Annotated in this window: 92 protein-coding genes (2 of these 92 running past the window's edge); 48 read left to right on the forward strand and 44 right to left on the reverse strand. The window is 50.5% G+C overall.

From position 1 onward, the window contains the following. The 6 genes from IPM52_07095 to IPM52_07120 form a co-directional block, all read right to left on the reverse strand. Window positions 1–442, reverse strand: the start of a protein-coding gene (locus tag IPM52_07095) for a TonB-dependent receptor (protein MBK9291375.1). Its footprint begins 1,937 nt before the window's first position; the window shows 442 of its 2,379 coding nt (coding positions 1–442); the start codon lies at window positions 440–442; its stop codon lies beyond the left edge, outside the window. A gap of 166 nt (window positions 443–608) precedes the next feature. Beyond that, window positions 609–3,485, reverse strand: coding sequence for an LruC domain-containing protein (locus tag IPM52_07100; protein ID MBK9291376.1), 2,877 nt, complete (start codon window positions 3,483–3,485; stop codon window positions 609–611). Window positions 3,486–3,503: 18 nt separating this feature from the next. Further along, a complete protein-coding gene (locus tag IPM52_07105; GenBank protein MBK9291377.1) occupies window positions 3,504–3,866 on the reverse strand; it encodes a hypothetical protein in 363 nt (120 codons plus the stop codon). Between the two features lie 132 nt (window positions 3,867–3,998). Next, window positions 3,999–8,108 carry an LruC domain-containing protein gene (locus tag IPM52_07110; GenBank protein MBK9291378.1) on the reverse strand — a complete coding sequence of 1,370 codons (4,110 nt, stop codon included), beginning with the start codon at window positions 8,106–8,108 and terminating at the stop codon, window positions 3,999–4,001. 286 nt (window positions 8,109–8,394) lie between these two features. After that, window positions 8,395–9,837 carry a TrkH family potassium uptake protein gene (locus IPM52_07115; protein ID MBK9291379.1) on the reverse strand — a complete coding sequence of 481 codons (1,443 nt, stop codon included), beginning with the start codon at window positions 9,835–9,837 and terminating at the stop codon, window positions 8,395–8,397. Window positions 9,838–10,003: 166 nt separating this feature from the next. Then, on the reverse strand, window positions 10,004–11,473 hold the full coding sequence (locus IPM52_07120; protein MBK9291380.1) for an NADP-dependent isocitrate dehydrogenase: 1,470 nt from the start codon (window positions 11,471–11,473) through the stop codon (window positions 10,004–10,006). Between the two features lie 196 nt (window positions 11,474–11,669). On the opposite strand from IPM52_07120, the gene gldA reads away from it, so the two are divergent. The 10 genes from gldA (at window position 11,670) to IPM52_07170 (ending at window position 21,682) form a co-directional block, all read left to right on the forward strand. Beyond that, on the forward strand, window positions 11,670–12,584 hold the full coding sequence (gldA, locus tag IPM52_07125) for a gliding motility-associated ABC transporter ATP-binding subunit GldA (protein ID MBK9291381.1): 915 nt from the start codon (window positions 11,670–11,672) through the stop codon (window positions 12,582–12,584). A 203-nt stretch (window positions 12,585–12,787) separates the two neighbouring features. After that, window positions 12,788–14,101, forward strand: coding sequence for a methionine adenosyltransferase (locus tag IPM52_07130; protein MBK9291382.1), 1,314 nt, complete (start codon window positions 12,788–12,790; stop codon window positions 14,099–14,101). A 42-nt stretch (window positions 14,102–14,143) separates the two neighbouring features. Further along, window positions 14,144–14,929: an AraC family transcriptional regulator gene (locus IPM52_07135; GenBank protein MBK9291383.1), complete on the forward strand. Its 786-nt coding sequence runs from the start codon at window positions 14,144–14,146 to the stop codon at window positions 14,927–14,929. A gap of 92 nt (window positions 14,930–15,021) precedes the next feature. Beyond that, window positions 15,022–16,365: an OmpA family protein gene (locus IPM52_07140; GenBank protein MBK9291384.1), complete on the forward strand. Its 1,344-nt coding sequence runs from the start codon at window positions 15,022–15,024 to the stop codon at window positions 16,363–16,365. 18 nt (window positions 16,366–16,383) lie between these two features. Beyond that, complete coding sequence (locus tag IPM52_07145) at window positions 16,384–17,109, forward strand: hypothetical protein (GenBank protein MBK9291385.1); 726 nt, start codon at window positions 16,384–16,386, stop codon at window positions 17,107–17,109. A gap of 11 nt (window positions 17,110–17,120) precedes the next feature. Further along, window positions 17,121–18,620 (forward strand): hypothetical protein, encoded by a 1,500-nt coding sequence (locus IPM52_07150; GenBank protein MBK9291386.1) that lies wholly within the window; start codon window positions 17,121–17,123, stop codon window positions 18,618–18,620. Window positions 18,621–18,658: 38 nt separating this feature from the next. Further along, entirely contained in the window at window positions 18,659–19,747 is a 1,089-nt protein-coding gene (locus tag IPM52_07155; protein ID MBK9291387.1) for a hypothetical protein, read from the forward strand. An 11-nt stretch (window positions 19,748–19,758) separates the two neighbouring features. After that, complete coding sequence (locus tag IPM52_07160; GenBank protein MBK9291388.1) at window positions 19,759–20,493, forward strand: hypothetical protein; 735 nt, start codon at window positions 19,759–19,761, stop codon at window positions 20,491–20,493. Window positions 20,494–20,538: 45 nt separating this feature from the next. Beyond that, window positions 20,539–21,216 carry a hypothetical protein gene (locus tag IPM52_07165; protein MBK9291389.1) on the forward strand — a complete coding sequence of 226 codons (678 nt, stop codon included), beginning with the start codon at window positions 20,539–20,541 and terminating at the stop codon, window positions 21,214–21,216. Between the two features lie 118 nt (window positions 21,217–21,334). After that, on the forward strand, window positions 21,335–21,682 hold the full coding sequence (locus tag IPM52_07170; GenBank protein MBK9291390.1) for an MmcQ/YjbR family DNA-binding protein: 348 nt from the start codon (window positions 21,335–21,337) through the stop codon (window positions 21,680–21,682). Here IPM52_07170 and trxA read toward each other — a convergent pair whose 3' ends face one another. Beyond that, window positions 21,683–22,117, reverse strand: coding sequence for a thioredoxin (trxA, locus tag IPM52_07175; protein MBK9291391.1), 435 nt, complete (start codon window positions 22,115–22,117; stop codon window positions 21,683–21,685). A gap of 208 nt (window positions 22,118–22,325) precedes the next feature. Here trxA and IPM52_07180 point away from each other — a divergent pair, with 208 nt between their 5' ends. Then, on the forward strand, window positions 22,326–24,530 hold the full coding sequence (locus IPM52_07180) for a glycosyltransferase family 4 protein (protein ID MBK9291392.1): 2,205 nt from the start codon (window positions 22,326–22,328) through the stop codon (window positions 24,528–24,530). Here the strand turns inward: IPM52_07180 and IPM52_07185 are convergent. The 3 genes from IPM52_07185 to IPM52_07195 all read right to left on the reverse strand — a co-directional run bounded on the left by IPM52_07185 (window position 24,527) and on the right by IPM52_07195 (window position 28,665). Then, window positions 24,527–26,386: a response regulator gene (locus IPM52_07185; GenBank protein ID MBK9291393.1), complete on the reverse strand. Its 1,860-nt coding sequence runs from the start codon at window positions 26,384–26,386 to the stop codon at window positions 24,527–24,529. The two genes, IPM52_07180 and IPM52_07185, sit on opposite strands and share 4 nt — an antisense overlap. Before the next feature lie 111 nt (window positions 26,387–26,497). Then, a complete protein-coding gene (locus IPM52_07190; protein MBK9291394.1) occupies window positions 26,498–28,309 on the reverse strand; it encodes a PspC domain-containing protein in 1,812 nt (603 codons plus the stop codon). Window positions 28,310–28,311: 2 nt separating this feature from the next. Further along, on the reverse strand, window positions 28,312–28,665 hold the full coding sequence (locus IPM52_07195) for a PadR family transcriptional regulator (protein ID MBK9291395.1): 354 nt from the start codon (window positions 28,663–28,665) through the stop codon (window positions 28,312–28,314). Between the two features lie 135 nt (window positions 28,666–28,800). Between IPM52_07195 and IPM52_07200 the strand changes: the two genes are divergently transcribed. Further along, window positions 28,801–29,376: a cysteine hydrolase gene (locus tag IPM52_07200; protein ID MBK9291396.1), complete on the forward strand. Its 576-nt coding sequence runs from the start codon at window positions 28,801–28,803 to the stop codon at window positions 29,374–29,376. Window positions 29,377–29,502: 126 nt separating this feature from the next. Here the strand turns inward: IPM52_07200 and IPM52_07205 are convergent, their stop codons facing one another. Beyond that, on the reverse strand, window positions 29,503–30,315 hold the full coding sequence (locus tag IPM52_07205; GenBank protein ID MBK9291397.1) for a M48 family metallopeptidase: 813 nt from the start codon (window positions 30,313–30,315) through the stop codon (window positions 29,503–29,505). Window positions 30,316–30,584: 269 nt separating this feature from the next. Between IPM52_07205 and IPM52_07210 the strand changes: the two genes are divergently transcribed. Then, the gene (locus IPM52_07210; protein ID MBK9291398.1) at window positions 30,585–32,630 is read left to right on the forward strand and encodes a tetratricopeptide repeat-containing sensor histidine kinase; all 2,046 of its coding nucleotides are present in this window, start codon (window positions 30,585–30,587) and stop codon (window positions 32,628–32,630) included. A gap of 26 nt (window positions 32,631–32,656) precedes the next feature. Here IPM52_07210 and IPM52_07215 read toward each other — a convergent pair whose 3' ends face one another. Together IPM52_07215 and IPM52_07220 are read right to left on the reverse strand one after the other, a co-directional pair. Further along, window positions 32,657–33,871 (reverse strand): S-adenosylmethionine:tRNA ribosyltransferase-isomerase, encoded by a 1,215-nt coding sequence (locus IPM52_07215; protein MBK9291399.1) that lies wholly within the window; start codon window positions 33,869–33,871, stop codon window positions 32,657–32,659. Between the two features lie 12 nt (window positions 33,872–33,883). After that, the gene (locus tag IPM52_07220; protein ID MBK9291400.1) at window positions 33,884–35,203 is read right to left on the reverse strand and encodes an alginate export family protein; all 1,320 of its coding nucleotides are present in this window, start codon (window positions 35,201–35,203) and stop codon (window positions 33,884–33,886) included. A gap of 88 nt (window positions 35,204–35,291) precedes the next feature. Here IPM52_07220 and pssA point away from each other — a divergent pair, with 88 nt between their 5' ends. Then, window positions 35,292–36,023: a CDP-diacylglycerol--serine O-phosphatidyltransferase gene (pssA, locus tag IPM52_07225; protein ID MBK9291401.1), complete on the forward strand. Its 732-nt coding sequence runs from the start codon at window positions 35,292–35,294 to the stop codon at window positions 36,021–36,023. Here pssA and lptB read toward each other — a convergent pair. The 3 genes from lptB to IPM52_07240 are packed head-to-tail and all read right to left on the reverse strand — an operon-like array spanning window position 35,919 to window position 38,186. Then, entirely contained in the window at window positions 35,919–36,776 is an 858-nt protein-coding gene (lptB, locus tag IPM52_07230) for an LPS export ABC transporter ATP-binding protein (protein MBK9291402.1), read from the reverse strand. The two genes, pssA and lptB, sit on opposite strands and share 105 nt — an antisense overlap. Window positions 36,777–36,818: 42 nt before the next feature. Further along, window positions 36,819–37,166 carry a carboxymuconolactone decarboxylase family protein gene (locus IPM52_07235; GenBank protein ID MBK9291403.1) on the reverse strand — a complete coding sequence of 116 codons (348 nt, stop codon included), beginning with the start codon at window positions 37,164–37,166 and terminating at the stop codon, window positions 36,819–36,821. 27 nt (window positions 37,167–37,193) lie between these two features. Continuing rightward, a complete protein-coding gene (locus IPM52_07240) occupies window positions 37,194–38,186 on the reverse strand; it encodes a KpsF/GutQ family sugar-phosphate isomerase (GenBank protein ID MBK9291404.1) in 993 nt (330 codons plus the stop codon). A gap of 376 nt (window positions 38,187–38,562) precedes the next feature. On the opposite strand from IPM52_07240, the gene recQ reads away from it, so the two are divergent. Further along, window positions 38,563–40,767 (forward strand): DNA helicase RecQ, encoded by a 2,205-nt coding sequence (recQ, locus tag IPM52_07245; GenBank protein ID MBK9291405.1) that lies wholly within the window; start codon window positions 38,563–38,565, stop codon window positions 40,765–40,767. A 4-nt stretch (window positions 40,768–40,771) separates the two neighbouring features. Continuing rightward, window positions 40,772–41,158 (forward strand): DUF4296 domain-containing protein, encoded by a 387-nt coding sequence (locus IPM52_07250; GenBank protein MBK9291406.1) that lies wholly within the window; start codon window positions 40,772–40,774, stop codon window positions 41,156–41,158. Between the two features lie 66 nt (window positions 41,159–41,224). Here the strand turns inward: IPM52_07250 and IPM52_07255 are convergent, their stop codons facing one another. The 3 genes from IPM52_07255 to deoC all read right to left on the reverse strand — a co-directional run bounded on the left by IPM52_07255 (window position 41,225) and on the right by deoC (window position 43,365). Next, complete coding sequence (locus IPM52_07255; protein ID MBK9291407.1) at window positions 41,225–41,641, reverse strand: hypothetical protein; 417 nt, start codon at window positions 41,639–41,641, stop codon at window positions 41,225–41,227. A 2-nt stretch (window positions 41,642–41,643) separates the two neighbouring features. After that, window positions 41,644–42,432 (reverse strand): redoxin domain-containing protein, encoded by a 789-nt coding sequence (locus IPM52_07260; protein ID MBK9291408.1) that lies wholly within the window; start codon window positions 42,430–42,432, stop codon window positions 41,644–41,646. A 96-nt stretch (window positions 42,433–42,528) separates the two neighbouring features. After that, on the reverse strand, window positions 42,529–43,365 hold the full coding sequence (deoC, locus tag IPM52_07265) for a deoxyribose-phosphate aldolase (protein MBK9291409.1): 837 nt from the start codon (window positions 43,363–43,365) through the stop codon (window positions 42,529–42,531). 389 nt (window positions 43,366–43,754) lie between these two features. Between deoC and IPM52_07270 the strand changes: the two genes are divergently transcribed. Continuing rightward, entirely contained in the window at window positions 43,755–43,940 is a 186-nt protein-coding gene (locus IPM52_07270; GenBank protein ID MBK9291410.1) for a hypothetical protein, read from the forward strand. A 120-nt stretch (window positions 43,941–44,060) separates the two neighbouring features. On the opposite strand, the gene IPM52_07275 is transcribed toward IPM52_07270, so the two are convergent. From IPM52_07275 to IPM52_07305, 7 genes are all read right to left on the reverse strand, one after another. Then, a complete protein-coding gene (locus IPM52_07275) occupies window positions 44,061–46,772 on the reverse strand; it encodes a 4-alpha-glucanotransferase (GenBank protein MBK9291411.1) in 2,712 nt (903 codons plus the stop codon). Window positions 46,773–46,905: 133 nt separating this feature from the next. After that, on the reverse strand, window positions 46,906–49,404 hold the full coding sequence (locus IPM52_07280) for a bifunctional UDP-N-acetylmuramoyl-tripeptide:D-alanyl-D-alanine ligase/alanine racemase (protein MBK9291412.1): 2,499 nt from the start codon (window positions 49,402–49,404) through the stop codon (window positions 46,906–46,908). A 5-nt stretch (window positions 49,405–49,409) separates the two neighbouring features. Then, the gene (gene pdxA / locus IPM52_07285; protein ID MBK9291413.1) at window positions 49,410–50,480 is read right to left on the reverse strand and encodes a 4-hydroxythreonine-4-phosphate dehydrogenase PdxA; all 1,071 of its coding nucleotides are present in this window, start codon (window positions 50,478–50,480) and stop codon (window positions 49,410–49,412) included. Window positions 50,481–50,541: 61 nt separating this feature from the next. Next, the gene (locus IPM52_07290; protein MBK9291414.1) at window positions 50,542–50,970 is read right to left on the reverse strand and encodes a hypothetical protein; all 429 of its coding nucleotides are present in this window, start codon (window positions 50,968–50,970) and stop codon (window positions 50,542–50,544) included. Between the two features lie 109 nt (window positions 50,971–51,079). Beyond that, entirely contained in the window at window positions 51,080–51,832 is a 753-nt protein-coding gene (locus IPM52_07295) for a succinate dehydrogenase/fumarate reductase iron-sulfur subunit (GenBank protein MBK9291415.1), read from the reverse strand. Window positions 51,833–51,874: 42 nt separating this feature from the next. Next, window positions 51,875–53,815, reverse strand: a complete 1,941-nt coding sequence (locus IPM52_07300) for a fumarate reductase/succinate dehydrogenase flavoprotein subunit (GenBank protein MBK9291416.1) — start codon at window positions 53,813–53,815, stop codon at window positions 51,875–51,877. 16 nt (window positions 53,816–53,831) lie between these two features. Further along, window positions 53,832–54,506: a succinate dehydrogenase cytochrome b subunit gene (locus IPM52_07305; protein MBK9291417.1), complete on the reverse strand. Its 675-nt coding sequence runs from the start codon at window positions 54,504–54,506 to the stop codon at window positions 53,832–53,834. A gap of 131 nt (window positions 54,507–54,637) precedes the next feature. Here IPM52_07305 and IPM52_07310 point away from each other — a divergent pair, with 131 nt between their 5' ends. Genes IPM52_07310 through IPM52_07320 form a run of 3 tightly spaced genes read left to right on the forward strand, consistent with a single transcriptional unit; the run spans window position 54,638 to window position 58,189 of the window. Next, window positions 54,638–55,933, forward strand: a complete 1,296-nt coding sequence (locus IPM52_07310; GenBank protein MBK9291418.1) for an aminopeptidase P N-terminal domain-containing protein — start codon at window positions 54,638–54,640, stop codon at window positions 55,931–55,933. Between the two features lie 12 nt (window positions 55,934–55,945). Beyond that, on the forward strand, window positions 55,946–57,379 hold the full coding sequence (locus tag IPM52_07315) for an aminopeptidase P family protein (protein MBK9291419.1): 1,434 nt from the start codon (window positions 55,946–55,948) through the stop codon (window positions 57,377–57,379). A 12-nt stretch (window positions 57,380–57,391) separates the two neighbouring features. After that, window positions 57,392–58,189 carry an alpha/beta hydrolase gene (locus tag IPM52_07320; protein ID MBK9291420.1) on the forward strand — a complete coding sequence of 266 codons (798 nt, stop codon included), beginning with the start codon at window positions 57,392–57,394 and terminating at the stop codon, window positions 58,187–58,189. A gap of 91 nt (window positions 58,190–58,280) precedes the next feature. On the opposite strand, the gene IPM52_07325 is transcribed toward IPM52_07320, so the two are convergent. Beyond that, on the reverse strand, window positions 58,281–61,361 hold the full coding sequence (locus IPM52_07325; protein ID MBK9291421.1) for a pyruvate, phosphate dikinase: 3,081 nt from the start codon (window positions 61,359–61,361) through the stop codon (window positions 58,281–58,283). 523 nt (window positions 61,362–61,884) lie between these two features. Here IPM52_07325 and IPM52_07330 point away from each other — a divergent pair. Both IPM52_07330 and gdhA read left to right on the forward strand, forming a co-directional pair. Beyond that, window positions 61,885–62,529, forward strand: a complete 645-nt coding sequence (locus IPM52_07330; protein MBK9291422.1) for a response regulator transcription factor — start codon at window positions 61,885–61,887, stop codon at window positions 62,527–62,529. 139 nt (window positions 62,530–62,668) lie between these two features. Further along, window positions 62,669–64,024, forward strand: coding sequence for an NADP-specific glutamate dehydrogenase (gene gdhA, locus IPM52_07335; protein MBK9291423.1), 1,356 nt, complete (start codon window positions 62,669–62,671; stop codon window positions 64,022–64,024). A 130-nt stretch (window positions 64,025–64,154) separates the two neighbouring features. On the opposite strand, the gene IPM52_07340 is transcribed toward gdhA, so the two are convergent. The 3 genes from IPM52_07340 to aspA form a co-directional block, all read right to left on the reverse strand. Then, on the reverse strand, window positions 64,155–64,514 hold the full coding sequence (locus IPM52_07340; protein ID MBK9291424.1) for a nucleotidyltransferase domain-containing protein: 360 nt from the start codon (window positions 64,512–64,514) through the stop codon (window positions 64,155–64,157). After that, entirely contained in the window at window positions 64,498–64,932 is a 435-nt protein-coding gene (locus tag IPM52_07345) for a nucleotidyltransferase substrate binding protein (protein MBK9291425.1), read from the reverse strand. The genes IPM52_07340 and IPM52_07345 overlap by 17 nt, the downstream gene beginning before the upstream one ends. Window positions 64,933–65,416: 484 nt before the next feature. Beyond that, complete coding sequence (gene aspA / locus IPM52_07350) at window positions 65,417–67,255, reverse strand: aspartate ammonia-lyase (GenBank protein ID MBK9291426.1); 1,839 nt, start codon at window positions 67,253–67,255, stop codon at window positions 65,417–65,419. 200 nt (window positions 67,256–67,455) lie between these two features. Here aspA and IPM52_07355 point away from each other — a divergent pair, with 200 nt between their 5' ends. From IPM52_07355 to IPM52_07375, 5 genes are all read left to right on the forward strand, one after another. Further along, the gene (locus IPM52_07355) at window positions 67,456–68,589 is read left to right on the forward strand and encodes a DegT/DnrJ/EryC1/StrS family aminotransferase (GenBank protein MBK9291427.1); all 1,134 of its coding nucleotides are present in this window, start codon (window positions 67,456–67,458) and stop codon (window positions 68,587–68,589) included. A 130-nt stretch (window positions 68,590–68,719) separates the two neighbouring features. Then, the gene (locus IPM52_07360; protein MBK9291428.1) at window positions 68,720–69,301 is read left to right on the forward strand and encodes an N-acetyltransferase; all 582 of its coding nucleotides are present in this window, start codon (window positions 68,720–68,722) and stop codon (window positions 69,299–69,301) included. 82 nt (window positions 69,302–69,383) lie between these two features. After that, window positions 69,384–70,421, forward strand: coding sequence for a UDP-glucose 4-epimerase GalE (gene galE, locus IPM52_07365; protein MBK9291429.1), 1,038 nt, complete (start codon window positions 69,384–69,386; stop codon window positions 70,419–70,421). Between the two features lie 18 nt (window positions 70,422–70,439). After that, window positions 70,440–71,492, forward strand: coding sequence for a dTDP-glucose 4,6-dehydratase (gene rfbB, locus IPM52_07370; protein ID MBK9291430.1), 1,053 nt, complete (start codon window positions 70,440–70,442; stop codon window positions 71,490–71,492). A gap of 96 nt (window positions 71,493–71,588) precedes the next feature. Next, entirely contained in the window at window positions 71,589–72,338 is a 750-nt protein-coding gene (locus tag IPM52_07375; GenBank protein MBK9291431.1) for a glycosyltransferase family 2 protein, read from the forward strand. A gap of 44 nt (window positions 72,339–72,382) precedes the next feature. Here IPM52_07375 and IPM52_07380 read toward each other — a convergent pair whose 3' ends face one another. From IPM52_07380 to IPM52_07400, 5 genes are all read right to left on the reverse strand, one after another. Then, complete coding sequence (locus tag IPM52_07380; GenBank protein MBK9291432.1) at window positions 72,383–74,254, reverse strand: hypothetical protein; 1,872 nt, start codon at window positions 74,252–74,254, stop codon at window positions 72,383–72,385. Between the two features lies 1 nt (window position 74,255). Continuing rightward, the gene (locus IPM52_07385; protein ID MBK9291433.1) at window positions 74,256–75,554 is read right to left on the reverse strand and encodes a hypothetical protein; all 1,299 of its coding nucleotides are present in this window, start codon (window positions 75,552–75,554) and stop codon (window positions 74,256–74,258) included. 3 nt (window positions 75,555–75,557) lie between these two features. Then, window positions 75,558–76,979, reverse strand: a complete 1,422-nt coding sequence (locus tag IPM52_07390) for an MBOAT family protein (protein MBK9291434.1) — start codon at window positions 76,977–76,979, stop codon at window positions 75,558–75,560. 121 nt (window positions 76,980–77,100) lie between these two features. Continuing rightward, window positions 77,101–77,655 (reverse strand): hypothetical protein, encoded by a 555-nt coding sequence (locus tag IPM52_07395; GenBank protein MBK9291435.1) that lies wholly within the window; start codon window positions 77,653–77,655, stop codon window positions 77,101–77,103. 54 nt (window positions 77,656–77,709) lie between these two features. Continuing rightward, the gene (locus IPM52_07400) at window positions 77,710–78,594 is read right to left on the reverse strand and encodes a nucleoside phosphorylase (GenBank protein MBK9291436.1); all 885 of its coding nucleotides are present in this window, start codon (window positions 78,592–78,594) and stop codon (window positions 77,710–77,712) included. A 115-nt stretch (window positions 78,595–78,709) separates the two neighbouring features. On the opposite strand from IPM52_07400, the gene IPM52_07405 reads away from it, so the two are divergent. Then, a complete protein-coding gene (locus tag IPM52_07405; GenBank protein ID MBK9291437.1) occupies window positions 78,710–79,963 on the forward strand; it encodes a competence/damage-inducible protein A in 1,254 nt (417 codons plus the stop codon). 19 nt (window positions 79,964–79,982) lie between these two features. On the opposite strand, the gene fabD is transcribed toward IPM52_07405, so the two are convergent. The 6 genes from fabD to IPM52_07435 form a co-directional block, all read right to left on the reverse strand. After that, on the reverse strand, window positions 79,983–80,873 hold the full coding sequence (fabD, locus tag IPM52_07410) for an ACP S-malonyltransferase (protein ID MBK9291438.1): 891 nt from the start codon (window positions 80,871–80,873) through the stop codon (window positions 79,983–79,985). Between the two features lie 195 nt (window positions 80,874–81,068). Beyond that, a complete protein-coding gene (gene folE, locus IPM52_07415) occupies window positions 81,069–81,698 on the reverse strand; it encodes a GTP cyclohydrolase I FolE (GenBank protein MBK9291439.1) in 630 nt (209 codons plus the stop codon). A gap of 25 nt (window positions 81,699–81,723) precedes the next feature. Beyond that, a complete protein-coding gene (locus IPM52_07420) occupies window positions 81,724–82,131 on the reverse strand; it encodes a hypothetical protein (protein ID MBK9291440.1) in 408 nt (135 codons plus the stop codon). Then, window positions 82,128–82,373, reverse strand: coding sequence for an AtpZ/AtpI family protein (locus tag IPM52_07425; GenBank protein MBK9291441.1), 246 nt, complete (start codon window positions 82,371–82,373; stop codon window positions 82,128–82,130). Before IPM52_07425 ends, IPM52_07420 begins: the two co-directional genes overlap by 4 nt. Beyond that, complete coding sequence (locus IPM52_07430) at window positions 82,366–82,734, reverse strand: polymer-forming cytoskeletal protein (GenBank protein MBK9291442.1); 369 nt, start codon at window positions 82,732–82,734, stop codon at window positions 82,366–82,368. The genes IPM52_07425 and IPM52_07430 overlap by 8 nt, the downstream gene beginning before the upstream one ends. Window positions 82,735–82,757: 23 nt before the next feature. Next, window positions 82,758–84,614: a hypothetical protein gene (locus IPM52_07435; protein ID MBK9291443.1), complete on the reverse strand. Its 1,857-nt coding sequence runs from the start codon at window positions 84,612–84,614 to the stop codon at window positions 82,758–82,760. Window positions 84,615–85,603: 989 nt separating this feature from the next. Between IPM52_07435 and IPM52_07440 the strand changes: the two genes are divergently transcribed. Both IPM52_07440 and rseP read left to right on the forward strand, forming a co-directional pair. Then, window positions 85,604–86,494 (forward strand): M23 family metallopeptidase, encoded by an 891-nt coding sequence (locus IPM52_07440; GenBank protein ID MBK9291444.1) that lies wholly within the window; start codon window positions 85,604–85,606, stop codon window positions 86,492–86,494. A 136-nt stretch (window positions 86,495–86,630) separates the two neighbouring features. Then, window positions 86,631–87,959: an RIP metalloprotease RseP gene (rseP, locus tag IPM52_07445; protein ID MBK9291445.1), complete on the forward strand. Its 1,329-nt coding sequence runs from the start codon at window positions 86,631–86,633 to the stop codon at window positions 87,957–87,959. Window positions 87,960–87,965: 6 nt separating this feature from the next. Here rseP and IPM52_07450 read toward each other — a convergent pair whose 3' ends face one another. Further along, window positions 87,966–88,859 (reverse strand): YitT family protein, encoded by an 894-nt coding sequence (locus tag IPM52_07450; GenBank protein ID MBK9291446.1) that lies wholly within the window; start codon window positions 88,857–88,859, stop codon window positions 87,966–87,968. Continuing rightward, window positions 88,859–89,752, reverse strand: coding sequence for a YitT family protein (locus IPM52_07455; GenBank protein MBK9291447.1), 894 nt, complete (start codon window positions 89,750–89,752; stop codon window positions 88,859–88,861). The genes IPM52_07450 and IPM52_07455 overlap by 1 nt, the downstream gene beginning before the upstream one ends. Before the next feature lie 243 nt (window positions 89,753–89,995). Between IPM52_07455 and IPM52_07460 the strand changes: the two genes are divergently transcribed. The 14 genes from IPM52_07460 to folE (IPM52_07525) all read left to right on the forward strand — a co-directional run bounded on the left by IPM52_07460 (window position 89,996) and on the right by folE (IPM52_07525) (window position 106,749). Further along, window positions 89,996–90,916: a PorP/SprF family type IX secretion system membrane protein gene (locus tag IPM52_07460; protein ID MBK9291448.1), complete on the forward strand. Its 921-nt coding sequence runs from the start codon at window positions 89,996–89,998 to the stop codon at window positions 90,914–90,916. 40 nt (window positions 90,917–90,956) lie between these two features. Further along, window positions 90,957–92,333, forward strand: coding sequence for an SUMF1/EgtB/PvdO family nonheme iron enzyme (locus IPM52_07465; protein MBK9291449.1), 1,377 nt, complete (start codon window positions 90,957–90,959; stop codon window positions 92,331–92,333). 37 nt (window positions 92,334–92,370) lie between these two features. Next, entirely contained in the window at window positions 92,371–93,396 is a 1,026-nt protein-coding gene (gene gldL, locus IPM52_07470; protein MBK9291450.1) for a gliding motility protein GldL, read from the forward strand. 37 nt (window positions 93,397–93,433) lie between these two features. After that, window positions 93,434–95,095: a hypothetical protein gene (locus IPM52_07475; GenBank protein ID MBK9291451.1), complete on the forward strand. Its 1,662-nt coding sequence runs from the start codon at window positions 93,434–93,436 to the stop codon at window positions 95,093–95,095. A gap of 15 nt (window positions 95,096–95,110) precedes the next feature. Next, a complete protein-coding gene (gene gldN, locus IPM52_07480) occupies window positions 95,111–95,959 on the forward strand; it encodes a gliding motility protein GldN (GenBank protein MBK9291452.1) in 849 nt (282 codons plus the stop codon). Between the two features lie 175 nt (window positions 95,960–96,134). Then, the gene (gene recG, locus IPM52_07485; GenBank protein MBK9291453.1) at window positions 96,135–98,240 is read left to right on the forward strand and encodes an ATP-dependent DNA helicase RecG; all 2,106 of its coding nucleotides are present in this window, start codon (window positions 96,135–96,137) and stop codon (window positions 98,238–98,240) included. A gap of 74 nt (window positions 98,241–98,314) precedes the next feature. Further along, window positions 98,315–100,780 carry a phenylalanine--tRNA ligase subunit beta gene (locus tag IPM52_07490; GenBank protein ID MBK9291454.1) on the forward strand — a complete coding sequence of 822 codons (2,466 nt, stop codon included), beginning with the start codon at window positions 98,315–98,317 and terminating at the stop codon, window positions 100,778–100,780. A gap of 18 nt (window positions 100,781–100,798) precedes the next feature. Then, on the forward strand, window positions 100,799–102,028 hold the full coding sequence (locus tag IPM52_07495) for a sigma-54-dependent Fis family transcriptional regulator (GenBank protein ID MBK9291455.1): 1,230 nt from the start codon (window positions 100,799–100,801) through the stop codon (window positions 102,026–102,028). A 39-nt stretch (window positions 102,029–102,067) separates the two neighbouring features. Next, window positions 102,068–102,571 carry an LptE family protein gene (locus tag IPM52_07500; protein ID MBK9291456.1) on the forward strand — a complete coding sequence of 168 codons (504 nt, stop codon included), beginning with the start codon at window positions 102,068–102,070 and terminating at the stop codon, window positions 102,569–102,571. 4 nt (window positions 102,572–102,575) lie between these two features. Then, entirely contained in the window at window positions 102,576–103,388 is an 813-nt protein-coding gene (locus IPM52_07505) for a hypothetical protein (GenBank protein ID MBK9291457.1), read from the forward strand. An 11-nt stretch (window positions 103,389–103,399) separates the two neighbouring features. Further along, window positions 103,400–103,723 carry a preprotein translocase subunit SecG gene (gene secG, locus IPM52_07510; GenBank protein MBK9291458.1) on the forward strand — a complete coding sequence of 108 codons (324 nt, stop codon included), beginning with the start codon at window positions 103,400–103,402 and terminating at the stop codon, window positions 103,721–103,723. Between the two features lie 143 nt (window positions 103,724–103,866). Beyond that, window positions 103,867–104,145: a co-chaperone GroES gene (locus IPM52_07515; protein ID MBK9291459.1), complete on the forward strand. Its 279-nt coding sequence runs from the start codon at window positions 103,867–103,869 to the stop codon at window positions 104,143–104,145. A gap of 33 nt (window positions 104,146–104,178) precedes the next feature. Continuing rightward, entirely contained in the window at window positions 104,179–105,810 is a 1,632-nt protein-coding gene (gene groL, locus IPM52_07520) for a chaperonin GroEL (GenBank protein ID MBK9291460.1), read from the forward strand. 192 nt (window positions 105,811–106,002) lie between these two features. Beyond that, entirely contained in the window at window positions 106,003–106,749 is a 747-nt protein-coding gene (gene folE, locus IPM52_07525) for a GTP cyclohydrolase I FolE (GenBank protein MBK9291461.1), read from the forward strand. Between the two features lie 81 nt (window positions 106,750–106,830). On the opposite strand, the gene IPM52_07530 is transcribed toward folE (IPM52_07525), so the two are convergent. Beyond that, a complete protein-coding gene (locus IPM52_07530) occupies window positions 106,831–107,874 on the reverse strand; it encodes an endonuclease/exonuclease/phosphatase family protein (GenBank protein ID MBK9291462.1) in 1,044 nt (347 codons plus the stop codon). 207 nt (window positions 107,875–108,081) lie between these two features. Here IPM52_07530 and IPM52_07535 point away from each other — a divergent pair, with 207 nt between their 5' ends. The 4 genes from IPM52_07535 to IPM52_07550 all read left to right on the forward strand — a co-directional run. Next, window positions 108,082–110,598 carry a TonB-dependent receptor plug domain-containing protein gene (locus IPM52_07535; GenBank protein MBK9291463.1) on the forward strand — a complete coding sequence of 839 codons (2,517 nt, stop codon included), beginning with the start codon at window positions 108,082–108,084 and terminating at the stop codon, window positions 110,596–110,598. A 26-nt stretch (window positions 110,599–110,624) separates the two neighbouring features. Next, window positions 110,625–113,246: a choice-of-anchor J domain-containing protein gene (locus IPM52_07540; GenBank protein ID MBK9291464.1), complete on the forward strand. Its 2,622-nt coding sequence runs from the start codon at window positions 110,625–110,627 to the stop codon at window positions 113,244–113,246. A 184-nt stretch (window positions 113,247–113,430) separates the two neighbouring features. Next, window positions 113,431–114,171, forward strand: a complete 741-nt coding sequence (locus IPM52_07545; GenBank protein MBK9291465.1) for a polyprenol monophosphomannose synthase — start codon at window positions 113,431–113,433, stop codon at window positions 114,169–114,171. Window positions 114,172–114,182: 11 nt separating this feature from the next. Next, on the forward strand, window positions 114,183–115,343 hold the 5' portion of the coding sequence (locus IPM52_07550; GenBank protein MBK9291466.1) for a dihydroorotase. It continues 189 nt past the right edge of the window; only the first 1,161 of its 1,350 coding nucleotides appear in the window; it begins with the start codon at window positions 114,183–114,185; the stop codon falls past the right edge of the window.

The following is a 115,343-nucleotide window of genomic DNA, read 5'->3' on the forward strand; positions in this document are numbered from 1 at the left end:
AACGCTCGGTTTCTTCCACAGTGAAAGCCCGGGCACTTACCAGGGCCATGTCGTTGATGGTCTGCTCTTTGGGCTTGGCCGAGCTGACTGTAATCTCACCAAGACTGACTGGGGCTTCGTGCAGCAAAACCTCAACCACAACCTCCTTTCCACCAGTGACCAAAAGATTACGAACGATTTGCGGAGCATAGCCTACATAACTCACTTCAATTGACTGGCGCCCTGCCTGCACAGCACGAAGCACAAATAAACCGTTGAGATCGGTGGTTGTTGCAATCGCCGTTTCGCCCAGCAAACGTACGTGGGCACCTGGCAGAGGCTGGGTAGTAATGGCATCGAGCACCTTGCCGCGTATGTTTTGAACCTGTTCGGGAGCTTCGCCTGCATACAGGGTAGTAGCTACGATCAATAAACAAAAGAGCGAAATGTGAATAGTTTTCATGGTTTTATATCATTGATGCGGCAAAAATATCCTGCACAATGGCGTTAGAAAACTTAAAGCTGACGAACGGGAAAAAGAGCGGATGAAAGCCGCAAATCGCTCCCCGGGTCGAAAAAAAAGCCGGAAGGCTTGAGGCGATCCGGCTAGGCTTTTGTTTCTGATCAGGTTATTTTCCTGAAGGCACCTGGTAAATCAGCGAACTGTTCCGGTATCCCGGCAGATTCTTGTACCAGTCGGGAAATTGCACGCCACCACTCATGGCCCATTCGGCAAACTTGAGGTGAACGCCCAGAATGTCCTGCTTCTCAATCGGATAGTCGAACGATTCGTAAATATTGATGGCCCAGGGATGGTTCTTGTCGGTCACATACCAGCGTCCGGTTGCAGGATTGCTGTCGTCTTCCCACTGGCCAAAAAGGCTCATGTCAGCAAGGTCGGTTGGTGGGTAGTATGGCAGGTGCACCTCATGGCTCCGCACGTTGTTGACGATGATGAAAGGATTGAAATTGCCGATATCCACCTGCGCTGCGGTGTACGTATTAGCAGGGAGATAAATTCTTATCTCAAGCTCTACTGGTTCAACGTATGAAGCCGAAGGGTCTGTATTTACCCCAATACCTGTACCTGGGTATGGCATTTCGTTGTAGGCGTTATCGTAAACAATGATGGTGGGTTTTGACTGCCCCGCTTCTGTACCGTTGGCATTGAGGCTAATGTAATTTTCAGTAAGACTTGTGCCTTCCACAAACAAATCATCTGCATTGATGTTGCTGCTTAGCTGGAACCCAAATCCATTCTCGAAAGAGGCCCCAAAAGCTCTAATCTTGAATTTACCAATAATCAGGTCAACGTAATTTCCTGTGTTTGAAACAAGTTCGAACCTATAGTCCAACACAAGATCATTGAAGTCGTAATCTCCTTTTCCGGGCCAAAGGTCCTCAAAGGCCAGCGTGCCATAACCTGTTGCAGGGAAGAAATTATCCACAGGGATATATTCCCCGGTAAAAGGCAGGCTTACAGTGCCAGTGCTTGAACTTTCGAATCCTGCATTATCCTTCGACCTGAATGGTATAATCACAGTTACAGGGCCGTTTATCGGATCGACCTGAACACTGTTTGCCAACACTCCTCCACTGTTAACATTGATAATCACACCACCAGAAGGGAAGGATGTGCTTGTGTAGGTAGCAGAACCAATTTTGATTGAGGTTGCATTAGTCGGGAACGATATAATACGAATAGATCCGACCACGCCATCAGGGTCATCGAAAATAAACAGATTGTTTGTAACCGGTACAAAAATTTCACCACCAGGATTCTCCTGTATATCCGCAGTGCTGTTACCTGTCGTAGGCAATTGCTCGATAGCGAAGTTAACGTCCATTGTAATCTGATTATTTACTACCGAGGCCACTAACCTGCCATCGGGCGTACCATCACTCCCGGGAGTAGTTCCCACATTTTCACCGGTATTGACCCATCCATTGGGCAATTGCACTGGTGGTGCAGGCTGTCCCACTGTTCCCTGCACCGTACTTATGAGCACAGTATAGCTGCCGTTTTGCAAATTGTTGAAACTGTATGTTCCGCCGGATGATACAGCAACTGATGCAACGACTAAGTCGGCCTGATCAAGCAGATTTGCATACAAAGGTGTGCCAGATGGTGAGCCGATCCCATTACCGTTTACAAAGTTATCGCTCATTCCGTCGGGATCATGATACACATTGCCGCTCAGTCCTCCAAGTGCCTGGGGCATAGTGAATGGGAGATACACATAGCCAGTATTCGTACTTGGGAAGTTTGCATTATCGATTGCAACGAAAGGAATGGCAACAGTTACAACACCATCAAGAGGGTCAACGGAAATTGCCTGTGTAGGGTTGCCAACGGATGAAGAAGGTATAGTTATTCCCTGCGCAGGAAAACTTCCGGAATCATATGTACTTCCATTGATTGTGATCGTAGTAATCCCTGTCGGAAAAGCGGTAATCTTGATAGACACAACATCTCCATCAGGGTCTGTAGCTTGGAAAAGGGCTGCTGCAACCGACACACTAATTGTTCCACCTGGGTTCTCCTGCGCGGCTTCGGTATTTGTTGATGCTATGGGTAGCCTTTGAATACCAAAATTGACATGCTGTGTGATTGTATTTGGTTGAACAATTGTGTTGATCATGCCATCAATTGTTCCGTCGTTGCCTGCACTCGTGCCCACGTGTTCACCTGTATTGACCCACCCTGCAGGAAGAAGGGTCAGAGGGGCCGTATTTCCAGGCGTACCCGAAACAGTACTAAGTTGTACCTGATAACTACCTGCGCCAACGGTAAATTCCCAGGTACCATTGTTGTTCACCGGTTTTGTCTGCAACACCATACCCCCGCTGTTAAGCAGATTTACATATAGCTGGGTTGAACCAGCCGCACCCACACCTGCTCCATTTACAGTATTGTCGGTCAATCCGTTAATGTCATGAAAGACATTACCCATTAATCCACTTGGATTCGTATTGCATATCGTACCATTGCAGTTCATTACTTGATGGAACTCAGCCGCTGTGAAACTGGCCAGCTGCAGCGATGTTCCCGACTTAGCCGACACTTGTTGATTTTGCAGACTTGTCAGGGTGTAAGTGATAGCAAATACACCGGCTTTACCACCGCCAATGTTTTTCACCCCATCAATTTTAAACCCTTGGAAGGGCGTTGAAGCCCCCAGGTTCGGACCAAGATCAATATTGGTGTAAGTCATGGTGCCCTGACGTACCTGTACACTTACATTTGAGTAAGTTCCGGGAACAGCCTCAACGGAGTAGTGTGAAAGTGCCTTGCAACTCGGACCACCGCAACCGTTGTGCTCAACACGCAACACAATAGTATAAGTGCCATTACAGTTTTGCACTACCGATTCGATAATCGTTGTAAAGCCACCACCATTGCTTTTGCTAACCTCGCAAGTTACAACGGCGTTTGCGCTCATGCCTGCTGCAAAAAACAATGCAACAAGGATGATTGACTTGATGAAAAAACCAATATCTTTCATTGTATTCAGGAGTATGATTTACAAATTAACTGAATAGGAACTCACACCAGGTTGCAAATAAAGGGCGCGCTCAATGCCCTGAAACTTGATCTTTAGTAAAGTCTCGTAAGCAGGCAGAGTGATTTTCATTGTGTAATTTGCTCCTGCGGTTAGATATGCCCTCTGATAAACAACATTGTTATTCCCATTTACTACCTCGGTCAAGCCACTGTTGCTGCTACTCAGGCTGATTGTTAGATCGCGAGTGGTCTTCCAGTCAAAATTTGCCGGCACCTTCAGCTCCTCCATGCTCTTTGGCTGGTTGGGCTCAAAACGGTCTTTGCGGCAGGAATATAGCGAGGCAAGCACCACGATCATCACAAAAAATGCAATCTTTTTCATATCTGAAATGTTTTATATATTCTTAATGTCAATAATCGTGCCTTATTTATATCTATTTGATTTTCAAAATATTAATAAATTTGTTCTCGAAATTTTTTCCAATAATAGGATTTATTTGATCAAACCTATACATTAATTCCCCTTTTTGTAAATATGCTGTTCATTACGATATCCGGGTAAATTGCGATACCAGTCGGGGAACAAGGTTCCGCCATTTACTGCCCAGGGAACAAACTTATGGTAGGCTTTGGTAATGTCGCGCTTTTCCTTTGGATAGTCGAAACTCTGGTATAGGTTAATTGCCCAGGGAAGATTGTTGTGTGTAACATAGTATTTTCCCTGCTGGGGCATACTGGCATCTTCCCACATGCCAAAAAGCGCAGGGTTTGCTTTTGCAGTGGGCGGGTAGTTTGGCAGGTGGACTTCGTGTCCGCGCACCTTATTTACAATCATAAATGGATTAAACGCGCCAATGTTCAGGTCATTCATGGTAACAGCGCCAGGCTCAAATTGCAGATTGATAACTATTGTTACCGGATCAACATAAGGTGCATCAGGGTCGGTATTCACGCCTGTTCCTATTCCGGGGGGCTGCATTTGAGTAAATGTATTATCAAATACGATGATTGTGGCATTGGGCTGACCCGTTTCCAATCCCTTGCTGCTGAACTCAACAAAGCCTTCGGTCAGCCTCGATCCTGTAGCAGTAATTTTAGTCTGATCAACCGAAGCGGGCAACTGAAATCCAAATCCGTTCTCGAGGGCGGCTCCAAATGCCTGAATTGTGAAAGTTCCTGTAATGCTCACCACATGGTTTGTCATATCGGACTGTATCTCGAACTGGTAATCAATCACCAGGTCGTTAAAGTCGTAGTCGCCTTTGCCGGGCCAGAGGTCTTCGAAGGCCAATGTGCCGGGGCCGCTTGCCGGGTAGAGGTTTGTTAGTGGTTCTATAATATTTATGGTGAGCTGGGCCTTAGCGGGCAGATTATTCATATCCCTGATTGAATACTGAGTAACTATTGTACCAGTGAAACCCGCTACAGGAACAAACGTCATTGTCCCGGTTGCAGCATCAATGGTGATGATGCCCTGTGCAGCGGGGTCAGGAGCTGTTCCGGCCACAAGCTGAACGCTGTTGGGATTGATGGGTGCATCGCCGGCAATGTCGTTGGTTAGCACATTTATATCAAGTGGCTGGTTTTTAATACCTGTTGCAATATCATCGTTGGCCGTTGGCCCGTTCAGGGGCACAACATGCACTTCAGCCGTAGCAGAATTGTTAAGCGGGAATGGATCTGTTTCGGCAGCCGTGGCAGTAGCAGTGTTGTCGTAATTACCGGCAGGAAGTACCTTGGCAGTGATGGTCATAGAAAACATAATTCCTGGCGTCATGACTGGCAAAGTCCAATACGGTGCATTCCAGCTGCCGTGTGGCACATTAACCGAAACCAGCTGGTATCCGCTGGGCAACTGATCCTCAACCACAACATTTGTAGCTTGAATATTTCCCAAATTGTAAACCTTGATTGTAAATACCACATTGGCACCAACAATGGGGTTAGTGTTGTTTGATGTCTTTTCAACTTTAAGATCAATGGCATTGATTGCAATTATCTGTACAGACTTATAGTTGTTTGTTGTGTTATGATCGAGGTTGTCGCAAAAAATATCAGAGGAAATAACTAAGTTTCCACCCTGATTGACTTTTAATAGGAGAGAAAGGGTCACTACATCCCCGGTGGCAATGCTGCCAATTTCCCAATATCCGGGAGGGCTAAGAAAGTTTCCTCCACTTGCATTGAACGAAAGTATCTGTAAGCCGGGGTGCAAATGAACAGGTCCACGGGTTGCCAGAGCCATGTGCGGGCCATTGTTGGTTACACGAACCGTACAGCTTATTTCGGAGCCAACTATTGGTGTAGTATTCGAAACTTCAATCTGAACCTCGAGATCGCTGGTCTGACGTGGTGTTACAGTAGCCGCTGAACTATTATTGGCCATATTGAGGTCGGGCTGGTCACCGGAAATGGTGGCTGTGTTGGTGTAACTGCCTGTGGTAAGCACCATAGCTGTTAGCTGCAAGGTACGCAAAACGCCATTGGGAAGGCTGCCGATATTCCAGTTTGGCGCTTCCCAGGTTCCGGTGCTTGTTGATGCATTAATAAGTGTGTAACCATCAGGCAGCAGGTCTGTAACCACCACACCTGTGGCTGTGCCCTGCGATGCATTCCATGCGTTTATGGTGAATGTAACAACCTGATTATAATAAGGATTGTCAACGTCAACAGTTTTCTGAACAGCCAGGTCGTAGGCTGCGGTGGGTTGAAGTATGACAGTTACAGAGTTGTTGGAGGAATTAGGGTCATGGGTTTGCTGGCCTGCGTTACCAATGAGCTGATAAGGAGCTGATGATGTAACTTTCAATACCAAACTCAAAGAGGTAGTTTGGTTCGCTCCCAGATTGCCAACGGACCAGTTAGAGCCACTAAAAGTTCCCATCTGTGGGGTAGCCTGAACAAACTGAAATCCAGGGGAAATCGAAAAAGAAACATAGGACTGAATGGATGTTGACGGCCCGTTGTTTGTAAGCTGAACGTCCATGGTAACATTCTCGCCATACAGCGGGTTAATGTTCGAAGGTGTTATGGCCAGGGCCAAATCAGAAATCTGAGGATAAATGGTCACCGTAGCCGTGTTGTTTGCCGTATTGGGATCGGTTAACTCGCTCGAAACCGTAGCCGAGTTCACGTAGTTTCCTGTAGGCAGCACCCTTGCAACCAGGTTGAGGGTAGCCGTTTGCCCGGGATTGAGTTGCCATCCGCTAATATTCCAGTTGCTGGGCGAAAGTAATCCTCCGTGGGAAACCGTATGACTGTAATATTGCAAGCCCGAAGGCAGAAAATCGGTAACATTGATATTGGCCGGTACCCCAGGACCGTTGTTTTTTACCTGAATAGTGTAAGTAACAAGCTGATTAACCTGAGGATACTGATTGTCAACAACCTTGGTAATCTGCAGGTCGGATGTGGCCTGCACATTTGGCGTGACAGACGATTGATTATTGGCCGTTACGAGATCGGTATAATAATTACCTGTTGGCGAAAGGCTTGCCGTGTTGGTATAGCCCGGGCTACTCTTTACACGTACATACATAATCGCCTGCACTTCCTGAAAACTGCCCAGATCGCCAATATTCCAGTAAGGATTATTCCAATTTCCAATTTGAGGACTAACAGTCTGTAGTTCATATCCCGATGGGACCAGATCGTACACACGAAGACCTCTCGCAGTAAAAGAGCTATGGTTGGCCACTTTTATCAGGAAGCTCATTTGCTGCCCAACACCTACATTCTGCATGCTGGCCAGCTTGGTTACCGATACATCGCAGGGGGGCTGTTGCGGACCGCAGGGCTGAGAATATGCTGCACTGCAACTCTGAATTCTGGGCCCTGAAAACAAAGAAAGATTGGGCGAGGGACTGGCGCACCAATAGCCCAGTTCGGGAGCACCAACCAGTCCGTTTGTATTAATAGACCCGCTGGCTAAATAAATTGAATAAATTGACCCTTGTAAGGTTGAATTTGTGAGATTCAAATTGCCCGGGTAACCTGTGAACAGTTTTAATGCATTGACATTTATGTAAGATCCAGATAAAATCAGCTGATCCCCATTTTGCACACCTGACCCGGCATACAATCCGACATTGTTCATGATCGAAAAATTGGAACTGCTCCCAATTCCGCTCCACTGCATCCAGGAGGCCGAAGAAATACAGGCATTGTTCAAGTTAGCCCTTGTGTTGCCCACATACATCAGTCCGCCACTACGTACTATAGCATCAGTCCATTCTATGCTGCCATTCTCAAGCCTGATAAGCATCGCAGCCGTCGAATTGCCACTTACCTCCAGACTACCATTGTCAATCTTAAAAACGGTATTTGCACCGCTTTGATAAAGCATATAATTGGTAGCAATGCGCAAACGACCACCATTTGTGATTTCCAGTCTGCCATTCTGAACAATTTGTATGTGGTTGCTGTATTGCGTAACAGCATGTCCCGCCACAATTACCCGCATATTGGATGATAATGTTGGCACAGGAGCACCTGAGGCTCCTCCGCTGGTGGACCAGATGGCCGGATTGTTCCAGTCGCCACTGGCAATACTGATCCATGTGGGCTGCGCCGGCAAACTTGTGCAAACAGCGGCCACGAATAAAATCAGCACAATCCGTTTCATAGCTCAACCGGATTTGGTGACCTCAGGCAAAAATCCTGATTCAATTATTACTCAACTGAATATCAGGCAATAACACAAGGTCATTATTAAACACCATATCAAAGATACGACACAAATAGCCGCATTAACAAATGTTTAACAAAAATCGTGCTGAATTGCTAACTGCCTGTTATTGTGCAATTTAAAATGATAATTTAGGACTGCCGTAATCCCATTTCACTTACAATATTCCAAAATCGGGAAGAATATGAAAAGGCAGGGTTCCTGAAACAGCACACGATATAGCTCAGGGCTTCCAGAAGCCCGGGTGCAGAAGAGCCAGCAAAGTATATATTTCGAGTCTTCCGACCAGCATCAGGAACATGAGCAGCACTTTAGTGGATTCGGAAAGATGGGCAAAATTTGAAACAGGGCCAGTCGAGCCCAAACCCGGTCCGATACCTGCCATACATGTGGCCACCGATCCGGCAGAAGTAAGGCCGTCGTTGCCAAAAAATACCATGACAAAAGTGCCAGCCGCAAAAATGAAGATGTAGGTAATAATATAATTGATAATCGCCACCTGGCTTTCTGTTCGGAGCGCACTATTGTTAAGTTTAGTAACCACAACGCCCTGTGGATGCTGAATTTGCCTGAAGTATGCTCTGAGGGACCGCCAAAAGACCAGATGTCTTACCATTTTGATACCTCCGGCTGTTGAACCGGAACTACCCCCAAGAAACATCGCCAAAAAAATTAAAAACCATCCGTAAACCGGCCAGGCCAAATAATCGTCGGTGGCAAATCCGGTGCATGTAATGATCGAAACGGTTTGAAACATGGCATCGCGGAAGGATTTTTCCAGTCCCCGATCCGAGTTGGAGAACAGAATAAAAGTCAGGATGAAGCCAATTGCTAGGACAACTTTCAGGTAGAACCAGAACTCACTGTTGCCAAAGATTTTTTTTGGCATACCGGTTGCTAAATAGTAAAAAACGATATAGTTGGTTCCGCTCAGGAACATAAATACCATAATCACATATTGAATATAAGGTGAATAGCTTGCGATGCTGTCATTTTTAGGAGAAAATCCTCCTGTAGCTACTGTACCAAACGCATGGCACACACTTTCGAAAAGGTTCATGCCGCCAAAAAGAAGCAGGATCACCTCAAGAATCGTCAGCGAAACATAAATAATGATTAAAGTCAACCCAATCCTGCTTATGCGAGGTTGGATGCGTTCGTGGAAGGAAGACTCGGAAGAGAAAAGGTGGTAACTGCCTATTTTGAGCGATGGCAGCAGCACAACCACAATCAATACGATTCCTATTCCGCCAATCCAGTGTGTGAGGCTGCGCCAGAACAGCAAGGCTTTTGGCAAGCCTTCGATATCAGTAAGTATTGAGGCGCCAGTTGTTGTAAAACCCGACAACGACTCAAATAATGCATCAACCGGCTTGTTTATCAGACCAGAAAAAATATAGGGCAACGAACCGGCCAGCCCCATACTTACCCATGATAAAGTGACCGTTAGGTAGGCATCTCTTTTCGAAAAAACAGCTTCCTGATCAGAACCTCTTGAAATAAACAGTGCAATCCCTGATGCTAATGCGGTTAATGTTGCACTAAGCAACAAATACAGCCAGCCCTCGCGATAAATCCAGGCCACCGGAATACATAGAACAATAAATACAGATACAACTAAAAGGTTGGTATGCAGCACCTTCGCAATCACACTTTTGTTGAACATCAGCTTAATCCTTCGGAAAAACGGCGGCAAATGTAGAACTAAATGAACCGCATTGAATTTTTTGGAACACTTTTAACATTTGCGGCGATCCTGGAAACCTGAATGCGCAAAAAAAGGATTGACTGTTTCAAGTCAATCCTCTCCTAAAGTATGGTCGCAGCGCGGATTATTGTCCGCCACTCAGGCTATAAGCCCTCTGTCCGTCAATATAATAGAGGTTCTCGAGCTTGATCCACTTTAGTCCTTCAGCCTCAATGCGGCCGAGCAGTTCGCGGATCTGTGCATGAGTGGTCGGAGCGGAAGTGTCGCGGCGTTCGAAACGGCAGCGCCAGTGGTCGGTGCAGAATGTTTCAGGGAAATGACCGGGATAAACCAGCTGTCCACGGTTGCTGATCATTACCAGCTTCAAATCCTGACCTGCCAGGGCCTCCAGCTTGTTGCCAAGTGCTTGTGCATCAATCTTTCCATCGTGGATAAACACATCGCTGCCCACCAGTTCGGTATGCTGGTCGCGCACATCCTTGAAAGTAGGCTTCCTGAACTCCACGGCCACAGCATTGCTGTAATCGACGGCTCTCAGGGTCTGAGGTTTTTCGCCCAGTCTTTGTATCACGGCCTGGGCAAACTCCCGCGTACCCACTTCGGTGTACCTGGTTTCGCCGCTTTCTTTGATTTTACGCGCCAGGTCGTAAGTTACCACGCGGTCTTCGATGGTTCGGAGCCAGGCGTTGTGAATCTTTTCGGCCACGTCGTTCTGGCCAATGTGTTGAAGCATAAGTATTGCGCCATGCAACAAACCGGATGGGTTGGCCAGGTTCTGCCCTGCCCTGCGGGGTGCCGAGCCGTGGATGGCTTCGAACATGGCGTATTCGTCACCAATATTGGCACTGCCTGCCAGACCAACCGAACCAGCCACCTGCGCGGCTACGTCGGATGCTATGTCGCCATACAGGTTAGGCATCACAATCACATCAAAGTCGGCCGGGCTGTCGGCAATCTTGGCCATGCCAATATCGATGATCCAGTGTTCCTGCTCAATGTCGGGATATTCCTTGCCAACCTCATCGAACACCTTATGAAACATGCCGTCGGTCAGTTTCATGATATTGTCTTTGGTCATGCAGGTGAGCTTTTTCCTGCCCTGGCTGCGGGTGAACTCAAAGGCATAGCGGATGATTTTTTCGGTGCCCGGACGGGTGAGAATTTTCAGGCATTGAACCACTTCGGGCGTTTGCTGGTGCTCGATGCCGGCATACAGGTCTTCCTCGTTTTCGCGCACAATCACCAGATTCATTTTTGGATGAGCCGATGGTACAAAAGGATGATAGCTTACAGCCGGACGCACGTTGGCATAAAGACCAAAGGTCTTTCGGATGTTGACGTTTAGGCTCTTATACCCTCCGCCCTGCGGGGTAGTGATGGGCGCCTTCAAAAAGATCTTGTTCCGGCGGAGGGTTTCCATGTCTTCAGGGCTGATGCCCGAAGTATATCCTGCCAGATACACTTTTTCTCCCACTTCGATGTAGTCGGCTTCTAGGCGCGCACCGGCGGCCATCAGAATCTCCAGTGTGGCATCCATGATTTCGGGACCGATGCCGTCGCCCCTTGCAATTGTAATGCGTTGCTTTGTTTCCATCTGGGTTGTATTTACTTTTTAGTTATGAATGGTCTTTGCAGGTATCTGGCCTGTATCACCTGGTTTTCAGTACAGGAAATTTCTTTTTTAAATACTTCACTCTGTCTGCAAATTTAACAATTAGGCCAAAGCGCTACAAGTGCGGACGTCCCCATTGGCACAATAGCTATCTTTGCCAGAAAAAGAAGTACCAGGCATGTCGGTCGTAGTAAACAATGTGAGCAAGGTATATGGCACACAGTATGCCCTGCGGAATGTGAGCCTGACCATCAATCGCGGGGAGATCGTTGGACTGCTGGGACCCAACGGAGCCGGTAAATCCACTTTGATGAAGATTCTCACCTGTTTTATCCCGCCAACTTCGGGCACCGCAGCAGTGATGGGTTACGACGTGCAGGAGAATCCGCTTGAAGTGCAGCGTCTTGTGGGATACCTGCCCGAAACCAATCCGTTGTACACCGACATGTACATCCGCGAATACCTGGCTTTTGTGGCAGGGCTGCACAACATCAAAGGACAAGCAGCTAAATTGCGCATCGAGGAACTGATTGCCCTCACAGGTCTGGAAATCGAGATCCACAAGAAGATAGGCATGCTTTCGAAAGGTTACCGCCAGCGCGTGGGCCTGGCGCAGGCCATGATACACGACCCGCAGGTGCTCATACTCGACGAGCCTACCGCGGGGCTCGACCCCAACCAATTGCTCGAGATCCGACAACTGATTCAGGATCTGGGCAGGCAAAAAACCGTGATTCTTTCCACCCATATCATGCAGGAAGTGGAGGCAGTGTGCAACAGGGTGATCATCATCAACAAAGGAAGCATTGTGGCCGACGACACCACCGAAAACATTACCAAAAATACCGGCACCGAACTGATCGAGGTAGAACTTGGTCAAAGAGTTGACAAACAGGCGTTTACCACCATCGAAGGACTAAAACAAGCCCACCACCTCAAAGACAACATCTGGCAGCTTGAACCCCGCAAAGAAACCGACATCAGGCCTGGACTTATGCGCTGGGCAACCCGGAATAACATTACCATACTGAGCATGAAAAGCATTACCAGGAGCATGGAAGAATCTTTTCATCAGCTCACCGGAAAAAAATAAGTCCGGCGGCTCTTTGGTGCGCAGCAGGAAAACTTATACCTTTGCGGCCTGTTACCGGCCTGCTTCATCCAGATGTGGCTGCCCCGGTACTGTGGAAAGATTTGATTGATTGCAACCACGTAAAAAAATGCTAAAACAGTAGTTTGGCCGCTCAATCACTCCTTCCCGCAAACAATTAGGTTGTTAACTCAAAAAAGTTTGACATGGGATTTTTTTTCACTTCCGAATCAGTTTCCGAAGGTCATCCGGACAAAGTAGCCGATCAGATCTCGGATGCCGTGCTCGACGAAATGCTCCGCTTTGACCCCGAATCAAAAGTAGCGGTCGAAACCCTCGTGACCACCGGCCTGGCCGTTGTGGCGGGTGAGGTGAAGACGAAAGGTTATGTTGACCTTCAGCAAATTGTGCGCAACACCATTAACGAAATTGGCTATACCAAGGCAAGCTACCGCTTCGACGGCAACTCATGCGGTGTGCTCTCGGCCATTCATGAGCAGTCGCCCGATATCAACCAGGGCGTGGAGCGCAGCAATCCCGAACTGCAGGGCGCTGGCGACCAGGGCATGATGTTTGGCTATGCCTGCCGCGAGATGGACAATTTCATGCCCCTGAGCACAGAATTGGCACATCTTCTCCTGCAAGAGCTTTCAAAAATAAGGCGCGAAGGCCAGCAGATGACTTACCTCGGACCGGATGCCAAATCGCAGGTCACCATCGAATACGAAAATGGCTGGAAGCCCCTGCGCATCGATACGATTGTCGTTTCGACCCAGCATGATGATTTTGCCAGCGAAGCCGAAATGCTCCGCACCATTAAGAACGATGTAGTCAACATTTTGCTTCCGAGGGTAAAAGCACACCTGCCTGAAAAATACAAGCACCTGCTCGACAGTGCCGACATGAAACTTTTTGTGAACCCCACCGGCAAGTTTGTCATTGGCGGCCCCCATGGCGATTCGGGCCTCACAGGGCGAAAAATCATTGTGGACACCTATGGTGGACGGGGTGCCCATGGCGGAGGCGCTTTCTCGGGCAAGGATGCGTCGAAGGTTGACCGTTCGGCCGCTTATGCCGCCCGCCACATCGCCAAAAATATCGTAGCCGCCGGAATAGCCGACGAGGTGCTTGTGCAGGTGGCCTATGCCATCGGTGTGGCCGAGCCTGTTGGTTTCTACGTCAATACCTTTGGTACAGCTAAAGTCAAAGATGCAGATGGCCGCACACTTTCCGACGATAAGATCGCAGGCATCATCGCCCGCATTCCCTCGCTCGATCTCCGGCCCTACCACATCACCCGCCGCTTTGGTCTGAAGTTCCCGATCTTCAGGGAGACGGCAGCCTATGGCCACTTCGGACGCGAACCCTTCGAAAAAGAAGTTGAGCTATACTACGAGGACGAGCATACGCGGGTAGAAACCGATGCCAACGGCAACAAACGTTTCTTCAGGAAAGTAACCTTCTTCGGCTGGGAAAAAACCGATGCCGTTGACGACATCAGGAAAGCGTTCGGGATTTAGCGGCTCAAGGGAACAACTTATTAACTAAGACATTTCCCTCCTTTGAATTTCGGACCCATAACCCACAACACCCCGAAACTGGAACCATTTATCCAGGGCTTTGCTTTTGCTATGGCAGATCAGCGAACACAGGATGATTCAATTATCCTGCCGCCTCTTGGGTTTCCTTCGCTATTGCTCGAATGCAGCCCCGATACCAAATATGCTGAAAACTCCATTAGAAGCAACAATTGCCTGCTTATTGGAACGCATACACACCAGATAGCAATCCCCGGCCTTCACCTCAATTACCTGCGCATCGACTTTAAACCCTATGGGTTGTATAACCTGTTGTTGCTTGAAATGAGAACATTTGTAAACCAGGTTATTGATGCTAAAATCGTTTTCGGGGCGGAGGAAATGGAGTCGTTAATCAGTGATTTGGTCTCGTTAAAAACCAGGACTTCCAAAGCCAGAAGGGTAGAGCACTTTTTTTTAGAAATAGCTTCAAACCGCCAGACAACAAATCATCCAATCTATGATGAGGTTGCAGATAAGATACTATCATCCAACGGATTATCGAGAGATGTACATACATTCGGCCATCCCGGTTCACTTAGAAGTTTGGAGCGATATTTTAAAAATCACATTGGACTAACGATTAAAACCTTTCAAGGCGTTATCAGGCACAAATACATAATTGCTAAAATGGCAGAGAACCCCTCGTTTAAATGGAATGATCCCGCCCTTGATGGCATTTTTTACGACCAATCGCACTTTGACCGCGATTTTAAGAAATTCGAAGGCATCAAACCATCCAAATACAAGAGTTCTATCTCAATTTTCTGAGTTTCCGGCCTATCATGTGTCGCATTTTTACATAGCAGGATAGCGAATGTTGTCCACTTTTGTGGCCACAAACGAACCAAATTAAAATCCTTATGAAAATCCTGCATCCACACTATGCACTTGTTGCTGCATTTTGCTGTTATTCCTTGTTGCTTAATGCACAAATCAGCCCCGAAAGCATTTTGAAAAATGCTAAGAAAAAGACCGAGCGAAAAATTGAAAACCGGATAGAGCGCCGCATCGACAAGGCTGTTGATAAAACCCTCGACAATATTGAAAACGGCGCAGAAGGCGACAAAAAGAAAGAGCAGAAAGACAAGAAAACTGAACCGAAAGCAGAAAAACCAACTGAAAAAGATCAGACTGAAAAACCCAACAAAAATGACAAGGCAACCGAGGCCGAAAAACCTGAAGCAGAACAAAAGCAGGCATCCCCTCAGCTTGCATGGAATAAATATGATTTTGTACCCGGCACTGAGATTATTTTTGAAGACAATCAGGAAGGGGAACAAAACGGTGAGTTCCCGAGCAAATGGGATTTGGTAGAAGGAAATATTGAAAATGCAAATTTCAATGGAGAAAATGTTATCTATTTCATTAGTGTCAATGCTAACGGAGGTGGGGGTATTGTTCCACTTATCAAAAATAATACTGAAGATTACTTACCTGAAGAATTTACTGTAGAATTTGATGCTTATTTTACTGACCAACATTTGACATACTATTTGTTTTTTGCAGATTATAAAAATCAAAAAAAAATAAGCCGATCTGGATCAAACCAAGCATTATGGGCTGCCGAACAATATTTAAGGTTTACCCAAAATGGTGCTGATGGTAAAAACATTGCTTCTAAAACAATGCCAGACACAAAATCAAATACCAACATACCAAGATGGAGACATATTTCAGTTTCTTTCAACAAAAGAGCATTAAAGGCATATATTGATGATACTCGTATTCTCAATATTCCAAATGTTGAGTTTAATCCCACAGGAATTGGATTATCAACTCATAACCCTGATGGGAAAAGAGTTGGTTATATAAAAAACATCCGCATTGCCAAAGGTGCTGTTCCCCTGTATGATAAAGTACTTACAGATGGCAAATTTGTTACCACCGGCATAAAGTTCGATGTAAACAAAGCCACCATCAAAGCCGAATCTTTAGGCACCATTAACTATGTAGTGAAAATGATGCAGGATAACCCTACGCTAAAGTTTTCGGTAGAAGGGCACACCGACAGCGATGGCGACGAGGCATCCAACCTTAAGCTTTCTGAAGCCCGTGCTAAAGCCGTAATGGATAAACTTACAGAACTCGGAATTGCCAAAGATCGCCTTACTTCAAAAGGACATGGCGAAAGCAAACCGATGGCAGCCAACGATTCGCCCGAAGGTAAAGCGCAAAACCGCAGGGTTGAATTTGTCAAGTTTTAACTCTATAAACCGTTGATTATGAGAAGAATAATTATGGCTGTTTTGGCCGTGGGTTTTGGTTTTTCTGCATTCGCCCAACCCATTGCTATAAGCTTCAGCGATTTTTCTGAGATTGTTGGTTCAATGCAGATACAAGGTTTCTCCTCCCCATTTGAAATTACTGAAGAAGAGGATGAGTTTAATCGCTATGCAGCTACATTCCTTAATACCAAAGATTTTGTTTATATAAAGCTTGATCCCCGCAAAGGCGGAGTAGTTTGGCAGGATGCCCCATATAAATTAGGCAAATGGGATGCAGAATATGCGTTTTTGCGAACTCAGGCTACTTTGGCAATAGATTTGCCTGCTATTGAAGCCGTCCTGAGGATAAGCAGCAACAAATATACCCATCAGGCCGACCTTGAAGCCATTGCCTGGCAAACAGGACTTTTAGACCGGAATTTTGCAGCACTTCGCTGGCCCGATGAAATTCCTGAAGCATTTCGTCCTGAATGTGTAATTGTTGATGTTGAGCGTGTTGAATCTTCAACTGAAGGCTATGCAACCGAATACTTTCTTACAGTTTTGATGAGTAAGGAGCTGAAACAATCGGTAAAAAGGCTTCGCAGTCAGTACGAAGATAATGGGCATTACATTGTTTTTCCCGATAAAACTGCTCTGACCTCGCAGTTTGGCCATCTCGATGATCTTGACACCTGTTGCCGGGATGATGAAAAGCTTGTCATTTCATTTCAAATACCATAAATCGGCAAAAGATGAGCGTTGGAAAATACTTGATTGTACTGGCATTATCACTGATTCTTTTGCCTGATGTGAGCCTGGCAAACCGGGGAAAGATTAAAATTCTCGAAAAACTTTACACTGAAAAAGCCCCTCCGGATAAGATGAAAGCGGAGGTAGCTGACAAATGGATCAGACACAATCAGATGGTTGACCTGGTGGAAGCTGGTTATTTATCACGGATTCAGGATCTTGCGTACAAAATTGGCAACAACCAGAATCTTGAAGTTGATCAGAATGCCGCCAATACAATGAAGAATTTTATTCTTTCGGCATCATTTCATTGTATTCCTGACGAACTACCTGACGGGGTTGAAAATGAAAACAGTCCGGGAATACAAGCTGAATATTATTTCATGTTGAATTTTACACTCACCGATCCTCACACCATGATTATAATATCGAAATATATGCTGGAAGCAACATATAATTCTGCAACTCGCTTAAGTGCGCATGAACAAGCCGAACTCGCCTTTAAGTTGCTTGATGATCCGGGCATACCCAACATTGATCAGATTGAAGCCGATATTACAGCAAAAGCCGATTATCATGCTGCAAAAATCCGCTATGCGGGAACAGCCACTGCCAATGGTAAAAATACAGGAATGGTAACGGTTTCCGGCATCAGGAGTAATGTAATCGGGGAGGCAAAGAGTAATCCCATCTCGGCGTTTGAACTCAGGTGCGAAAAAGGAAAGTTTAAAAAAACCAATGCCCGTTTTGTTCGCTTCGAAGGCAATGAATACTTTCACGGAGGTCCCAATTCCATAAGCTTTGATTACGAAACGTACAACTGTGCTGATTTTGAAGATGATAAAACCGAGGAAAAGTTCACGCTGGTTCAGATAAGCCGCTTTGCAGGCCGAATTGACGAGGAGATTGTGCAGGAAGAAACCATTGAGTTTAATTGCGGGTCATACAACATTACAGCGCATTATTCGGCTCCAGGATTTGCCGATGCCAAAGTGGTGTGGAAAAATGTTAGTGTACTCATTCCTGATGATTTCTCGAAAATTCCGGTATATCAGGCCAAAGATTTTGAAAATGATGATGTTCCGGAAGTAATAGTACCCTATGCCATAAATATCCCGGGCTATGGTCTGGAATATTATCTGAGTGAGTGTATGGATGAACTTGAAATACCCGAGATTATTAGTCTGAGGGCTGGTCAGCCCGGAGCAGTTCTCTGGATCGATAAAGGAGAAGATGCGCTGAATAAATGTTCTGTCGAAAAAACTCCTGAAAATCCTTTTGTTCATCTGGTGCTGCAGTTTGACCTACATATCGGCGAAAATGAAGGCGATGGCGAACAAATTGCAGTGGGTACCGATTCTGAGTTCCCTAATGCCTATACATTTCCATGGAAAAGTATAGAGCCGGAAATAATTGAAAAACTACAATCGGGGCAATTTGCCGAAAAGAAACTCAGCAACAGATCCGGAGCAACACTTACCATAACATTTGATCCCAAATAGATTGAAAATAATTTACCTTTTACCTTTATCCTAAGAGAATGAATAATAATACAACTACTACAGTTTTCATTTTAGCACTTCTTTTATTGTTGAGTGTTTTCAGTGTCTCAATAGCCCAAAACAGTCCATGCAGTAAGCTCGACGAAACAAAAGTTGCTGAGCTGTTGCGCGAAGCAGCCCGGCTGGAAAAAGAAGGCGATGAAGACGGGTCGCAGGCTTTGATGACAGAGATTGGCTTATTGTATAATGCCGATCTTGAACAAGCCATACAACAGCCCATCCCCGATCCTCAGGGCCTATATTGTAAAGTCAATCCAACTGTAAGGCACATTGCCTGTATTCTTAAACTTACGGCCCGAGTTGAGCTGATGGGTAATCCCGAACTTTCGGCCAGGGGTATGCAACGCGCTAAGGAAGGTGTCGAGTTTTGGACAACTCAGTTTGCATACACCATGCCTCCTGAGGGAAACGAACGCTGTAATGAATATCTGGCCTGCATCTTCAAAGCGTTGTCTCAAAGATATTTAATCGGCGTCGAACACAATGAAGTGGACGATTTGCTTTGGGCAAAGGCCAATGTTATCATGGAAAAAGGGTGCAACCCCTGTGAAACCAAATGGGTGGCTGTTGGCAAAGTGGACATTGAATGGCGCAACGAAGATGAACATGTGACCATGGCCGGCTATGCACAATGGGAAAATTTTCACCTGATTGTCAATTTATCCCAGCTCGAGGAACAATGTATGCACCTGAAATACGATGACAGGCTTACCTTTCCGTATGCGTGCGATGGTGGCGTGGTTTCGCACAAGGGTGGAAAAATAACTACCCGCCTTACTTTGACAGATCCTGATCCCACATTTGCCACTGAAATTATTGATGGCGACCTGACCATCTGCTCCGAAAATACCCTTGCCCCTAAAGAGCTTCGCCTGATTTCGTACATCGGTTTTAATGGGCATGGTGAATCTGTTCAAATCAACATGACCGATAAAATAGCATTAATCAAAGCCCGAAAACCTTTTGAGGTAAGTGCAACCGTCGGCAATGAGGAAATACCAAGCTATCAGGCCCGGTTTAAGTTCATGTTTTATCCGGTAAGCGGTTGGGAAACGTCTGACTTTTAATATTTAAACGGATGTCAGATTCAGGTACCAGACAATTGGGGCTCAGGCTTGCTTTTGGGCTGGTTCTGCTATGGACTGCGGGTAATACATATGCACAGAAGCCTGCCTCAGGCGGTTCAACCGTGCCCGATGCGATGAAAAACATTCACTGGTTAAGCCATGCTTTTGGTGTTGGAACAATAATGGAGCTTTCCAAAAAACAAACCAGAACAGACGATACAACCTTCCGATTTGGAATAGAATGCAGTAAACCAGGTTTCGTGGGAACAAGCTCAAAACTCGGATTATTAAATAGCCTGACCGATGCAACCTATTCATCGATAAAAGAAAATGCCGGAAATCAAAAAGCCCTTAACCCGGATCTGCTTGAGCAAATCAGCTATAAGTATTTTGTTCATGATACCATAATAAGTATCGTTATCACCCATTCGCGCAATTACTACCGGAGCGAAGGCACCATGTTCTTTACTGTTCTTCACTTCGACCATAAAAATCAGCAACTGCTGAGCAATGACAAAATCTTTGAAGTATTTGCACTCAATAAGTCTGCTGTGCTTAATGCCTTTGCTGAGCAATGCATCTGGCCCGATGAAAGCCAACAGCCACTCTTCGAACACCTTTGGTTCGAAAACTTATGCAGGAGCGACTTGAACCTGTTGAAGATGTATTTGGATGACCGGCACCACGTTCACATCATTTATCCATTAGCAGAGAACGGTATTGAAGATGAAATTGTTTTGAAATAAAACATTGATTATAAACACATTAAAAATTTTTAACTGACAGAAACCATGAAAACAACATTCCTGCTGGCAATTATGCTTACCCTTGTCATGGGCTTGAATGCCCAAAAGGACGATTACATGAACCTCAAGCAATTCGACATCAAATCGGGTAAAGTAGTTTACAAGATTGAAGGAAAAACAAAAGGAACAAAAACCCTTTGGTTCGACGATTATGGCAGGTATCAGTATGAACACACCACAACGACAACAAAAATATTTGGCATCACAAGCAAGGAAGACAAGTTAAAAATCAGAGATAAGGAATGGATTTACGACATTAATCTGATTGAAAAGACCGGAACAAAAATGCGGGTTCAGGATGCAAACGAGATTCTTAATACAGTAACTAACTCAGCATCAGACGCGGAACTGAAGAAATTTGCCGCAGATATTCAGAAGGACATGGAAATTAAAGATGGGGGTACCGAAACCATCCTTGGCAAAACGTGCAAGCTTACCATCAGCGGCAAACTCAATTCCAAAATCTGGGAATATAAACGTATTCCGTTGAAAACTACGGTTGAACTTGGTGGTCTTGGATCAACTTCTGAGGAAGCAGTTTCATTCGAAGAAAACATCAGTATTCCTGCTTCCCAGTTTACTGTTCCTTCCGGAATCTCGCTGGAGTTTATCGACATGAAAAAAATGAACGGATTGATGGGAGTTCCTGACGATAACGACTAATCTGATTAGTATCCCGGGCGCATTTTACACACGCTTGTTTAGTTCAGGAACAGAAGTTCGTTATCCATTTCACTGATAATGATTAACTTGGCACTCTCAAATTAATCAGGCTTTTATTATGGACCACGAAAGCATCCGGAACTACTGCCTGAGCAAGCCGCAAGCTGCCGAGAGCTTGCCCTTCGACGATCAAACCCTCGTGTTCAAAGTGGGCGGCAAAATGTTTGCCGTGCTCGCGCTCGACGAACCAAATCTGGCATTAAAAGCCAGCCCGGATGAGGTGATGTTCAGGCTTGAACATTACCCTGAAGTGCAGCCTCCACGTTATTTCGACAAGCGACACTGGCATTTTGTGCATTTCGATAACCTGACAGACGAAAAACTGCTGCTCCAGTGGATCGACTGGTCGTACGAACTTATAGTCAGCAGCTTGCCAAAGAAAACCCGGATTGCGCTTAACCTGTAATTATTGCGCAAGGTGTTTCTGCAACAGTTTCTCCAGTGCTGGCTTTGGCCGCACTCCGACAAGCTGTTCAACTACTTTGCCATCCTTAAAAAGAATGATTGTGGGTATGCTCCGGATTCCAAATCTGGCAGCGATGGCCTGATTCTCGTCCACATTTACTTTTCCCACGGTAACTCTTCCCTGGTAATCGGAGGCAAGCGAACCCATTATGGGTGCAATCACCCGGCAAGGCCCGCACCATGGTGCCCAGAAATCAACCAAGGTGAGCCCATTGGCTATCGTTTGATCAAAATTGCTCCCGTTCAGCACCTGCACCGGGGCATCGGATTCATCGGCAGAGTGGCTGGTTAGCGCGCGGAACTGCCTAACCCTACGGTAAAAGAGCACCCCAAGGAGCACCAGCACAACCAACCAAAGCAGCAAAGTGTAGTCCATTGAATTTAGTTTTAAGAGGCAAAGTTAACCAAACCTTGTGAAAATATCGATTAATCTCGATTTATATAAAGGCTTCGTTATCAACATCTTAAGCCTTATTCTGGGTTATTGCTGTTTTCCTACTCAACGATACCCTTGTGTATAAGACAATTTTTTTGATTTTGGCAACTCATCTTGCTAAATTCGAAGTGCCAAAAACCATCATGCCATGAAAATCCTTGTGCTTGGAAACTATCCCCCACGTCAATGCGGCATTGCCACCTTCACTTACAACCTTGTGGAATCGCTCAGGACGGCTGCAGCGCAACACCGCCGAAAGCTGGATATCGGTGTGATTGCCATGAACGACAAAGGTTCAACCTATCCTTATCCAGAAGTGGTTGCCCGCACCATCCGCGACGACAATGCCTCAGCCTATGTTGAAGCGGCTGAATACATCAACCACAGTGGAGCCGATCTGCTACTGGTGCAGCATGAATACGGAATTTTCGGAGGCGAGAGCGGGGTATTTTTACTCAATCTTCTCCGACGGGTTCGCATTCCAATTGTGAGCACCTTTCACACGGTGCTCGAAAAACCCAGTTTTCACCAGCGTGAAGTATTGAGCCGCATTGCTGCATATTCGCAGTACGTGGTCATCATGAACAGCCTGGCTGTGGATTTTTTGAAGCAGGTTTTTGGCGTTCCTGCCGAGAAGATCGTTCACATTCCTCATGGCGTTCCTGATTTTGAGGCCCATCTGGACAAATTGGGCAGGCGACCTGCGCTTTGGGAGGGCCGCAAGGTGATGCTTACCTTCGGGCTGATCGGCCGAAGCAAAGGCATTGAAACGGTGATTAGGGCCATGCCGGAAATTGTAGCAAGGCACCCTGACATGCGCTATGTGGTGCTGGGAAAAACACATCCCCATGTGTTGAGGCTTGCCGGAGAGGAATACCGCAACATGCTGCAGGATCTGGTAATGAAGCTCAACCTGAGCGATCACGTGTTTTTCGACAATCGTTATGTGGACGAGCTCGAGCTGATGTCGTTGCTTTACCATGCCGATCTCTACGTAACGCCCTATTTGAACCGTGCACAAATAACCAGTGGCACGCTCAGCTATGCGGTCAGCGGGGGGTGTGCGGTATTCAGCACCCCTTACTGGCATGCCGAAGAACTGTTGCACCAAGGCCTGGGGATATTGTTCGATTTTCAGCGCAGCGATTTGCTGGCAAAAAAAGTGAATACACTGCTCGACCATCCGGATCAACTGGCTGCCTTGCAGAAAAAAGCTTTCGACTACGGCACCACCATCACCTGGCCTAAAGCGGGATTGCGCTATCTCGACACGTTGCGACTGGCTATCAGTCAGTTCACTTTCCGTGAAACCACCCCTACCCTTGCGCCCACCTATTCCACACTGCACCTGCAACGACTCACCACCAGCACCGGTTTGCTGCAACATGCCAAAGGCATCATTCCAAGTTTCGAGCATGGCTATTGCCTCGACGACAACGCACGTGCGGCACTTTGCCTGCTGATGGCTCATGAGGCCGGTATCGAGCCGCTCGACACACAGCTGGTCTCGACCTATCTGGCATTTGTAGCCCATATGCAGGAAAGCAATGGCGCTTTCAGCAACTACCTTTCTTTCGACCGGAAAAAGTTCGATCAGGATTTTTCCGACGATGCTTACGGCAGGGCCATGTGGCTACTTGGTTACCTCATCAATCATGCCCCTTGCGATGCCCTGTTCATGACGGCTCACGAAATGTTCCACCGCTCGCTCCCACATATCGACAAGCTGAAATACGCCAGAGGATATGCCAACCTGATTTTTGGACTGCTCGAATACCACCGTAAATTTCCCGATCAGGAACGCATCATCCACCTGATCAAGAACCTTTCAGACACCCTAGTCCTGCGATATCATCAGCACAAACGGGATTGGTGGCACTGGTTCGAAGATGCCCTGACCTACGACAACGGACTAATCCCAGCATCGCTCTATGCTTCCTATCAGCTGCTGCGCGACGAAAACTACCTGGCGGTTGCCGAAACCACACGTCAGTTCCTTGAGAGTAAATGTTTTATCAACCCCTGGCTCAGCCTGATTGGCAACCACCGCTGGCTGCGGTTCGACAGCACCTACGAGCTCTATGCACAGCAACCCATCGATGCGTATGCCATGGTTGCCATGTACGAACAGGCCTACCTTGCAACGGGCAATGAAGCGTTTAAGCAGAAAATGCGGCAGTCCTATGCCTGGTTTCACGGCGAAAACGACCTGAACGTCAGTGTCTTCGACATGGAAACCAAAGGCTGCAACGATGGCATTGAACCGCGGAACATCAACCGCAACCAAGGGGCTGAGAGCACCGTTGCTTACCTCATGGCAACAGTCATCGTGCGTAGGTTAGGTGTCGTTTAGCGTCCAAGCAGTCTCTGCAGTCTGAGCAAAAGCAAATTTCGGTCGATGGGTTTTCGGATGTAGTCGGCAGCGCCCAGGCTCAGGCCTTTGGCTTCGTCTTCGGGGCTGGTGTGGCCCGACAAAAAGACCACAGGAATCTCTATCTTGTTTTTCTTGATAAATTCCAGCATCTGGTAGCCGTCGAAGTTGGGCATGGCAATGTCGGAGAGGATGACGTCGAAACTGCCTTTGCTGATTTGCATCAGCGCCACAATGCCGTCGGGTGCAATTTCCACATCGTAGCCGTCGGCCTTCAGGATTCCGGCAATCACTTTCTGGTTAATTACCTCATCTTCAACCACCAGCACACGGGCTTTGGCTTTTCCTTCCTTGCGCCGGCCAAGCTTGAGGTCGGAGGGCACCAATGCCGTCAGCAATTCTTTAAGCGGCACAGTGCAATAGGTGGAAGCTGTATCGGACATGGCATAGGGTATCACCAGCTCGTCGTTGTTGATGATTGAGCCGCAGGAATAAACCACATTGGGCACATAGCCCTCGCGTTCTTCCTCGTTGGGCGAGATCAGAGGTTCACAGAGCTGGCCAATGACCTTGGTGGGGTCGTCGAGATCGAGGAGCATGGCGCTGATTACATATTTTCGCATGGTGCCCACACCGTGGGTGATCACCAGCCAGCCATACTCGGTTTCGATGGGCGAACCGCAGTTACCCACCTGGATAAACTCCCAGGGATAGGTTGGCCCCTGAAGTTTGATGGCTTCGCCCCAGCGGTTGATGTCGTCAGAAAACATGATGTAGTTGTTCACCCCGTCGATGCGTGCGAGCATGGCATATTTTCCGTTGATCTTCCTGGGGAAAAGCGCCATGCCTTTGTTCTGGGCGTTTTCGCCATGGATGGGCATCACCTTGAACTGGTAAAAATCCTTTGTTTCGATGAGCTTAGGCATGATGCTAAACCCATTGTAGGCCGTGTAGGTGGCGTAATACCTCACCCTGCCATCGTCGTCGGTAAATTTTACGAAACGCGCGTCTTCGATGCCATTGCTTTCTGCGGCTGCGATGGGAAAGATGACGCGGTCGGAGATGCCGGTGTCGAGCGAGAAAGATATTTCGTAGTGCGAGTCGCCCAGCCAGGTGATGGTTTGCATGATTTTGAGCTCAGCTTCGCTGGGGCGCAGTTCCCGTTTGGTTTCGTCGATGGCACGATAAAGTTCGTTGTAGTCAAACTCTTCCCGCAGTTTATCCATCACGTGTCTGACGATATGGTGATCGGCATGCATTTCGCGGAGCTTCTCCATAAACTCGCTCTTTCGATAAATGAAATTGCGCACCGTTTCGGCCTCATCAATCAAGCGGCCTGTGGGCACAAGGTGCAGGTTGTTGTCCTTGTCGAGCACACCCCCGCGAAAAACTACCGAACTGATGTGGCCCTCACCTGTGGCCCTGAAACTGATGATGACCCGTTTCTGACCCTCCATCAAACCGGTCTGGTCGGGGTCTTCCACCATAGAGGGATTAAAAAATGCGGCCGACTCTATGCTGTATTCCGAGGTAAAATAGGCGCCTATGAGCAACTGTTTGGCTTGACTAAGCGCATCGAGGTCGCCAGCCCGGCCGTTCATGATTTCGCGCACACGCTCAAAGTGCCGGCGAAAAACCTTTGAAATATTCCTGTGTCTGGACGAAAAATCGCGCAGCGACTGATTCAGGGTGAGCCGTGCGGCCTCCTCGGGCATGTCGGCTACTTTGCCGATGATGCTTTGCACCCTGCTCTCCGGACCAGGGAAGAAAAACCTGACAATAACTCTGCGCGGATCGCTCACAAATCGGATGGGCTTGCGGTGGACTGTCGTGCTCATAAGCTGGTTTTTAGTGGTTTGAAGCGTAAAATTAGTTTCGATCTACCAAAAAACCAAAAGATATTTCAATTCAGCAGCCCATGAAAATATCGGTCGTGACGGTTGTTATCTTTATTGCAGGTCGTTGTTTATGAGTGTTTTACTGCTCCCTGCAAAAGGACGTGACCTCCAGAAGTTTCTCGGATTGTCCGCAAAAAAGCCGTCCAGTTCGGGCGAAAACTGCACCCTTGTGCTGTCGGGAAGGTTCAGATGCACATTGATGCGTTGTGCCCGAAGACCTTGCTGTGCGTCGAACCCAAACCAAACGGGAATATAAAGCGTATCATTCCTGAATTCTATCGGAAAATCAAGGCTTCTGCTGCGCTGACGGGCCAGATCTTCATCTTCCCCGCTGGCAATTGCCTCTACGATCAAAGCCGGACCTACTTCTGGTTTTGAGGTCTGAATATAAAAATGTGGCATGGCATAAACTTTTTGTATATGCTTTCGCCTGTCGAACATAAACCTCTGGTTTTCAATTACAAGCATTGGTTCTCCTTTAAATTTTCCGGCATCACGGGCATGAACGACCACCTGGTTGGCAACTTCGATTTTCTGGTTTACGAGTTCTGTTCCGGATTTTTCCCTGAAATCGGAGCCAAGCTTGTAGCCGGTGTACCCTAGGCCAACAACCGACAGCACCCACAGCACTCCGGCAATGTGTCCCAAACCGGGCAACCGAAAATTGTGGCCGATGATGAGTTGCAACGCAACATAAACAAACATTGCCAACGGAATGAGCACAAAACCTCCCAGGGCAATCCCTCCCAACTGCGCCAGTGATGGATCGGGGAGAATCAGGTTTGCCATGTTCGAAAGCGAAACCGGTATCTCCAGGTCCTCAAAAAACACGAATCCGTCCCAACCAGAGATAAATGCAATGGTGACGGCCAGCAGTGCCGTCCCTACAATGAAAAATACAACCCCGACAAGAATCGAAAGGATTCTAAGCAATGTTTTGACAAAGCTGCCCAGGTATGGACCGGCCTGCCGGCCTGCATTTCGCAATCCCTGTCCAGCCTCTGCACCCATCTGATTCATTTTGCGGCCAAGGCGTTCTGCTTCCTCCCTGATGTTGCGCTCTATGTTCTCAACGTTCACGGGTTGCCCTTTCATTTTCAGCTTGTCGGCCGTGCTTAATGCTTCGGGCGTGATGACCCATAACACCACGTAAGCGATAAGACCAATGCCTGAAATTAAGGTAAATATTACAAACAATAACCTGAAAATCAGAGGATCAACATTGAAATAATGCCCAAGCCCCGCTGCAATACCAGCCAGCTTTTTATTCTCCGGATCGCGAAAAAACTGTCTGTATGCACTTCGTTCAAATCCGCTTTGAGCACTACCCGGCCTGCCCTCCAGGCCTGAGGAAGGCATCACAGGCATCAGCGCCCACATAATTATGTAAACCAACGGTCCCACCCCGCTTGCAAAAAGTAATATCACAAACAAAATACGTGGCACCAGCGGGTCGATGCGGAAGTAATTGCCAAGACCGGCAGCCACCCCGGCTAGCTTGGCATTGGCCACATCGCGGTACAACCTGCGCGAACCCGATGATTGCGCTCCGGCCCCAGGTTCAGCCTTTTTGCTCTCTGTTTCCGCCGAGCCCGATGCATCCCCATCCATCTGCCAGGGCTGTCCGAGCACCGCAATCACATGTTCTACCTCGGCCAGTTCAATCACTTGTTTCTGCTCGTTCACATATTGCTGAAACAATTCTGCAATCCGGCTTTCAATGTCACTGATAATCTCTTCCTGGCCGCTGCGTCCGGCAAAATGCGCACGCAACTCATGCATGTATTGGTTTAAACGGGTATAAGCTTCCTCGTCGAGGACAAACATCAACCCACTGATGTTTACACTGATGGTCTTATTCATTTTTAATTGGTTTTTGATTCGTTAATCTGGTTTTTTAATATGGATTCCACCGAAGCTGTCAGTTGCTGCCAGCCTGTTTGAAGTTCATCCAACAGGGCAGTACCCTTGTCGGTAATCCTGTAATATTTTCGTGGTGGCCCCGACCGGCTTTCCTCCCAGCGGTAGGTGAGCAGGTCGTCGTTTTTGAGCCTGCTCAGCAATGGATATAGCGTGCCCTCGACTACCAGCAGACTGGCCTGCTTCAACTCGTCGATGATATCCGAAGCATAGGCCTCTTCCCTTTTGTGTATGATGGCCAGGATGCACATCTCGAGCACCCCGCGTCGCATCTGCGATAAATTGTTCTCTGTGTTCATGGCGCAAAAATAATAACTTTCCAGTACCTTGTATTACATAGTACATATTTTTCTAAAATATTTTTCGACCCAAAGTTCATTGACAATGATTTTACCCACCGGTTGCATTGCAGGTGTATTTTTGTAAAAAAAGTTATGCGGAAAATTATCCTTCTGGCAGCCATATTGATCTTGGGTGCATCCTACAGAGGCCACGCACAGCAGGCACTCATCCTGATTGACCTTCAGATGTTTTATTTTCCCGGAGGCATTCAGCCTTTGCACGAACCCGAGGCCGCCGTGCAAAATGCGGCCATGGCGCTGGCGCACTTTCGAGCGAATGCCTGGCCCGTTGTGCATGTGCAACATGCGATTGACCGTGGTGGCGAGATTCACCCGCTGGTAGCGCCAGCTGAAGGCGAAACCGTGATTACCAAAAAAGAAGTGAACGCATTTGCGGGCACCTCGCTGAGTGAGGTGCTCCAATCGCTTGGGGTGAAAAAGCTGGTTTTTGCAGGCATGCAAACCCATATGTGCCTCGAAGCAGCCGTGCGTGCTGCCAGGGATATGGGGTATGAGTGCATTGTGTTGTCGGACGCCTGCGCCACGCGCAACCTCAGTTTCGACGGCATCGAAGTTACTGCGGCACAGGTACATGCGTCCACCCTGGCTACGCTCAACCGGACGTACGCTCGTGTGCTCAAAACAAAGGAGTTTCTGGAAGCGAAATAAACAGTTTCCTTTTATATCGGGCAACGCTCATGCTGACAATGAGCAACCAGTTAAATGTACCACCCGGCACCCAAGACGACCACCAAGGGGGATTAAAAAAAATACTACCCTTAAAATCAGCCCGTTCTACCTGTCGCGGTTGTAATATTTCATGGCTTCGGGAAGCCATTTTCTGATTTGTGCAATACGCGTTTCGTCGGAGGGGTGCGTACTCAGGAATTCCGGCGGAGCCTGTCCCCCTTTCATTTTTGCCATACGTTCCCAAAATGCAATGGCCTCGTTGGGGTCGTAACCGGCCATGGCCATGAAAATCAAACCCAGGCGGTCGGCCTCGCTTTCATGCAATCTGCTGTAAGGCAACAAGATACCAAGTTGTGAACCCAGCCCAAATGCAGCCATCCACAGGGCCTGGGTTTGCTCGGGCTTGTCCTGCATGGCCACGGCAAGCGCCATTCCACCCATTTGGGTCATCAGCTGCTGGCTCATCCGTTCGCCGCCGTGTTCGGCAATGGCATGCGCCACTTCGTGCCCCATAACTACCGCCAGACCTGTCTCGTCTTTGGTGATGGGCAAAATACCAGTGTAGAAAACCACCTTGCCGCCGGGCATGCACCAGGCATTGGCTTCCGGACTCTCGACCAGGTTAAACTCCCAGGCATAGTTCTTGAGTCTGGCCGACAAGTCCTTCTCGGCAAAATAACGCTCCACAGCATGCTGAATTTTCTGGCCTACATTTTTAACCATGGCAGTAGCCTCTGCATCGCTCGAAAGCTTGTTCTCGCTCAAAAACTGGCTGTATTGCTGAAAGCTCATGGCCATCATTTGCTGCCCGGGAATAATATTGAGCTGCTTGCGGCCGGTCAGAGGCACCCTGGAACATGACAACACTACCATCAGGAGGACAGCAATACTGGCCAGATAAAATTTTAATGTCTTCATTTTCAATATATTGATAAGATCTTATGTGCAGAGTTTAAAACCTCATAAAAATAATCTGTATTTGGCTCAATTTTTTGGTTTTCCATATCAGGAATTTTATTTTTGTTTTCCCCCAGCCGAAATTGAATTTAACCCACCACACAATGATGCTGAAGCCTCCCCGAATTAAACTCGCAATCCTGATTCTTCTTCTATTCCTGGGCCTGCCCTCCTGCCGGCAAAGCCCGCCCACACCCCGAATGGAACCCGACTTAATGGACAAAATCGATATGTTGACGAGAATCGGGGATTCGCTATCCAACAACAATCCCCGTGAGTTGATCAGTGTGGCCAAAGAAATTATCGGTAAGGCCGAAACCATTGGCAACTGGGACAAGTTGGGCCAGGCATTCAAGCTCTTGTCATATGCTTATCTCAGTCTGGAGCTGCCCGACTCGGCCTTGGCATATCTTTATCAGGCACGGTCGTTCATTGACGAATTTCAGGATCCAAAAAACAAATACCACATATATGTGGAGCTTGCAAAACACTACCGAATGAAGGAAATGATGGACAGCGCCATCTATTATTTCGAGCAAAGCGCATCAATTGCGCAAAAGACCAACGAACCGGTATTGATCATGACGGCTTATCACAACAGTGCCATCATTAAAAGCGACCTCGGGAGACTTGCAGAAGCCTACGAAGAGTACCTCAAGGCTCTGGAATATGCCGACTTGGGTAGTTTTGAAAAAAACAAAGCGGTAATATTGAACAACTTAGGTTTGCTCGATCAGAAAACCGGAAATTTTGAACTTGCAAAACAGCGATACCGCGAAGCCATCTCAATCAATTCAAAACACAACAAATATTTTGACCTTTCGATGAATTATGCCAACCTGGCATTAGTTTTCAGCGAAGAGAAGAATGCCGACAGCGCGCTTTTCTTCAATGAGAAAACCATCGAACTTGCACGGGAACGGGGCTTTGTGCGCGAACTGGCACGCGCCCTGAATAATTCAGCCGATATCCTCGCTGACAACGGTCAACTTGACAAGGCAGAAACCTATTATCAGGAAGCACACGACCTCTGCAAGCAATACAACATCATCATTGGCCTGTATTATACCAACCTCGGCATGTTCAATATCATGCATAAAAAAGGAGAATACAGCAAAGCACTGAAAAAAATTGACGAAATCAGGGAAATCGGAGAAACATTAAAAGACCCTGAAATCACAAAAGGCATTTACGGCATGTATTACGATATCTATGCCCGGCTCAACAACTATGAAAAAGCCTTCGATTACCTCCTCAGGTTCAATCAATTATCGGACAGCATCCGTAGCTTGAGTAACGAAAATCTGGTAAAGGAGCTACAAGCAAAGTTTGAAACAGAGAAGAAAGTGCTTGAAAACAGATATTTAAGAGAGGAACTTGAGATAAAAAAACAGCAAGTGACCGCTTTCAGGTTTGCCATCATTGCTTCTGTGGTTGCAATTCTGGTGATTGCGCTGCTTTTTGTTGTTCAAACGCGGAACCGAAACCGCCTGAAGGTGCTTTTCAACAACCTCAACGTGCTCAATAAAGAAATCAACCAAAAAAACCTTGAGCTCCTGGAATCGAACCAAACAAAAGACAAGCTGTTTTCGGTGATAGCCCACGACCTGAAATCGCCTTTCAATGCATTATTGGGTATTCTGGGAATTTTAGTAGAGGACAAGGAAAACCTGAAGGAAGATGAGCGCAATGAGCTGACGGAGCAATTATACAAACAGACCATGACTACTTATGGCGGCCTCGAGAACCTGCTGCAATGGAGCATGAGTCAGCGTAAGATGTTCAGCTATAAAGCTTCCGAATTCCCGCTACGTAATACCATTGCACAGGAAATACTTCTGGCCGAAGGCAGGGCGACACAAAAAAACATCAGTATAGTCAACGAACTACCCGAAGATCTGATCGTGATCAGTGATGAACAACTACTTAGAAACATTGCACGCAACCTGATAAACAATTCCATAAAGTATTGTCATTCAGGTGGTGCTGTGCGAGTCAGATCAGAGCTGAACAATGGAAATCTGACCATCATTTTCTCGGACAATGGAACTGGTATGCCAAAAGAGAAACTTGAGCAGCTCAGGTCGGGATTGTTCGTTGAGTCGGTAAGAGGCACAAAAAATGAAAAAGGTACCGGGCTTGGCCTGCAGATGGTGGCTGAATTTGCGAAACTGATTGGCGCTGAATTCCAGATTGATAGCGTGGAAGGTCAGGGCACAGACGTGTATATCACCTTGCCCTCGCAAAGTGTCAAAGCAGGCGCGAACGAAGCTTAAAGTGATTCGCATCAGCGTGCATCCGGCTACGGGATGAACAAACAGCTGTCGCCATAGCTTAAAAACCGGAAGTTATTCCTGAGGGCATAATCGTAAACTTCCTTCCATGCCGGGCCTACGAATGCCGAAACCAACAGCAACAAGGTGCTTTTTGGCTGATGGAAATTGGTAATCAGCCCATTGACCAGTTGGAAGCGATAGCCCGGCGCAATCATCAGGGCAGTTTGTGCCGAAATCTGCTCCATGCCATGCTTATCCATGTAGTTCAGAATCACCTGCAGGCATTCCTCCCGCGACAAAGTGCCTGCAATATTGGCATATGGCATCCACTGATCCACAAAAAGATCTCTTGGTGTCATATCCTTGTTCAACTTAATTCCAAGCCAGTAAATGCTTTCGAGGGTGCGCATGCTCGTGGTGCCCACTGCCACCACATGCCCCCTGTGGCGGAGCAGGCTTTCGATAAGTCCGCGGCTGATGATGACCCGCTCGGCATGCATCTGATGTTCGCCAATGGTTTCGGCAGAGACCGGTTTGAATGTGCCGGCGCCCACATGCAGCGTGAGTTCGGCGAATTGATGTCCAAGCGCTTCGAGCTTTTTTGTAAGTCCGGTGGTAAAATGCAATCCTGCGGTGGGTGCCGCAACCGACCCGCCAGCCGTAGCAAAGATGGTCTGATAGCGCTCGTAATCAAGATCCTCTGCCTTGCGGTGCATATACGGAGGCAGCGGCAATTCGCCGGCCCATTCGAGAATCTGTCCAAAATTGACCTCTTCCTGATCCCAGCTAAACATGATCACGGAATGGTCTTCATGCCAGGCAAGGCGTTCAGCACGGATAGTCAGCACGATGTTGGGATGCGAAATTTTGGTTTCCAGAATGCCCGACTTCCATCGCTTTGAATTGCCTACCAGGCAGCGCCACACTACTGGCGAAGAAGCCACGAACACCTTTGAAAAATCCCCATTGTGCTGCACAGGTTCGAGGCAGAACAGTTCGATGTGGGCGCCGCCGGGCTTGTAAAAATGCAAGCGGGCATTCACCACCTTGGATTTGTTTGTCACCAGAAGCGAGCCGGAAGGCAGATGCGTACCCAGGTTACGAAATACATCTTCCCGCAATACTGTTCCCTTCAGCACCAACAACTTTGAAGCATCGCGCTCAGGCAGAGGGTACTGTGCAATCCGGTGTTCCGGCAGCGGATAATCGTAGTCGGCTATTGAAATTTTAGTTACCTCCACCGGCAGCACAATCTATTTTTCTGATCTGAAGAGAGTTGGCTTGTAAGTGAGCATCAGCCAACTGTAGTAAGGTTTGGCAAGCTGATCGGGTGCAACACCTTTGACGCGTGCAAAGTTTTCGTTGGTAAGGTACCAGGCAAAGCCAGCATTGAGGTTGAGGTTTGGTTTGAGGTTGTAGTTCCAGATCAGGTTTACTTCGCTGCCCAGACTCCCTTCGAGCAGTTCGCTCTGATTGAGCGGATTGCGCACGGCCGAATGAAGCCTGAAAAAGTGCCATTCGGCAGCAAGGGTTCCGTACTTTCGGGTCTGGCGGCTCAAGCTGGGATACACATCTACCCATCCTCCACCGGCAGTGCTCGAAGGCAATACATACTGATTAAGCCTGCCATAGCGCAGAAAACGTATGCCATAGAGCAGATCGAAGGCATGCTCACGACTGGTGTAAGTCGGATCTGTTTCCCGGGCATCGTTGCCGCTCACCACATCCACGCCTATTCCCGGCCGAAGCCTGCCAAGCTTCCAACCCGCCTCGACCGAGGCAAAGTGGCTGCGCATATCTTTGCCCTTCTGGCTTTTACCCCGTTGTATGTAATAGTTGGCTTTGACATCGGAAAACCGTCTTTGCATCTGGAAATGCCCACCAACCGTAGCCATCATGTAAATGGTTTCCGATTGCTTTTCCTTCTGGTATCCACTCAGAATGGCCAGACCACTCAGGTAGGATTGCTTTCCGATATTTCGCTTAATATATAAAAAATTAAGTGTCCGAATTCTCTGTTCGATGGGATCGACCAGAAAATGATTGTTTGCGGTTCCGGCACCAAATTTTGTTGCATCGTTATTGTAAGAAATTGCCGCATCGAACTGCCATTCATTCGAAACTTTGCTATATAGGATGGCATCATAAGTTTGACCAAATTGTGGCCAGTTGCGTGCCGAAAGCAACCTTTGGTCATCGTACAAAAATTCCTGGCGACCTATCCGCAAGTAACTGTTTTCGGTCAGACCGAGCTTCAACCACGCCTGGTGAATGCCCAGGCTATTCGTATTCATTTGTGACGAGGTTCGTGTGCCTTGGTTTTCATCGCCCCACACGCGGACGTCCTGCAGGCCGAAAAAAAACTGCGCATTGCCAGCGTTGTGTGAGACATTGAGCCTGGTGCGCTGCGAAACAAAAGCCACCGCATCCTGACCAATCGTCGGCACGCGAGCATGTCCGTGGTTGAGTTCGAAACGAGGTCTGATTTCGGCGCTGAGCTCCAGCTGCGCCATCGAATTGGTGCTGCCAGCCAGAAGACTGGCGACAAACAGGATTGCTGACTTTACTTTCATGTTGCAAATTTCGGAAAAATACTATTATGGTGAGTTGCTTGCCATTCCCTTGAAGGCTGCTTACCTTTGCATGAAACATATGCATAACATGTCAGTATTCAGGCATCTGCCTAACTTGCTTACCCTGCTCAACCTGGTTTGTGGCACGCTTTCCATCCTTAGTTTTGCTCAAGGAAAAGTAGAACATGCAGGCTTATTCATTTTTGTTGCTGCGATACTCGATTTTCTGGATGGTTTTGCGGCCCGGATGCTCAAGGCGCACTCACTCATTGGTGCCGACCTCGATTCGCTGGCCGACGTGGTTTCGTTCGGCGTAGCTCCGGGTATGATATTGTACCACCTGATAAGCATCAGCCACGGCCGTCCGGTAGTACACCTTGGCAGCTTTGATCTTGTGCCGGTCGCAGCCCTTCTTTTGCCGGCTTTTGCAGCGCTTCGGCTCGCCAAATTCAACAACGATCCGTCGCAAACCGATTATTTCCGCGGGCTTCCAAGTCCGGCAAGCGGGTTGTTGGTGGCTTCGCTGCCATTGGTGCGTCAGCAGCTTTATGAGTCGCAAAGTCTCACCTATATGATTTTCACCAACGCCTATTTCCTTATCGGTGTTTCAGTAATCCTTAGCTTGCTCATGGTGAGCAATCTTCCGCTCTTTGGACTGAAATTCAAGCACTTTGGACTTAAAGGCAACGAGATAAAATATTTTTTTCTGGCTGTTTCAGTCTTTCTGCTCGTGTTTCTGCAGTTCCTGGCCATCCCCTTCATCATTGCCATCTATCTGATGCTCTCGGTGGTGGTTTTCCTCACCGACATTCAAAGCTGAGTTTGGCAGGGTGTTGCTGTTTTCGCGGCGGCGCAATTCGAAATTCTGTCCCAGATAAACTTTGCGCACCTGTTCGTCGGCCGCAAGCTCTTCGGATGTGCCTGATTTGAGTATGGCTCCTTCAAAAAGCAGGTACGACCGGTCGGTGATGGACAAGGTTTCGTGCACGTTGTGGTCGGTGATCAGAATGCCGATGTTCTTTTCTTTGAGTTTCCAAACGATGTTCTGGATATCTTCCACGGCAATCGGGTCAACTCCCGCAAAAGGTTCGTCGAGCAGGATGAAGCTAGGATTTACCGCGAGGGCACGGGCGATTTCGGTGCGGCGGCGCTCGCCCCCCGAAAGTTGTATGCCTTTGTTTTTGCGGATATTTTGCAGGCCAAACTCATCCAAAAGCTGCTCCAGGCGTTCATACCTCTGCTGGCGGGTCAAGCTTTTTTTAAACTCCATCACCGAAAGGATGTTGTCTTCCACGCTCATGTTGCGAAACACACTGGCTTCCTGCGCCAGGTAACCGATTCCAAGCTGGGCACGCCTGTACATGGGTTCAGAGGTTATTTCGGTTTCATCGAGGAATACCTTGCCGGCAAGGGGCTTGATCAATCCCACAATCATGTAGAAGGTCGTGGTTTTGCCCGCACCATTGGGCCCGAGCAAACCTACAATCTCGCCCTGCCTGACATGCACCGACACGTCTTTGACAACCGTGCGTTGTTTGTATTTTTTATAAAGGTGTTCGGTGCGCAGAATCATCATGTTTGGCAAATTGATTTCTTGGGGATTGACTTAGCCCGGCTATTTGTTCTCGTTGAGCATTTCCCAAAACTCGAGAGCCCTGCGGGTATGGGGTATCACAATGGTGCCTCCCACCAGGTTGGCCACGCCGAAAATTTCCATCACCTCTTCGGTGGTCAGTCCGAGTTCAAAACATTTCTGGAGGTGATAGGCGATACAATCGTCGCAACGAAGCACCATCGAGGCCACCAGCCCAAGCATTTCTTTGGTACGGGCATCGAGCGCACCATCCTCGTAAGTCAGGGTATCGAGGCTGTAGATGCGCTTCATGATTTTGTTGTTCGGAGCGGCCATCAGGCGCTCGTTCATCATTGCACGGTAAGCATTGAACTGTTCTACCTTATTCATAAGTGTTGGTCGTTTTTTTATAATCAATCAGATAACGCCCTCTTTGAGGATATCGTGCAGGTGGATGACACCTTTATATATATCGTTTTCCACCACGGGCAGCTGGGTGATGTTGTGCTGCCTCATTGTGGCCAGAGCATTGGCCAGGGTCTCACCCGGTGAAATACTCTTTGGATTGCGGGTCATGATGTCTTCGGCACGCAGGTGGTCGAAGGTCGGGTTGTTCATCAGCATGCGTCTGAGGTCGCCATCGGTGATGATTCCGGCAAGCTTTCCGTCTTTGAGCACAGCTGTTGCACCCAGGCGCCGGGCCGAGATTTCCACGATTACTTTTCGCAGGTCGTCGTCGAAGTTGACCTGGGGTTTTTCGTTGCGCACATAGATGTCTTCCACCCTCAGGTAAAGTTTTTTTCCCAAAGCCCCACCGGGATGAATCCGGGCAAAATCGTCGGGACTGAACCCGCGACAATGCAGCAGGGCTATGGCCAGCGCGTCGCCCATCACCATTTGTGCCGTGGTGCTGGAGGTTGGGGCAAGGTTGTTCGGACAGGCTTCGTGTGTCACCGAGGTCAGAAGCAAATAATGGGCCTGCAAAGCCAGGTAGGAATCGGGATTGCCCACCATGGCCACCAACACATTTGGCCTGGCTTTAAGCAATGGAATGAGCACTTTGATTTCGGGCGTTTCGCCACTTTTGGAAATCAAAATCACCACATCCTCGTCGCGTACCACCCCCAGGTCGCCATGAATGGCATCGGCAGCATGCAGAAACACCGCATTGGTGCCTGTGCTGTTGAACGTGGCAACGATCTTTTGCGCAACAATGGCACTCTTGCCAATACCGCTTACGATCACCTTGCCCCTGGATTCGAAAATGCACCTTACCACCTCAGCAAAATGCGCATTGAGTTGTGGTATCAGGCCATCGATGGCATCGCGTTCGAGGGCAATGGTGCGGCTGGCCAATGCAAGAAGTTCGTCCGGCTTATTATGGGCAGGATTGCCTGATTGGGTACTCATACCTTTTAATTGCCGCAAAATTAATAAAATCGGGCATGCCTCCTTTTTTGAAACAATCGCCAAAAAGCCGCGGACAAAATAAAAATGGCTTATTTGCAATTCAGGAAAAGAAAGTATTTTTGCCGCCCCTTAAGCTGTGTCGGAACAACAGCTTTAACTTTGGGAAGTACAGGGTATTGCGCTGCAACTCATTATACAGCATAATTCGAATCAGGCATTTAAGACATGACAGACCCAAAAAATTTTTTGGATTTTGCTTGTTTCATAAAAGCCTCTTTAATACGTATATTTGTATATAAGTGGCCGCAGGCGATAACCTGAAAAGGTGTGCCTGCGCCCTTCAAAAATTTGAACGCAGAACATAAGCAACAGATACATGGTGAAGAAGGATGAATACGGACTTCACGAACTGCTGAAAAAGATTTTTGGTTTCGACCATTTCAAAGGCAATCAGGAAGCAATCATTAAAAGTGTGCTCGAGGGCAACCACACCTTTGTGGTCATGCCGACAGGAGGAGGCAAATCGTTGTGCTATCAGCTTCCGGCCCTCATGAGCGAGGGCACTGCGATTGTGGTTTCGCCACTTATTGCGTTGATGAAAAACCAGGTGGATACCATCCGGAATTTCGGCACCGAGTTTGGCGTGGCCCATGTGATGAACTCCTCCCTGTCGCGGAGCGAGCTCAACCAGGTGCGCGAAGACCTTATCGCCCGCAAAACCAAGCTGCTGTATGTGGCTCCTGAATCGTTGAATAAAGACGAAACCGTTGAGTTTCTGAAGTCGCTCACAATATCTTTTATGGCTATTGACGAGGCCCACTGCATCTCGGAATGGGGACACGATTTCCGCCCGGAATACCGAAAGCTAAGAAGCATCATCAACTCCATCAACCCCAAGCTGCCTGTCATTGCCCTCACAGCCACAGCCACGGTGAAAGTGCAGCAGGACATCCTGAAAAACCTCGAAATCACAAATGCGAAAATTTTTAAATCTTCGTTCGACAGGCCAAACCTGTATTATGAGGTCAGGCCCAAGACCGACGAGGTGACAAAAGACATCATTAAATATATCAAAAACAATCCCGGCAAATCGGGCATTGTGTATTGCCTGAGCCGGAAGAAGGTGGAAGAAATTGCCGAAACACTCACTGTCAACGGCATCAGGGCATTGCCCTACCACGCAGGCCTCGACAGTGCCACACGCGCCACAAACCAGGATAAGTTTTTGATGGAGGAAGCTGAGGTGATTGTGGCTACCATTGCCTTTGGCATGGGCATCGACAAGCCCGACATCCGCTTTGTGATTCACCACGACATGCCCAAAAGCCTCGAAGGCTACTACCAGGAAACCGGCCGGGCCGGCCGCGACGATGGCGAGGGCAATTGCATTGCCTTTTTCAGCGAAGAAGACATCACAAAACTTGATAAATTCAACAAGGACAAATCGGTGTCGGAACAGGAAATTGCCCGCGAATTGCTCAACGAAGTGGTCAATTACGCCGAATCGACTGTGTGCCGCCATAAGCTCCTGCTCCATTATTTCGGCGAAACGTACGACAAAGACAACTGCGGCGCCTGCGACAACTGCCTGAATCCCAAGGAGAAGGTTGACGGAAAAGAAGACGTGAAGCTGGTTATTGAAGCCATCCTGAGCCTCAAACAACAATTCAAAACCAAGCAAATCGTAGAGTTTCTTACCGGCAAAAAATCGGGCGACATCAAAAGCATGAAGCTCGATAACAACGAATTTTTCGGAGCGGGTGAAGAAGAGGACGAGCGCTACTGGAATGCCGTAATCAAACAAGCGCTCATACACAAGCTTTTATACAAAGAAATCGAGAGCTACGGCAACCTGAAGGTTACCAAGGAAGGCAAAGAGTACATTAAAAAGCCTTTCACCATTATGCTGGCCAAAGATCATAACTTCGAAAGCCAGGAAGATGATGAGCTGGAAGAAGCAAAAGCAGGAGGCGTAAAAGGCAGTGGCACCGACCAAACCTTGTTTGCCATGCTCAAGGACTTGCGCAAAGCCATCTCGAAAAAGGAAAACCTGCCACCTTTCGTTATCTTTCAGGATCCCTCGCTCGAAGACATGGCTATCCAATATCCCATTAAGATAGAGGAACTTACGCAAATCGTCGGGGTGGGCGTAGGGAAAGCAGCCAAATACGGCGAGCCGTTTATCAAGCTCATCAGGCAGTATGTGGAGGAAAACGAGACTATCCGCCCCAACGATATGGTGGTTAAAACGGTTCCCGGAAAATCCATACTGAAAGCGGAGATTATCAAGCTTATTGACCGCAAGCTGCCCCTCGAAGATATTGCCTATGCCAAAAACCTCACCTTCGACGAACTGCTGAGCGAGATCGAAAGCATCGTTGCAAGCGGCACGAGAATCGACATCTCTTACTACATCGATGAGTTTGTGGACGAATACCATCAGGAAGAAATCATCGACTACTTCAAGGAATCGGAGAGCGATTCGGTTGAGGTTGCCCTGAAAACACTCGGCGATTCGGAATACACCGAAGAGGAAATCAGGCTGATGCGCATCAAGTTTATTTCGGAAGTCGGCAACTGATCCCATGTCGGCACGGATTACTTTGCTTCGGTTGTTTGCAACAGGGTTGCTTTTCGTGGCGCTTGTGTTGATTGGTGCATCCGGCTGCAGCAAGGGAAAAACTGACCACATCAGGCCAAAGGTACTCATGAGCCAGGCCACACTCACCAGCGTGCTCACCGAAGTTCATCTGGTGGAAGCCGCCATGAATATGCGTCGCAACAACGGGCAGGAGTTCGAGAACCAGAAAAACGCCCTCTTCGATGCCATTTTTACCCATTACGGCATTACCCCCGAGCTTCTGGAAGCCAACCTGCTTTATTACAACCAGCATCCGGCTGTGATGGAAAAAGTTTACCAGGATGTAATTGACAGCCTATTGCGAATACAGCAGGAGCTCAGGCTGGAGTAGCCAGGAGCCTTCTCAAACGCGCAATGTTCAGAACCACATAAGCTAGTTTTTGAAGCCAGCGCAGAATTATCTGGTAAAGAGTGCGAAACGGTTTTCGGATGCACCTGACACCACCAGGCTGTAGGTGAATTCGATCCGCGATGCATTTTTGTACACCCCTGTGCCCGACACCTGCCAGCCATTGCCAATCACCGGACTGGTTATTGTAAGCGTATTGCCAACCACCAGGGCAGTGGCAGCACCACCCGAGGCTGCGAAATTCTGTATGCGCACCTCAGTGGAGTTCGACGGATTGCGCTGTATGCTCACGGTATAGTTAACCTTGAGCTCGTGATCGCTCACACTCCAGATGCCCAGATATTTTTCAATCGGGTCCACATCAGGACCAATGTCCTCGTCGAGTGCGCAGGCAGTAAGCAGCAGGGACAAAAAAAGCGCAGCCACCCAGTAGATTGCTGCGCCGCGATTTTTTATCAGTTTCATATTCAGCGTTTTAACACATGTAGCTTTCGAACGTACCGCTCTTCATCGGTACTGAAAGCCACAAAAAAGGTGCCATCGGGAAGTCCGGAGGCAGAAAAATTAATTTCGTGGGCTCCGGCTGCAAATGAGGTTTGTGGTAGCAACTGTCGGATATGACGTCCGCTTAAGTCGAGCAGATCAACTGCAACGGACTGGGGGGTATCGAGCTTAAACCGGATGGATGCCTGCCCGCTGACCGGGTTGGGAAAAACCCCCAGATCAGACAGCTCATTTTTATTTTCCAGGCCCACAAGCGTTCCACCGGCAAGCAGCACAGCATCGATGATATTGTCGGTGGTAGGTGGCCAGATGTAGGGATTGGTAATCACCTTATCAGGCCGGATGACCAGCACAGTGGGATAAGCAGCAAGCTGAAAAAGATGAAAAGCTGCATTGCCGCCCCCGTCGAGCCCACTGGCCGAAGGGAAGGTTAGGTTGAACACAGAATCGAAAAAAATGACGTCGCTATTGGTGCCGTTGTAGTTGATACCGAGAAAAAACACATCTCCCAGGTTGCGCCCAAACGCTTCAAATGCACCCTGAAAATGAGGCGCATAGAGCTGGCAGGGGCCACAGGAAACCGAAAAGAAATCGAGCGCCACCACTTTGCCGGCATCAAGCAGGGGATACAGCTGAATTACAGCGCCCTCCACAGTTTTTACACTAAAGTCGGGAGCTATGGTGAGCGGTGTCTGGGCATTGGTGCGGCCCAGAGCCATGAATATCAACAGAACGGTAAAGAATTTTTTCATAGAAATGCCTTTCAGAAACATCTACAAATATATATGTATTTGTATCTGTTGGGCAAATCGGCAAGAATCTTTGGACGGTTGGTGCAAGACGCCCCCTCAGGGGATGAGGTTGAACACTTTGGCTGCAAGCCGGCTGGCGCCAATCCGGAATAGTTTGGGATTGAGCCATTCCTGCCCGAGGATGTTATCCACAAGTTTGTAGTAGATCAGGGCGGTTTCGGGTTCGGCAATGCCACCGGCAGGTTTGAAGCCTACTTTACGGCCGGAGCTTTCGTAGTATTCCCTGATGGTATCGAGCATCACCACTGCGGCTTCGGGGGTGGCTGCAGGCTGCACCTTGCCGGTTGAGGTTTTGAGGAAATCGGCGCCTGCCAGCAATGCCAATTCGGAGGCTTTTCGGATCAGTTCGGGACTTGAGAGTTCGCCGGTTTCGAGAATGACTTTCAGATGGGCTTTTCCGCAGGCAGCTTTCACCGCCTTAATTTCGTCGAAGATGGCATCGTAGTCGCCCTTGAGCATCACCCCACGGGAGATGACCATATCAATTTCGTCGGCACCCTGCGCGGCTGCCCAGGCTGTCTCGGCCAGTTTGAGATGCAGGGGCATCTGGCCCGAAGGGAAGGCGCACGACACGGTTGCCACTTTTATCCCACTGTCGCCCAGATATTTGCGTCCGGCTTCAATAAAGGGCATATACACACAAATGGCAGCCACACTGACTCCTTTGCCTGCGGCAGCAAAATCGAGGGCCTGCTGGCAAAGCCCCTTTATGCGGTCGTCGTTGTCGGTGGCTTCGAGGGTGGTCAGGTCGATGCAGGAGAAGATCGTCCGCCAGGCTACGGCAAGCGCTTCATCGCTTAGCTGAACCGCACTGATCTGTGCAATGCGTCCGGCGATTGATTCCGGGGTTTGGGAGTATGCTGAAAATTTCATCCGGTTTCTTTTGGCGCAAAAATACGCTTTTAAAAGCCGATGAGAGCGAATCGAGCACAATAAGCAGGATTACCGGTTTCGAAAACGGATATCCGATTCCGGAGAAATGCATAAAAATCACTCTGAGTTTTTAAACCAGCTTAAAAAGCTATTCCTTTGATTTTATGCAGCTTATATATATTATCGCTATTCAAACGAAAAAATGGCACAGGTCTTGCCATCAGAGGGGCGTAAACTGATACAACAATGTTCGGACTTAACATCGCAAAAAAACAAACCCGAAACCACAAATACTACAAGTGCACTCGTTGCGGCTACATTTCGATTGTAAGGAATGCCGAATGTCCGATTTGCATCAAAGATGGTTTCTCACTGAAAATGAAAGAAGTATGAAAATCAATGAGGTTTACACGCTGAAGCAGATCCAGGACCATGGCCTGACAGAGCATCAGGTGAAGGAGATCAATGCCAAGGTCTATCTGAATGGCGACAAGGTTTATTTCTTTGAACTTATTGACAACCAGCAATCATATCGTTTGTATTCAGTAATAAACAAACGATCGTTTTTTCTCTAATCCTTTTCCTCGAGCTCCCTTCAGCCCTGGGAGCAAATTTTTGTGCAAGCAGCCCGCTAACCGAAAAAACCCTCCGGCTCCCCGCCAGAGGGTTTTTCATTTTTATAGATTTTCTTGCTATCAATATGCGGCATCACGACCGGCCATATGCACCAGGTCGCGGATGGTTTTGTTGAACTCTTGGGCTTCGATGAGCTCTTCGAGCGTCAGAATCATGCGGTACTGCCATTTGTTTTCCGGATCGCTGGGCACATTGATGCGCTCCTTGTCGGTTTGGTCCCAGCGCAGGTTGCCATCCACGGCAATGAGGTCCTGGATGGGGAAGATGGTCCACATGGCCGGCGAATACATGTGTTGTTTGATAATTTCGTAGCACACCCAGGGCTCGGCAAAATAAGGAGCAATGTCGTTGTGGCCAAGTATGGTTTTGTAGAAACGCTCTGTTCGGGCGCGGTCTTCTTCCCACCAGCCACGGATAGTGGACATGTCGTGGGTGGAAGTGGTGCACACGCTCAAATAAGGCGCATCGGCCGGATGGCCAAATTCGATGCGCGGATTTTTGGGCATGCGCTGTATTTCCAGACTCAGGATATTGAGCATACGCATCACCTCGGGCACATTGTCGGGCACCATTCCAAGGTCTTCGCCACACACCAGCATATTGCTTGCCGACACGATGGCCGGCAGCTTGGCCAGGGCGTGTTGTTTCCAGAACTCTTCGTGGCGGCGATAGAAATAGTGGATGTAGAGTTCGTTGAGGATGGCACGTTTGTACTCCTCCAGGTCGCGGTAGCTGTAGGTGAAATGCAGCACAATGCGGGGGTGGTAGGCCGGATGCTCGCTGTACGGATCTTTGATAAAGAGCACTTCGTTGAGCAGGCTCATCAGCCCGTCGCGGATGATGATGTCTTTCGAACTTACGTCGGCAGTGATGCCATTGGGGGTGAAATGGTCGTAAATCTTGCGCTGGGTATCGAAATCGGGTTTCAGACTGTATTGATCCATCTCATTTTCAACCAGGTACTTCCGCCTTACTTCATCGGCATATTCCCCAAAAAAGTCGTGGAGCATATACCCCCTGATGTAAGGTTTGGTGAAACGGTCGTAGTCGAACCACAGGCCCCAGTCTTCGATTTCGGAGGGTGTCAATGGCAAGCCCGGTTTGAAATAGCCGAGCAGGCCGTGCAGCGATTCACGCGGAATCTCCCAGATCCGGAAGAAACCGAGGATGTGATCGATGCGGTAGGCATCGAAATATTTTTCCATCATGGCCAGGCGTTTTTTCCACCAGGCGTAACCATCGGCGGCCATCACATCCCAGTTGTAGGTTGGGAAGCCCCAGTTCTGACCCATGATGGCAAAATCGTCCGGTGGGGCGCCGGCCTGTCCTGCGAGGTTGAACAGGTGAGGCTCGGTCCAGGCTTCGATGCTGTTGGGGCTGATGCCGATCGGGATGTCGCCTTTGAGCGCCACACCTTTGTCGTGGGCATATTCTACTACTTCGCGCAGCTGTTTGTCGAGGTAATACTGCTGATAGTAGTGCACGGCAATATGTTCGTGAAAATCCTGGTTGGGATCTGTGAGCTGGTCAATCAAATCCGGATTGTAGGTGGCATACTCGTCCCACTGGCGGAAGTCGCTGGTTTTGAAGCGGTCGCGCAGGTAGCAGAAAGCTGCATAGGGTTTAAGCCATTCTTTGTTGGCCTCAAAAAACTCCTGATAACTATCGAGTTTGACCACCTCGGGCCAGTTTTGGTCAAAGATCAGCTTGAAATATCTGGCCTTGGCACGGGTAACGGCGACATAGTCCACATAAGTCTTTGCATTGAGTTCCTGCCGGATTTGTTCGAACTCTTCCATGAGTTTTTCGTCTTTCAGCCTGCCCAGCCCCGGAAGGTGCAGATACATGGGATGGAGGGCCATCACCGTGATTGACTTGTAAGGGTAGCTGTCGAGCCAGGAGTGTGTTGCCACGGTTTCGTTGATGGGAAGCACCTGAATCATCCTGAGGCCGGTGAGCACACACCAATCCACCAGTTTGCGGATATCGTGGAATTCTCCAACCCCAAAACTATCATTTGTGCGGAGCGAAAACACCGGAACAGCCACTCCTGCGCCTTTGAAGTTACCAACCGGGTAGCGGAATTTTTCGTCGTTGACCACTATCAGGCTGTTCGGGTTGTCTGTTGCAACAGGTGGCATCAGGCGGTTTTCGCCTTCTTCCCAGGTGGCAATACTATGGTCGTCGAGCTTGACGATAACGTATTTATAACTAACGGGCTGGCTGAACATGGAAGCCTCGAGGTCGAGTTCCCAAATGGGATAGTTGCGGTTAGACATCAACTGTGGTTTTGTCCAGCTACCCAGAGCTGGTATGCCTCCGACAACTGCCATGCCATATCCAGGGCCAACGCGTGGAGCTGCTAAGGTGAAGCGAAGCACCGGGCCGCTTTTGGGCAGATTTTCCTGCAATACGAGCCGGTCGGGTTTCATGATAACCTCGGTGAACACCTTGGTGAACAACACCCTGTCGGGATCGACCACCGCATGCCATTGGTCGTGCACTTCGATGAATTCGTAATCCGAGGTAAGGAGCGAGCGATTGGCGCCACCCTCCCAGTGCAGGATGCCATTGGCCTCGCGCAACAGGTATTTATACTCCAGATATTTTCCTTCGGGCAGTTCAATTTCGCCGCCCCAAAGGTCGTTGCCCAGGTAGTTGAGATCGACGGCTTTGCCGGTATCCCACAATCCCAGTTCGGGTTCCGAGCCGCACACACAGATGCTTTGTCCCCACTGGCTCTGGTAATGTATGGTTAATTTAACTCTCATTGGAATGGGTTTTTGGGCGTAAGTAAATGAAAGTATAAAGTTCGGAAAAATTGCCGCTGCGATGCAAACAGACATAGCGAAACTTTGCCGCTATCCTGCTGACAACGGTTGCAATTTCCGGCGCATTGGGGGACTATTCCTGGTAATAGACCCTTTTGACGCGGCGGGAAATACGTGTAAGGATTTCGTAAGGGATGGTACCCGCATCGGCTGCCAGAAGGGATACCGGATATGAAGCATCGAATACGATTACTTCGTCGCCTTCTTTCACGTCGTGCCCCGTAAGGTCGATCATGCACATGTCCATGCACACATCGCCAATGATGGGTGCAGGCTTGCCTTTCACATACAGCTTACCCTTGCCGTTGGACAGTGCGCGTGGCAGGCCATCGGCATAGCCCACAGGCACAACCCCGATGAGGCTGGGCTGCACGGTGTAGCTGCTGCGGTTGTAGCCCACGCTCTCGCCTGCAGGCACATGACGCAATTGTGAGATGATGGAGCGCAGCGAAACAACGTTTTTCAGCGGTTCGGGCTGTGTTTTACTTACAGGAATGCCATACACACCTATGCCAAGGCGGACCATCTCGAAATGCGCCTGCGGAAACCTGCTGATGCCGGCCGAGTTGAGGATATGCCGGTCGTAGGAATAAGGCAGCAAAACCGACAGTTGGGAATGAATGGCATTAAAAACTTCTATCTGATTGAGGGTGAAGGCGTCGTGAGTTGCATCGTCGCTTGCTGCCAGATGCGAAAAGATGGAAGCAATCACAATATTGGGATGGCCGGCCAGGCGACTGGCAAGCGTGTGCACATCGGAAGGGCCGAAGCCAAGCCGATGCATGCCGGTGTCGAATTTCAGATGGATGCGGACTTTTCTGGCAGGATCTTCCATGCGGGCGATGGCCTCCTCGAGCAATCCCAGCACCCTGAAACTGTAGATCTCCGGCTCAAGATCGTAGAGCAGCAGGGCATCGAAGCTTTGTGCCTCCGGACTCATCACCATGATGGGCATGGTGATGCCTGCCTTGCGCAGCTCAATCCCCTCGTCGGCATAAGCTACAGCCAGATAATCGGCTTTGTGAAACTGCAGCGCACCAGCTATCTCGAATCCACCACTGCCATACCCGAAAGCTTTCACCATGAGCATGACCCTGGTGCCCGGCCGCAGCAACGACCTGTAATAGTTGAGGTTATCAATCAGATTGTTCAGATTGATTTCGAGCACGGTTTCGTGCAGCTTTTGCTGCAGCATGGCACCAATGGCCTCGAAGCCAAACAGACGTGCCCCCTTGAGGAGGATGGTAGTATTGTGAAATTTGTTTAACGGAAAGGACGAAAGAAACGCACTGGTTGACGGGAAGAAATCCTTTTGCATGGCAAACTGATGCCCTTGTCTGCTGATGGCCGGCCCGATACCGATCAGGTGGTCGATACCTTTTGCCTCAAGCATCCGGGCTATGGAGGCGTAAAGCTCCGGTTCGCTCAGTCCGCTCTGATAGATATCCGACAGGATCAGGGTTTTCCGGCGGTCGTGACTTTGCTGGTTCAGAAAGTCGAGGGCTATGGACAGCGATTGCACATCGTTGTTGTAACTGTCGTTGATGATGGTGCACTGGTTGATGCCGTCTTTGAGTTCGAGGCGCATGGCCACGGGGCTCAGGTGCATAAACCTTTCCGCAATCACTTCCTCGTGATAGCCCAGCAGGAGCATCAGGCTCAGGCAATGCAGGCTGTTTTCGATGGATGCCTCGTCGGTGAAAGGGATTACCAGCTCAATTTGTTTCTGCTTGTACCGAGCCGAAAGCCGGGTTTGCCGAGTGTATCTTTCCACTGACAAAACCTCCAGATCGGCCTGATGATGCCGGCTCCAGGTGAAGGTGCGGATACGTTGCTGCAACCTGGATCTGATGATGGCCGCCTGCACTTCGGGATGGTCGGCGCAATAAATCAGGGTCTCTGACTTAGTGAAAAGTTTCAGTTTTTCGCCTGCCTTTTGCTGGTTGTTGATGAAATTTTCGCTGTGGGCAGGTCCGATATTGGTAAAGATGCCGATGGTCGGCTGGATGATTTCCTGCAGGCGATCCATCTCGCCGGGTTCGGAGATACCGGCTTCGAAGATGGCCAGCTGATGCTCTTCGTTAATTTGCCATACCGAAAGGGGCACGCCGATCTGTGAGTTATAGCTTTTCGGGCTGCGCACAACCCTCAGGTCGTCGGCCAGCAGCTGATAAAGCCATTCTTTGACAACTGTTTTTCCGTTGCTGCCCGTGATGCCGATCACAGGAATGTGGAACCGGCTCCTGTGTGCTGCGGCCAGCATTTGCAGGGCCTTCAGGGGATGGTCAACAACAATAAAGGCAGTTTCCGGAGGCAGGTCGTTGAGTTCCTCCTCCGGAAGCCGGCTCACAACAAAAGCCCTCACGCCTTTGGAGATGAGTTCGGCAATGTATCTGTGCCCGTCGTTGCGTTTGGTCTGAAAGGCGAAAAACAAGGTCTCTCCGGGTTGCAACAGCAGACGGCTATCGATAAGCAGCTGGCTTACGGAAAATTCCGTTGATTGCCGTTGAACCAAACGGCCATTGACAATCGTGGCAATCTGGCCGATGGAGTATTTGACACGGACGTTGATCAAGGTCAGGCGCTGTATTTTTCGGTGTCGAGTTTATTTTTCTCGAGCTCACGTTGCATACGCCTCCGGCGTTCGATGTCAACAGCCAGGTACAGTGCCTGCCGGAAGGAGTCTTCGTTGGATTTGTTTTTCCCCACGATGTCGTATGCTGTACCGTGTGCGGGTGAGGTGCGTACAATTGGCAGACCGGCAGTAAAGTTGACGCCTTCGCCTGCAGCGAGTGTCTTGAACGGGATCAGGCCCTGATCGTGATACATGGCAAGCACGCCATCGTATTTTTTCCACTCACCGGCTCCGAAGAAACCGTCAGCGCCAAATGGCCCGTAAACAAGCATCTCCTCCTCTTCCCTTGCTTTGAGAATGGCCGGCAGAATGATTTCGTTTTCTTCCGTTCCGAGCAAGCCTCCGTCGCCAGCATGCGGATTGAGGCCGAGTAGGGCAATGCGCGGCCGGCCAATACCAAAGTCGGTGATGAGGCTGGCATTGAGCGCGCGGAGTTTCTGCAAAATGCCCTCAGCAGTGAGGTTGCGGCTTACTTCTTTCAGGGGAAGATGTCCGGTTGCAACTCCTATGCGCAGATCGCGCCAGACCATAAGCATGAGCGGTTGGCCGGGAAAATTAGCGGCAAGGTATTCGGTATGGCCGGGAAAACGAAAATTGTCGGACTGGATGTTCTCTTTGTTGATTGGGGCAGTTACAAGCACATCGATCAGCCCGTTTTTGAGGTCCTCCACTGCCATCTGAAGGGCAACCAATGCCATGCGTCCTGCTTCTACCGAATTTGCGCCCATCTCGACCCTCAGCTCATTCTCGGTACAGTTAATCAGGTTTACTTTTTTCGGATTGGCCTGTGTGGCGTCTCGCAAAGGATTGAAATTCAATTCGTTAAGCGCCAGGTTTTTCCGGTAAAAAGCTGCCACACGGGCATGACCATATATGATAGGTGTAAACAATTCAGTGATGCGCGGGTCGGCCAGCGATTTGAGCATGACTTCATATCCCACACCATTGAAATCGCCGTGGGTGATGCCTACCTTGAGCAGTTGCTCTGTTTCGCGCTGTTGCAGCTGGTCCATGTGTATGAATTTTGGAGCACAAAATTAGCGCAAAAAGCAGCGTAAACCTCAATGACGCATTTTATGGCATTTCATTTGCAGCCAGGCTTTCTGCCCTCAGTTTCATCAATTTATCCAGAAACTTCTGATTCGATCTGATATGTGCAGGCCACCTGAGGCTCAGTCTGTGCGGTCCGGCGTAGAGCGTAAGGCTGTTGCTGTGCCCGTAGATGGTTAGCATATAATAAGGTACTACCCAGCCAAAGGTTTCCAGGCCTCGGTGAAAGCCCACCAGAATACCTTTTTCGCGAAGCTCGATGTTGCATTTGCGTATGCTGCCATCGTCGGGAAGACAGGCCAGGAGCTTTTCGTCGGCTTCGGTAACGACCTGACCGCCCGAACCATTCCCACCCATCAACCAGCGCTCGCGAAAAGTGTAGGGCCGGCCGATTATCTGATTAATCTCCGATTTGATTTTCAGGTCGTTATGCGAAAGCAGATATATCATCATTCCAAGTATTGAGGTTTCGATATGCTTTGGTACAAATTTTACGCCAATGCGGGATAAACAAAAAAAGCCGGCAAATTGTTGCCGGCCAAGGAGGTTCGTTGGCAGAATATTATTCGTTGGGTGCAGCCACGCGTGCAGAGAGGTATTCCCTGTTCATGCGGGCAATATTCGCGACGGAGATTTCTTTGGGGCATGCAGCCTCGCAGGCGTAGGTGTTGGTGCAGTTGCCAAACCCAAGTTCATCCATTTTGGCGACCATTTTCAGCACCCTTTCACGGGCTTCTACCCTACCCTGGGGCAGCAGGGCAAACTGCGACACTTTTGCACCAACGAAGAGCATGGCTGAGGCATTTTTACATGCCGCCACACAGGCACCGCAGCCGATGCAGGCGGCAGCATCCATAGCCAGGTCGGCATTGCGTTTTGGGATGGGAATGGCATTGGCATCGGGCACACCTCCGGTAGATACGGAAATGAAGCCTCCTGCACGGATGATTTCGTCGAAAGCCGAGCGGTCAACCACGAGGTCTTTGATCACCGGAAAAGGCTTGGCTCTCCAGGGTTCGACGGTGATGGTGTCGCCATCTTTGAATCTGCGCATGTGCAGCTGGCAGGTGGTGGTGCCTTTATCCGGCCCGTGCGGCCTGCCGTTGATATACATAGAGCATGCGCCGCATATGCCTTCGCGGCAATCGTGGTCAAAGGCCACCGGATCTTCGCCCTCGCGCACAAGCTGTTCGTTGAGTATGTCCATCATTTCGAGGAAGGAAGCATCGCGCGAAATGCCTTTCACCTTATATTCCACAAACCTGCCTTTGTCGTTGGCATTGGCTTGTCTCCATACTTTCAGTGTGAGGTCCATAGTGCTTTTTTGTTTAGGATTAATGATTGGGCAGCAGATGAGTTATTTGTAGTTGCGTTGTTTCACTTCGGTGAACTCGTAAACAAGGGGTTCCTTGTGCAGGACGGGTTCTTTGTCGTCGCCGGCAAACTCCCATGCGGCTACAAAGAAGAAATCCTTATCGTTACGCAGGGCTTCGCCATCCGGTGTTTGGTATTCCTCGCGGAAGTGGCCGCCGCACGATTCTTCGCGCATCAGCGCATCGCGGGCCATAAGCTCTCCAAGCTCCAGGTAGTCGGCCACCCGCATGGCTTTTTCAAGCTCTGGATTGAGCATTTCGTTGGTACCGGGAACTTTGACGTTTTTCCAGAAGTCGGCCCTGAGTTCCTGAATCAGGCCTATGGCTTTGATGAGCCCTTCGCGGTTGCGTGCCATCCCCACGTAATCCCACATGATCAGCCCCAGCTTCTTGTGATAACTGTCCACCGTATTTTTGCCGTTGACAGCCAGCAGTTTTTCGATGCGGTCTTTAGCCTCCTTTTCGGCAGCTTCAAACTCGGGCAGCGAGGTGCTGAAGCGCGGCACCCTGATCTGGTCGGCAAGGTAGTTTTGCATGGTGTAGGGCAGCACAAAGTATCCGTCGGCCAGACCCTGCATCAGGGCCGAGGCGCCGAGGCGGTTTGCGCCGTGGTCGGAGAAGTTGGCTTCGCCGGCTGCAAACATACCCGGAATGGTGGTCTGCAGCTCATAATCAACCCAGAGCCCGCCCATGGTGTAGTGCACTGCGGGATATATCATCATGGGTGTTTCGTAGGGATTCTCATCCACAATCTTTTCGTACATCTGGAAGAGGTTGCCGTAGCGCGCTTCGATCACCTTGCGACCCAGGCGCTTGATGGCATCGGCAAAGTCGAGGTACACGGCCAGGCCGGTATTGCCGACGCCATAGCCGGCATCGCAACGCTCTTTGGCTGCCCGTGATGCTACGTCGCGTGGCACCAGGTTGCCGAAAGCGGGATAGCGCCGTTCGAGGAAGTAGTCGCGTTTGTCTTCTGGCAGATCGGTAGGTTTGAGCAATCCCTTGCGTATTTTTTCAGCATCTTCCTTATCCCTGGGCACCCAGATGCGGCCGTCGTTGCGAAGGCTTTCGCTCATCAGCGTGAGTTTCGACTGGTATTCGCCGTGCACCGGGATGCAGGTCGGGTGGATCTGCGTAAAGCAGGGGTTGGCAAAAAAGGCGCCACGCCTGTAGGCTTTCCATGCAGCGCTGCCATTGGAGTTCATGGCATTTGTGCTGAGGAAGAACACATTACCGTAGCCACCTGTGGCCAGCACCACCGCATGAGCGGCATAGCGCTCAAGCGCTCCGGTGATGAGGTTGCGCATAATCACACCACGTGCCCGACCTTCGATAATCACGATGTCCACCAATTCGTGCCGGGTGTACATCTTGACCGAGCCTTTGGCCACTTCTTTGCTCAGAGCGCTGTAGGCTCCAAGCAGCAACTGCTGTCCTGTCTGGCCGCGTGCGTAAAAGGTTCGGGAAACCTGGGCACCACCAAACGAACGGTTGTCGAGCAAGCCTCCATACTCTCGGGCAAAGGGCACGCCCTGGGCCACACACTGGTCGATGATGTTGTTGCTCACCTCGGCAAGTCGATATACGTTTGCCTCGCGTGCACGGTAGTCGCCTCCCTTGATGGTGTCGTAAAAAAGACGGTACACGCTGTCGCCGTCGTTGGGATAATTCTTAGCCGCATTGATGCCGCCCTGGGCTGCAATGCTGTGGGCACGGCGCGGACTGTCGTGAATGCCAAAGCACAATACGTTGAAGCCCATCTCGCCAAAGCTGGCAGCAGCCGCGGCACCGGCGAGTCCGGTACCAACCACAATGATGTCGAGCTTGCGCTTATTGGCCGGACTCACAAGATTCTGATGGGTCTTATAATAGGTCCACTTTTCCGACAGGGGGCCTTTTGGAATTTTAGGATCGAGTTTGGTCATATGGCGTAGCTTTTTCTTAACGGAAGAAATAAATCACAATGGGAATGGTAATGAAACCAAGGGTGATCGCAATGGAAAACAAGGTACCAAAAGCTTTGATCCATCTCGTGTACACCGGATGGTGGAGCCCCAGAGACTGGAAGGCCGACTGAAAACCATGCTCGAGGTGAAAACCAAGCAAAAGTATGGCCACTACATAAAAGGCTACATAATATCCATCCTTGAAGAGGTTGACTATCAGGATCCCAAGATCGTCAAAGGTTTCGTTGCCATAGGTTATCTGGTCAACCATTCCAAACTTGGCTTTAACGAAAAAGTTGGCAAAGTGGATAATCAGGAAGATAAAAACTACCATGCCGGTGTGAATCATGTACTTGGAGAAAAACGATTGCTCCGAGTAGCCTTTCACATTGTATCGCACCGGGCGGGCCATCCAGTTCTGAATCTGCAGCACAATGCCCAGGATGATGTGCACCACAAAAGCCAGGAACAACACCCATTGAAAAGTCTGGATAACCGGATTGGTGGCCATGAAATGGGCGGCCTGATTGAACAGAAAACGATCCTCGTCGAACAGGATCAGCAGGTTGATGGACAGGTGAACCACCAGAAAACTGGACAGGAACAAGCCCATCAGACCCATGATGATTTTTTTGGTAATGGAGGCATACTTTAGCCCAAGATTGCTCATATGTGTCGGTTTTTGCTGTTAAACAAACAAAACGGCATTTTGGTAAATCCGATCGTCGTATTTTTGTCAGAAACGGGTTAACAAATGTAGAAAATTACCTACGTTTTTTTACCCTAAGAATTTACTCCAGGATGAAACTTTTTCCCAGGATACCTAACGAATTGTTCCGGACGAATCGCAGCAGGCTGGTTTCGCTGCTGCCCTCCGGGGCTATGGTGCTGATGCGCTCGGCCCTGCCTGTGCCACGCAATGGCGACCAATATTACCCTTTCAGGCAGGAGTCGAATTTCTTTTGGCTTACCGGTCTGGCTTTCGACACGGCTTACCTAATTATTTTTCCTGACAGCCCCAATCCCGCAACACGCGAACTGCTGTTCATTCCACCTTACGATCCGGTGAAAGCCACCTGGGAGGGGCACATGCTTACAGTGCAGGAAGCCAGGGAGGTCTCCGGCATCGAACGTGTGCATCATACAAGTGAGTTCGAAACCATTCTGCACGAGTGTATGGCCTATGCGAGCGCTGTGTTCATGCTGAGCAATGAATACACGAAATTCCGGCCGGAGGATGAACCACAGGACCACAGATTCGTCCTGCAAATCAGGCAGAACTATCCTTTGCAGAAATACGAAAGGCTTTACCCCTTGCTTTTGCAGCTTCGCAATATCAAACAAGCTCCCGAACTTGAGCTCATCCGCTCCGCCTGCCGGATAACCGGAGAGGCATTTATGCAGGTGCTCAGACACACCCGTGCCGGCATGAACGAAGCTGAGGTGGAGATGCTGATCCGGCAGAGTCTGGCCCGGCAGGGCTGCGCACATATGGGCTACGCACCTATTGTGGCCGGCGGCGCCAATGCATGCACCCTGCATTACAACGATAACAACTGCAAACTCGAGGACGGCGCACTGCTTTTGCTCGACTTTGGCGCCGAATATGGTAATTATTCTGCCGACCTGAGCCGGACCATCCCGGTGGGTGGCAGGTTCAGCCCCAGGCAAAGGCAATGCTACGAGGCAGTTCTACGCGTTTTCAGGCAGGGAAGGTCGCTTTTTGTGCCTGGCCGTACCATCGACGAAATAAACAAAGAGGTATTGACCATGATGGAAAGCGAGATGATCGGCCTGGGACTTTTCACGCCGGACGACGTCAGGAAACAATCGTCCGACGCCCCTTTTTACCGCAAATACCTGATGCATGGCGTGACGCATCATCTTGGCCTCGATGTGCACGATCCGGGCCTGCGTCACCAGCCACTCGAACCGGGCATGGTGCTCACTTTCGAGCCAGGCCTTTACATCCGCGACGAACAAATCGGGATCAGAATCGAAAACGACCTGCTGATCACCCAGTACCAGCCCGTCGATCTGATGGAGGACATTCCGCTTGAACCCGATGAAATAGAAACCCTGATGAATCAACATTAATACCACATACATATGAAAGCATTACCCTTCGACAAAAGCGTTTACGCCACGCGCCGTGCACGCCTCAAAAACCTTGGACTTTCGGGCATTGCACTGTTTCCGGCCAATCCCGATGCCGCATTCAACTATCCTGCAAACACCTACCACTACCGTCAGGACAGTCATTTCAGTTATTTTTTCGGCCTGCACATGCCCGGCCTTGCTGGCTGGATTGATTTCGATTCGGGCGAAGAAATTTTGTTTGGCAACGACGTGGACATTGACGACATCATCTGGATGGGTCCGCAGCCTTCGATGACCGAACTGGCAGCCGGCGTGGGTGTGGCTGAGACACAAACCTACGACAAACTGGAAGCTTTTGTACAAAAAGCACGCAGCCAGGGGCGACGCATCCATTTCCTGCCTCCTTACCGGGGCAAGCTGATGATTCACCTTGGCCAGTTGCTTGATATTCCCGCACATGAGGTACGTGCTGCGGCAAGCGTCGAACTGATCAAAGCTGTTGTTAGTCTGAAAGAAATAAAAGACCAGCTGGAAATCAACGAGATAGAAAAAGCCATAGATATTGCCTGGCTCATGCATACCACAGCCATGAAAATGGCCAAACCCGGCATGGTGGAGCAGGAAATTGCAGGCACCATCGAAGGCATTGCCCTGGCCCTGGCCGGTCCGGTTTCGTTTCCTGTGATTCTGAGTGTGGACGGACAGACCCTGCACAACCACAATCACCACAACACCCTGAGCCTCGGGCGCATGCTGGTGGTGGATGCCGGCTGCGAGATGCCCTCGCTCTATTCGAGCGACATTACCCGCACAGTACCCGTGGGAGGGAAGTTCGACACCCGTCAGCGCGAAATTTATGAGATCGTGCTCAAAGCCGAAAACGAAAGCATTGCTTTCATGAAGCCGGGCATTGAATACCGCCAGGCACATTTTCTCGCCGCCCGCATCATCGCCCAGGGGCTGATCGACCTCGGACTGATGAAAGGTAATGCCGAAGATGCCGTGGCCGCAGGCGCACATACCCTGTTCTTCCCCCACGGACTGGGACATATGCTGGGCATGGATGTGCACGACATGGAAGGCCTGGGAGAAAATTACGTGGGCTACGACGAACACACCCAACGAGCCAAAGAATTCGGCACAGCCTATCTGCGTATGGGTAAGAAACTCCGTCCGGGCCATGTGCTCACCAACGAACCTGGCATCTATTTCATCCCGGCACTCATCGACAAATTCCGCGCCGAAGGCAGGTTTACCGATTTTGTAAATTACGACAAGGTAGAAAAATTCAAGGATTTTGGCGGAATACGCATCGAAGATGATGTGCTGGTTACCGAAACCGGACACCGCATCCTGGGCAAACCCATCCCGAAAACCGTAGAGGACGTTGAGGCCACCTGCGCACAATTGCGCGACTGGATCAAGGTGCCGGGCGTTTTCTGAAAGCATATTGCCATGAAAGAGAACTTCTTCAGCTATCAGGGCAAAAAGCTGTATTACAGGGAGGTGGGTAACGGTCCGGCCATGATTTTGTTGCACGGCTATCCTTTCGACGGAAGAATCTGGCTGCCTTTTGCCCACAAACTGGCCGGCGATTTCAGGCTGATCATCCCCGACCTGCCAGGCTTCGGCAAATCGCAGAAACCGGACACCCAGCTCAACATGAATGTGATGGCCTGGAATGTGTCGGCACTGATCAAACACCTTGGCCTGGGTCAGTTTGTGGTTGCCGGCCATTCGATGGGCGGATATGTGGCACTCGCACTTGCTGCCGAAAAGATGTCGGCCGGTTTGGCCGGACTGGTGCTTTTTCATTCGCAGGCAGCGGGCGATGACGAGGCCGCCAGGCTGAAACGCAACGAGAGCATCACCCTGATCGAAACCAACAAGGAAGCCTTTGTGAAGGCTTTTGTACCCGGATTGTACGGAAAAACAGTGCCTGCCGAGGCCGCCGACCATCTGGCAACGGCTTTGTCGCAATCCACCGAAACCATGGCTTCGGCTATGGCCGGACTGCGCGACCGTCCTGACCAGCTCGACTGGCTGCCCACAGCGGAGTTTCCGATGCTTTTTATCCTTGGCAAAGCCGACAGCCGCATGCCTGCCGAACGTATTCTTACACAGGCAGCCAGAGTGCCGCATGCGGAAGTGCTTCTACTCGAAGGAGTTGGCCACATGGGTTTTGTTGAAGCGGGCGATACCATTGCGCCGGTTTTGCGCGATTTTGCCAAAAGGTGTTTGGCCGGGGAATGAGGTTTATCCGAGCAAACCATTAATACATTGACTTACAAAGCCTTTTCAGGCTGTTCACAAACTGCCCTTGCTGTGTTGCAGGGGCAGATTTTTAGATTTCAGGCTTGCGGGTAATCACTGCAATGTTCTTCTTCCCATCCATGCGCACTGAGAGATAATCGGCAAAACGGACATGCCTGAAAAAACGGGTTTGCCTGATCAGGCGTTGCTTTTCGAGCACATCGTAACGTATGTAGGAAGCCGAACGCTCAGGTTGAACAGTGAAATAGCCCACATTCATCGAGGTTACGTTGTGGAAGAAGTGCGAGCCGGAGCTGGCATCGAGGGGAAAATCCTCGAGGCTGGTTTCGACAATCACTTTGGCCTGGCTGATTTGCGGCCAGGTCACCGGAATACCTATCCAGCGGTCGCGCGTACCCCAGCGGCCCGGCCCGATGAGGATGTAAGGCCTTCTTTCGCTCATCATCAGGCTGTTGAGCTGGTCAATCTCGCGAGCCATCTCTTCCGTATAGCGCTTGTCGAAAGCGGCCTTATCAACAAAAATCACATCCTGAATGTCGCGTATCATGCCATTGCCCATGCATTTCTCGCTGTAGAGCACCACATCCTCGCCATTGATTTCGGCGGTGTTGATGGTGTAATCGTCCGAGCTGCCCAGCAATGGCTTGATTTGCAACAGATAAAAAGAGCACCTGCCCTGCGCGTCGCGATCCAGGTCGAGCGCCCACTCAATTTCGACGGCCGAGCCAAGCGCCTCCTTGACCACATCGAGCACAATTTCGATGGTTTGTGCCAAAGGGGTGTAATTGTACTTAAGGATATTGGCAAAGTTGATGATACGGGTGCCTGGCCTGCTGATTCCGGGATAGATGGAATTGTTGTCGGGATCGTACACCGATGCACAATGGCGCAATGAACCATGCTGTTCGGCCACACTCAGGTCGAGGCTCACCAAACCGGCCATATCACCTTCGAGCAGATTGGGCTCGGTGCATGCCAGATCAACAGCCAGGAAATAGGTTTGGGAGTTTTTAACCTGATCGCGGGGCGAACTGATTTCGAGCGTGGGATAGCGCGGCGAAAACCGGTAGGCCTTGTGTCCCTCGACCACATATTTTCCCAAACCCAGGGCAGCAATGGCAAAGCCTTCCTCGGGTTTCATGTGCGCAAAAGGATAATAGTTGTACGATTGCGCCACACCGCTCACATGCGGATAATAATACCTGCCGTATTGTTTTCCCACCAGTTCCTGTATCACCACGGCCATTTTTTCCTGTTCAATTTTGTAATTGATGGCATGCACATACCCCCTGGCGGTGTTGGAATATACCGAAGCAAACACCAGTTTGATGGCCGTGGCCAGTTGTTCGAGCCGCATTTCGATGTCGGGATGGCTATTGGGCAGCACATAGGTTTCGAAAATGCCGGCAAAAGGTTGGGCCAGGCTGTCTTCGAACAGGCCGGACGAGCGCACAGCCAGCGGTTTGTTGATCACCTTGAGCAAGGTGCGCAGGCGGCGCATCAGGGTCGGGGTGAGCTTGCCCGCCTGAAAAGCCAGCTTGATTTTCTCGTAATCTGTTTCGTTCAACACCAGTTCGTGGAGTTTGTTGCGCTCGAGAAACAGGCTGAACTCTTCGGTGCCTATAAGTGAAGTTTTTGGCGTACGGATCAGGATATCAGGCACATGCTGACTGAAATCGTAATTGCTGATCAGGGTGCTGATAAACGCCAGACCGCGACCCTTGCCCCCAAGGCTTCCTTCGGCCAGCGAAACAATGTTTTTTTCGTTGGCAATGGCATCCTCATCAAAAGGCACCACCTTGCCGCTGTCCTGTTCGTTGCGAAACTGCTGTATCATCAGCAGCAGGTCCTGGCGCAGCTCATCCGGGCTGTTGTAGTCTGAAACCTTCTTTGGATGGAGGATTTTGGCCACCCTGATTTCGCCACGCGCCATAAGCCAGAGCGAGAAATGGTTGCGCTGCGCATGGTAAATCAGCGATTCGTCGGGGATGGTACGCAGTTTGGCTTCAAACTCGCGAAGCGACCGCGCCTGTGTGATCTGGTTTCCATACTGGTCGCGGTAGATAAAGTTGCCAAAACCCAGAAAATGTGTGATAAAACTCTGAAAATCCTGCGAGAGGCTATCGCTGTTTTTGTCGATGAAAGTGGCCCTGTATTGGTAGGCAATGGTAGCGTTTTCCTGTTCGGACGACTGGATGATGACCGGCAGATCCGGAAGGAGACGTTTTGCAAACTGCACAAGTGCTTCACCGGCATGGTCATCCGTTTGCCCTCCCCGCTCGAAGCGGATATCGGTGATCAGGCAGAGCAGATAGTCGCGATACTTTTCGATGATGCGGCAGGCCTCCTCATAATTGCCGGCCAGCAGTATTTTTGGACGTGCCCGCATACGAAGCACCTTGTACAACTCGTCGGTGCTGACGTCGTCGATAATCCTGCGGGTCTGCTCCATCAGTGTTTTATAGAGCAGGGGCAGATAACGTGAATAATACATTGGAGAATCTTCCACCAGCAGAATCACCCGCACCATGCCCACACGGGTATCGTTGACCACATTCACCCGGTCTTCGACCATCTTTATCATGCTGAAGAACACGCTTGAGTCGCCGTTCCAGGTAAACAGGCGATCGATGGAGGGCACCTCGCGCATCACCCTGCTGAACCAGGCCACATCGGCATTGCTGTTGAGCAGAAAGAAGATGGGAAGGTTCGGAAACTGCTTTTTGATTTTGCGGCTCAGCTCCACCGGGGTTTTCTTGTCCACACTGACCATGAAAATCACCAGATCGAAAAATTTCGAGTGAAGCATCTCGAAGGCTTCATCTTCGGTGGTCACGCCTGTGATCCGGGGTACGGCAGTGAGGTTGAGCTGATGGTAGTGCCCGAGCACATGCTCCGAGAAACGTCCTTCGCGCTCGATGCTGAACGCGTCATAAAGATTGGAGATAAGCAGTATTTCCTTGACCTTGAAGGTCATCAGGTCGTGGTAAATGTCGCGGTCGGCGTTGTTTTTGTTCAGAAATCGCTGAAGCAGTTTGCGGCTCTGCACCGGAGCCCGGGGTTCGGCCCGTTCGGTGGTCAAAGGCTCCTGCCCCACACGCCGTTCAATGATTTGCAAACCACGATAGGTGTTGAGGTAGCCACTGATCATATTGGCCAGGTTGATGATCAGGTCGCGTTCCTCGGGAAGGAATGGGCCTTCGCCAGCTTCGGGAAACTCTTTGCTGTAGGAAACTTCGATGAAACCCTGCACCCCGTCGAAGGTGCTGAAATCCTGTCGCTGCCGCCAGGGGCTAAGCTCGAAACGGGGCGAGAGATAATACTTGTCGTCGAACATGATGCGCGCCCCGGTGTATTCGGGGTATTGCCAACCATCGGGGAGAATCATGGCAATGTACTGCAGCGTTTCGTCGGGACTGCGGTTCTCGCGGATAATATGCGAAGTGCGGTTGAGGATGGCCAGCTCTTTTAACCGCTCCAGATTTTGCGCACGCAGCAGTTCGTACCTGTCGATGATGTTGGGTTCCTTTGCCATGGCTGCCGTGTTGGATGCTCAAAGTTAAAGCATTGGCACATCCCTTGCCACATCACAGGGCCGAATAATTGATACTTACCACACAAGATGTTTCGGACAGAAAATCCAGAATACCTAAATTAGCTCCGGCAAAAAAGTTATGGACCTTATCCGTCTGGCCATCATCGACGAGCAGCCTATTGTGAGTAAAGGCATTGCAGCAATGCTGGCGGATGTTGCTGAAATACAGATCGTATTGCAGTCGCCACACATTGAACAGGCCTTACAGCAGCTTGGCTCGCAGCCCGCAAACATCATCCTGTGGGTGCTCTATCGTCCCGACCCTGACTACGTGCGCCAGGTGAGACAAGTTTGCGAGCGGTTTGTAAAATCGCCACTGCTGCTGCTTTCGTTGTTTCCGATAGGCAATTTCATATTTAACCTGATCCGGGCCGGTGCCCGGGGCCACCTCACCGGCGACACCAACCGCGAAGAGCTCATCGAAGCTATCTTTACACTTCGACATGGCTACGACTTTGTTTCGAAAACCATCAGCAATATGGTGCTCATGGAGTACCTCAACGAAAAAGATGACCTGATCAACGACCATAACCTCTCTGCCCGCGAGCTCGAAGTGCTCAAACTTTTCGCCCAGAGCATGACCAACAGCGAGATAGCCGATAAGCTGTTCATCAGCATCCGCACTGTGGAAACCCATAAAAACAACATCATGCGTAAGCTCAACCTGCGCACCTCGGTGGATATGGTCAAGTTTGCCCTGCGCAACAACCTTACCGCGCTTTGAAAAAGTTTTTTCGGGCAGGGCGCTAAGTGTTTTACTGAATCTTAGGCCCCGGCTCATTGCTTTTAACCGGGTGTCATCGGGCCAAACCTTCCTGCAGCCTAAGTTTGATGTCATAAACCAAAACCCAAAAAATACTGTTATGACAAGCCTGCAGGAAAAAAAACTGAACGAATTCATGGCCAAGGTGATCGCCCGCAATCCCGGGGAGATAGAGTTTCACCAGGCCGTGCACGAGGTGGTAGCCTCCCTGATTCCTTACATTGAGGAACACCCGATTTACAGTGAAAACAAGATTCTGGAGCGCATGGTCGAACCGGAACGTGTGATCATGTTTCGTGTGCCATGGGTTGACGACCGGGGTGAGGTGCAGGTAAACCGCGGTTACCGCATCGAGATGAACAGCGCCATAGGGCCATACAAAGGCGGTCTGCGTTTCCACCCCACAGTAAACCTGGGCATCCTCAAGTTTCTTGCATTTGAACAGGTGTATAAGAATTCGCTCACAACCCTTCCCATGGGTGGGGGCAAAGGCGGCTCCGACTTCGACCCCAAGGGTAAATCGGATAACGAAGTGATGCGCTTCTGCCAAAGCTTTATGACCGAGCTTGCACGCCATATCGGACCCGACACCGACGTGCCGGCAGGTGATATTGGGGTCGGCGGTCGCGAAATTGGTTACCTGTTCGGGCAATACAAACGCCTGCGCAACGAGTTTACCGGCGTGCTCACCGGCAAAGGCCTCGAATGGGGTGGCTCGCTCATTCGTCCGGAAGCCACCGGATACGGCGCCACCTATTTTGCCGAAGAAATGCTCAAAACCCGTGGCGACAGCCTGAAAGGCAAGGTGGTAACCATTTCAGGATCGGGCAATGTGGCTCAATACGCCACAGAAAAGGTAACCCAGATGGGCGGAAAGGTGGTCACCCTGAGCGACTCCAACGGGTTCATCCACGATCCGGATGGCATTGATGCCGAAAAGCTGGCTTTTGTGATGTATCTGAAGAATGTGAAACGTGGCCGCATTGCGGAATATGTGGATAAATATCCCGGAGCAAGCTATCATGCCGGCCAGCGTCCGTGGGGCGTGCCCTGCCAGGTGGCCATGCCATGTGCCACACAAAACGAAGTGAACGAAGACGACGCCCGCATGCTCATCAAAAACGGCTGCTACGTGGTGTCGGAAGGCGCCAACATGCCATCCACACCCGAGGCTGTGGACGTATTCCTCCATGCAAAAATCCTTTACGGTCCCGGCAAGGCTGCCAATGCAGGCGGTGTAGCTACTTCGGGCCTCGAAATGAGCCAGAACTCACTGCGCCTCTCCTGGTCGCGCGAAGAAGTTGATTCGCGTTTGCACCAAATCATGATCAACATCCACAAAACCTGCGAAAAGTATGGCAAACAGGACGACGGCTTCATCAATTACGTGAACGGTGCCAACATAGGTGGCTTCGTCAAAGTAGCCGACGCCATGCTCGCCCAGGGATTGGTCTGATGACAGTTTTAACGCATTGATATTCTGACAATAAAATCCGGCCGGGAAATCGCTTTTCCCGGCCGGATTGTTATGTTGAGTCCAAAAGTAGGCATTGATTACTTGCCCAATACTGTAGCTTGCTGCTTTTTCAGTTGTCTTTTTCTGTCGTATTGTAATCTGCTGTGGAATCGTTGCTCATCATTGGAATATTGCTGTACAGGATTTCATACCTGGCTTCGATGTTCTTTTTAAAACTTTCAGGCAATCGTGCCCAATCAAACAATTCTACCAGTATGGGTATGTTGCTCTCCTGAATTTTCTGTTTAAGTTGAAAAAAAATATTTGAGGGCAATTTGTCAAGATCATGGGTTCTGATCACCAAATCCAGATCGCTGCCTTCGTGAGCTGAGCCATCAACGCGACTACCATAAGCCCATACCTCCATATTTACGGGCGCCTCCTGAAAAATTGCGATCAACCGTTCTTTGTCTTTAGCTCTCAGAATCATGGGATTGTCGTTTAATCAACGCGACCAGTAATTGAGCATCTTCAATAAACCCGGGCAGCAGCATCAGTGTTTCTTCGGCGAACTTAACACCATAATCGTGTGCGGTGGTGTTTCTGTTGTCCCGGTATTCGAAAAAACGTTCAGCAAGCTCAGGCGTTATGATGCCTCGCAGTACTGCGTGCCTGAAAACATCTTTAAAATGCAAGCGGTCAACGGCTTTGTCTGAATGGAAATATGGTTTCAGACATTTTCGAAGCAATTTTCCGGATTGCTCCAATATGATTTCAAATTCCTTCACACAGGCTGAGCGATACATTTCATAGTCTATTTCTTTCTGGTCCGCAGTTTGCAGCAGCGAGTAGGCTTTTTTTAGTGTGCTTATGCTTCGCTCCAGGAAGGCGGTATCTAACTGACTCATATATTGTGATTTCTCTTTTTTTGGGTGTTTTTAAAGGCGACAAATAAAACTAACTGTGTGCAAAAAGTCTTTTGGAAGCTTGGCCTTTTTGGTTTTTTAAGGAAAATAAGCTCAGCATGCGTAAAGTTAGTGAATAATTATTTTCAGGGAGCCCGTTTTCAAACAAAAATTGCGGCGTCGCGGCTGTTGATTATTATAGAATCGCAATCAGTGTTTTGAGAACCCCGTCTATTTTGCATTTATGGGAAGTGCGAAAGAGCCGGAAACACAACAGTAACCAAGCCTGAAGGTATAAGCTTTCAAAAAAAGATCGGTTGCACACAGACCGCTATGGAGTCAGAAAGTGATCCTTTACACACATAGGTCACTTTTTATCAAACAAATAATTTGTCACGACTCGAACAAACTTTCGCTGCATGCCCGGCCAAGGCTATGGCCACATTTAAGGCGCACAAAGCAAACTCGTTGCCGGAGCACGCCAAAATCAGATCATATTCTCCGGCGCCAGGATTTTATCGAGCATTTCTTTCGAAAGCAGTCCCTTTTCGAGCACCAGTTCATAGACGCTCCGGTTGGTTTCGAGGGCTTCTTTGGCTATCTGGGTAGAAGCGTCGTAGCCGATGTAGGGGTTGAGTGCCGTGACCAGACCAATGGAGTTGTGCACCATTTCGCGGCAGCGTCCGGCATTGGCTGTAATGCCTGTGATGCAACGTTCGCGGAGCACTTTCATGCCATTGCGCAGCATCTCCATCGACTCGAACAGGCTTTGCACAATCACCGGCTCCATCACATTGAGTTCGAGCTGACCGGCCTCGGCTGCCAGTGCGACAGTCAGGTCGTTGCCAATTACCTTAAACGCAATCTGGTTGACCACCTCTGGTATCACAGGATTTACCTTGCCGGGCATGATGGTCGAGCCGGGCTGCATGGGGGGCAGGTTGATTTCGTTGATGCCGGCGCGCGGACCTGAAGACAGCAGGCGCAGATCGTTCGACATTTTCGACAGCTTGACGGCCAGGCGTTTGAGGGCAGCCGAATAGGTCACAAAATCGCCGGTGTCCTGGGTGGCCTCGATCAGGTTGCGGGCCAGGCGGATGTCGAGGCCGGTGATAACACGCAGGTAAGGGATCACCTTATCGCGATACTTGGGGTCGGCATTGATGCCTGTGCCTATGGCCGTTCCGCCCATGTTTACCTCAAGAAACAAAGCTGCAGCCTTGTTCAGGTTGTGCACTTCTTCCTCAAGGGTGACAGCAAAGGCCGAAAAAGTCTGCCCCAGTGTCATGGGCACAGCGTCCTGAAGCTGGGTGCGGCCCATTTTGATGATACCGGCAAATTCGCGTGCCTTCTGGTGGAGCGATTTGATGAGCTCCTGCAACACATTGATCAAACGGTCATTAGCTTTGATGAGGGCAATCTTTATTGCAGTCGGGTAGGCGTCGTTGGTACTCTGCGACAGGTTGACATGGTTGTTGGGATGGCAGTGCTCATACTGACCTTTTTCGTAGCCCATTATCTCCAAAGCCCGGTTGGCGATCACCTCGTTGGCGTTCATATTGGTGCTGGTGCCTGCCCCACCCTGAATCATGTCCACCACAAAAAAGGTGTGCCAGCGGTTGTCGAGGATTTCCTGACAGGCCTGTATGATGGCATTGGCAAGTTCCGTCGGCAACAGACCCAGTTCGTGGTTTGCGCGTGCCGCCGCCATCTTGACCATGGCTAGGGCATTGACAAAATCGGGATAAAAGTTCAGGCTGACGCCAGAGATGTTAAAGTTTTCGAGCGCCCTGAGGGTCTGAATGCCGTAGTAGTATTCATATGGCACATCGCGGTAGCCCAGCAGGTCGTGTTCCTGGCGGGTTTTGCCACTCTCGTACTGGCTCGTGGCATTCATCAGGCGGGCATTGGCATAGCGCATGCGGCGCGAAACCACCTTGGTAATGTTGCTCAGGATGACCAGCGCTATTGAACCCGAAGCCCGAAACAATTCCCTGTCGAGGACAAGCACCAGGCTCTTTTCGACCGCACGCGCCGAGGTGCTGTGGGGCGCATCGTCCATGAGTGAGCCTTCGCCCAGAAAGTCGTAGCGCGAAAAATACGTGATGCGCTGCTCTTCACCGTATGCCGTGGTCTTGAACAGCTCCACCTTGCCCTCGGCTATGATGAAAATCTCGCGCCGGGGCGCATTCTCCGAAAACAACAGCTCGCCCTGGTCGTATTCGCGCTGACTGGCTTCCTCCGCAATCACCCTGAGCTCCTCCCTGCTCAGCCCCCTGAACAACTCTATCTGGCTGAGAAAATGCAACTTATCATCGAATGTCATCCTTTGGCTGTACATAATCTTTGTATTGTTAATTTTTTCACAAAAGTAAGGTTTTGGTTTAATTCCTGCTATATCGTCGGGTTGATATTGATTGACTGAAGTGCCTATTTTTTCCGGTGATTGAGCCCACTGAGGTCAAGCTGTGAAAAAATTATCAGTAGTTTTGCCCCTCCAAAACCCCACAAAATTTTTCAGCTGCAATGAAACACGTCCCCATGGTTGACCTGGCCGGTCAGTATCAGAAAATCAAGGCAGAAGTCGATGCTGCATTTCAGGAGATTTTAACTACCACAGCCTTTATCAACGGCCCTGCCGTGAAACAGTTTCAGGTCAATCTGGAGCATTATCTTGGCGTAAAACACGTTGTTCCTTGCGCCAATGGCACCGACGCCCTGCAGGTGGCCATGATGGCCCTCGACCTGCAACCTGGCGACGAAGTGATTACGACCACCTTTACCTTCATTGCCACAGCCGAAGTGATTGCCCTGCTGCGGCTCACCCCGGTGCTTGTAGATGTGGACCCTGACACTTTCAACATTGATCCCGATGCCATTGAGCGCGCCATCACCCCGAAAACAAAAGCCATCGTGCCCGTACATCTTTTTGGCCAGTGCGCCGATATGGATAAAATCATGGACATTGCCAAAAGGCACAATCTTTATGTAATTGAAGACAATGCACAGGCCATTGGCGCAGCATACACCCACAGCGACGGTCGTGTAAGCAAAGCCGGGACAATCGGTCACATTGGCTGCACCTCTTTTTTCCCATCCAAAAACCTTGGGTGCTATGGCGACGGCGGCGCCATCTTCACCAACGATGACGCTTTGGCCGAAAAACTCAGAATGATTGTGAATCACGGCATGAAAGTGCGTTATTATCACGACATGGTGGGCGTCAACTCGCGCCTCGACAGCCTGCAGGCCGCAGTGCTCGACATCAAGCTCAAACATCTGGACGCCTACGCCTCAGCACGCCAATATGCCGCCAACTACTACAACCGCGCTTTTGCCGGCATCGAAAAACTTAAGACTCCGGTTACTGCGCCATTCACCACCCACGTCTTTCATCAATACACCCTGGTTACGCACTGCGTGAACCGCGAAAAACTGATGGCACATCTTGCCGATAAGGGCATTGCCAGCGCCATCTATTACCCCGTGCCGCTGCACATGCAAAAAGCCTACAACGACCCAAGGTACAAAAGAGGCGATTTCCCCATTGCCGAGCGGCTGAGCAAAACCGTGATATCGCTGCCCATGCATACCGAGTTCGACGACGAAACCCTACAGTATGTGTGCGATGCAGTCATCGAATTTGTTCAGAAAGACTGACAGGTGCCATAGAACAAATACTTAAAAAGCCACTCCAGCCAAGGTGGCTTTTTGATTGCATGATGCATTGCATTTTTCGCTAACTTGCCGCATCATTTTGCAATCTTTCCAACCAAACACCTGCAACCCTATGACAGACAAAAAGGAATATTTCGCTCACGAAACAGCTGTGATCGATGAAGGAGCCATCATCGGAAAAGGCACCAAAATCTGGCATTTCTCGCACATCATGACAGGTTGCGAGATAGGCGAGAACTGCAACATCGGACAAAATGTGGTAGTTTCGCCCGGGGTAAGGCTCGGCAGAAATGTCAAGGTTCAGAACAACGTAAGTATCTATACCGGTGTGATTTGCGAGGACGATGTGTTTCTCGGGCCTTCGATGGTTTTCACCAACGTGGTGAATCCGCGGAGCAATGTCAACCGACGTGGCCAGTACACCCAGACCATCGTGCGGCGTGGGGCATCCATCGGAGCCAATGCCACCATTGTGTGTGGTCACGACATTGGCGAATTTGCCTTTATTGGCGCAGGGGCGGTTGTCACAAAAGAAGTGCTGCCTTACGCGCTGGTAGTAGGTAATCCCGCCAGACAGGTTGGCTGGATGAGCGAGTTTGGCCACCGGCTGCATTTCGACGAAAACGGAATGGCATCCTGCCCCGAAAGCGGAGAAACTTACAAACTCGAAAACGGAAGAGTGAAAAAACTTTGAGGCAAACTTTGCCACAAAAATCGCATCAGCGTTTTGCAAAGTGCAGGTGTGGTTCATACCTTTGAAATCAAATTAAACTGATATGAGAATTCTAGTAACCGGCGGCACAGGCTACATTGGCTCACACACCGTGGTGGAATTGCAAAACAAAGGCTTTGAAGTACTCATTGCCGACAACCTGAGCAATTCGCAAGCCTGGGTGGTCGATGCCATCGGGCAGATCACAGGCAAAAAACCCCAGTTTGAGCTCATCGACCTGAGCGACAGGGAGCTTACTGCAGACTTGTTTGCCCGATACAGCGACATCAAAGGCGTCATTCACTTTGCAGCATACAAGGCGGTGGGCGAATCGGTGGAAAAACCCCTGATGTATTACCGCAACAACCTGGTGTCGCTGATGAACATACTGGAAAGCATGGCAGCCATTGGCGCGCCAAACCTGGTTTTTTCGTCGAGCTGCACAGTTTACGGGCAACCCGATGTGTTGCCGGTTTCGGAACAGGCGCCGATTAAAAAGGCCGAATCGCCTTATGGCAATACCAAGCAGATATCGGAAGAAATCATTCAGGACACTTTGCGGTCGAACAACCAGCTCAGAGCCATTGCGTTGCGCTATTTCAACCCCATCGGGGCACACGATTCGGCCCTTATCGGCGAATTGCCGCTGGGCGTACCCAACAACCTGGTGCCATTCATCACCCAGACAGCCATAGGCATCCGGCAGCAGCTCAGTGTGTTTGGCGATGACTACAACACCCCCGACGGCACAGCCATACGCGATTACATCCACGTGGTTGACCTGGCACAAGCCCATGTGGTGGCTGTGCAGCGCATGCTTGAGGGCCGCATGAAACAGGCTTTCGAAGTGTTCAACCTGGGCACCGGCACAGGGTATTCTGTGCTCGACGTCATCAAATCGTTCGAACGGGTTTCGGGCCTCAGACTAAACTACAAGATTGTGGGCCGCAGGCCAGGCGATGTGGAAAAAGTGTGGGCCGACCCCAGCTGGTCGAATCAAGAACTTGGCTGGAAAGCCAAACGGACCCTGGACGAAATGACCGCCTCGGCATGGAAATGGGAGCAAGCCTACAGGGAAAGGACAAAAAACAATCAAGCATAATCCAAACTTATCAGCGGCATGAAAAAAATACTCATCACCGGAGGAGCCGGATTTATTGGTTCGCATGTGGTCAGGCTTTTTGTAACAAAATACCCTGATTACCAGATTTATAACCTGGATAAGCTGACATATGCAGGCAACCTGGCCAACCTGAAAGACATCGAACATCTGCCCAATTATCATTTTCTGAAAGCCGACATCGTGGATGGTGAGCTGATGCAAAAACTTTTTGCACTGCATCAGTTCGACGGGGTGATTCACCTTGCCGCAGAGTCGCATGTGGACCGTTCGATTGCCAATCCGCTGGAGTTTGTTATGACCAATGTGGTGGGCACGGTGAACCTGCTCAATGCCGCCAGATACCATTGGAAGGACAATTACGAGGGCAAACGGTTTTATCACGTCTCGACCGATGAGGTGTATGGCTCACTGGGCGAAACAGGCTATTTTACAGAAGAAACGCCCTACGACCCCCACAGTCCTTACTCGGCTTCAAAGGCCTCGAGCGATCATTTCGTGCGTGCCTACCACGATACCTACAACCTGCCGGTAGTTATCTCGAACTGCTCGAACAACTACGGGCCAAATCAGTTCCCCGAAAAACTTATCCCGCTATTTATCAACAACATACGTCACAACAAGCCCTTACCTGTGTATGGCAAAGGCGAAAACGTGCGCGACTGGTTGTATGTGGTGGACCATGCCCGTGCCATCGACCTCATCTTCCACAAGGGCAAAGATGGCGAGACCTACAACATAGGCGGGCACAACGAATGGAAAAACATTGACCTGATCAAGGTGATTTGCCGCATTATGGATGAAAAGCTCGGTCGTGCACCCGGCACTTCTGAACAACTGATCACATACGTGAAAGACCGCGCAGGCCACGATCTTCGTTACGCCATTGATGCCGGAAAGCTGCAACGTGAACTCGGCTGGACGCCCTCGCTGCAGTTTGAAGAAGGCATCCGGCTCACCATCGAGTGGTACCTCAGTAACCAGGAATGGCTCGATGAGGTCACCTCAGGCCACTACCTCAAATATTACGAAGAACAATACGAAAAGAGATAATTAAACCTCTTTCCGGGCACTAAAAAGTCTGTTCCGCTTTGGGCTTTGTTGCATGATGCTTACCTTTGCAGCTTTTGCGGAGATTCGATATTGTTTATGGAGAATATTTTGCTGAGTGTTGTCATTCCCGCCTACAACGAGGAGCGCACCATAGCCGATGTGATTGGCAGAGTTTACAAAAGCCTGGAATCGAACAACATCGCTGGCGAGATCATCGTGGTTGATGATGCTTCCAAAGATGGCACCATCCGGAAGGTTGAAGAATATATGGCAAACCATCCCGCACAGCCGGTTCGCCTGATCAGCTCGAAACCCAACCGGGGAAAAGGTTTTGCTATCCGACAGGGTATTCAGGATGCCAAAGGCGATTACTTGCTGGTTCAGGATGCCGACTATGAATATGACCCGCGCGACTACCCCAAATTGCTCGGCCCCGTGCGCGACGGCATGGCCGACGTGGTGTATGGTTCCCGTTTCATGGGGGGCGACCCGCATCGCATCCTCTTCTTCTGGCACAGCATCGGCAACAAGTTTCTCACCTTTGTGTCGAACATGTTTACCAATCTGAACCTGACCGACATGGAGTCGGGTTATAAGCTGTTCAGACGCGAAATCATTCAATCTATCCGGCTGAAGGAAAACCGTTTTGGCTTCGAACCCGAAGTAACGGCCAAGATCGCACGCATCCCGGGCATAAGGATTTACGAAGTCGGTATCTCATACTACGGACGCACCTATGCCGAGGGCAAAAAGATCAACTGGAAAGACGGCGTCAGGGCAATCATTTGTGTACTGAAATACAACCTCTTCGACCGCAACCATTTCACCCGGCCAATCAGGCTTTGAGCCCCAAAATCAAGGCTATCCGGCTTTTTGAATGCTGACGGAAACTATTCGATCCAGCCTTCGGGAACCAGCAGCTCCACCTTGAACTCATCCACCAGAACCAGGCCGCTTCCGGGCAGCCACAGCGTAGCCCTGAACCGATCGGTGGGCTTGCGCACCTCCGGGGTGAGGTAATAAAAGTCCACCTCATTCCATTCGCCAGGCACAAAAAGCTCAGGGTCAGGCATTTTACTGCCATAGGCATAAGCATAACCGTTGTGCATAAAGGTGGCGGTGAGATAAAAAGGCTGTTCGGCCGGTGAAAATTCTGCATAAACGCGCGCCGAAACCCTGATGATGCCAAACTCATGCAACGACAGGCGATGCCAGTCGGTTTCGTAAAGCGGCGAAAAAGGCTGATCAGGACTCAGAGCAAACACCCCACCATTTAAGCCTGGGGGCATTCCGGTATTGCTCAGGGGCTGATCGTCGAAGGTGTAGTGTGCCAGCGTGCAAATCCGGAATTTGCGTCCGCTTTGCATCAGATGCTCCGGAGTTTTGGTGCGATCGACCAGCCAGAGTTGCTCCAGCTTTGCCGGGGGTGCGGTTTTCAGCCAGACCGCCTTGTAAGCTTCTTTGGTCATCCGCGCACTATGAATCATTCCCTGCAGAAACTGCCAGCTCTGAAACTGGTTGAGCGCGACCAGCATGACCAGAACGAATGCAAATGGCAGCCGCACCAGCAAGCTTTTGCGCAATGCTGCCTGAAGCAAAAAGCCCAGTGGTACCGACAGAAAAACGTAGGATGGTATGACCGCACGCTGGCTGAAACTGTCGGCATACCACCAGCACGACCAGCTGGCGATCACATAAAAGGAAACCACAAAAAACACAAACAGGCTGAAAAACAGCTCGCGCTTCTGGCGCCACAAACTGACAAAGCCGAGGATTGCAAGCGCCATAAGGGGGGTGTAGAGTAACCAGCCTTTACGAAAACTGAAAAGTACCTCAAGGATATAAGGCTGCAGAAATTCCATGCCTTCACCGGCATTGCCGCCATAGCTGTTGTAGAGAAACTTCCCCGTAAACAACCTGAAGTAAATCAGTTGCATGCTTCCGATGGCAATGACAAGCATTGCAGCTGCCAGCAGCTGTTTCCAGTTTTTGATTAAGAGTTGCCATTTTGCCATCATTGATGCTTTGTCGTGAATTCCCCAAAGCACGGGTACCATGGCAACCAGAATTTCCGTGGGTCGGCTCAGAGCGGCCAGTCCCACAACCAGACCAAGCAGAATGGCCACAGACATGGACGGTTTTTCGTGCCAGCGCATGCTGAGCCAAAGCACCGCCGCAAAAAGGAAAAAAAGGTAGTTGTGCGACATAAGTCCCTGGCCGTGCCATACTGTGTGAATCATGAAGTTTGTTCCAAACGGGATGAGCACCAGCAACATAGCAACCACACCGGGCGAAAACAAGCGGAGCATGGCCTTACGGAAAAGCACCAGACCGGCAAGGGTGTAAACAAAGCTGCCGTAAAGCAGGCTGGCCTGGTAAGGAAACGAGAATCCATCAGCCTCATATGCACTCAAATGCGCCCAAAGATGACCGATAAAAAACCACGGACTGTAAAGCACGGCCATCCCCATAGGATATTTCATCACCCAGCGGCCGTCGGGCATGGGCATGGCCTGATAAAAGCTGGAGGTATTCTGATATTTTGCGATAATCCCCTCGACCACCGAAAAGTTTTCCAGGCCCAGGTCGCGGTAGATGAAGGTGAACGGCAGGTAGAGGTAATAGCCAAAGATGTCCCACGAAAGCAGCACAGCCGGAAAGTGCGATAGAAGCATGGCTGCCAGCAATGCCACCACGGCAGCAAGGGTGTAAAAGGATATGTCTCTGGTGGCAAAGTAGTTACGTATTGTCTTCAGGTGCATCCTAGTTCTTTGTTTTATTATGTTGCAACACCCAGAAAGCATCGAGCCGTATCATTTCTTCTTCGCTGATGCGCCGGTCGGCGGCTTTTTGCCTGACGTTGGCCATCCACTCTTCGCTGGCGCGGATTGCAGCAACAATCTCGTCGAGCTTGGCCAGGTCGCTTGCCGAAAGACTATCGTATTGCTGGATGGCTTCGTGGAGCTGCTCGACGAAACCAAAGCCAAAGCGATACATATTCGCATCGGTGAGCAGGATGACGATAAAATCATTTTCGAGCACACGAAGCAGCATATCCACATTCCGGCGTTCGATGGGCGAACCTCCGTCGCCGGGAAAGATTTGTTCGTTGTAGTACCAGAAAGCATGCTCACCGAAGGCTTCGGTGGCATATCCGCTGCCAAACCACTGCCAATAGTAGCTGTCGGCCACAACCATCACGTTGGGCGCCTTGCCAATCTTTTTCAGCTGAAGCTCGGGATATGGCATTGCAAAATCGTCGGGTTCGCATATGATGTTCAGGCCTTCCCAGAGGTCGCGGTCGGGCGAGCGCAGCTTGTGTGTAACCTCTATCCGCGAAACCCTGAAATCGAGCCACTTACGCCCCGACACCTGTGCCATGGTATTGATCAGGCTGTCGAAAGCAAGCGTCATTCCGTAATAGCTCCAGTGGATGCCGCATTTCGGGAAGAGCGCCAGTTTGGCGGTGTCGCGCATGGCTGCGAACCAGGGATTGCCATGGATAACGGGCACCCCCCGGGCCGAGAGCGCCTTTGCATACTCAAAATCGTTGCGCTTTCCAACGGCTGCGGAGGCAAAACGGTCGGGTACGTGCTCGGGAAAGAAAGAGGCCTTGCCGGGTGCAAGCAACACCACCAGATGCTTGTTGTGCCTGCCCAGCCATTCCGAAATCTGCGACAGCTGTGTGGCATGCTTTTCAACCTGCTCATCGCCCACATAGTCCAGCCCATATAAGGCCCTGATGTAATTGGTCTCGTACAGAAAACCGTTTTTCCCCCGAACTACGGCATTGGCGGTAACAGTATCGAACAGACTGTATCTCAACTGGTTGTATATCCTGATCAGATCAGGCCGGAAGCCCACATGATGCTCTAACCAGGTATTGAGGCTGTCCTGATAGGTGCCGTTGAGAAAGTTGCTGACCGAAAAAGATGGTTTTACAGGATTTTCAAAATAGCCTTTCAGGCCCCGGACTTTCGGAAAGCCCGTTAACTGTTGCAGGACAGGCAGCACCAGCAGGATGAGCAACAAAACAGCTATGACCTTCCTAATCGCCCTCATGCATCAAAACCTGAAGTAGATAAACGGATTGAACCCGGAGGAGGTGATGGCGCCCAGGCTGATAATGAGCAGGACGACCGAGGCAAGCGCCATGAACACCAGCGTAGAGAGCTTGTGTGCTTTGGCGTAAACTGTTTGCTGCCATTTTTCTATGCCGGGCAGGTATGCCAGAAAAGCAAATATGCCGGCAAAGATCATGGTCATCCATACCTCGCGGCTCACCGGAAGGTGGTTGCTCCCGCCGAAGCCAAACATGCCGTGGAGGTAGGCCGATATTTGCGCCATGCTCTCGGCCCTGAAAAGCACCCAGCCGATCAGTGTGATAAAAAAGGTGATGACGAGGCTTGGGAGCTGGCCCAGTCGCTCATAGAACCTAAGCAGGAAAAGGCGGTCGAGAATGAGGAAAAATCCATGAAAAGCGCCCCACAACACAAAATTCCAGGCGGCTCCGTGCCACAGACCGGAGATGAGGAACACCAGCCACAGGTTGAAATACATGCGCCGCGGGCTAACCTTGTTGCCTCCCAGCGGGATATAGAGGTAGTCGCGCATCCACCGGCCGAGCGTTATGTGCCAGCGCCTCCAGAATTCCGAAATGCTGCGCGAGATGTAGGGGTTGTTGAAGTTTTCCGGAAAATCGAAACCGATCATGCGTCCCAGCCCGATGGCCATATCCGAGTAACCGGCAAAGTCGTAATAAATCTGGAATGCATAGGCCAGGATACCGGCCCAGAGCGTGAGGGTGTCGAGCTGGGCTACCTCAGCTCCGAAAACACTGTCGGCATAGGCTCCAAGAGGATTGGCAATGAGCACCTTACGGGCCAGACCAATGGTAAAACGGAAAAAACCAGTGATGCGATTGTCGGCCGTTTCGTTCCACCGCCGGTCGCGAAGCTGGTCGGCCACTTCGTTAAACCGCACAATTGGTCCGGCAATAAGTTGCGGAAACATCAGGATGTACAATGCCAGGTCGGCAACGCTTTTGAGTGGCGGATGCATGCCCCTGTACACATCAATGGTGTAGGTCATCTTCTGGAAAGTGAAAAAAGAGATGCCAATGGGCAACGCCACTTTCGTCCATTGCACCGGACCACTGCCAAAAGCCGACAACAGGGCATCCACATTCTCGATGAAGAAGTTGGCATACTTGAAGTAGGCCAGCAAACCAACATTCATCACAATGCTGACTGCTGCAAACATCCTTTTGCGCCGCCTTGTGTCGGAAGCATGCATTGCTTTGACCAGATAAAAATCGGCGATGATGCTCAGGATGACAATGAAGATAAAATCGGGCGCACCCCAGGCATAGAAAAACAGGCTGGCAGTGAGGGCCACATAATTTCGAAAACGGTGCGGCGAAAGATAGTAAAGCAACAAAAAGGCAGGGAGAAAATAAAGAATAAACAGGCTGCTGCTGAATACCATGTGTGCCGCATTAAGATGTGAACGGGCAAAATTATGGTTTTGCGCCCATTGCACACGCAAAAAAATGTAAGGCAATTGCGGTACAGTAGCCCGGATGTGCCGGGCTGAGCCTTGATTGGAACTAGAGTGAGATGACAGCCCGTATGACGCCCGGGAACATGTGCTCGTTGTGTTGTTGCAGGAGGTACATGGCTCCGTCGAAAACCAGTAAAAAACCGCCCTGAAGCACAATTGCCCTGCCAAAACCCTTCAGCATATCGGCACGCTTTTCTGCTTTTGACGATCGGTGCCACATGTAAGTGCCTGCCGCCATGTAGAGGACATCAAGCCCCGCATTGACCAGATATAACTTCTTGATCCTGAGATGCTCATCTGCAAGCTCCTGGAAAGGCACCGACGCCAGGTCCTGCTGCGAAAAGTTCCACATGGCATAGCCAGCAATCCCCAGGTTGACCACGTTCCAGGCCAGGTTCATCTGATGAAAATAACGTGTGGCACCCTCGCTCCGCCTCATCCCGATGGCTCCGACAGTCATGTTGGCCACAGCCCAGCTGCCAAGCACAACCATCCCGGTTTGATTGGTACGCCGGCTTTTTTCGAAGAAGTCCAGCTCGGGCGAACCTGCATACAAACCCGTAGAAATAAGGACAAAGAGCAGGGGCAGGAAATGTTTCATGTGGTCAGCGTGGTTTTTTGCCAAAGTAACGATTCAAACCCTACTGTTGTTCAATCAGGTAGAAGCCAGCCTGTCGAGCGTGGTGCGGATAAGCTTTTCCATATATGGCTGATAGTTGGGCGCGAACTTCTCGGTCACCCTGTTGGCAATGATCACGCACAAGGTTAGGGCGTCGTGTCCGAGCAGCTTACTCAGGCCGTACAATGCGGAGCTTTCCATTTCGAAATTGGTGATGCGGTGACCGCTGTAAGCAAACGATTCCATCTTCGAATTCATCAGCTTATCGGGCAAACGCAGCCTGAGGCTTCTTCCCTGTGGCCCGTAAAAACCTGGTGCAGTGGCGGTTACACCCCTGAGATAGCCCTGGCCGATTGTTTGCAGCAGCTCGTCGGAAGCCCTGACCACGTAAGGATGGGGCAGCAGCTTATTCCATTCGGTGTGAGCCAGAAAGGCATCTTTCATACCCTGATCCATTACCTCTTTGGCTCCTTCGTAAAAGTAAAGCAGCCCATCGAGGCCAAGGGCATACTCTGAAGCAACCACACTGTCGCCCACCGGCACATCGGGCTGCAATGCCCCCGAGGTTCCCAGCCTGATCAGGCGAAGCCTGGTATGTTCGGCTTTTGGAATGCGGGTCTTAAGGTCAATATTAAATAGGGCATCCAGTTCATTGACTACAATGTCAATATTGTCGGTACCCATACCGGTGGAGAGCACTGTGATACGTTTTCCGCGATAATAGCCGGTATGGGTGATGATTTCGCGGTTCGATACTTCGAATTCCACTTCGTCGAAAAAGGCAGACACCTTTGACACCCGTTTCGGATCGCCTACAAGAATGATATCGGTGGCCACCTGCTCGGGCATCAACCTGAGGTGATAGACCGAACCATCGGCATTGAGCGGCAGTTGCGAGTCGGGAATTGGCTTATGGGTCATGGCATTTGCTTTCTAAATTTGCAAAGGTAATTGGTTTGGATGAACAACCGCAGATTGGCTTCAAAGGTGAACTTAAGCGCAGCAAGGCTGTTCTAAGGCCTCAACTTCATAAGATATGCAACAAAAAAAAGGCAAGGCAGAAATCATTTCCATAGGCGATGAGCTGATGATCGGTCAGGTTATCAACAGCAATGCTTCGTGGATGGGAGAACAATTATTCTCTGCAGGAATAGCACTTGTGCGCGTTACTACCATAGGCGACAACGAAGCCGACTTGCACGAGGCACTGGATTCCGCCCTGAACAGGGCACAGTTTGTTTTTCTGACCGGGGGGCTGGGGCCGACTTCCGACGACATCACCAAGCCTGCATTGTGCAATTATTTCGGGGTTTCGCTGGTTTGGAATCAGGAAGCTTACGCGCAGGTCGAAGCCCTCTTTGCCCGGCGGGGCATGGGCGTAACGGAGCGCAACCGCCAGCAGGCCATGCTTCCGTCCAACTGCTTGCCCATACCCAACCCCAACGGAACAGCACCGGGAATGTGGTTCGAGCACCGGAGTTCGGTCATCGTTGCTATGCCCGGCGTGCCTTTCGAGATGAAACCCATGTTTACTGACGAAGTTCTGCCCAGGCTCAGGACAAGGTTTGGCGAGACAAACTATTTTTTCCGAACGGTGATGACCACCGGCGCCGGCGAGTCGGCCATAGCCGAACGTTTGCGGGATTTTGAAGCCGGGCTGCCCGAGGGCTTCAAACTGGCCTACCTGCCACAGCCCGGCATTGTGCGCCTGCGCCTGGGGGCAACAGGAAGCGACGGCCAGCAGATACTTCAGATGCTCAACAGCAAGGTCTCAGAACTGGTTTCCCTCCTTCCGGATCTGGTTTATGGATTTGACAACGAAATGCCCGAGGAAACTGTTTCGCGTATGCTGCGGGAGGGCAACCTCACCCTGGGGCTGGCCGAGAGCTGCACCGGAGGTTACCTGGCGCACCTGATCACCAGCCTTCCCGGCAGCTCTGCCATTTTCAAAGGAAGCATCGTAGCATATGCCAATGAGGCGAAAACAGCTCTGCTTGGTGTTGACGAATCGCTCATCTCTGCCTTTGGAGCTGTCAGTCAGGAAGTTGCCTTAGCTATGGCGCAGGGAGCCAGACAAAGGCTACAAACCGATTATGCGCTGGGCATTACCGGAATAGCCGGACCTGATGGCGGCACGCCCGAAAAACCTGTGGGCACAGTCTGGATTGCACTTGCCGGACCAGCGCACACCTATGCAAAGCATTTCAGGTTTGGCGACAAACGCGAGCGCAACATACGCCGAAGCGCCCTGGCAGCCCTTGATATGCTGCGCAAGGCGCTTCTGAAGTAAATTGTTTTTTCAATAACGATTATTCCGGCAGGACGGCACTCATCGTCACGATGTTTCTGTCCACCTTCTTGAATAAGCCCTGCAACACCGTACCCGGGCCAACTTCGACAACAGTACGCACGCCACTGGCAATCATGTTTTGCATGATTTGCGTCCAGCGGACAGGCGAAGTGAGCTGGGCAATCAGGTTAGTTTTAATGATTTCCGGATCGTTGACCGACTGTCCGGTAACATTTTGATAAATCGGGCAGATTCCTTTGGCAAATTTGGTGGCGTTGATGGCTTCGGCAAGCTCGAGGCGGGCAGGCTCCATGAGGGGCGAGTGGAAAGCGCCTCCAACCTTGAGGGGCAGTGCGCGTTTTGCGCCGGCTGCCAGCAGCAGTTCGCAGGCTTTGGCCACGCCGGCCTCGGTTCCGGAGATGACCAGCTGGCCGGGGCTGTTGTAGTTGGCCGGAACCACTACCTCGTCTTTTACACTGGCGCAAATGCGCTCCACTTCGGCATCGTCCATACCCAGGATGGCTGCCATGGTGCTGGGCTTGAGCTCGCAGGCGGCCTGCATGGCCATGGCACGTTTGTAGACCAGCCTGAGCCCATCTTCAAAGCTCAGCGTACGGTTGGCCACAAGCGCCGAAAACTCGCCCAGCGAGTGACCGGCAACCATGTCGGGCTTAAATTCATCGCCCAGCACTGTGGCCAGGATCACAGAATGAAGAAAAATTGCCGGCTGGGTGACCTTGGTTTGACGCAAGTCTTCTTCCGTACCATCGAACATCAGTTCGGTGATCTTGAATTTGAGGATGGTATTGGCCTTCTGAAACAACTCTTTTGCTTTGGCCGATTTCTCGTAAAGGTCTTTACCCATACCCGGGTACTGTGCTCCCTGACCGGGAAAAACATAAGCTTTCATAGTGTCTGGTTTAGTTGAACCAAAGGAGGCCGCTCGCGCATCAGTTTCCGGAGAAATGTTTCACGGGGCAGCGGCAAAAATAACAATTTCGTTGCGCCCTTCCGTTTGGCTGTTTCCGCAATATTTCAACAACACGCCCCCTTTTATGCACACATTGCAGCTCAGGAAAGGTAAAATGGTTTTCAATAGCCTGTCTCAGATATGCATCCTGTTCTGGATCAGGCTGATAAATTCTGCCCTGGTTTCCATCCTTTGAAAGGCTCCTGTAAAATCGCTGGTGGTTGTTACCGAACTTTGCTTTTGCACCCCACGCATCGACATGCATAGATGGCGGGCCTCAATGACCACAGCCACACCGAGCGGATTGAGGGCAGTCTGGATGGCTTCTTTGATTTGGGTGGTCAGCCTTTCCTGTACCTGCAGGCGCCTTGCATAAGCTTCCACCACCCTGGCTATTTTACTTAGTCCGGTGATGTATCCGTTAGGGATGTAGCCCACGTGCGCCTTGCCGATGAAAGGAATCATATGGTGTTCGCAAAGCGAAAAAACCTCGATGTCTTTCACGATGACCATCTCCCGGTAGTCCTCTTTGAATTTGGCTGAAAGCAGGATCTGCACCGGATCGTGGTCGTAGCCCTGGGTTAAAAACTGGATTGCTTTGGCAACACGCTTTGGGGTATCCAGCAGGCCCTCCCGGGTGGGGTCTTCGCCAATGAGGCGCAGAATGGCTTCGTAGTGCGCCTGAAGCTCAGCGAGCTTTTCGGGCGCATATTTTTCTATCTTTTCGTAGCCAAGCAGTGGTTTAGGCTGGTGCTTACTGGTCATTCTTCAGGTATTTCGAGCTGCAAAGTTAGGATTGTTTGCCGGCAGGTTTGAAATTACCGCGCGGCTTTTGCATCCTGACGGCCAGCCGTGATTCGAATACCGCATAAACAGCATAGTAAACAAGAAAAAGCAACAGAAAGATACGCGCCTCACCTTTGTTGAACAACAGGTAAACAACAATGAAAGTGAGGTATAACAGCAGTTTCAGTCCTGTGCTGATCAGAAAAAAATTGGCAAACGCATGCTGTTTCTTGTGCATCACCTTCAGAAAATAGCCAAAGAACAGGCCTCCGGAAACATAGAAAAGCAAGAGCGACCAGATCCATCCATTGGTTTGCCAGTTATCGGGCAAAAACGACAGGGCTATCCATGTGATTGCTGCAAGGCCCAGGGTGATCCACAGCTGCTTGAGCAGGTATTGACGCAGGGTCATGATTTATTCTTTTTGTTGAGCAAGTCTTTGGTGGCGTAATAAATTGCCAAAGCAACCGATAAACCGCTCAGCACAACCGTAAACAGCGGAAACTGCCAGCCGGTGGCGCTGTCGGCCCACCAGCCACCTGCCACGCCGGCGAGAATGATAAACAGCATCTGGAAGGCCATGGCAGAATAGCGGGCGTAAGTTTTAAGCTGATCGGGCAACTTACCTTTTCTTTCTTCTTTTGAATCAGTCATTGGTGGATTTGTTCCCGGCAACCATGACGCATCTGCCATTGAAAACCGCTCCAACCTCGATGGCCAGCCTGGCCGTAACCAAATCGCCCTGTACCTCAGCTGAGGCCTTGAGCGTGGTGAGTTCGGCCGTGTTGATGTTGCCATTAACCTTGCCAGAAATGTCGGCATTGGCACAGTTAATGTTACCCTCGACCACGCCGGTAGATCCGATGACAATGCGGCCCTGACTCTTGATATTACCCTGAAGGTTTCCATCAATCCGAAAATCACCCTGAAGCTCGATATCGCCTTTGATGATTGTGCCCTGGCCCAGGATGTTCCTCACCGCAGAATCGTGCACAACAGATGTAAGCTTTCTCAATTTTTTCAGTATTTGGTTAACAATTACGGATAATATTTCTTCAGGAACCTGCTGTATTCCTGTATGTCTTTCTGTCGGTAGAAGACTGGATAGTTCGACAGCGAAACCGGCATTACGAAATAATCGCCGGGGTTGACGCCCCCGAAAACGTAATCGGACTGCGCAAGGGCCACCCTGTACGATTCAGCCTCGTTGCTTCCCGCAAAGTTGCCCACAGTAATCAGGGTGTATTCGTCGTTGAGCACCAGGCTACGCAGGTTAAGGTTGGATGTCGCAAAATTGCGTGAATTGAAATCGGACAACCTCACCCTAAGAGGATCGATGCGCACCCTGGCGGTGTTGGCTACCACCATCACAAGATGACCTGATTCAGGTTCAAAGGTATAGGGGAAAGTTTCTTCGGCCTGGCCTTCTGCGGGCTGATCACCGGGCAGATCAGGCACTTCCACATTGAGTTTGTAGGTTTGGTTCAGCCCGCGAAGGATGGAAGCAGCAAGCGGGGCTACGGGGCTGGTCTGGTAGGAACGCACAATGTTTTCGAGCACAACCGCCATAGAATCAACCACATACACACGACCCATAGCTACTGCCCTCAGAAACTCGAATCGCGGAAAGAGGTCAACATCGTTGCTGTACAAGTTTCTTGCTCTTGTGGTATTAAGCAGCACCCTGAAATACTCCTCATTTTGATAGGCCTGCAAAGTCTGCTCATAAAAACTCAGGGATTCATCCCCCATGGCTGCCTTTTTGACAAAATACTCCGGATCTTCGATCACACGCGCGTAATCGGTGTTCGGATAGAGCTGGGTGATGAGTGAGGCGTATCGTTCGGCATCGGATGTTTCACCTCTTGCAAGGTGCATACGGTAGAGCGAGTACCAGGCCTGAAGCCTGAATTCAGTCTCTGAAAACCTGTTTAACAACATGTTGTAAGCCTCAATCGAGCGCGGATAGTCGTTGAGCTTCTCCTTATAAATATAGCCTAAATTATTCAGGGCTTCTTCGATCATATAGAGCGAAGCTTCCCTGGCTTCGGGTGTGAGCGGGAGGTCGCGAAGGTAATATTCGCGGTCAGTTTCGGTGTAGGTTTTTGCCGCCGAGTCGGCAGGGTTATTTCCTCCGGCAACTCCTCCGAGGGCAATGTTTTCGCTTCCTACCGACCCCAGACTCGACTTGTCGCTGATGCGCCAGTTGTCTTCGAGCTTGCGCCGGCCCCACTTTCGAAGGAATTCGGTATATCCGAAGCTCAGGGTATTGGGATTGTAGAAATACCATTCCCGCGACTGGTCAACAGGCGAACCTCCGCCCCTCATGCCCATTTCGCGGTTCATGAGCACGTTTCGCTCCATTTCGCGCTCTTCCTGTTCTTTTCTGGCTCTCTCATCTTTGATGGCCCTGATGATGCCATCGATGAGCCCCATGCGGCTCACCGAGTCCATGCTTGCCACCCTGAGCAGGCTGTCCTGCAACCGGATTGTGTTCAGGTTGTCAACCAGTTCGCTGAGCACGGTAGCCTTGTTGCGGATGCTGTCGTAGCCCGGGAAATCGCGGTTGAGGGCGCTCACGGCGGTATCGTAATAAGCCTGGGCATTGATGTAGTCGTTGAGGTCGAAATACATGGAAGCCAGCCTCAGGCTCGACGAAGCCTGCTGTTGTTTGTTGCGCGTGCTGCGGGCTACCGAAAGGCGGAGGTATTCCATGGCTTTTTCGGTATCGCCTTCGCCCAGGGCAATATCGGCCAGTGCTGCATAAATCTTGTCGTGGTAGTCGTCGTTCTTTGGGTCGCGTAACATGCGCTGCAGGCTCCTGACCAGGTCGCGGCTGCTGCCGCTGGTGCTTTCGAAATTGCGGGCCATATTGATGCGGGCCTCGAACGCCATGGCATAACTTGGGTTGGCCTTTGAGCACCCGGGCAAAATATTCGTTGGCTTTTTGTTTATCCCCGTACAGCTGGTGAATCTGTCCAACGATAAAGAGCACCCGGGTGCGGTAATACTTGCTCCGTGTTTCGCTGAGCGACTGATTCAAAACATCCAGGGCCTGGTTGTAGCGACCGGCGGCAATCAGAAAATCAGCTGCCACCAGACTGAGGTTTTCGCGCACTTCGCGGGGCATAATGGCAGTGCGGCTCCTGCTGCGCAGCGACTCAATCATGGCTTCGGCCCGTTCGAACTGACCGAGCTGGGTATAGGTTCGCACCAGCCAAAGGTCGGCCGTGTGGGTAATGTCGTTGTAGTTGTATTGGCTGGCCACAAACTCGAATGTACGGCGTGCGCTGATATAATCCTGCTTGTAAAAATGCGCCTTGCCCATCATCAGGTAGCTGTCGTCAATCCAGCGCACCTGCTCCCTGCCCCCGAATACCATAGAGTGTTTTTGCACTCCTATGGCACCTTTTTCGATCGCACGCTCCATCTGCGCATTGATTCTGGCCGCTTCAGATTTTGAGCCATAGTTGAAAACCCTCAGCACCTTCGAATAGTCATCTTCGGCCGATTTGCGCAGCTCGGCCACGCCAGCCTTGAGACTTTCGTTTCCGTTCCAGTAAACATTGTAACGACTTGTCAGGTTATGATAAGCCCGCCTTGTCCAGGTATTCTTTTTGGTGGAACACGCCTGCGCCAACAACAGCAGAGCAGGCAGAAGCAAAAGGTAAGATTTGTTTCTAAAAAAAGCTTTCATCCGGATGTATTGCAACCTGTTCTAACGTCCGTCAGCGCAACTTAGTCTGTAAGCACGACATAAAAGCGCTTCGCAGCAAAGGTATGCAAATTCCTTCCTGAGATGTTGCCCTGCCCCAAACCTGGCTTGTGATTCACTGCAAGCGGATTAATCGTAACTTTGCACCGCTCAGGCAGCAAACCCTCATATGGCGCGCGACAAAAGAAAGTGGTACCAGAAACTGCATAATAAGTACAGGCTGGTAATGTTCGACGATGAGTCGTTCGAAGAAAAAATCAGCTTCCGGCTCAGCCGTATGAATGTGTTTGTGGTGGTTGTCAGCCTTAGTTTTTTTCTGGTTTTTATCACCACCTACATCATTGCTTTTACGCCGCTTCGCGAATATATTCCCGGATACACCGACCTGGAAACCAAACGCTCGGTGTACAATCTGCAACGACGTGCCGACTCGCTCGAACGGGTTTTTGAGCAGAAACAGCTGTTTTTCGACAACATCCGCCGGGTGATCATGGGCTACGACGAATCCGCTGACAGCCTGATGGCAGTGCAGCAGAGCTTTCGCAACAAGCCAGCTGTGAAAAGCGACACCATACGTTTCACACGCTCGCGCGAGGACAGCCTGCTCCGCCTCGAATTCGAAAGCATTGAACGATTCAACCTTCTGGCCGAGGGCAGCATCATTCCGGAATCCAGACGAAGGGCCATGGGTATTGCTAACTTTTTTGTTCCGCTGCGGGGCACCATTACCAACAAATTCAATCCTTCGCAGCGGCACTTTGGGGTGGACATCGTCAGCCGGCCCAACGAAGCCATCAAAGCAACCCTCGAAGGGGTGGTGGTGTTTGCCGACTGGACTCCGGAAAAAGGCTATGTGATTGGCATTCAACATGCCGGAAACTTTTTCTCGGTTTACAAACACAATTCGGTGCTGCTCAGGCGCGAAGGCGATTTTGTGAGGGCAGGCGAACCTATTGCCATCATCGGTCAGGGCGGGGAACTCAGCACCGGCCCCCATCTGCATTTCGAGTTGTGGTACAATGCAAGTCCCATCAATCCGGAAGATTATATCTCATTCTAACACTCTGTTTTTCTGTTGTTTAAGTATTTTTGAGAAATCCCTGAAAACCACACAACTAAATTTTGGTTAATCTTGCAAGCCATTTTAAAGAGTTGATTTAACAAGGTTTTTTCGAACAAGCAATTTATTCCCCGACATGGAAATTCTTATAAAAATTCTTCAGTTGCTTCTGAGCCTGTCCATTCTTGTCATTGTGCACGAGTTTGGTCATTTTGCAGCTGCAAGGCTATTCAACACCAGGGTCGAAAAATTCTATCTGTTTTTCAATCCCTGGTTTTCTTTGTTCAAATTCAACTACAAAGGCACGGAATATGGCATCGGATGGCTTCCACTGGGGGGATATGTCAAGATTGCCGGCATGATCGACGAATCAATGGACAAAGAAGCCCTCAAACAAGCACCCCAGCCCTGGGAATTCAGGTCGAAACCGGCCTGGCAGCGGCTGATCATCATGTTGGGCGGGGTGATTATGAACGTGGTCCTTGCTTTTGTCATCTACATCGTGATGCTCACCGCTTATGGTGAACAATACCTGCCCACTTCCGAAGCCAACCGCTACGGCATAGCCACCGATTCGCTCGGCAGGGCTTTTGGTTTGGCCAATGGCGACCGCATCCTGGCAGTTGACGGACACGAAGTAGCCGATTTTAATAAAATCCCGCTGACCATCATCCTCGAAAAAGCCCGCACCATCACCGTGGAGCGCAATGGGCAGGTGCAGGTGATCGAATTGCCGGAAGGCGCCATCGGACAGTTGGTCAAACATCAGTCGCCTTTGTTCCTCTCTGCGCGCATCCCTTTTGTAGTTCAGGGATTTCCCGAAACCTCGGCTGCCCGCGATGCCGGCGTTTTGCCTGGCGACACCCTGCTATCCATCAATGGTGAGGAAGCCAGTTATTTTCAGGACTTCCGGGAAAAGATCCAGCAATACCGCAGCCAGCAGATCATGCTTGGCCTGAAACGCGGTGATGACACCTTATATCTGAGGGTCAATGTACCTGAGGCCGGACTGATCGGCGTTTTTCCTGTTCAGCAACTCGACGCCTTTTTCAATCTGGCCAAAAAAGACTATTCGTTGCTCACCGCCATTCCCGCTGGCATGTCGAAAACTGTGGACGGCATCAGCGGCTATCTGAAGCAGCTGAAACTCATTTTCTCGCCCGAGGTAAAAGCCTACGAAAATGTGGGCGGATTCATCGCCATCGGGAATATTTTCCCGGCCGAGTTTCACTGGGAAAGCTTCTGGCGCCTCACTGCATTCCTCTCCATCATGCTGGCAGTGCTTAATCTGCTCCCTATTCCGGCACTCGATGGCGGTCATGTAACCTTCCTGCTCTATGAAATTGTAGCCCGCCGCAAGCCAAGCGACAAATTCATGGAGGTTGCACAAATCATCGGAATGGCCATTCTGCTCGCACTGATGATATTTGCCAATGGCAACGACATCGTCAAACTGTTCCGGTAGCAGGAGCTATGCCGAGAACTTTTCACGCAGCGGACGAAAACCTTCGCCCAGTATTTCATCGGCATCGAGCACGGTAAGAAATGCTTTCTGATCGGTGCGTGCAACAAATTCCTGCAGCAAGGCTACTTCACGACGGTTGAGCACTACATAAACCATCGGACGCTCGGCCAGTGAATACATCCCCTGCACCTTTAGCATGGTGCCTCCACGTTGCAGCCTGTGGATGATAAAGTCGGTCACTTCGTCCTGCTTTTCGCTGATGAGCAGAACTACTTTGTCGTACTTGAGGCCTTGCATCACCAGGTCGATCAGCTGTCCCATCACAAAAATGGCCAGCAACGAATAGAGCGGGATGGCCCAATCGCCAAAAACAAAGGCCCCCAGAGCCACGATCAGTCCGTCAACCATCATCATCAGTTTCCCCAACGGATTGCCCGTCCATTTTCCCAACATCATGGCCAGCACATCGGTGCCGCCACAGGTCGCTTTTGCCTTGAACAACAAGCCAACCCCAATCCCGATGATGGCGCCGCCGTAGAGCGACGACAGCAGCACATCGTCTTCCACCACCGGCTGCCCCTTGGTAAGCCAGCTGAGGCTATCCATAAAAGCCGAGGTAAAGATGAAACCTGTGAAGGTTTTGGCCCCGAATCTCGGTCCGATCACCCTGATACCCAGTAAGGTGAGTGGTATGTTGAAAAAAATGGCTGTCAGCCCGACCGGAGTCCCCAGGGTGTGGTGCAATATGATGGAAATGCCATAAATGCCACCCGGAACAATGCGGTGCGGGGTAATGAACAGCACATACCCGGCAGCAATGATGAATGCCCCGGCCAGAATCATGGCATAAGCCTTGAACCAGCTGCGGCTGAAAGGTTTGTACCGGACAATGTAGCCCATCAGTCGCTTACTTTGTCTTTGAGCGACTTGAATCCCTCGCCTAAAATCTCGTTGGCGTTGATGACCGTAACAAAGGCCCGGGGATCGATCGCATGGATATACTCCTGAAGCATGGCCATCTCGCGCCGGTTGACCACAGTGAAAATGATGGTGCGCTCAGCTCCGTTGTACATACCCTGTCCCTTGATAAAAGTGCCCCCACGGTTCAGGTCGTGAATAATTTTGTGCCTGATTTCCTCGTACTTGTCCGAAATGATGAACAGGGTTTTGTCGTAATTGATCCCCTGCAGGATGGTATCGATCACGCGGCCGGTGATAAAGATCACGATAAGGGAGTACAACGGTATTTTCCAATCCTTAAAAACGGCCAGCCCCAACAGCACAATGGCAGAATCTACATAAATAAGCAACTGTCCCACAGGGAGTTTAGTGTATTTACTAATGATCATGGCCACGATATCGGTGCCTCCCGAGGTGGCTTTCGATTTGAAAATCAGCCCCAGGCCAAGGCCTAGAAAAACTCCGCCAAAAATGGACGACAGCAAAGGTTCGTCCGGAACAAGCGGGTCGGCACCGTAAAAGTAAGTTATGCCATCCACAAACATGGCCGTGAGCAGAAATCCCACTATGGTTTTGGCGCCAAACCTCGGCCCCAGGATCCGGATACCCAGCAGGGTAAGCGGGATGTCCATGCTGAGGGCAGTCATCCCCACAGGAAAACCAAAAATGTAATGCAGCACGATAGCGATACCATACACCCCACCGGGAACAATTCTGTAAGGGGTGATAAAAAGCACGAAACCTGCAGCCAGAATAAAGCTGCCAACCACAATGAGGCTGTAGTTGATCAGCCATTTTTTGGAGAACACTTTGTCTTTCTGAAGAAAAGGCATACGATGATTTTGGGGCAAAGTTAGGATTTTGCCGCGGCTGTCAGTTTAGTGGCATAATGTGCAATAAACAGACCGTTTGAAGGTTAATATCCGTAAACCTGCCGGATGTGCTAAATAGCAATGTGTATGCATTATTAAGGCACGCAGGGTCAGGTTGGATGAAAAGTATTAATTTAGCGGCTTCCTAAGAAGTGCTTAGGTTAGATAATGACATTGGTTATCAGGACTTTAATCATCATCTTGTTGCTATTAGGGGCACAGTGGCGCATGTTTGCGCAACAAGCTCCCATATTTACGCATCATGGAAGCACGCATGCATTCACCAATCCCGGCTTTGCCGGACTTGGGGAGGGCATATGCGTGAATGGTATTGTCCGCCAGCAATGGGCCGGTTTCAAAGACATGGAGGGCAACAAAGTGGCGCCTGAGACTTTTCTGATCACAGGCGACATGCCCGTTAACCTCCTCAGGGGCGGGGCATCGTTGGCTATTTTACAGGACAAGATTGGTTTTGAGCGCAATGTGGGGGTGCAGCTGGGCTATGCCTATCATGCAGGATTTGCTGGCGGAACCCTGGGTTTGGGAACAGCGCTCAATTTCCTGAACCGTACAGTAGATTTTTCCAAGTTCAAACCGCACTCGAGCGGCGACCCGATTTTGGCACAAGGCGAATTGAGCGACATGCTCTTCGACTTCAACTTCGGCATCTTTTATGAAGTGCTTGAAAAGTATTATGCAGGGATTTCGGTAACCAATCTGCTCGAAAGCCGGGGTAAGGCCCTCACTTCCAATTCGGAAGCCAGTTTTGTGACCGACCGCACCCTCTATCTGGTGGGTGGTTATCAGTTTACTTTGCCCAATAATCCGGAATTTACTGTACAGCCATCCGTGAGTTTGATGAGTAATTTTTCTGCATGGCAGATGAACCTTTCCGGAACATTGCTGTACAATAATCAGTTTTGGGGAGGCGTTAATTATCGGCCCGAAGAATCAGTAGGCCTGCTTGTTGGAATGAAAATACTCGACCTGAAAGTCAGTTACAGCTACGACATCAATATCATGGGGCTGGGAGTACCCGGTTCGCACGAGGTGAGCCTCGGCTACTGTTTCAAAGTGCGCACCGAAAAATACACCCGAACCTATCGCAACACCCGATACCTGTAATGAATTATAATTTGCTGATTACCAGATACTTGAACCTAAGATGAAGAAAATTCTGATGATTGCCGGTGCTGCGCTCGTGCTCGCCTCCTGTGGCAGCTCGAACCAGGGCGAACTTGTAGGTGCGCGTAAGAAATCTAAACCTTTCTACCAGCCCGACCCTTACGGCATGGTGTTCATTCCGCAAGGAAGTTTCACCATGGGTGCAGGAGGTGAGGATATTGTAAAAGGCTCACTGAATCAGCCAAAAACCATCTCTGTTTCAGCATTTTTCATGGATGAAACCGAAATTACCAACAATGAATACAGGGAATTTGTCTGGTACGTGCGCGACTCGATTGCGCGCACCCTGCTGGGTGAGATTCAGCCCGACAAATACCTGATCACTGAAGACCCAAAAACCGGCGAACAGTTCGACCCCCCGCACCTCAACTGGAAAACACCTATTGATTGGAACAGCAAAGACCAGGAAATACGCCAGGCCCTGGAGCAAATGTATCTACCCGACCTCGAACGTTATTTCCGCCGGAAAGAAATTGACACACGCAAGCTCAACTATGTGTATTACTGGGTTGACCTGCATGCAGCTGCCAAGAAAGAATTTGACGAAAACGGCAAATACGATTACCGCAATGCCGGTCTGGCCAACCGTCCGCAAGGCCTGACCAACCGTTCGGTTTACGTGCGCAAGGAAATGATCAACGTGTATCCCGACACCTTGGCCTGGATTCACGACTACGCTTATTCGTTCAACGACCCGATGACTGAGAAATATTTCTGGCATCCGGCGTATGACCATTATCCCGTTGTTGGCGTCAACTGGCTGCAAGCCAGGGCATTTTGCGTGTGGCGTACCGAAAAACTGAACAATTACCTGTTGTCGAAAAAAGGCGAAGTGGCACTGGCCGAATTCCGCCTGCCCACCGAAGCCGAGTGGGAATGGGCTGCCCGCGGTGGAAACAACCTTAACCCCTACCCATGGGGCGGGCCTTACACACGCAACGATCAGGGATGTTTTCTGGCCAATTTTAAACCATTGCGCGGCGATTACATTGCCGACGGTGGCCTGCGTACGGTGATTGTCGGTCATTATCCGCCCAACGACTTTGGCCTGTACGATATGGCCGGAAACGTGGCCGAATGGACCAACAGCGCATTCGACCCCGCATCGTACAACCTCACCTGGGACATGAACCCCAACTATACCTACAACGCCAAAGAAAACGACCCTCCGGTAATGAAGCGCAAAGTCATCAGGGGTGGTTCGTGGAAAGACATCGAATACTACCTGCAGGTGACAACCCGTGCCTATGAGTATCAGGACACAGCCAAAAGCTATATCGGTTTCCGCACCATTCAGCCATTCCTTGGCCGAAACCAGGGCGATAACCCTTTGAGATCCTCAAGAGTTTACAGATAATATAAGATTTGTCGAATCAATCATCAATCATTCCACCATGAGTTTCAGCAAGTTTCTGAGAAGCAAAAAGTATAAAAAAGTAATGTCGATGATTTATGGCATTGGTGCCTCCATCGTAATCATCGGTGCACTTTTCAAGATCAACCACTACCAGGGGGCCAATGAGCTGCTTGCCATTGGTCTGATTACAGAAGCCATCATTTTCTTCTTTTCTGCTTTCGAACCTCCGCACATCGAACCCGACTGGAGCCTGGTTTATCCTCAGCTCGCCGGCATGTATCACGATACCCCCGTTCAGCAGGAATTGCAGAAAACCAGCAGCTCGTCGCAGCAGCTCGACAAGTTGTTTCAGGAAGCCAATATCGACAAGGAAACCATTGAAAAATTCGGTCAGGGACTTCGCAAAATCAGCGAGCAGGCCAATCAGCTCAGCCAGGTTGGCAATGCCGTAGTAGTCACCGCTGAATTTTCGGACAGCCTCAAAAATGCCTCCAAAAATGTGAACGAGCTTGCCGGCTCCTATAAAAAGGCTTCTGAAGTGCTTAGCAAAGACGCGATGGCCACAGTAGAATTTGTGGACAACATGAAAGGGGCAGCCGAAAATGCTTCCAGGCTCAGCAGCGCTTATGGCCAGGCAGCCGAAGCCATCCGCAAAGAGGTAAGCACAACCGAAGAACTCTCGAACACCGTCAGAACGGCAGCCCAATCAGCCAAAATGCTGGCTGAATCTTATGCCATTTCGGCTTCTACCCTCAAAAAGTCAATGGAATCGCTCGATTTCGGTAAGCTTGACGGGGAAGCCTACAACCGCCAGCTCCAACAGATAGCCAAAAACATGGCTGCACTGAATCAGGTGTACGAGATGCAGCTGCAGGGCGCAGCCAAAAACGCCGAAGCTGCCGATAGCCTGCAGAAAACCATGAACCTCTACCTGGAAAAGATGAACCAGACTGCCGCCAACACCCAGCAGCTCAACCAGCAGATGATGGAGCTGAACCAACGTATCAGCGCACTCAACAAGGTGTATGGCAATATGCTGTCGGCCATGAATTTCAAGGCATAAAACAAAACCATCGCAACAAAACCGGAGATTACAGCCCATGGCAGGATATAAGGAAACCCCAAGGCAGAAGATGATCGGGATGTTGTACCTGGTTTTGACTGCCTTGCTGGCCCTCAACGTTTCGAAAGACATACTTGATGCCTTTCTGGTGGTCAACGAAAGTATGGTAAGTACCAACGAAAGCTTCACCAGCAAGATTGTCAGCGAGTATGGACGCTTCGAAAACCAGTACAACATGAACCCCGCGAAGGTGGGTGAGTTCTGGGAAAAAGCCCAGGAAGTCCGCAGGCGCACCGTCGAACTGCTCAACTACATTGAAGACATACAGCTGGAGGTTGTGGCACGGTCGGAACGCATTAGCAAAGAACAAGCCCTGGAACGCTTTTTTGAAATGCGGGAGGTGCCCGACCGCATGAACCCCGGCCAGACTATCCGGAAGCCACAGGTCAGGCTGGCTGATGTGCCTTCGCGCGACAAATACGACGAAGCCACCAACTTCATGATCGGTCAGAATAAAAACGGAAAAGCATACGAACTGGCCAGAAAACTCGATGAATACCGTGAATTTATTCTGAGCATTGTTGGCGAAGCCTATGCCGACAAAATCGGCCTCAACACAAAAGGGCGTTACACCGACGCCACAGGAACACCTCAGGACTGGCAATACCACAATTTTTACCATACCATTCTTGCGGCCAACATCACCATCCTCAACAAAATCATGGCCGAAATAAAGAATGCGGAATTCGACGCCATCAACAGGCTCTACGCCAACATATCGGAGAAAGATTTCAAATTCGACAACATCTCGGCCAAGGTCATTCCCCGTTCAACCTACATTCTGGCCGGGCAGAACTACGAAGCTGAAGTGCTTGTGGCAGCCTACGACTCCAAAACCAATGCTGATGTACGCGTGCTGCGTGGTGTAGACCGCATTACCGACGCCAACATTGGCAGCGCTCAGGTAGTAAAGAGTCAGAATGGAGTGGTCAAACTTAGTTTTCCCGCACAAACCGTTGGTCCACAGCGCTATGCAGGCATCATCGAGTTGCGCGATCCCGTGAGCCAGGAAATCGTGCGCTATCCATTCTCGGCCGATTACATTGTGGCTCCGCCCTCGCTCACCGTTGCCCCGCTGAAGATGAACATCCTTTACGCAGGGCTTAAAAATCCCATATCACTCTCATCGCCGGGTATCCCCGCCGAACAAATCGTGCCCTCCATCTCAGTGGGAAAAATCACCAAAAAACCCGACGGCACTTTTGAAGCCGAAGTTCCGGTGAGTGCACGCACAGCCACCATCAGCGCCGTGGCCAATGTGGACGGACGCAGCCTGCCACTGGGCAGCTTCGAGTTCCGCGTTAAACAAGTACCTAACCCTGTGGCCAAGATTGCCGACATGACCGACGGCCAGATTGACCGCAACCGCCTGCTGGCCGCCCGCGCCATCATCCCCGAAATGGTTGACTTCGATTTCAGCGACTACCATTTCGAAATCGTACAATACGAACTCACCACCTACAGGGGCAACGAACTGCAGCGCACAGGCACCATCCGTGGCAACGTGTTTACTGAGCCTGTGCTCAACATCATCCGAAATGCAGCCCGTGGCCAACGGCTCTACTTCGAACGCATCCAGGCCAAAAGTCCGGATGGAACCATGCGTACATTGAATCCTATCAACCTGGAAATCATTTAGCAACTTTTTTTTGGCATGAAAAATATCATCCTGAGCCTGACTGTTTTATTCGCCTGCCTGACATGGATTCCTCAGGCGGATGCACAAATCAGGGACGAACGTCCGGTGGACGGACTCTTCGCCACCAATTCTGCGCTCGAAAAAGAACCCATACCGCTTCCCAGTATTCGCGAGGCAGATGTGATGTGGTCGAAAAGGGTGTGGCGCGAAATTGACTTCCGCCAGAAAATGAACCAGCCGTTCTACTACCCGATTGAGTCGCACAACAACTGGCGCAGCTTCATCAATGTGCTGATGGACGGCCTGAAAGAAAACAAGTTTAAGGCCTACGAGGTCAGCAATACCGACGAACTGCTCGTTCCCATCACACATCGCGAAATCCTGGCCAAACAGACCGACACTTCATATGTGCGTCAGCGGCGGCCTTATCCGCCCTACGATGAGTACGATACCATGATCGTGCGTCAGTTCGATCCCACCCGTGTGATGCGTCTGCGCATCAAGGAAGACTGGTACTTCGACAAGCAGCGCTCGCAACTCATGGTGCGCATCATTGCCGTATGCCCGGTCATGATGGTTGAAAAAGACGGCAAAGAATTCTCGCAGCCATTGTTCTGGGTTAGCTACGACCAGGCACGAAGGGTGTTTGCGCAGGCACCCGTATTCAACAGGTTCAACTCGGCGGAAAAGCGAACCTATGATGAAATCTTCATCAAAAGGATGTTCGATAGCTACATTTACAAAGAGGAAAATGTGTTCGACCGCCGCATCAGCCAGTATGCCACAGGCCTGGATGCCCTGCTTGAGTCGGAGCGCATCAAAATGGAAATCTTCAACTTTGAACACGATCTCTGGCAATACTAACCGCATCAAACCAAACGCATAAGAGGCTGTCTCAAAGGTGAGGCAGCCTTTTTTTGACTGCAGAAATTCCAGAACCAAACTGCTCAGGAAGGATTAAAAAAGTGCCACAAGCCGAGGCAGAAGGCTAGCTACATAAGTGGAATTGGATGTAATTTAGAGGCTTTGTAAAAGCACCATGTACGTCAGCCTGCCGGATAAAAAGGTCGAATTTTTGAAGGGCGTCGGGCCGAAAAAAGCCGCTGTGCTTGCCAAAGAACTGAATATCAGTACCCTGGGCGAGCTATTGCAGCATTTTCCGTTCAGGTATATCGACAAAAGCAAGATTCACAAAGTAGCCGAGATAAACGACGAAACGGTTTATTATCAGCTGGTTGGTACCATCGATGGCATGCAGGCCCATGGCGGCCAGCGCACAACGCGCATCACGGCCTGGCTAAACGACGAAACAGGACGTATCGAGCTGGTGTGGTTTAAAGGATTGAGCTGGGTGAAAACACGATTTGTTCCGGGCAGAAAATATGTCATCTTTGGAAAGGCCAGTCTTTTCAACGGGCGCTACAACATCGTACATCCGGAGGTAGAGGACTACAATCCGGACGATTTCACCCTGGGCGAGAGTTTGCAAGGGGTGTACAGCACCACAGAAGCCATGAAGAGTGCTGGCCTGGGCACACGCGTTGTGGCTAAACTCATCAAAACCGCCCTCATGCAACTTGAAGGCGCTATCCCCGAAACCCTGCCAACGCACATCATTGAGCGCGAACACCTGCTGACCAAAGCTGACGCCATGCTCCGAATCCACCTGCCAGCCAACGCCGACGACATTCGCAAGGCGCAATACCGGCTCAAGTTTGAGGAATACTTTTTCTTTATCCTGAACAAGCAGCACGGCAAAAAACAGCGCGAACAGCAAAACAAAGGGCATGTATTTTCGAGGGTCGGCGAGCTATTCAACACCTTCTACCGCGACTATCTGCCATTTGGCCTGACGGATGCACAAAAACGGGTCATACGCGAGATGCGTGCCGACCTGGGATCGGGCATGCAGATGAACCGCCTGCTGCAAGGCGACGTGGGCAGCGGCAAAACGGTGGTTGCGCTCATGCTTATGCTTCTGGCTGCCGACAACGGTTTTCAGTCGGCCCTGATGGCACCCACGGAAATCCTCGCCCAACAACACTATCAAACCATCCGGCAGTTGCTTAAAGACCTGCCTGTGCAGGTGAGCCTGCTCACAGGCTCAACCAAAAAATCGGACCGCAACCTGATCCACAAGGCCCTTCAGGATGGCAGCCTGCAAATCCTCATTGGCACCCACGCCCTGATAGAAGACACGGTTCAATTTTCCCGCCTGGGACTGGTAATCATTGACGAGCAGCATCGTTTCGGGGTGGTTCAGCGTGCCAGGTTATACGAAAAAAACCAAAACCCACCCCACGTGCTGGTGATGACCGCCACACCCATTCCGCGCACCCTTGCCCTGACCCAGTACGGCGACCTGGATTACAGCGTGATCGACGAGCTGCCCCCCGGCCGTAAACCCATAGTAACCAGCCACATCTACCCCTCTCATCGCCTGCGGCTGATCAGCTTCCTGAAAAAACAAATTGCCGAAGGCAGGCAGATCTACATCGTTTACCCCCTGATCAAAGAATCGGAAAAACTCGACCTGATTGCCTTGCAGGAGGGATATGATGCCCTGCTGCGCGACTTTCCGGAGCCGGAATACCGCATATGTGTGGTGCACGGACGCATGAGCGCCGAGGACAAAGAATTTGAGATGCAGCGCTTTGCGAAAGGCCAGGCCCACATCATGGTAGCCACCACGGTGATCGAAGTAGGAGTGAATGTGCCCAATGCCACAGTGATGGTGATCGAACATGCTGACCGCTTCGGATTGTCGCAATTGCACCAGCTCCGTGGCAGGGTCGGACGCGGGGCCGACCAGTCGTATTGCATCCTGGTGACCGATTACAAGCTCACGGCCGAAGGCAAGGCCCGCATCAAAACTATGGTCGAAACCAACGATGGATTCCGCATTGCCGAGGCCGACCTCAGGCTCAGGGGGCCGGGCGATACGCAGGGCACACAACAATCCGGCATGCCAATGTTCAGGCTGGGCGACCTCAGCAAAGACGAAAAACTGATTCGCATAGTAAAGCGCACGGTTGATGAACTGCTCGACACCGACCCCGGCCTGAATTCACCTGCACACCAGCAAACCAAACGTGAATTTGAACGACTCTATCAGAAAACTTTCGACTGGAGTCAGATCGGCTAAAACCTTAACGGCACTGAACAAAAACATGTCATTTTGGCATTTTTAATACCTTTGCAAGCCAAAACACAGCCCCTATGAAGATTTCCTACAACTGGCTCAAAGATTATCTTTCGCTTGATATCAGCCCGGCAGAAGTTGCCGCTGCCCTCACTTCGGCAGGTCTCGAAGTTGAAGACATCATCGAATACGAATCGGTCAAAGGCAGCCTCAAAGGCGTTGTCACCGGTAAGGTGGTCGAATGCCGGCGGCACCCCAATGCCGACAAACTGAGCCTGACAAAGGTTGATGTAGGACAAGGGAATTTGCTCAGCATTGTTTGTGGTGCACCCAATGTGGCCGAAGGTCAGACTGTGCTCGTTGCCACCGTGGGAACGACCCTTTATAAAGGTGAGGAAGCTTTTCAGATCAGGCAGGCCAAAATACGTGGTGAATTGTCCGAAGGCATGATTTGCGCCGAGGACGAACTGGGTCTGGGCAACTCGCACGATGGCATCATGGTGCTCGACAACGCCATCGGGGTTGGTCGCCCTGCATCGGAGCTGTTCAATGTGGTGAGCGATACTGTGTTCGAAATTGGCCTGACACCCAACCGTGCCGATGCAGCTTCACACATCGGTGTGGCCCGCGACCTGATGGCCGTGCTCAATCACCGTGCAGGCTACAAAAAATATGCACTGACACTGCCGGACACCTCCAATTTTGCTACCGGCAACCCAAGCCTACCCATCAGGGTTATCGTGGAAGACACGGAAGCATGTCCGCGTTACTCCGGTTTGAGCATCACCAACCTCAGGGTTGGCCCTTCACCCGAATGGCTTCAAAACAGGCTCAAGGCCATAGGATTGCGTCCCATCAACAACGTGGTGGACATCACCAATTATGTGCTTTTCGAAACCGGCCAGCCCCTGCACGCCTTCGATGCTGCTGCGGTAACCGGCAATACTGTGGTGGTAAAAAAACTGCCAAAGGATACACCTTTTGTCACGCTCGATGGCGTTGAACGCAAGCTCACGGGCAACGACCTGATGATCTGCAATGCCAGCGAGGGCATGTGCATTGGCGGGGTGTTTGGCGGCTTGCATTCGGGAGTAACCGAATCAACCACCGCCATTTTCCTCGAAAGTGCCTGTTTCGATCCCCGTACCATCCGGCGCACAGCCCGCCATCACGACCTGCACACCGACGCCTCTTTCCGCTTCGAGCGCGGCACCGACATCCAGGCCACCGTTTTTGCACTAAAACGCGCTGCACAGCTGATTAAGGAAGTCTGCGGCGGAGAGGTGGCTTCTGAAATTATTGATGTGTACCCCCAGCCACGCGAAAGAGCCCTGGTGCAAATCGACTTTGGCAGACTCGACAAACTGGCCGGTCAGCACATCCCTGCTACGCAGGTGCTTGCCATCCTGGAAGACCTTGATTTCTACGTTGTTGAGAAAAACGAGACCACCGCAAGCCTGAGCGTGCCCACCGCCAAGGTGGACGTGTACCGCGAGGCCGACATTGCCGAGGAAGTGCTGCGCATCTATGGGTACGATAATATCCGCATCCCGGAAAAAATCAATGCCTCGCCCGATGCCACACAATCCGGACAGGACGAAGCCCTCAGGCATGCCATCTCGGATATGCTCGCTGCCAAAGGCTTCAACGAAATCATGAACAACTCGCTTACAAAAAGCGAGTACACAGCCAGCCATCCCGCTTTCGACAGCGGGAAAAATGTCAGCATCCTCAACCCCTTGAGCAGCGATCTGAACGTATTGCGCCAAAGCCTGCTCTTTGGCGGACTCGAAACCATTGCCTACAACCAGAACCGAAAACAAACCGACCTCAGGCTGTTCGAATTCGGAAAAACCTATCATTTCGATCCCGGCAAACTGAACCAGGACCAGCCGCTGGCCCCCTACTCTGAATTTTTAAGACTTTCTATGCTGATCACAGGCATGAAACAGGCCGAAAGTTGGCTGGCGCCTCAGCAACCCGCCGACTTTTTCGATATGAAACAAATCGTGGAAGCCCTGATCTCGCGCCTGCGAATCCAACGTAACCTGTTTAGCCTGAGCACATTTGGCGACAGCCTCTTTGATGCGGGCTTGCAATACAGCATCAACAATGTTGCGCTCATCAGGTTCGGACAACTGAGCAAACAAACCACCAGGGCCTTCGACATCCGTAAGCCGGTCTTCTGGGCCGATGTGGCTTGGGAAGAATTGCTCAGTTTTGTGCCCAAACGCAGCCTCACCTATGTGCCGGTGCCCAAGTTTCCGTCGGTGCGCCGCGACCTGGCACTGGTGATTGACAAGCACATCACCTATGCCGAGCTCGAGAGTGCCGCATACAAAACTGCTGGTCAGCTGCTTAGCAACATCAACCTTTTCGACATTTATGAAGGCGATAAAATTCCGGCCGGCAAAAAATCGTATGCCATCAGCTTTGTGTTGGTTTCGCCTGAGAAAACGCTGACCGACAAAGAAATAGATCAGACCATGGAACGTTTGATCAATACATTCAGCACCCAGTTTGGTGCAAGCCTTCGCCAGTAAACTTAAAAACAACACCTCATGACCGATATCCAGTCAATCAAACAACGTTTTGGCATCATTGGGCACGACAGCCGTCTGGAACGGGCCATACAGGTTGCCGTGACCGTAGCCCCCACCGATCTGACGGTGCTCATCACGGGCGAAAGCGGCGTGGGCAAGGAGGTGTTTCCTAAAATTATTCACCAGTCGAGTGCCCGTAAACATGGCCCATACATCGCAGTAAACTGCGGTGCAATACCGGAAGGCACAATAGATTCAGAACTGTTTGGCCACGAAAAAGGCTCTTTTACAGGAGCTTACGAAGCCAGGAAAGGATATTTTGAGGTAGTCAACGGTGGTACAATTTTTCTGGATGAAGTAGCCGAACTCCCGCTCTCGACCCAGGTCAGGTTGTTGAGGGTATTGGAAACCGGCGAGTTTATCAAAGTCGGCTCGTCGAAAGTGCAAAAAACAGACGTGCGGGTGGTTGCCGCCACCAACGTCAACATTCCTGAAGCCATAGAGAAAGGCCGGTTCCGGCAGGACCTCTATTACCGGCTCAACACGGTACCTATCACCATCCCTCCCCTGCGCGAGCGCAAAGGCGACATTGTGCTGCTGTTCAAAAAGTTTGCAGCCGACTTTGCCGAAAAATACCGGGTGCCTGTGCTGCAACTCACCGACGATGCGGTGGAAATGCTCGAAAACTACCGCTGGCCAGGCAACATCCGACAATTGCGCAATGTGACCGAGCAGATCAGTATCATCGAAAAAAACAGGCTGATCACCGCGCAAACCCTCAAAGCCTATCTGCCGGCCGAACCCTCCAACATGCTTCCGGTAATCTTCCACAAGGAAAAAGAGGACGAAAAACTGAGCGAGCGCGACATATTATATAAGGTGTTGTTCGACATGAAGCGCGACATCATGGAGCTTAAAAAAACCGTGGCCAACCTGCTGGAGGGTCAACCCGAAGCCGAGCACTTTTCAACTGAGCGCACAGCTCAGATCTTCCGTCCCATCGAAACCAGCCCGCACAAGTTCGACGAGCTGTATGAATCATTGCCTGCCGAACTTCAGGAAGATGAGCATGAGGTGGTGCCCACCGAAATAATCAACGAAACCCTCTCGCTACAAAAAAAGGAGATGGACCTGATCAGGCTCGCCCTGGAAAAACACAAAGGCAAACGCAAAAATGCCGCCCAGGAATTGGGCATCAGCGAGCGCACCCTGTATCGCAAAATCAAGGAATATAACATAGATTTGTAGAAAAACCGCATGCACAACCTTCACAGGAGACTCCTGCCAATGCGCGGATTGAAAATGATTGCTGCAGTTCTAATCCTGCTGCAGCTTTCTTCCTGTGGTATCTATTCCTTCACCGGAGCAAGTATTCCGCCGGAGGCGAAGACCTTTTCGGTGGAACAGTTTGCCAACAACGCCCTGCTGGTTGAGCCGCTGCTCAGCAATATCCTGACCAATGCCCTCCGCGACAGGTTTTCGAGCCAGACTACCCTGCGGCAGGTAGCCACCAACGGCGACCTGGCCTTCGAAGGCGAAATTGTGGATTACAACGTCAGTCCTGCCGCCATTCAATCCGACCAGACTGCCGCACTCAACCGCCTCACCATCACCGTGAATGTGAGGTTTTACAACAAATTTGAAGAATCGAAGAATTTCGAAAGCAGGTTTTCGCATTACCTCGACTATCCAAGCGATCAGGATCTTAACGTAGTGAAAGACAGGCTGATTGCAGAAATCACCGAGGTGCTTGTAGATAATATTTTCAACAAAGCCGTCGTAGACTGGTAAACCCATGAACAGGGCCGCATTTCTCAACTACCTCCGCGATCCGCACAGCCTGGATGCAGGCAGCATCGGCCCGCTCAGCGACCTGGCCAGGCAGTTTCCATATAGTGGTCTGGTGCAGGCACTGCTCGCCATCAACCTGCACAAGGAGGGGCATGTGCGCTACGAAAGCCAGATCAGGCTGGCCGCAGTCCTTTCGCCCGACCGCAATCTTTTGCGGCTTCACCTGCGCGATATTGCCAGAGGCAAAACCGTGGCGCTGCCCGATGAATACAACCAGAGCCCGACCTTCGAGGTGCCTGTGGAAGAAACGCCTCCTGCTCCGGCACCCGCTGCCGTTGAGGAAGAGCCGGTGATGGAAACAGGCAAACCTGCCGCAACCACTGCTTTCGAACCGCCGGCTGGAAATCAGGTGAGCCCCGCAGCTGAAGAAACCATCGAAGACGACGAGCTGCTGCGACGTCGGTCGCTCGAAGAGCTCAAACGCCTGGTGGCAGAGCGGCTGAAACAAATGCAGGAACCCGAAAGCACCAAAAAGACAAGCGAGCTGAGCAAAGAAGAAATCATAGAAAAGTTTATCCGCGAAAATCCAAGCATCAGCCGCCCCAAAGCTGAGTTTTACAACCCGCTTACTGCGGCACAACAAAGCGTGGTGGACCAGGAAAACATTGTGAGCGAGACCCTGGCCAAAATATACCTCCGTCAGGGCCACATCGAGAAAGCCATTGCCATGTTCGAAAAATTACGCTTGAAATATCCGGAAAAAAGTAGTTACTTTGCAGGCCTTATCGAAGAATCGAAAAAGAGTTCAAATAATTAAAAATCAATAAGATGTTTGTTGTTGTATCCATTTTGATGCTGCTTGCAAGCGTGCTGATGGGCCTGGTAGTGTTGGTACAAAACTCCAAAGGTGGCGGGCTGGCGAGCAATTTTTCCGCTTCAAACCAGATCATGGGCGTCAGGCAGACGGCCGATTTTCTGGAAAAAGCCACATGGACGTTGGCCGTGGCCATGCTGGTTTTTGCGCTGGCGAGTGCAATGGTCATCCCCAACCGCTCGGCCTCGTCAGGCGTAGCCGATACTGAGCTCCGCAGCAAGATCGAACAAACCAAACCGGTTGACTTCCAGGCACCACCTGCTCAGGACGAAGAATAATTCCTGACAAAAGCAAAAAATAAAAATGTCAGAATGTCACAACATTCTGACATTTTTATTTGAAAACGTCTTTGGCACAAAATATGTCAGTACATGGGGCAACCGGAAAAAACGTTTTAATCAATCAATAAAACTGAACGAATATGGGAAAACTCAATCTTAAACCTCTGGCTGACAGGGTTGTTATCGAACCCGCTCCCGCAGAGCAGAAAACTGCTAGCGGCATCATCATTCCTGACACTGCCAAAGAAAAACCCCAGAAAGGCACTGTTGTGGCTGTTGGTCCCGGCGTGGACGACAAACCCCTTACCGTGAAGGAAGGCGATATGGTGCTCTATGGCAAATATGCCGGCACCGAATTCAACATCGACGGCACCAACTACCTCATCATGCGCGAATCAGACATTATCGCTATTATCTGAAAATCAATTAATTAACTTTTAAATACGAAAAAAATGGCAAAAGACATCTATTTCGACCTGGAAGCAAGAGAGAAGCTCAAAAAAGGAGTTGACGCACTCTCCAACGCAGTAAAAGTGACACTCGGACCCAAAGGCCGCAATGTGATCATTGAAAAATCGTTCGGTGCACCTCAGATCACCAAGGACGGTGTTACTGTGGCCAAGGAAGTGGAACTGAAAGACCCGGTTGAAAACATGGGTGCACAGATGGTGAAGGAAGTGGCCTCGAAAACCAACGATATCGCAGGCGACGGTACCACCACCGCTACTGTGCTGGCTCAGGCCATCATCACCACCGGTATGAAAAACGTTACCGCCGGTGCCAACCCGATGGACCTCAAAAGAGGTATCGACAAAGCTGTTGAGAGAGTTAAGGAATCGCTCAAGGCCCAAACCCAGGAAGTTGGCGAAAACAACGAAAAGATCAAGCAGGTTGCTTCGATTTCGGCCAACAACGATACCACCATCGGCAGCCTGATTGCCGAAGCCATGTCGAAGGTGAAAAAAGAAGGTGTAATCACCGTAGAAGAAGCCAAAGGTATGGAAACTTATGTGGACGTGGTTGAAGGTATGCAGTTCGACCGCGGCTACATCTCTCCCTACTTCATCACTAATGCCGAGAAGATGGAAGCTGTGTACGAAAATCCCTTCATCCTGATCCACGACAAAAAGATCTCGGTGATGAAGGACCTGCTGCCCATCCTCGAAAAGAGCCTGCAAACCGGCCGTCCGCTCATCATCATTGCCGAAGACGTAGAAGGCGAAGCCCTTGCCACCCTCGTGGTCAACAGGCTCCGTGGTTCGCTCAAGGTGGCTGCTGTTAAAGCTCCCGGATTTGGCGACCGCAGGAAAGAAATGCTCGAAGACATTGCCGTGCTCACCGGTGGCGTAGTGATTTCGGAAGAAAAAGGCTACCGCCTCGAAGACACCACCCTCGATATGCTCGGTAAGGCCGATAAGGTTACCATCACCAAGGACAACACCACCATCGTAAGCGGCCATGGCAGCAAAGCCAGCATCGATGCACGCGTTGCCCAGATCCGCAAGCAGATCGAAACCACCACTTCGGACTACGACCGCGAAAAACTGCAGGAACGTCTGGCTAAACTGGCCGGTGGTGTAGCTGTGATTTATGTGGGCGCTGCCAGCGAAGTGGAAATGAAAGAAAAGAAAGACCGCTTCGAAGACGCCCTCAACGCCACCCGTGCAGCCATCGAAGAAGGTATCATCCCCGGCGGTGGTGTTGGTTTCATCCGCGCCATTGAGGCCCTGGCCGACCTGAAAGGCGAAAACGAAGACGAAAATACCGGTATCTCCATCATCAGGCGTGCACTCGAAGAACCCCTGCGCCAGATTGTTGAAAACTCCGGCCTGGAAGGCAGTGTGGTTGTAAACCGCGTGAAAGAAGGTAAAGGCGACTTTGGTTACAACGCCCGCACCGAAAGGTTCGAAAACCTGCTCGAAGCCGGTGTAATCGACCCGACCAAAGTGGCCCGCGTAGCCCTCGAAAATGCAGCCTCCATTGCCGGTATGTTGCTCACTACCGAATGCGTGCTGGTTGAACACAAAGAACCCAAAGACAAAAACATGCCCCCAATGAACAGCGGAATGGATGGCATGATGTAATCCTTCATAAAATCCTTCCAAAAATAAAAAGCCTTCCTCACGGAAGGCTTTTTTATTAATAGCGTGTAACTCATTACTATTCAGTAAACTAAAAATTATCGAAATAAAATAACTTTATTTTGTTTAATTTTTTGAACAATTTTTTAAACAAAATGAGCTGCACCCTGTTTATAAGTTCGAAAAAAGTAAATCATGAAAAATCTGAACGGACACACTGACCTGCTCAACGGAAAGCATCACAGCAACGGAAACGGTCACCACAGCCATACAAACGGCTTCCACTCGCAGAGCGAACTTGACCTGATTGGCGACGAGCATGTGGCCACAAGCATCGACACCCCCATGAGGGAGGACGCATTTGAATTGAGCGACGAGGCCAAAATTGCCAGAATTGAGCGGCATTTCGAGCAGATCATGCACACCCTTGGGCTCGACCTGACCGACGACAGCCTCAAAGGCACGCCGCGGCGGGTGGCCAAGATGTATGTAAAAGAAATTTTCCGCGGGCTGAATCCCGAAAACAAGCCTGCACCCTCCATATTCGAAAACAAGTTTCGGTATGGCCAGATGCTGGTCGAAAAAAGCATCAACCTGAACAGCACCTGCGAGCACCATTTTCTGCCCATTTTTGGCAAAGCCCATGTGGCATACATTGCCAAAGACGGAGTGATTGGTCTTTCGAAGATCAACCGGATCGTGGATTATTTTGCCCGACGTCCGCAGGTGCAGGAGCGCCTCACGGTTCAGATAGCCAACGAGCTGAAAAAAGTATTGAACACAGAGGATGTAGCAGTGATTATCGAAGCAAAACACATGTGCGTGTCTTGCCGCGGCATTCAGGATGAGAGCAGCACTACCCTGACTGCTGAATACTCAGGTGCGTTCAAAAACGAAAAACGCAAGGAAGAGTTTCTATCGTATATCGGATTGAAAATCTGACCCTTACTCCATCAACTCCATATATACTTCCCTCAACCCCGAGCCCCGATGGCGCCCCAATCGCCAGGAGGGCTCATTTTTTTAATTAGCCGCCTTCACAACGATGATGTAAGACGGGAAGTGGTCGCTGTATCCACCCATGAATTCCCCTCCCACATAGGTACGGAAAGGGTATCCCTTGAACCGGCCGCTCCGTTGGGTAAGTTCCACTTTGTTGTGCACACGGGCTGTATGGAATCGATACGATGAATAATTATCACCTAACCAGGCCTGGCTGATTACAATCTGGTCGAAAAGGCTCCAGGTATCGCGCCAGGCATTGGAGCCTATACCTTTCTGATAAAGTGCATACATGGGGTTGTAAAAATCACCGGGCTTCAGGGCATTCGTGCTGCCCTTGGCGCGCAATCCCTCCGTGAGGCTTTTGTTGGTGGGATTGTCGTTAAGGTCGCCCATCTTAATGATTTTTGCGTTAGGGTCGATGCTCAAAAGCGAGTCAGTAATATGCCGCGCAAGTTTGGCAGCTGCCATGCGCAGGGGCATGGAACGTTTTTCGCCTCCCCTTCTGCTGGGCCAGTGACCGACAATAATGTGTATGCGCTCGCCGTCGAAATCGCCCGAGACCACCAGTTGATCTCTTGTACGGAAATCGGGCATGCCATCAACGGTAAGGCGATAGCTTTTGTGGTGAACCGGTTTAAAATATTTTGCTTGGTAAAACATGGCTACATCCACGCCCCGTCTATCGGGCGAGTGGTAATGAATGATCTGATAGTTTCGATTAGCAATGGCAGGCATTCTGGCCAGATCTTCGAGCACCTGACGGTTTTCGACCTCGGCAACCCCCAGAATGGCAGCCCCATCAGGCGAAAAATCAAGTCCAATAGATTGGATTGCTTCGGCCATGCGTCCCAGTTTGTGGAGATATCTTTTGCCATCCCAACGTGCTGCTCCCAGAGGTGTGAACTCCTCATCGTTTGTCAGCGGGTCGTTGATGGTGTCGTACAAGTTTTCGAGATTGTAAAAAGCAATACAGCCCACCTTGAATTGCCTCTCCTGGGCAAATCCCTTCCCAGAACCCAGCAGCAGCGAAAGCAACAGCAAAAATGTAATACCAGATTTCATCATTTTGTCATTTTGAACCCGGCAACGCTGCCGGATCGCATCTTTCTGCCAAAATTAGGACATTGTCATGATTGTTTGCCTTACCAAATAAATCAACGGAGTTAAATTGCCGTTAAGTGGCTTAATAGCGCAATTTATCTTCCTTTAATGCCAGCTAGTCAACATTCCACTACCTTTGCCGGATATTGAAAAGTTAGGATTCTGTATATGAGAAAAAAACTACTCATTTTGCTGGGTGCACTTGCTTTCGGGCATTTTCTCCCTGCCCAGACCGACACCTCTGTGATGGTGAACCAGGCGGCGCTTCCGGTGATTACCCTTACCGAGGGCGAGCTTGACGGAGGCAGGGCTGCCAACGATATCTCAGGCCTGCTTCAGTCGTCGAGGGACATTTTTGTTTCGACAGCCGGTTTCAACTTTAGTTCGGTGAGGTTTCGCATGCGCGGTCTGGATTCGGAAAACACCACTGTACTGTTTAACGGTGTGAGCATGAACGATCTGGAGACAGGTCGGGCCAGCTATTCCACCTGGGGCGGACTGAACGATGCCACCCGTTTCACGGAAGTGAGCAATGGCATTGGTACGTCCGACTGGTCGTTTGGTGGCATTGGCGGTGTGACCAACATACTTGGCCGGGCCAGTCAGTTTCGCAAGGCGCTCAATCTGAGCTATGCCGCCAGCAACCGCAGCTACAACAACCGCCTGATGCTCCTCTATGCCACCGGCATGCAGGAAAATGGCTGGGCGGTGACACTGAACGGCTCGCGCCGATGGGCTGTAAATGGTTATGTGCCTGGCACTTTCTACGATGCATGGTCGTGGTTTGCTTCCGTCGAAAAAAGACTGAATAGTAAACACAGCTTTGGGCTGATTGCTTTTGCTGCGCCAACAAAACGCGGCATGGCTTCGGTGTCGGTGCAGGAAGCTTACGATCTGGCAGGAACAAACTACTACAACGCCAACTGGGGCTACCAGAACGGAAAAATACGCAACGCCAGGGTTAACTCATACAACCAGCCGGTCATCCAACTCTCGCACTACTGGACGCCCGGCGAGAAAACCACTGTCCAGACCACCGCCTTCACCTGGTTTGGGCCAGGAGGAAGCACGGCCCTCGACTGGAACGAAGCCAACGACCCGAGACCAGACTATTACCGCAACCTGCCCAGCTATTGGAAACAACGGTCCGACGAGAGCAATTATGCCTATTATCTTGACCAGTGGACCAATAATGAGCAGTTCAGGCAGCTGCGCTGGGATCATTTCTACTTTGCCAACAGCAAGAATTTGGCTACCATTAACAACGCCAACGGCATTGCCGGAAACACTTACACCGGCAATAAGTCGAAGTATATTGTGGAAGACCGCCGCATGGACCGCAATATGGTAGGTCTGACGGTCAACGCACAGCACCAGCTGAACGCTGCCACCCGCATTGCCGGTGGCCTGAGCTATACCAGCTCGAAAACACATCACCACAAGCGGCTCAACGACCTGCTTGGAGGAGATTTCTGGCTCGACATTGACAAATATTCCGACCAGGAACCATTTGGCATTACGGATGCCTCACAAAACGACCTGCGTCGCCCCAACAGAATCATCAAAGAAGGTGATATTTTTGGCTATGATTACATTGCCAATGTCAATGCTGCCGAGCTCTGGGCGCAGGCCGAACACAAGTTTCGCAGGCTGGAAACCTATCTTGGTGCAAAAGTCAGCAGCACTGAGTTCTGGCGAACGGGCAACATGCAAAACGGCCGCTTTCCTGACAACTCTTTCGGGGATGACCAAAAGACGAGTTTTTTGAATTATGGCATTAAAGCAGGAGCCATTTATGCCATCGACGGCCGTAATTACCTCATGGCCAATGCTGCCATGCTCACCAGGCCTCCTTATTTCCGCGATGTGTACCTCTCGCCCCGCACACGCGACACAAAAGTCAGCCAAATCAACAACCAAAACTTGCTGGGCGCCGACCTGAACTACATCCTGCGGTCGCCTAATCTCAAGGCCAGGCTCACTGTTTATCATACCGAGGTGCATAACGACTTGTGGACCAGAAGCTATTATCACGAAGACCTGCGCGCATTTGTCAATTATGCCATGATTGATGTGGATACGCGCAGCCAGGGCATTGAGTTTGGCGCCGAAATCAACCTATCGCCTACCCTCTCGGCCCATGCCGTTGCCGGACATGGCATCCATATCTTTACCAACAGGCCCAATGTGACCATTTCGGCAGATAACGATTCCAAACTCCTTGCCGAGAACCGGACCGTTTACCTGAAAAACTATTATGTGGGTGGCTCCCCACAAACCATTTATTCAGGTGGTTTGCGCTACAACTCCCCAAAATTCTGGTTTGCAGGGCTGAGCGGCAACTACTTCGACAATGCCTACCTGGAACCCAATCCGGACAACCACACCAAAGAAGCCATGAGCCGCTATGCCGAAGGCGACATCCGCATCGACAAATTGCTCTCACAGAAAAAACTCGATCCGGGATTTACCCTCGATTTCTTCGGGGGAAAATCGTGGCGGGTGAAGGACGGATTGTTGCTGCTCAACGTAAGCGTGAACAACATCCTCAATCAGCGCGACATCGTTTCCTGGGGATTTGAACAGCTCCGCACCGACCTGCGCGATCCTGACCGTTTTCCGGCCAAATATGCCTACATGTACGGAACCACTTATTTCGTCAGCCTCACCTACCGAAAAAATTAAGACATAAATATTTGATTTAAAGCAATATGAAAAAGTTTCAGCTCATCACCTCATTTTTGATTTTGTTGTTTCTTGCCGGCGCCTGCGTCAAGCAGGAATTCGACAAGCCTCCCATCGGACAGCTTCCTGTGGGCGATGTGTACACCATCGGAGACCTCATCAACATGCTCAATACCACCGGAGCTACCCAGTTCAACAAAGATGCATCGGTTTATGCCGTTGTAACCATGGACGAAACCTCAGGCAACATTTACCGCAATGCATACATTCAGGATGCCACAGGCGCCATCAATGTCAGGCTGAAAGAATCGGGTGGACTGCGTGTGGGCGATTCCATCAGGGTGTACCTCAAAAACGTACTTCTGTCCACATACAATGGCATGCGTCAACTCGATAATGTGCACAACGACAGCAATATTGTGATCCTGGCCAACCAACGCTACCGCAAGCCTGACACCGTTACCATTCCACAGATCCTGAGCGGAAATTACCAGGCCAAACTCATCTATCTGAAAGATGTACAGTTTATTGCCGGGGATACGGCCCGTACCTGGAGCGAAAGCAATGCCACCACAAACCGCATGCTCGAAGATTGCGATGGCAGGACGATCATCGTGCGCACCAGCAACTTTGCCAATTTTGCTACCAAGAACCTTCCCAACGGCAAGGGCGGACTGGTGGCCGTGGCCGGGGTATTCAACAACACCTGGCAGCTCTATGTGCGCACCCTTTCCGAAGTGCAGATGAACGACACGCGTTGTGATGGAGGCGGTGGAGGCGGCGGCCTCACGCCGGTGGATGAGGTAAACCAGAACTTCGATGGCGTGACTGCCGATGTGGACATCAACTTCCAGGGCTGGTCGAACATTGCCGAAGCCGGCACACGCAAGTGGCAAGGAAAGATATTCAGCGGAAACGGCTATGCCCAGGCTACCGGTTACAACTCGAACCAGAACAGCATTGTTTCCTGGCTCATCACACCTCCGGTTAAAATGGATGTGGCCAAGAAACTGCGCTTCAAAACTGCCAAAGCTTTCTGGGCTCATGGAAACGAACAGCCTCTGACCGTGCTGGTATCGAGCAACTTCGACGGCACCAACATTGCCGCTGCATCCTGGACACCCATCAATGCCCGCCTGGCCAACCAAAGCGATGCCGACAACGCCTGGATTGAATCGGGCGACATCGACCTGTCGCCTTTCATCCCCGAGGGAAAGATTGCTGTTGCTTTCAGATACAACGGAAGCCATACCCTCTCGACCTCTTACCGCATTGACGATGTGTATATCGGCACCCAAAGCGGCGGTGGAGGCGGCGGTGGAGGCGGCAATGCCGGAACCATCGACAATCCGTTCACCGTGGAGGAAGCCATCGAAAAACAGAATGCCAACCCCTATGTGGTGGGATGGGTGCAAGGATATATTGTTGGTGCAGTAAAAAGTGGTGTGAGCAGCGTGAGTTCGGCTGCCGATATTGATTTCTCCGCACCATTCAGTTCGGCAACCAATGTATTGCTGGCCAGCAACATGAACGAAACCGACTTTACAAAGATGGTGGCAGTCAACCTGCCCTCGGGCACACCGCTGCGCACCCAGGTTAACCTGCTCGACAATCCGGGTAATCTCAAAAAACAACTCAAAGTAACCAGCACGCTGCGCACTTATTTCGGCATTGCCGGATTGCGCGATGCCCCCGGACAGACCGGCGACTTTGTGCTGCAGGGCAGTGGCGGTGGTGGCGGTGGCGGCACCGGCACCCAGAACGACCCCTTCACCGTAGCCCAGGGCATTGAAAAGCAAAATGCCACGCCCTATGTAGTAGGCTGGGTCAGAGGTTATATTGTTGGTTCGGTCAAAAGCGGGGTTAGCTCCATCAGTTCCTCGGCCGATATTCACTGGACAGGGCCTTTCACTTCAGCCACGAATGTGCTGATTGCCGACTCGCCCACCGAAAATGATTACACCAAATGCATTGCCGTGAACCTGCCCGCAGGCTCAGCCCTGCGCACACAGGTCAATCTGATGGATAATCCCGGCAACCTCGGAAAACGTCTCTCCGTGACAGGCACATTGCGCACCTATTTTGGCATTGCCGGATTGCGCGATGCCCCCGGAACCACCAGCGATTTCGTGCTCGAAGGCGGCGGTGGCGGCGGTGGCGGCGGAAATACTATTTTCTCCGAAGATTTTGTCACGAATCTTGGAGTATTCTCAGCCGTGAGCGTGGTTGGTGATCAGGTATGGACCTGGGGCAATTTCGACGGCGGATGCGCAGTGATGACAGGTTATGTCAACCCCAACCGCTTACCCAACGAAGACTGGCTCATTTCGCCTGCCATCAACCTCACCGGCATCAACAATGCCGTGCTCAATATCCGTCAGGCAGCCAACTTCGTGAGCAATGAGTGGTCGTTCCTGCAAGTCATGGTTTCGACCAACTACACCGGCGGAAATCCCAACGACGCCACCTGGACAGAGCTCACCGTACCCAACAGGCCCTCCGGAAACAACTGGACTTTTGTAGACAGCGGCGACATCAGCCTGGCTGCCTATGGCGGACAGTCCAACGTGCGCATCGCCTTCCGGTATCGCTCTTCTGAAACAATTGCCTCGACCTGGGAAGTGAGCAAGGTCGTAGTAAAGAACTAGTCAGCACACCTGCAAAACAAAATGGCCACCTGACAGATCGGGTGGCCATTTTTTATTGTCAAGGTCGGTAGAGCTACTCACAAGGTTCGACAGGCTGCCGGGCCGGACACCATCACGGCTCACTTATTTTTTGCAATTTTGCACCTTTAAACGACGTTTGATCAAAGCATAACAATCATTCAGCATGAGCCGAAGCCTTGTAATTATACCCACCTACAACGAGAAAGAAAACATCGAAAATGTGCTGCGAACAGTCTTTGCCCTCAGCGAGCCTTTCCATGTGCTTGTGGTTGAGGATAATAGTCCCGACGGAACGGCTGACATTGTCAAACGTTTGATGAAGGAATTCGAAGGCAGGTTGTTTATTGAAGAACGCAAAGGCAAACTCGGCCTGGGCACGGCTTATATCCATGGTTTCAAATGGGGACTGGCGCGTGCCTACGATCATATCATCGAAATGGATGCCGACCTCTCGCACAATCCTGCCGACCTGCCCAGGCTGCTTGAAGCTTGCCGCAACGGGGCCGATGTGGCTGTGGGCTCAAGGTACATCACAGGCGTCAATGTGGTAAACTGGCCCATGGGCCGTGTGCTGATGTCGTACTATGCCTCAGCTTATGTGCGCCTCATCACTAGAATGAAAGTGCGCGACACCACCGCCGGTTTTGTGTGCTACAAACGTAAAGTGCTTGAAACCATCAACTTAGATAAGATTAAGTTTGTTGGCTATGCCTTCCAGATCGAGATGAAATACAGCGCCTGGAAACTGGGCTTCAGGATAGTTGAAGTGCCCATAATCTTCACCGACCGTACGGAAGGCACCTCCAAAATGAACAAGAAGATCTTTCGCGAAGCAGTGTTGGGCGTGCTCACCCTACGCTGGCGCGGACTTACCGGGCGCATCAAACCCGTTGCAAAAAACTAAAACCAAATCTCATGCCCAGCGTCCTGATTATCCGGGGTGCCACACTGGTCAACGAAGGCCTGCAATATCAGGCCGATGTGGTGATCAGCCACGATAAAATAAGCGACATCCTTGCGCCTGGCGAAGAAAAGCCTCAATACAGCGCCTATACACGTATAAATGCCCGGGGCCTTTACCTTTTGCCGGGTCTGATTGATGATCAGGTGCATTTCAGGGAACCCGGTCTGACGCACAAAGCGGATATATTCACCGAAAGCCGCGCCGCTGTGGCCGGTGGCATCACCAGCTTTATGGAGATGCCCAACACCATACCCAATACGCTGACACAAAACCTTTTAGAGGAGAAATATGAAATTGCAGCCCAAAAATCGTGGTGCAACTACTCCTTCTACATGGGCGCCTCGAACGACAACCTGAACGAGGTGTTGCGCACCGATCCGAAAAAGGTTTGCGGGATAAAGGTTTTTATGGGCGCCAGTACCGGCAATATGCTGGTGGATGATGCCAAAACCCTCGAAGGCATATTTGCCGATGCGCCCACCCTGGTTGCCGTGCATGCCGAATACGAACCGCTCATTCGGGAAAACACGCGCACTTTCATGGCACGCTATGGCGACAATGCCCCCAGCTCGGTGCACCCCCTGATTCGCAATGCTGAGGCGTGTTACCGCTCTTCGGCTCAGGCCGTTGAACTGGCAGCAAAACGCGGCACAAGATTGCACGTGCTGCATCTGAGCACAGCCCGAGAAATGCAGCTGTTCGACAACACCAGCCCCCTGGCCGAGAAGAAAATAACCGCCGAGGTGTGCCTCCATCACCTGTGGTTCAGCGATGAAGATTATGCCGATAAGGGCAACTTCATCAAGTGGAATCCGGCCGTGAAGTCTTCCTCCGACCGGGATGCGCTGTGGCAAGCCCTCCTGACCGACCACCTGGATGTGCTGGCCACCGATCATGCACCACATACCATTGCTGAGAAATCGGCCCCTTATTTTAAGGCGCCCTCGGGCGGACCACTGGTGCAGCACCTGCTGCCAGCCATGCTCGAAAAATGGAAAGACGGGACAATTTCGCTCGAAAAAATTGTCGAAAAAGCCTGCCATGCCCCGGCTATGGCTTTCAAAATCAATAAACGTGGCTTCATCAGACAGGGCTACTTTGCCGACCTTGTG

The organism is Bacteroidota bacterium (assembly GCA_016715945.1).
GTDB lineage: Bacteria > Bacteroidota > Bacteroidia > Bacteroidales > F082 > JALNZU01.

Coding starts and splice junctions, on each gene's coding strand:
- IPM52_07100 (MBK9291376.1), bottom strand. CDS start 3,485: ATGAAAGATATTGGTTTTTTCATCAAGTCAATCATCCTTGTTGCATTG.
- IPM52_07105 (MBK9291377.1), bottom strand. CDS start 3,866: ATGAAAAAGATTGCATTTTTTGTGATGATCGTGGTGCTTGCCTCGCTA.
- IPM52_07110 (MBK9291378.1), bottom strand. CDS start 8,108: ATGAAACGGATTGTGCTGATTTTATTCGTGGCCGCTGTTTGCACAAGT.
- IPM52_07115 (MBK9291379.1), bottom strand. CDS start 9,837: ATGTTCAACAAAAGTGTGATTGCGAAGGTGCTGCATACCAACCTTTTA.
- IPM52_07120 (MBK9291380.1), bottom strand. CDS start 11,473: ATGGAAACAAAGCAACGCATTACAATTGCAAGGGGCGACGGCATCGGT.
- gldA (MBK9291381.1), top strand. CDS start 11,670: ATGTCGGTCGTAGTAAACAATGTGAGCAAGGTATATGGCACACAGTAT.
- IPM52_07130 (MBK9291382.1), top strand. CDS start 12,788: ATGGGATTTTTTTTCACTTCCGAATCAGTTTCCGAAGGTCATCCGGAC.
- IPM52_07140 (MBK9291384.1), top strand. CDS start 15,022: ATGAAAATCCTGCATCCACACTATGCACTTGTTGCTGCATTTTGCTGT.
- IPM52_07145 (MBK9291385.1), top strand. CDS start 16,384: ATGAGAAGAATAATTATGGCTGTTTTGGCCGTGGGTTTTGGTTTTTCT.
- IPM52_07150 (MBK9291386.1), top strand. CDS start 17,121: ATGAGCGTTGGAAAATACTTGATTGTACTGGCATTATCACTGATTCTT.
- IPM52_07155 (MBK9291387.1), top strand. CDS start 18,659: ATGAATAATAATACAACTACTACAGTTTTCATTTTAGCACTTCTTTTA.
- IPM52_07160 (MBK9291388.1), top strand. CDS start 19,759: ATGTCAGATTCAGGTACCAGACAATTGGGGCTCAGGCTTGCTTTTGGG.
- IPM52_07165 (MBK9291389.1), top strand. CDS start 20,539: ATGAAAACAACATTCCTGCTGGCAATTATGCTTACCCTTGTCATGGGC.
- IPM52_07170 (MBK9291390.1), top strand. CDS start 21,335: ATGGACCACGAAAGCATCCGGAACTACTGCCTGAGCAAGCCGCAAGCT.
- trxA (MBK9291391.1), bottom strand. CDS start 22,117: ATGGACTACACTTTGCTGCTTTGGTTGGTTGTGCTGGTGCTCCTTGGG.
- IPM52_07180 (MBK9291392.1), top strand. CDS start 22,326: ATGAAAATCCTTGTGCTTGGAAACTATCCCCCACGTCAATGCGGCATT.
- IPM52_07185 (MBK9291393.1), bottom strand. CDS start 26,386: ATGAGCACGACAGTCCACCGCAAGCCCATCCGATTTGTGAGCGATCCG.
- IPM52_07190 (MBK9291394.1), bottom strand. CDS start 28,309: ATGAATAAGACCATCAGTGTAAACATCAGTGGGTTGATGTTTGTCCTC.
- IPM52_07195 (MBK9291395.1), bottom strand. CDS start 28,665: ATGAACACAGAGAACAATTTATCGCAGATGCGACGCGGGGTGCTCGAG.
- IPM52_07200 (MBK9291396.1), top strand. CDS start 28,801: ATGCGGAAAATTATCCTTCTGGCAGCCATATTGATCTTGGGTGCATCC.
- IPM52_07205 (MBK9291397.1), bottom strand. CDS start 30,315: ATGAAGACATTAAAATTTTATCTGGCCAGTATTGCTGTCCTCCTGATG.
- IPM52_07210 (MBK9291398.1), top strand. CDS start 30,585: ATGTTGACGAGAATCGGGGATTCGCTATCCAACAACAATCCCCGTGAG.
- IPM52_07220 (MBK9291400.1), bottom strand. CDS start 35,203: ATGAAAGTAAAGTCAGCAATCCTGTTTGTCGCCAGTCTTCTGGCTGGC.
- pssA (MBK9291401.1), top strand. CDS start 35,292: ATGTCAGTATTCAGGCATCTGCCTAACTTGCTTACCCTGCTCAACCTG.
- lptB (MBK9291402.1), bottom strand. CDS start 36,776: ATGATTCTGCGCACCGAACACCTTTATAAAAAATACAAACAACGCACG.
- IPM52_07235 (MBK9291403.1), bottom strand. CDS start 37,166: ATGAATAAGGTAGAACAGTTCAATGCTTACCGTGCAATGATGAACGAG.
- IPM52_07240 (MBK9291404.1), bottom strand. CDS start 38,186: ATGAGTACCCAATCAGGCAATCCTGCCCATAATAAGCCGGACGAACTT.
- recQ (MBK9291405.1), top strand. CDS start 38,563: ATGGTGAAGAAGGATGAATACGGACTTCACGAACTGCTGAAAAAGATT.
- IPM52_07250 (MBK9291406.1), top strand. CDS start 40,772: ATGTCGGCACGGATTACTTTGCTTCGGTTGTTTGCAACAGGGTTGCTT.
- IPM52_07255 (MBK9291407.1), bottom strand. CDS start 41,641: ATGAAACTGATAAAAAATCGCGGCGCAGCAATCTACTGGGTGGCTGCG.
- IPM52_07260 (MBK9291408.1), bottom strand. CDS start 42,432: ATGAAAAAATTCTTTACCGTTCTGTTGATATTCATGGCTCTGGGCCGC.
- deoC (MBK9291409.1), bottom strand. CDS start 43,365: ATGAAATTTTCAGCATACTCCCAAACCCCGGAATCAATCGCCGGACGC.
- IPM52_07270 (MBK9291410.1), top strand. CDS start 43,755: ATGAAAATCAATGAGGTTTACACGCTGAAGCAGATCCAGGACCATGGC.
- IPM52_07275 (MBK9291411.1), bottom strand. CDS start 46,772: ATGAGAGTTAAATTAACCATACATTACCAGAGCCAGTGGGGACAAAGC.
- pdxA (MBK9291413.1), bottom strand. CDS start 50,480: ATGGACCAGCTGCAACAGCGCGAAACAGAGCAACTGCTCAAGGTAGGC.
- IPM52_07290 (MBK9291414.1), bottom strand. CDS start 50,970: ATGATGATATATCTGCTTTCGCATAACGACCTGAAAATCAAATCGGAG.
- IPM52_07295 (MBK9291415.1), bottom strand. CDS start 51,832: ATGGACCTCACACTGAAAGTATGGAGACAAGCCAATGCCAACGACAAA.
- IPM52_07300 (MBK9291416.1), bottom strand. CDS start 53,815: ATGACCAAACTCGATCCTAAAATTCCAAAAGGCCCCCTGTCGGAAAAG.
- IPM52_07305 (MBK9291417.1), bottom strand. CDS start 54,506: ATGAGCAATCTTGGGCTAAAGTATGCCTCCATTACCAAAAAAATCATC.
- IPM52_07310 (MBK9291418.1), top strand. CDS start 54,638: ATGAAACTTTTTCCCAGGATACCTAACGAATTGTTCCGGACGAATCGC.
- IPM52_07315 (MBK9291419.1), top strand. CDS start 55,946: ATGAAAGCATTACCCTTCGACAAAAGCGTTTACGCCACGCGCCGTGCA.
- IPM52_07320 (MBK9291420.1), top strand. CDS start 57,392: ATGAAAGAGAACTTCTTCAGCTATCAGGGCAAAAAGCTGTATTACAGG.
- IPM52_07325 (MBK9291421.1), bottom strand. CDS start 61,361: ATGATCAGTGGCTACCTCAACACCTATCGTGGTTTGCAAATCATTGAA.
- IPM52_07330 (MBK9291422.1), top strand. CDS start 61,885: ATGGACCTTATCCGTCTGGCCATCATCGACGAGCAGCCTATTGTGAGT.
- gdhA (MBK9291423.1), top strand. CDS start 62,669: ATGACAAGCCTGCAGGAAAAAAAACTGAACGAATTCATGGCCAAGGTG.
- IPM52_07340 (MBK9291424.1), bottom strand. CDS start 64,514: ATGATTCTGAGAGCTAAAGACAAAGAACGGTTGATCGCAATTTTTCAG.
- IPM52_07345 (MBK9291425.1), bottom strand. CDS start 64,932: ATGAGTCAGTTAGATACCGCCTTCCTGGAGCGAAGCATAAGCACACTA.
- aspA (MBK9291426.1), bottom strand. CDS start 67,255: ATGACATTCGATGATAAGTTGCATTTTCTCAGCCAGATAGAGTTGTTC.
- IPM52_07355 (MBK9291427.1), top strand. CDS start 67,456: ATGAAACACGTCCCCATGGTTGACCTGGCCGGTCAGTATCAGAAAATC.
- IPM52_07360 (MBK9291428.1), top strand. CDS start 68,720: ATGACAGACAAAAAGGAATATTTCGCTCACGAAACAGCTGTGATCGAT.
- galE (MBK9291429.1), top strand. CDS start 69,384: ATGAGAATTCTAGTAACCGGCGGCACAGGCTACATTGGCTCACACACC.
- rfbB (MBK9291430.1), top strand. CDS start 70,440: ATGAAAAAAATACTCATCACCGGAGGAGCCGGATTTATTGGTTCGCAT.
- IPM52_07375 (MBK9291431.1), top strand. CDS start 71,589: ATGGAGAATATTTTGCTGAGTGTTGTCATTCCCGCCTACAACGAGGAG.
- IPM52_07380 (MBK9291432.1), bottom strand. CDS start 74,254: ATGCACCTGAAGACAATACGTAACTACTTTGCCACCAGAGACATATCC.
- IPM52_07385 (MBK9291433.1), bottom strand. CDS start 75,554: ATGAGGGCGATTAGGAAGGTCATAGCTGTTTTGTTGCTCATCCTGCTG.
- IPM52_07390 (MBK9291434.1), bottom strand. CDS start 76,979: ATGGTATTCAGCAGCAGCCTGTTTATTCTTTATTTTCTCCCTGCCTTT.
- IPM52_07395 (MBK9291435.1), bottom strand. CDS start 77,655: ATGAAACATTTCCTGCCCCTGCTCTTTGTCCTTATTTCTACGGGTTTG.
- IPM52_07400 (MBK9291436.1), bottom strand. CDS start 78,594: ATGACCCATAAGCCAATTCCCGACTCGCAACTGCCGCTCAATGCCGAT.
- IPM52_07405 (MBK9291437.1), top strand. CDS start 78,710: ATGCAACAAAAAAAAGGCAAGGCAGAAATCATTTCCATAGGCGATGAG.
- fabD (MBK9291438.1), bottom strand. CDS start 80,873: ATGAAAGCTTATGTTTTTCCCGGTCAGGGAGCACAGTACCCGGGTATG.
- folE (MBK9291439.1), bottom strand. CDS start 81,698: ATGACCAGTAAGCACCAGCCTAAACCACTGCTTGGCTACGAAAAGATA.
- IPM52_07420 (MBK9291440.1), bottom strand. CDS start 82,131: ATGACCCTGCGTCAATACCTGCTCAAGCAGCTGTGGATCACCCTGGGC.
- IPM52_07425 (MBK9291441.1), bottom strand. CDS start 82,373: ATGACTGATTCAAAAGAAGAAAGAAAAGGTAAGTTGCCCGATCAGCTT.
- IPM52_07435 (MBK9291443.1), bottom strand. CDS start 84,614: ATGGCGTTCGAGGCCCGCATCAATATGGCCCGCAATTTCGAAAGCACC.
- IPM52_07440 (MBK9291444.1), top strand. CDS start 85,604: ATGGCGCGCGACAAAAGAAAGTGGTACCAGAAACTGCATAATAAGTAC.
- rseP (MBK9291445.1), top strand. CDS start 86,631: ATGGAAATTCTTATAAAAATTCTTCAGTTGCTTCTGAGCCTGTCCATT.
- IPM52_07450 (MBK9291446.1), bottom strand. CDS start 88,859: ATGGGCTACATTGTCCGGTACAAACCTTTCAGCCGCAGCTGGTTCAAG.
- IPM52_07455 (MBK9291447.1), bottom strand. CDS start 89,752: ATGCCTTTTCTTCAGAAAGACAAAGTGTTCTCCAAAAAATGGCTGATC.
- IPM52_07465 (MBK9291449.1), top strand. CDS start 90,957: ATGAAGAAAATTCTGATGATTGCCGGTGCTGCGCTCGTGCTCGCCTCC.
- gldL (MBK9291450.1), top strand. CDS start 92,371: ATGAGTTTCAGCAAGTTTCTGAGAAGCAAAAAGTATAAAAAAGTAATG.
- IPM52_07475 (MBK9291451.1), top strand. CDS start 93,434: ATGGCAGGATATAAGGAAACCCCAAGGCAGAAGATGATCGGGATGTTG.
- gldN (MBK9291452.1), top strand. CDS start 95,111: ATGAAAAATATCATCCTGAGCCTGACTGTTTTATTCGCCTGCCTGACA.
- recG (MBK9291453.1), top strand. CDS start 96,135: ATGTACGTCAGCCTGCCGGATAAAAAGGTCGAATTTTTGAAGGGCGTC.
- IPM52_07490 (MBK9291454.1), top strand. CDS start 98,315: ATGAAGATTTCCTACAACTGGCTCAAAGATTATCTTTCGCTTGATATC.
- IPM52_07495 (MBK9291455.1), top strand. CDS start 100,799: ATGACCGATATCCAGTCAATCAAACAACGTTTTGGCATCATTGGGCAC.
- IPM52_07500 (MBK9291456.1), top strand. CDS start 102,068: ATGCGCGGATTGAAAATGATTGCTGCAGTTCTAATCCTGCTGCAGCTT.
- IPM52_07505 (MBK9291457.1), top strand. CDS start 102,576: ATGAACAGGGCCGCATTTCTCAACTACCTCCGCGATCCGCACAGCCTG.
- secG (MBK9291458.1), top strand. CDS start 103,400: ATGTTTGTTGTTGTATCCATTTTGATGCTGCTTGCAAGCGTGCTGATG.
- IPM52_07515 (MBK9291459.1), top strand. CDS start 103,867: ATGGGAAAACTCAATCTTAAACCTCTGGCTGACAGGGTTGTTATCGAA.
- groL (MBK9291460.1), top strand. CDS start 104,179: ATGGCAAAAGACATCTATTTCGACCTGGAAGCAAGAGAGAAGCTCAAA.
- folE (MBK9291461.1), top strand. CDS start 106,003: ATGAAAAATCTGAACGGACACACTGACCTGCTCAACGGAAAGCATCAC.
- IPM52_07530 (MBK9291462.1), bottom strand. CDS start 107,874: ATGAAATCTGGTATTACATTTTTGCTGTTGCTTTCGCTGCTGCTGGGT.
- IPM52_07535 (MBK9291463.1), top strand. CDS start 108,082: ATGAGAAAAAAACTACTCATTTTGCTGGGTGCACTTGCTTTCGGGCAT.
- IPM52_07540 (MBK9291464.1), top strand. CDS start 110,625: ATGAAAAAGTTTCAGCTCATCACCTCATTTTTGATTTTGTTGTTTCTT.
- IPM52_07545 (MBK9291465.1), top strand. CDS start 113,431: ATGAGCCGAAGCCTTGTAATTATACCCACCTACAACGAGAAAGAAAAC.